Here is a 114,911-nt window from a genome sequence, read left to right on the forward strand (position 1 = left end):
AAAGCCGCGATCAACCTCGCGCACGAAGGATCGAAATCCAACCTCGCGCAGATCATGCCCGTGCCACCGGTTGCCGCCGACGAAAATCGCAAGTTTTCCCGGGTGCGGCGCGGTTTTGGTGATCATCCAAGCCGCAACTCGTCCAACCTTCATGTTGTTCAGACCGAGGTAATTCTTACGGATACCTTGTGCGAAATCGTTCAGAACAGAAAAGACAGGCACGCCATCTGCCTTCAGATCACTTACAATTTGGTTCAGGCGCTTGTCATTCACCGCAGTGCAAGCTACCGCGTCACAGGTTTTCCCCAGATCGGTGAGCAGTTCGGCATATTCACCGGGCGATTGCGACGAGGAATACCGAATGTCAGCAAAGCCGCGAATGTCCGTTCTGTCGGCCACGGCTTTTTCAATCTCCCGGGTGAAGTTCTGGTAGAATTCCTGAGACTTTTTCGACAGCACGAAGCCAAGGCGCAATTCGGGCAGCGTGGCGTCAAGGCGGCTCTGGAAAAGGCCGTGACCGTGATATCCGATGCGGTGGGCCGCCTCGGCGATTTTGCGTACGGTTTCCTCGCGCACTTTGGAGCGCCCATTCAGCGCCCGGTCAACTGTTGTTACGCTTACGCCAGCGGCGCGGGCAACGTCCGAAATGGTTGGTCTGTTGGCCAAAGTCGCCTCCTTGACGGATTTCCGTCATTGTCTCATGAAAGCTTTGCCAACAGAAGCCCTTGAGCCATTCGAGACTTTGCGCCGTTTTTTTCAAGCAAGAGCCGTGCGCCCCAAAAGCTTGTGTGTGCCCAAGAAGATTTCTCTGGCTCTTGCGGTTTCTGATCCGCTCTCAGGCACTGCACTTGCGGGAATTTCCACGCCAATCCCTGTGTCGCGCGGCAGGCGCTCAAGAATATCGGTTAACCCGATCTGTCCATGTCCCGGGATCAGACGTGCCTCGCGGGCGGTGTGCAACAGTTCTTCCTCCGAGTAGGAGGGCTTTACCAAGGCGTCGCACAGATGGATGAAGGGCAGGCGGCTTGGATCCGCCCGCGAAATATCGCCAAGCTGGCTGCCGGACCTGTCAAAATGCAGGGTGTCCAGCAGAACGCCCGCCGAGGCCGTGCCTGTGTTGGTCACGATCTCCAGCGCCGCCTGCAAATCAGCCACATTGGTCCAGGGGAAGAACTCCAGAACCGGGGCAAGCCCGAACCCAGCCGCGCGGTCGGCGAAACGGGCCAGATTGTCGGACAGCCGCCCAAGGTCGGGATCATAGGGGGCTGTGACGATGTATTTCGCGCCCAATTCCGCCCCGACGGACAGGAACGCATCGAATTGGTCCGCTTGGAAATCAGGTGTAAAGCGCAGAAATTCGATATCATTGACGGTGACGCCTGTATCGCGCAGGGCAGCACGTGTTTCCCGCATCATCTTCGGATCATCCATCAGAGCATACCCCGGCGTCGTCGGGGTCACTGCGATCAGGCGCAAGCCAACGGCGGCAAACCCCGCCGCGGCCGCAACGCGCACCAAAGCCGGGGGCGGCAGATCCAGAAAGGTCAGATGTGCCAGCGATAGGGGTCGTGTCATGGTCTCTCCGCCGCGTGTTTGCCCGCGATAAATCCAAAGGTCATCGCCGGTCCCAGATTGATACCTCCGGCCGGGTAATGGCCGCCCATCACGCTGGCCATGTCCGTGCCTGCGGCGTAAAGCCCTTCGATCACTGAACCGTCTTTGCGCAGCACCTGGGCATTTCCATTCGTCTTAAGCCCCGCAAAGGTTCCAAAGCTTCCGGGGATCACCCGGACTGCGTAGAATGGCCCGGTCTCAATCGGAGCGAGGCAAGGGTTGGGCCTTTGCAACGCATCGCCCTGCAACCGGTTATAGGCGGTTTCGCCGCGACCAAAGGCCGGATCTTTGCCCTGACTTGCGTGGCTATTGTAGGCCTCCAGCGTCTGCTCCAAGCCATCCGGGTCAATGCCGCAAGCGCATGCCAGTTCCTCGACCGTTCGTCCGTACTTGATGTAGCCCGAGCGCAGATAGGGGCCGACCGGCAGCGGACTGGGACGGGAAATGCCCAGACCATACCGGCGCTGAAAGGCTTTTGTGCAGATCAACCAGGATTCCGGCGTGGCGCCCTCGGGCGTGGCGGCCAGCAAGGCGGTCACGTAGTCATGATAACCGTTGCCCTCGTTGCAGAACCGCTGACCATTTCGCAGCACACCGATTATTCCGGGTTTGCCGCGTTCGATGATATGCGGGAACAAGGCGGTTGTGCCGTCCGGCATTGGCACTTCCGACACCGGGCAATAGGCCGAAGCAGAGGCCAGCGACCGGTCAAATCCCGCGCCGAGCGCCTCGGCCAGTGCGGCGCCCTGGCCTGTGCTGAAGGGCGTGGCCAAGCTGCGCGGCGGCGTGTTGCGAAACGACAGGGGTGCCAGCCGCGCAACATCGTGCGGCACGCCTCCTGTGGCCAGAACGACGCCACATCGCGCCGGGATCCAAGTGGGTTCGCCCGCGGTCGCGACCCCCACACGGCAAACGCGCCCCGCATCGGCCTCCAATTTCGCGACAGTGACGGAGGTTCGGAGATCGACACCCAAATCAAGCGCGGATTTCATCAGGCGTGCGATCAGGGCGTTGCCATTGCGCAGTTGCATCCCGCGCCGATACCACGCCAGATCCGACAGGTGCCGCCCAAAGCGCCGTGTCACATGGACAAAGGCGGACAGCGAGCGGGTCATCGTCATGAACGCCTTCAGGTCTGCTCCGGCCTGAATGGTCATGCCCATAAAGGTCGTCTCGGCCAAGGGCTTGCGCAGGCGATCGATATCGCGGCCCAGACTGCGACCATCGAACGGAGCGGCAATGACAGATCGCCCGCCCTGTCCAGCCCCGGGCAGATCGCTGTAAGTGTCCGGAATATGCGTTCCGCTTTCGAATTGGAGCGCGGTTGCATCCTCGAAAAAGCTGACCATTTCCGGGGCAGCGCGCAGAAAGGCATCCACCTTGTCCGCGTCGAAATTATTGCCTAGCACATTGGCAAGATAGCGTCGCGGCGCATCGAAATCTTCGACAATGCCCGCCTGGATCGCCAGTGGATTGCGGGGCACCCACATCCAGCCTCCGGACCAGGCGGTCGTACCGCCCAGAACGGGGGCTTTCTCCAATACAATCACCTTCAAGCCCTTATGCGCCGCGGTGACCGCCGCCGACAGGCCCGCAGCGCCCGAGCCGATCACCACGAGATCGCATGTCTGAGACCCGGTCATTTCAGTTCCACGCCGTCGGTTCGTGATCAATGATGGCAGCGGTCAAGATCATGTCTACCACGCGCTGTTTCAGCACCGCCTGGTGTGCCTTCGAAAAGAGCTTCTTCCCGAACGAGGTCGAAAATGTGTGGCGGTTCGAGACGTTATAGAAACTGATCGAACTGATCAGCCAGTGCAGCTCCAGCGGATCGGTCCCTTTGCGGAACGTCCCCTCGGCCTTGCCGCGTGCGCAGACGTCCTCGAGCTTGTCGATGATGGATCGGTTCAGTTTCGGAACGATGTCGGATTTGCGCAGGTAGTCCGCGTTATGGATGTTTTCGATCATCACCAGCCGGATGAAATGCGGCGCGTTTACGTGGGCGTCAAAGGTCGCTTCGATCAGGCGCTGCAGTGCCGGCACCGGGTCGAGGTCCGCCACATCCAGCAAGTCTTCGCCATGGCGCAGCGAGGCATAGACCCTTTCCAGAACCGCGCAATACAGTCCCTCTTTGTCGCCAAAATAGTAGTAAATCATGCGCTTGGAGGTAGAGGTCTTGTTGGCGATTTCATTGATGTTGGCCCCGGCAAGGCCGTGTGCCGCAAACTCTTCGGTTGCGATCGCAAGGATGTTTTCCTTAACCGCTTCGGGGTCTTTTTTCCACGATGTCTTGCGCGGCTTTGCCGGACGTTCTGCGCTATCATCCATGTTGTACCCTCACGACACCATATGATTCCGACTATCGGATATCACATGAATTAACTTCAAGGTACATTTAAATTGACAAATTAACTTATAGGTACATAAAACGGAAATGCGACCGGCGATGCGAGGAGCGATTCGTCGGCCAGAAGAACACCAAGGGAGGACAGATATGTCTCGTAAATTGATTGGCGCACTGGTTGCGCTTGGACTGAGCGCCAGTGTTGCAACCGCGCAGGATTACCCGAGCAAGGAAATTCAGGGAATTATCCAGTGGGGGGCCGGCGGCTCCACCGATACCGTCATGCGCTCGGTCACGCCGCACGCCGAAGATGCTTTGGGTGGCACTGTTGTCATGCAGAACATGACGGGCGCTGTTGGTGCCATTGCGCTCAACTACGTTGCCGATGCGGATGCCGATGGCTACACGCTGTTGATGGGCGCGGAAAATCCGATGCTTTACAAGGTGATGGGCCTTGGCGACAAGGATTATACCGATTTCATCGCGATCAATATTCTGGCCCGCGGCACCCCGATGCTGGTTGCCAACAATGACGCGCCTTTCGATGATTACGCTGGCATGATGGACTACATCGCGAAGAACCCGGGCGAGCTGCGCTTTGGCGCAACCGGCCCCGGCGGCCTGCCTTCGGTCATCACCGCGATGATGAACACTGTCGAAGGCAATCTCGATGTGATCGCCGTTCCCTACGATGGTGATGGACCTGCTCTGACCGCCCTTCAGGGGGGCGCGGTCGACGTCATGCCCGCCGTTCTGGGGGCCGCTATCGAAGGCATTCGCGCCGGGTCGATGAAACCCATCGTCATCTTCGACGTCGAACAGAACGAAAAGCTGCCTGATGTGCCGCTGGTGACGGCGTACAACGAAGGTTACAAAACCTACCTGCCTTGGGGCCCATTCTTTGGCGTTTTCGTTCCCAATGGCACGCCGGATGATGTGGTCGCCAACCTGAGTGCCGCCTTCGCCGAGGGCGCAACGAACCCTGACTTCGTCAAGCTGATGGATGATCGCGGCTTTACCATGATGGGCATCAGCGGCGCTGAAGCGACTGACTTCCTGACCAAATGGCAGCAAGGCACCGCGTGGCTTCTGCAAGACGCCGGTCTGACCAAAGCTTCTCCGGAAGAATTCGGCATCGCGCGTCCGTAACGCGCAGACCCAGCAACTTGGTCGGATGGCGGGCCTTCGGGCCTGCCTACCATGGCGGCGCATTGCGTTCCGAGAGAGGAACTCGGAGTAACACATAGCGGAGGAGAGGGTCATGGATCCGGACTTCAGAGGCGACAGCGACCACCACGACGGCACATCCGACGCAACGCCCGGCGGATACGACCACCAAAGGCGTCCCGGCGAATTGGGCTTCGCGATCTTTTTGAGCATCGCAAGCTTGTTCTTGCTGTACAGCGCCTATGGGATTTCGGGATTTGAGGCCCTCTCGGCCCCGGGGGCGGTTCCAATGGCAACAACGCTGGTGATGGTGATCTCGGCTGTGGTCGTCGCTCTGCGCACCCGGCGTTTGGAAAAGGTGCCGTCCGAAACCATCGCCAAGGACATTCTGCCCGTCATGGTGATCGTCTTCATCGGGTTTCTGATCGCTTTCGGGCTGGCATTGAAACCGCTTGGGTTCCTCCCAACCGCCGCCGTGTTCCTGACCGTCGCCATCAAGGTTCTGGCGCGCAGAGGCTGGGGCTACACGCTGGTGGTCTCGCTTGGATCACTGCTGGTGATCTGGATCATCTTCCGGGTGGTGTTCACTGTGCTTTTGCCTGCCGGGATCGTCCCCGAGGCTGAATTTATCCAACTGTTCCGCAATCTGTTTTCCGGGGGGCCGTCGTGATGGACACCATACTCGCCATTCTCACGATTTTCACCCAACCCGAGCTTTTGCTTCTGGTCGGCGTGGGAACTTTCGCCGGGATCTATATCGGCGCGATCCCGGGGTTGTCCGTCACCATGGCGGTCTCGATCCTGATCTCGTTCACGTTTTCATGGGACGTCTATCCGGCGATCTCCCTGATGGTCGGCATCTACATGGGCGGAGTCTATGGCGGGTCACGCACAGCGATCCTGCTCAACATTCCCGGCGCGCCCTCGGCGATAGCCACGGCGATGGACGGCTATCCGATGGCGCAGCGCGGCGAGGCGGGGCAGGCCATCGGTGTCACGACGGTCATGTCCTTTTTCGGCGGGCTGATCGGCATTCTTGTGCTCGCAGTCGCCGCCCCTTTCGTGTCCGAATTCGCGCTGACATTCCAACCGCGTGATTACATGCTGCTGGCCGTACTTGGCATTCTTCTGGTCGGCTCGCTGTCCAGCGGCTCCTTGGTCAAAGGCATCTTTGCGGGGGCTTTGGGCATCGCCATCGGGGCGGTGGGCCGAGATCCGCTGACCTTTACCGAACGCTTCACCTTTGATCTGCGGATGATGGAGGGCGGTATTTCCTTTATTGCGGTCATGATCGGGATGTTCGGCGTCTCCGAAGCCCTGCTGCAATTGCAGAACGTCAATATGAAGACCATCCGTCAGAAGATCGACAAGATCGTGCCCTCGTTCGGAACGATCCGGAAATACCTTCCGCTGTCGCTGCAAACCTCAAGCATCGGCGTGATTATCGGCGCTCTGCCCGGCACTGGTGGGGACATCGCGGCGCTGATGGCCTATGACCACGCCAAGCGTGTGACCAAGACCCCCGAACGCCCCTTTGGACTGGGCGCGATGGAAGGGCTGGTTGCCCCCGAGACCGCCAATAATGCCGCCGTGGGCGGAGCCTTTATCCCCATGATGACCCTTGGCATCCCCGGTGATGCAGTAACGGCCATCATGATTGGCGCTTTGTTCATCCACGGGTTGAACCCCGGACCGATGCTGATGATCGATCAGCCGGACATGTTCTGGTTCATCGTCGGAGCGTTGATGACGGCCAATGTCTTCATGTTGATCTTCGGCCTGACGGGGATCAAGATCTTTACCAGGATCGTCGAGATGCCCCGTTCGATCATCATCCCGCTGATCCTGCTTCTGTCGATTGTCGGTGCCTATGCGGTGAACAACTCGATCACCGATGTCTATTGGATGCTTGGCTTCGGCGTGTTCGGATATTTCATGCGCCACTACGGCTACCCGCTTGGTCCGGTGATCTTGGGCGTGATCCTGTCGCGGCTTCTGGATGACAACTGGCGCCGGGCGATCATCTCGGAACGCGAAGATCTGGGCCGCTTTTTCGAAGGCATCTTCACCAGCCCGCTGTCACTTGTGCTGTTTACTGCCGTGATCCTGATCTTCTTCAGCCAAACCCCGCTTTGGACAGTTATGAAAACCCGCGTGTTCGGCAAGGCGACGTCATGACCGGCTGATCCCCAAGGACATGGGGCTGACCTTTGCCAAAGCCTTTGATCAGGTGCGGCAATCGGGGTTTCGGAGCATCAATGTCACATACCCCGAAAAGGAACTGGTGACCTCAAAGGTGATGGTGGCCGACCCGCTGATGCGCGCCATCGGAACCGTTAAAGCCGTGGTTTTTGAGGTTGATGGCCCAAAGGGTATTAACACCGGTTACAGCGGTTTCATGAACGCCTACCTGGCCGGACAAGGGACCGCCAATCCCGGCAAAGCCTGCCAGATGGGAACGGGCGGCGTCGGCAAGGCGACGCGTAGCGCGCCCCACCAATTCTGGCCAGTTTTTCAAGGACTGTAACCGACGTCTCTCACTGTGATTACGTCGGCGGTGAATTTGTAGCCAACGCCACGGATCGTCTTGATCAATCGCGGGGTGGCAGGGTCACGCTCGATCTTCTTGCGAAGGCGGGCGACCTGATTGTCGATGGTACGATCAAGCGGGCTCCAATCCGTGCCGCCGATCAGATCCATCAGCTGATTGCGGGACAAGGCATGTTTGGGCCGTTCAATAAAAGCGCTGAGCAGCCTGAATTCGCCGCTGGTCAGCCCGCAATCGAGACCATCGCGGTCCCGCAGCTCCATTCGGTCGAGATCGGCGGTCAATCCATCGAACACCAAGCGCCGTTTGACTTCTCTGGCGGGCGCGGCGGGCGGAGTTGCCGTTGGAGTTGAACGGCGCAACACGCTGCGGACGCGGGCGATCAACTCGCGGATGTGAAAGGGCTTTGTGATATAGTCATCGGCCCCAAGTTCCAGACCGACAACCCGGTCGATGACATCGTCCTGACCCGTAACCATGATCAGCGGCACTTGCGACGTGGCGCGGATTTCGCGTGCGATGGACAGGCCATTATCAGCCCCCAACCGAATATCCAGCATAACAAGCCCCGGCGCGCTACTGCGCAATTGGTGCATCGCTTCTGCAGCCGTCGTGGCTTCGAGAACGGAAAACCCTTCGGCTTCGAACACTTCGCTCAGAAGGGATCGAATTTTCGGATCGTCATCGACAATCAGAACGCGGGTTTTCGACATTTTCGGCTTTTTTCTTATCTGATTACGCAGTTACAAAATGATACAAATCTCCTTCTTGGAATACTACGCAGAATTACATCGCTCGCCCAAGTTGATCTTTGGAGTTGAGTGGAGATCTGCCAAATGTACGTCACGATTCCCTCTGCGCATGGCGCGCCCGTGCTGCGTATCAGCCAGCCAAAGCGACGATTCAGATCAGCCGAGGCGCGTTTCAAGGCGGGGGATTACCTCTACTTTGAAGGTGATCAGGTGCAGTATGTCTATGAGGTGAAAATCGGTGTTCTGCGTCTGACCCGGCTGCTGGAAGATGGCCGCAGGCAAGTGATTTCGTTTGGCTATCCCGGCGATATCGTTGGTTTTCCTTCGGGTGGGCTGCACCACACCGATTGCGATGTTTTGGTCGATACACGGGTTGTGCCCTACAGCCGTGCGGCGCTTGAGGATGGCACGCAAGACCCACAGTTGCATCACGATCTGCTTCAGGCCGCGCTGAGCGAGATTAGCGCGATGCAGGATCATTTCCTGATGCTGGGCCGCAAGTCCGCCGCCGAGCGGGTTGCCTCGTTCTTGTGCGCGTTGTCCGAACGTGTCGGGCAGCGGCTGGGGCAATATCGGCAGGTTGATCTGCCGATGAGCAGGGCGGATATCGCCGACTTTCTGGGGCTGACGACCGAAACGGTCAGCCGTAGTCTGACACAGCTGCGCAAGGCGAAGGTCATCGCCATCGACAATATTCATACGGTGGTCATCCTGCGCCCTCAGGCCCTTCTGGGGCTGTCGGTGGGGCACAAGGAAGGGTAACACCCCGGATCGTTCTGATCCGTCTGGCTAGCAAGTGTTTGATCTCAGTCTGATGGGGTTCCTCTGGGCAGGGAAGGCAGTAGTGCCCGCGTGATTGCGCCAACCCCGACAAGCACCAGCGTATAGTTCACCACCCAGCCGAAGAAGGGGATGAAGTTCAGCACGGCAATCAACGTGAGGGCAGCGGCAAAGATCAGCAATCGCGTAACATTTCCGGGCTGCGCGTCACCACCAAAGCCCGTCCAGATGCGCATGGCAACGGCATAGGCCCCCAGCGCATAGCCCAGTATCCACGCCACCACGATGGCCAGAAGCGCGATGGGAACCAAGGGCAGCCCGATGATGGTCAACCCGGCGATCGGCACCATGCCGAACAACACCGAAAGCCCGATCCCCCCCAGCAGCAGGCTCTTGCCCGGCGCCCGTGCCGCGTTGGCGCGCAGCTGCTCGAGCCGCTTGGGCATGAACCCCAGCGCCAGCATCGCAAGGGCGACAAAGAACAGCAAAGACACCACAAAGCCGAACAGGACCGAGCCAAAACCGGGCATGGCTGGCATATGGTCCATGTCGCGCATGTCGGCCATGTTTTCCCAGAACTCGTGCGGCTGTAGCCTTTCAAAGATCACGCGGTCGGCAGGGGCGACCGTGCCCGGCACGGTCACCGGATCTTCGGTGCCATAGGTCAACTGTCCCATGACCTTGGCCTGCGGACCAAAGCTGAGTGATTGGGCATAGATCCGGGCATCGCCCGAAACCACCGCGTTCAGCAGCACGTTTTGCCCGGTCGCCATCAGCGCGCCTGATATCGGTCCTTCGATGGTGACGGTTCGACCCAGCAAACGGGCATTGCCGCCGACCTCGGCCATGGGATCGGTCCGCACTGTCATGCCGATGGCAGAAAGATCTTCCCCGACCGCGCCCAGAACCGTGACCACGGCGCCCATGGCGTACAGGTCTTGCCCGGTGGCAGTGCTGATTAACAGATCCATCCCGGCGACATGCAGATCGCCTTTGGTCGTGCCGCGTGCCACGGCGGTCTGCCCGGCCAGAAACACATCGCCGGGCGCATCCAAGGTTTCGAGCAGGGTGTCACCGCCGATGAACAGATCAGTGCCAGACTGCGTACTGGTCATGTCCGCCATCGCGGGCAGACCCGGCAAAAGCGCCGTGATCAGGCAGAGTGCGTAACGTGAAAGGGACATTCTACGCTCCTGTGGTCCGGGGTTGGTAATGACGGGATTCTAGCTCTGGTCGCGGCGGCGGGATTGATCGTTATCAATCGGGTTCGGCGGCAGAGAGCTATTCTGGCAATATCCGATGGCCGATTGGGCCAACATCGCCATTCAGGGGCTCTTGCCCAAAGAGGGATCGGAGGGACGGATGACGCTCAAGACCATTCTGGTCTGTCTGACCACCGTGGAACATGCCGCAACGCTGTTGAAACTGGCTGTTCCATTGGCGCGCAGGCACAACGCCCATCTGCTGGGGCTACACACGCTCGAAGCGCTTCTGGTCTATCCGTCGATAGCCATGCACATTCCGGAACCGGCCTTCATCGAATTCACGACCAGCCAGCGCGAAGAAGCCGCGCAGATCGAAGCGATCTTTTCCAAGCACACAAAGAACGAGGATTTCCCCAGCGAATGGCGGCTTCTCAAAGCTGAATCTGCCACCGCCTCGGATCGGATGGTGGACTGCGCGCGGGCCTGCGATCTGGTGATCATGGGGCAGGAGGACCGCGACGCTGACCGCTATGACCAGCGCCGTGCGCAATCTTTGGTGATCCGCGACAGCGGTCGGCCGGTGATCGTGGTGCCAACAGGGTATGACGGCCCGCCGGTGGGCGACAATATCCTGCTGGGTTGGAGCAACACGCGCGAGGCGGCGCGCGCCGCGCATGATCTGACGCTGGTCGCGGGGCAGGGGGCCAAGGTTACGGTTCTACGTGTCATTGACCGGATCATGGACGAACTCTCCGACGCCGAGGCGATAGATCTCGCCGCCATGTACGACCGCCACGGCCTGAAGGTCGAGTTGCAGCACCGCGAGAACGGCGGAGACGGCATTGCCGCGTTGCTTGGGCGCTATGCCTTTGAAAAGGGCTCCGATCTGATCGTGACCGGGGCCTTTGGTCATTCGCGTGCCTATGACTTTGTACTGGGGGCCACCAGTCACGCCTTGCTGCGCGATGCCCGTTTGCCAGTGATGTTCAGCAAATGATCTGCCTGTGATTGCATTGATGCGGATCAAGAGCAGGCGCGCACTTGACCGTTAGACTAGGCCAATCAGATCAGGGAGAGTGCCATGCCGGACTATGTGATCAATCTGCGGGATGTCGTCCGCAGCGACGTGCCTTTGGTGGGGGGCAAGAACGCCTCGCTTGGGGAAATGATCGCGACTTTGGGGCAAAAGGGCATTGCCGTGCCGCCGGGGTTTGCCACCACGGCAGAGGCCTATCGGGCCTATCTGGCGCAGAACGATCTGACCGACCGGATCGCGGTGGCCATGGCCCGGCTTGAAGATGGCAAGGCGACCCTGGCGCAGACCGGCAAGGCAATCCGCGCGATGATCCTTGAGGGTGATTGGCCTGCCTCGGTGGCCCCGCTGATCAAGTCGTTTTACGCCGAGCTGAGCCAGTTGGCCGGGGTGGACAATCTGCCGGTTGCCGTGCGCTCCAGCGCCACCGCCGAAGACTTGCCGGAAGCCAGTTTCGCAGGCCAGCAAGAGACCTTTCTGAACGTGCGCGGAGAAGCGGCTTTGCTGGACGCCTGTCGGCGCTGTTATGCCTCGCTGTTCACCGACCGGGCAATTTCCTATCGCCAGACCATGGGCTTTGCGCATGAACAAGTGGCGCTGTCGATTGGCGTGCAGCAGATGGTCCGCTCGGACACGGGCGGGTCGGGGGTGATGTTTTCCATCGACACTGAAACCGGCTGTCCCGATGTGGTGTTGATCAACGCCGCATGGGGGCTGGGCGAAAACGTGGTGCAGGGCGCGGTCAGCCCGGACGAATATCAGGTTTACAAGCCGTTTCTGGACAATCGGGCGTTGACCCCGATCATCGAAAACCGGCTGGGCGAAAAGAAGATCAAGATGGTCTATGGCAGCGGCGGCACCACCCGCAACGTGCCGACTTCCAAGGCCGAGCGCGCGGCGCATGTGCTGAGCGATCCCGAGATCCTTGAACTGGCGCGGATGGCCAAGGTGATCGAAGACCACTACGGCCAACCGATGGATATGGAATGGGCGCGCGATGGCGAAACCGCCAAGCTGTATATCGTGCAAGCCCGTCCAGAAACGGTGCAATCGCGCAAGACCGGCGGCGCGCTGCGCAGCTATACCGTCAAGAACCCGGGACGTGAGATTCTGCGCGGGCTGAGCGTCGGGGCCGCTGCGGTGGCGGGTCGGACCTGTTTCATCGAAAGCGCCGCGGATATCGACCAGTTCATCGACGGCTCAATCCTTGTGACGCCGACGACTGACCCCGATTGGGTCCCGATCATGAAGCGCGCCGCCGCCATCGTGACGGATCACGGCGGGCGCACCTCGCACGCGGCGATTGTCAGCCGCGAACTGGGCATGCCCGCGATTGTCGGCACCGGAAATGCCACCCATGTGCTGCACGATCAGCAGGATATTACCGTGTCCTGCGCCGAAGGCTCGGACGGGGTGATTTACGAAGGTCTGGCCGAGATCGAGACCACCGAGCAAAGCATGGACGACTTGCCCGAAACCCGGACTCAGGTGATGCTGAACCTCGCCAATCCGTCGGCTGCGATGCGCTGGTGGCGCTTGCCAGCCAAGGGGGTGGGCCTTGCCCGGATGGAATTTGTGGTCAATGCAGCGGTCAAGGTGCACCCAATGGCGCTGGCGTGCTTTGATCAGGTGACGGACAAGGACGCGCGCGCCGAGATCGAGACTCTGACAAAGGGCTATGACGATAAGCGCCAATATTTCATCGACCATCTGGCGCTGGGACTGTCGCGGATCGCCGCTGTCATGCATCCAAGACCAGTGATCGTGCGGATGAGCGATTTCAAGACCAACGAATACGCCGACCTGTTGGGCGGGCGCGATTTCGAGCCGCACGAGGAAAACCCGATGATCGGCTTCCGCGGGGCCTCACGTTATTATTCGGACAGTTACCGAGAAGGGTTTGCGATGGAATGCCGCGCGATTGCCAAGCTGCGCGGGCAGATGGGTTTTGACAATGTGATCGTGATGATCCCCTTCTGCCGGACCCCGGAAGAGGCCGACAAGGTGCTGGCTGTCATGGCCGAAAACGGTTTGGCGCGCGGCGAAAACGGCCTTGAGGTCTATGTCATGTGCGAAATCCCCTCGAACGTGATCCGCGCGGCGGAATTTGCCCAACGGTTCGACGGGTTCTCGATCGGGTCCAACGATCTGACGCAGCTGACACTGGGCATCGACCGCGATTCCGAGGCTTTGGCGGGCATTTTCAGCGAAAGCGACCCGGCGGTTCTGTGGATGATCGAACATGTGATCGCCGAAGCGCACAAAGCCGGGGTCAAGATCGGCTTTTGTGGTCAAGCGCCCAGCAACAACCCCGATTATGCGCGCACATTGGTGGGGTTCGGGATCGATTCGATCTCGGTCACGCCGGACAGTTTCCTCAAGGTGCTGCACAACGTGGCCGCAGCCGAGGGTTAGGGCGCGCTCTGGTTGCGCTCCATCATGGCCAGCCGCATCACAGCGGCCAAAATAGCCTGCGCCAGAGCCGGAGAACGGCCCGCACCTATCATGCTGTCTTCGTCGAAGGCATCGGTTTCGCGCAGGCTACAGCGCCAGTGACCATCACGGTCGTTGGCGCGGCCGTGCAGGCTGATCACCCAGTTCGGATAGGCCTCGTCGGCGATGTGGATCGCCTCTTGGGTATTGCCAAGGTTTTCCGGCGTGCCGCGTCTTTTGTCAAATCGGTCTTTCAGAAGAAAGGCCAGCGCGTGGCCGACACCGTCAAGCTCGGCCACGCTAAGGTCTGTGCGGGTTTCAAGCAGGTTGAGCAGCAGGTCAAGTTCTTGGTCGTTCAGTGTCATGGCGTCACCTCAAGGTTGGGTCGCCCCAATCTTGCCCCGGATGCCGCTTCGCGCTTTGACAAATGTCATTCGTGGCGCAGGGCGTCTATCGGGTTCAGCCGCGCGGCGCGGCGCGCCGGGAAATAGCCAAAGATCACGCCAATGGCGGCGGAAAAGGCAAAGGCCAGCAGGATGATCTGCGGATCGGGGCGAAACGGCACAGACAGCAAATTGGCCCCCAACAGGCCAAAGCCAAGCCCGACGCAGATGCCAATCAGCCCGCCGAACAGCGATAGAATGATTGCCTCGACCAAAAATTGCAGCAGCACCTGACGGGCCTGTGCGCCGATGGCCAGCCGAATGCCGATCTCGCGCGTACGCTCGGTTACGGACACCAGCATGATATTCATGATCCCGATGCCACCAACCAGCAGGCTGACGGCAGCGACGGCGGACAAAAGCCCGGTCAGGATATCCGTGATCCCGGTCAGCATGGTGGCGATCTGCTTCATGTCCATGACGGTAAAATCGTCTTCTTCACCCGGGCCGATGCGGCGGATATCGCGCATGGCGGCCTCGATCTCGAGCTTGGCGCGATCAGTGTCGACACCTTCACGCACCGCCATGATCATCAGGCCAACGTCCGTGTTGCCAGCGATGCGGCTTTGAAAACTGCGCAGCGGCATGATGACAAAATCATCCTGATCGCTGCCAAAGGTCGAGGCGCCTTTGGATTTGGTCAGGCCGATGATTTCGCAGGACAGGGTTTTGATGCGGATCTCCTCGCCCAGCGGGTTCGAGGTGCCGAACAGCTGCTTGCGCACGGATTCACCAATCACGCAGACGGGTTTGCCGGATTTCAGCTCGGTCACGTCGAAGAAACGGCCAAGGGCCACCTCCCATTGCGCGGCGGTGAAATAGCGGTTGTCGGTGCCGATCACATCGGTGCGCCGGTTTTCATTGCCAAAGATGACACGCGCACGGGTCGTGCTTGTCGGGGCAGAAACCTCGACGATGGCCAGTTGTTCTTCGAGAATGTCGTTCATGCGCTGGGTAAAGCTTGAGGCCGAGATGCCCGTTGGCCCGCCCCCCATGGCATCCTGCCCGGGGATCACCATCAGCATGCGGCTGCCCAGCTTTTCGACGTCTGCTGTCACCTGTTCGGTTGAGCCCTGTCCGATGGTGACCATGGCGATCACCGCGCCGACGCCGATCACAATGCCAAGCACCGTCAGGAGCGAACGCAGCCCGTTGCGCAGAATCGCCTGCACCGCCAGCCTAATGGTTTCCAACAGCATGTCAGGCCGCCTTTTCTGTTGGGCTGTCGCTTTCAATCTGGCCATCTACCATCCAGATCAGGCGACGGGCATAAGCGGCCATATCCGACTCGTGCGTGACCATGACGATGGTCAGTCCGTCGTCCTGATTGAGCTTTTGCAGCAGGTCCATGATCTCGGCGGACAGCTTTGTATCAAGGTTGCCGGTGGGTTCATCGGCAAGGATCACCTTCGGGTTGCCTGCCAGCGCCCGGGCGATGGCGACGCGCTGTTGCTGACCGCCCGACAATTCCGGAGGGCCATGATCCGCGCGATGTTCCAGCCCGACTTTCGCCAGCGCCTCAATCGCCATGGCGTGACGCCGGGCGCGGGGCAGGCCCTTGTAGATCAGCGGCAGTTCGACATTGTGCAGCGCCGAGGTGCGTGGCAGCAGGTTATACCCCTGAAAGATGAACCCCAGATAGTGACGGCGCAAAAGGGCACGCTGATCACGGCTGAGCCCCGCCACCTCGACCCCGGAAAAGTGGTAAGTTCCCGAGGTTGGCGCATCGAGACAGCCAATCACATTCATCGCCGTCGATTTGCCCGATCCGCTGGGCCCCATGATGGCAACGAATTCGCCCGCGTCGATATCGAGGTCGATGTCCTTGAGCGCATGAACGGCAATCTCGCCGCTGCCGTAGGTGCGGGTGATGCCGCGCAGGCGGATCAGGGGCATATCATCGGGGGCGGGTTCAGCCATCGCTTTGGTCCGTGATCACCAGATCACCCGCTTTCAGATCACCCTCAAGAATTTCGGTCAGGCGGCCATCACTTTGCCCGGCGCGAATGGCGATTTCCTGCGGGCTGCCATCGCGCAACACCCACAGGGTCTTGGCGTCGCCCACTGCATTGCCGGCGTTATGGTCGGGGATCAGCATCCCCAAAAGGCCGCTGCGCTCTTGGTCTTCGACCGGCGCGGCGGGGGGCGCATAGCGCAAGGCGGCATTTGGCACCGTCAGCGCCTGCGCAATCTGCGCCACGGTGACATCGGCGGTGGCGGTCATTCCGGGGCGCAGCGACATGTCCGAGTTATCAATGGCCAGAATCGCCTTGTAGCTGACCACCCCGTCGATGGTTTCGGGGGCAAAGCGGATTTCCGTGATCTTTGCGGGAAAGATGCGATCGTCATAGGCGTCAACGGTGAATTCAGCGGTATTGCCCACCTTTGTGCGGCCAATGTCGGCCTCATCGATATAGACCTGAAGCTCCATCTTGGTCAGGTCTTCGGCGATGGTGAACAGCACCGGCGCTGACAGTGAGGCAGCAACAATCTGCCCGGCATCGACGGACCGGCTGAGCACGACACCGTCGATCGGCGAACAGATACAACCCTTTTCCAGCTCGGCCTGATGCAGGTCCAGATCGGCTTCGGCCAATGATCTGTCAGCGATGGCAGATTGCAGCTCGGCCTGAGCACGGATGAAGGCGGTCTTTTGCGTCACAAGGGTTTGGTGCGCGGACACGCCGCGTTCCTCAAGGCTCTGGGCCGTCTGATATTTCTCGCGCGCCTCGTCGAGCGTGGCGGTGGCCATGGCAACGCGGGCAATGGCGCTGTCCAGCCCCGCCTTGGCCACGGCCAATTGCGCCTCGAGCTTGGTCGTGTCGAGTTCAGCCAGAATGGTGCCTTTGGACACGGTGTCGTTAAAGTCGACGTTGACCCGGCTTAGCGTGCCCGACAACTCGGATGAGATTTCCACCAGATTGGTCGGCTCGACCGTGCCGGTGGCGGTGACGGTGACACGCAGATCGGCGGTGGCGGCCTGAGTGGTGGTATAGCTCACGCCTTTGTCCGCGGTGGCCGAGGTCCACCACCAAAGCCCCGACGCAACAAGGCCTGCGACCACGATCAGGCTGATCGCCCAGCCGGGCAAGCGCGCCCTGCTTTTGGTCAAGCCAAGGGTCTCAGCGACGTCTTGAGGGGTGTCGGGCATGGGTTTGTTTACCAGCATTCACGAAAGGTTCGCTGCACCGTAGCGAAAAACGCCGCGCCGCAAACTGATCAATATCAAATGCGTCGCTGAGGCTTGGTGGCATGATTGCTCACGAGGCCGGGAGGGGGAACAAGATGGATCAGCAGATCATTCGCAAGACAGCCGAGACGGCCAGGCGGGCCAATATGCCGGACTATGACGCGTCGCGCGCAAGCTTTAGTTGGGAGGAAGCACGTGCCCTGCTGGATGGACTTGGCGGCGGGTTGAACATCGCACACGAGGCGATCGACCGGCATGTGGCCGCGGACCGCGGCGATCAGGTCGCGCTGCGGTGGTTGGGTAAATCCGGTGAGCGTGTCGATTTCACCTATGCCCAGCTTCAGGCGCGCGCCAACCGCTTTGCCAATGTGTTGCGCACGCAGGGGATCGGGCGCGGCGACCGGGTCTATTCTTTGCTGGGCCGGGTGCCGGAATTGTATATCGCCGTGCTGGGAACGCTGAAGGCAGGGGCGGTGTTCTGCCCCTTGTTTTCCGCCTTTGGCCCCGAACCGATCCAGTCACGGCTCGAGATCGGCGGCGGCAATGTCGTTGTCACCTCGGCCCGGTTGTACAAGCGCAAGCTTAAGGGTGTGCGCGACAGCCTGCCCGAATTGCGTAAAGTCTTCCTGATCGACGGCGCCGAAGAGGGCTGCGAAAATCTGGGCGCTTTGATGGAAGGTGCTTCGGACCAGTTCAAGACCGAAGTGATGGACCCCGAAGACCCGGCTTTGCTGCATTTCACCTCGGGCACCACGGGGAAACCGAAAGGCGTGCAGCACGTTCATATGGCGGTGGTTGCGCATCACACCACCGGGAGGATCGCCTTGGACCTGCGCCCCGGTGATACATATTGGTGCACCGCCGATCCCGGTTGGGTCACCGGCACCTCTTATGGGATCATCGCGCCGCTGACCAACCGCGTGACGATGATCGTCGACGAGGCCGAGTTCGACTTTGAACGCTGGTACGGCATCCTTGAAGCCGAAAAGGTCAACGTCTGGTACACCGCGCCCACCGCCATCCGCATGCTGATGAAGGCAGGCGCCGACCCGGTGCGCGCGCATGATTTCAGCGCCCTGCGCTTTATGGCCAGCGTCGGAGAACCGTTGAACCCCGAGGCGGTGATCTGGAGCAACGAGGTCTTTGGCATGCCCTTCCACGACAACTGGTGGCAGACCGAAACCGGCGGCATCATGATTGCCAACTACGCCTGTATGGATGTCAAACCGGGGTCGATGGGCAAACCTCTGCCGGGGATCGAGGCGGGAATTGTCAATACCTCGGGCGCGGTGCTGCGCGAAGTGACCGAGTCCGGCCAAATGGGCGAACTGGCCCTGCGCCCCGGCTGGCCCTCGATGATGCGGACCTATCTGCATGAACAGGCGCGCTATGACAAATGTTTCCGCGACGGTTGGTATCTGTCGGGCGATCTGGCGATGCGCGACGCGGATGGCTATTTCTGGTTTGTTGGGCGCGACAAGGACCTGATCAAAAGCAGTGGCCACCTGATCGGCCCGTTTGAGGTGGAAAGCGCCTTGATGGAGCACCCGGCGGTGGCCGAGGTCGGCGTGATCGGCGTGCCGGATGAAACTGCGGGCGAATTGGTCAAGGCCTATGTGGCGTTGAAACCGGGGTTCAAAGCCTCGGATGAGCTGCGTCTGGAGTTGATGGGCCATGCCCGGAAACGGCTGGGGCCTGCCGTGGCCCCCAAGGACATCGCCTTTCGCACCAACCTGCCCAAGACGCGCAGCGGCAAGATCATGCGCCGCCTCCTGAAAGCGCGCGAGTTGGGCCTGCCCGAGGGCGATATCTCGACCCTGGAAAGTGATGAGACATGACCAGCACCAAACCCCGTCTTGACCACGACCATATTCGCGCCCTGTTGCACGGCATGATCCGCATTCGCCGGTTCGAGGACAAATGCGCCGAGCTTTACACCCAGCAGAAAATTCGCGGCTTTTTGCACCTGTATGACGGAGAAGAAGCGATTGCAGCGGGGATCATCCCTGTTCTGCGCGGGCAGGATCGCGTCGTTGCGACCTACCGCGAACATGGCCATGCGCTGGCCCGCGGCGTGCCGATGAACAGCATTCTGGCCGAGATGTACGGCAAGGCCGAGGGCTGCGCCCTGGGGCGCGGCGGCTCGATGCACCTGTTCAGTGCAGAGCATAATTTCCATGGTGGCAATGCGATTGTCGGGGGCGGTTTGCCGATGGCCGTGGGGCTTGGCCTTGGCGACAAGATGGCGGGCAGCGACGCGGTAACCGCATGTTTCTTTGGCGAAGGCGCCGTGGCCGAGGGCGAATTCCACGAGGCACTGAACCTTGCCGCGCTCTGGGGTACGCCGGTTTTGTTTGTTTGCGAAAACAACGGCTATGCCATGGGCTCGGCGCTCGCGCTGACTGAATCCCAAACGCAAATCGCCACCAAGGCCGCAAGTTACGACATCGCGACGGAAACCGTTGATGGCATGGATGTTGTCGCCATCGAAGTGGCGGCGCGGCGGGCGCTGGCTGCAATTGCCGAGACGGGCAAACCCTATTTTCTTGAGTGCAAGACCTACCGATTTCGCCCGCATTCGATGTTCGATGCTCAACTGTACCGCACAAAAGAGGAAATCGCCGAGTGGCGTGCCAAAGGGCCGATCGTGCGCTTCCAGACTTGGGCTCAGGAAAACGGGCTGTTACATGCGGACGACATCGCCGGGATCGAAGCCGAGGTGGACCGCGAAATCGCCGAAGCGGTCAGATTTGCCGAGGCAGGCACAGATGAGCCGATCGCCGATCTGGGGCGTTTTGTCATGGCCCCGGAACGCCCCGCCGCGCCGCAGGTTGCGGCCGCAGGAAAGATGATCAAAACAACCTACCGAGAGGCGGTCAAGGCCGGGATCGTCGATGCCATGACGCGCGACGACCGCGTGTTCCTGATGGGCGAGGATGTTGGCCATTACGGCGGCTGCTACGCGGTCAGCAAGGGCTTGCTCGACCAGTTCGGTGCCGAGCGCATCCGCGACACACCCCTGTCAGAATCCGGATTTACCGGCGCGGGGATAGGCGCCTCGATGGCCGGGATGCGCTCGATTGTTGAATTGATGACGGTGAATTTCTCACTGCTGGCGCTGGACCAGATCCTGAACACCGCCGCATCGCTGCGCCACATGTCAGGCAACCAGTTTGGCGTGCCTGTGGTCATCCGTATGGCCACCGGCGCAGGCAAACAACTGGCCGCGCAACATTCGCATTCTCTGGAGGGATGGTACGCCCATATCCCCGGCCTGCGGGTTCTGGCCCCCGCGACGCTGGAGGACGCGCGCGGGATGCTGTGGACTGCGCTGCAAGACCCCGACCCGGTTTTGATCTTTGAAAACGTCATGCTGTACAACGTCGAAGGGGAACTGGCCGAAAATGCAGGCCCTGTTGATATAGACCGCGCCGTGGTGCGGCAGGCGGGCGATGATGTGACGCTGATCACCTATGGCGGATCGCTGGCCAAAACTCTCGCGGCGGCGCAGGAACTGGGGCAGGGCGGCGTGACTTGCGAGGTGATCGACCTGCGTTGCCTGAGACCTCTGGATATGGACACGATCCTTGCTTCGGTCGCCAAGACGCACCGCGCCCTGATTGTCGACGAGGGCTGGAAAAGTGGGTCGCTGGCGGCGGAAATCGGAATGCGACTGGCGGAAGAAGCGTTCTTTGACCTTGACGCACCCTTGGCCCGCGTCTGCAGCGAAGAGGTGCCCATTCCCTATGCCGCCCATCTGGAACAGGCTGCGATCCCGCAGGTCGGCAAGATCGTGGCGGCGGTCAAAGTCATGATGGAGGCAAAGCCATGAGCGCATTCTTGATGCCGTCTCTGGGGGCGGATATGGAGGCCGGAACGCTGGTCGAACAATTGATCGCAGCGGGCGATCCGGTGAAACGGGGCGACGTGATCGGCGCCGTCGAAACGCAGAAAGGCGTGATCGAGATCGAGGCCTTCGAGACCGGCGTGCTGACCGAATGGCTGGTCACTCTGGGCACCGAAGTCCCCGTCGGCACGCCTTTGGCCATGATCCGGACGGGCGCGCAGGATGAGCCCGAGCCGGACGAGCCACTTGAACCGGATGAGCCGGAAACCGAGCCGCCAGAATTGCCCGAGCCAGAAGAGCCGATACCCGATGAACCGATTCCCGAAGATCCGCCCTATGAGGATCCTGGCCCGAGTGAGCCGATCCCGGAAATGCCAACCTATGATCCGCAAATGCGGCTGCGCATCACCCCTGCCGCCCGCCGCTTGGCCGCGCAACGCGGCGTCGATCCCGCGACGCTGAGGCTGCCAGAGGGTCGGGCGATTACCCGGGCCGACATACTTGGAATGGCACCTACGACCAAACCGCCACCGCCATCGGACATGCGCGCGGCGATTGCCGCTGCCATGTCGCGATCAAAACGCGAAATCCCGCATTACTACCTGGCACATATGGTTGACCTGACCGTGGTGGATGGTTTTGTCACCGCGTTGAACAAGGATCGTCCGCCCGAAAACCGCATTCTTCTGGGTGCGGCAATGGCCAAAGCCGTGGCCCTTGCGCTGAAGAAATACCCTGAATTCAACGGCCACAACGAAGACGGGCTCTTTACCCCCAGCAAGCCCGTTCATCTTGGACTGGCCATCAATATCCGCGGCGGCGGGCTTGTTGCGCCAGCGCTGTTCGATGCGCAGAACAAAACGCTGGAGGCTCTGATGCAGGACATGAGCGATCTGGTCACCCGCGTGCGCGCCGGACGGTTCCGGGCGCGTGAATTGTCTGACGCCACGATCACCCTGACATCGCTTGGCGATCGCGGTGTGGATGAACTGTACGGCGTGATCTATCCGCCCCAAGTTGCCATTGTCGGGGTTGGCACACCGCGCCTTTACCCGATGATCGAGGCGGGGCAGGTGGCCCCAAGGCTCGCCGCCCGCATCACGCTTGCCGCCGATCACCGCGTCAGCGACGGCCATCGCGGCGCGCTGTTTCTCAAAGCCATCGACAAACATCTGCAAGAACCGGACACGCTATGACCCAGCCCGATATCACCGCCCTTCTGACCGAAGAATTGCACCGTATCGCCCCGGAGATTGATCTGGACGATATCGACCGCGCCGAGGACCTGCGCGAAGAACTCGACATCGACTCAATGGATTTTCTGACATTGGTGACGGCGTTGGGCAAACGTCTGGGGCTGGAGATGCCCGAAGCGGATTACGACCAGATGCGCAGCTTTGATGCCATGGTCCAATACCTGCGCGCCAAATCCGCCTGAAATCCCACCCGGAGGTACGCCACGGCAACCAATGCCCAGCCGTTGAATGTGGGCGGCGTGTTTCCAAGAGTTTTGCGCCAAAGCCTGAAGGCAGAACTGAGTACCGGGGCGGGTTCAAGTCTGATCCGGGCAATCGCGCCGGTCTTGACCCGGATCAAGACGCCTCAACGCGAATTGCGCCATTCTGGCGGAACACACCAATGAAAGCAGGCCCCATATGAAACGCCTTCTTCTGCTGTTCCCCATGCTGGCCATGGGCTGTTCCATCCAAGGCCCCGAAGCCGGGCGCGTGCTGTATCAGGAAAACTGCGCCACCTGTCATGGTGCCAAGGGGCGTGGTGACGGCCCCTCTGCTGCCAATCTCAGAACGCCGCCCGCTGACCTGACCAAGATCTCTGCGCGCCGGGCCGGTGTCTGGCCGATGCTCGAGGTCATGTCGATTGTCGATGGCTATTCGCGCCAGACCCTGCGGCGCGACGAGATGCCGATCTTCGGCGACTTTCTTGACGGCGATCTGGTGAAATTCGACACCGGGAATGGCGTGATGACACCCACCCCTGCCAAGCTGATTGCCATGGTCAACTATCTTGAAACGCTGCAAGACCCCGCGCCGACGGACTATGTACCCTAAATTTCTGCGCTGCGGTGCCCGATTGCAATTTTACGCTGTCTGCTGTCCTCGAAAGGCTGGCGTCGTCAGTCGACTCGTCGCGCCTGAGCCCGCAGATTGACGCGCAAGGGATCGGTCCCCATCATACGCGGCATTGTTTGCCGTTAGATCGGAGCCATTGGTCCATGCCCGAAACCGCCAGAGACCTTGGCTTTTTCCACACCCTGCTGGAGGCCTGCGTCGATGCGGTGATCGTTTCAGATGACACGGGTTCGATCCTGCGCACCAATCCCGCCGCCGCCGAACTTTTTGGGTATAGCGCAATTGAAATGCAGGGCCAAAAGGTCGATATGCTTATGCCGAAGGCCATGGCGCGGCATCACGCGGGTTTCATGCGGCATCATTTGGACACCGGTGAAACCCGGATCATCGGCACCGGACGCGACGTTGAAGGGATGCGTAAGGATGGCAGCCTGTTCCCCCTGCACCTCTCCGTAGGCCGCACGGATGTTGAAGGGCAGATCTATTTCGTCGCGATCCTGCACGATCTGACGCGGCAGAAAACGGCGCAGCGCGCGCTCGAACGCTCGCAGCGGCTGGACGCCATCGGCCAGATGACGGGCGGCATCGCGCATGATTTCAACAATCTTCTGACCGTGATCATCGGCAACCTCGAACTGCTCGAAATGCGCGGAGGAGGCGATGACAAACAACAGGCGCTGGTGCGCGACGCGCTGGCCTCGGCCGAGTTGGGGGCGGACCTGATCCGGCAACTGATGGTTTTTGCCCGACAAAGCCACCTGCGCCCGGTTGAGGCCGATCTGGGCGCGGTCTGCCGTGAAACGCTGGCCATCCTCAAAGGAACACTTGGCGAGGCCTATACCATCAAGACGCTGATCGCGCCAAATCTGCACCCGGTGCTGGTCGATACCGCGCAGCTTCAATCGGCATTGGTCAATCTGGCTCTCAACGCGCGCGACGCCATGCCAAACCGAGGCGAGCTGCTGATTTCCATCGAAAACGTGACCATTGACGACAGCTATATGGCACAGGAAACCCATGTGGCGATGGGCGATTACCTGCGTGTCAGCGTCAGCGACAACGGCATCGGCATGTGTGCCGAAACCCAACTGCGCGTGTTTGAGCCGTTTTTTACAACCAAAGCCTCCAGCGGCGGCACCGGTCTGGGGCTGGCAATGGTCTATGGCTTTGTGCGCCAGTCTGGCGGTCATATTGCGCTGTACAGCGAGCCCGGCCATGGCACGACCTTCAGCATGTATTTTCCTGTGCACCAAGGCTCTGAGACCGGTCAGCCGTTGGACAAGACCTTTGAGGTGGCAGAACTTCCTCATGGCAAGGGCGAGCATATTCTGGTGGTCGAGGATAATCCTCAGGTCCGCGGCTTTGCCGTCGCTCGGCTCAGAGAGCTTGGTTACCGCACGTCCGAAGCCGGGTCCGGCGACCAAGCCTATGAAATGCTGACATCGGGTTTGCAAGTGGACCTGCTGTTTTCTGACCTCGTGATGCCAGGCCTTCTGAACGGTTATGATCTCGCGCAGCGCGTGGCCCGGGAGTTGCCGCAAATCAAGGTGCTGCTAACCTCTGGCTATGCCAGCGATGTGGTCGCCGCAAAGAACCAGCTTTCCGGCAATACCGCTATCCTGCACAAGCCCTATCACCATGCCGAACTGGCCCGCCGTATTCGCGCGCTCTTGCATCACGATAACGATAACGACGTCGCCTGAATCGACTGAAACCCGGCTGCCGCCCCTTGACCTTCCAGCAACTGGAATCCCCATATCAACGGTCCAATTACTTTCCGAGTGAAAGGACAACCCATGGCTGAGGAACAACACAGCGCGACACAGTCGATCACCCGCGACCCGGTTTGCGGCATGACTGTCGATCCTGACGCGCGCAAACCGCAGGCGAAGCACAAAGGGCATACTTATCATTTCTGCTCGGACAGGTGCCGCGACAAGTTCAAGGCCGATCCTGAACGCTACTTGAGCGAAAGTGCAAAGCCCGAGCCCATGCCTGAAGGAACCAAATACACTTGCCCCATGCACCCCGAAATCGTGCGCGACCACCCCGGAGACTGTCCCAAATGCGGCATGGCGCTGGAGCCGATGACGCCATCTGCGGACAGCGGACCCAACCCCGAATACGCTGATTTCCAACACCGGCTGATGCTCACCGCACCCCTGGCGATGGCGGTCTTTGTGCTGGAAATGGGCAGCCACATCGGCATTCCGTTCGCCGAATGGATCGGCCACACCGCCTTTGGATGGTTGCAATTCGCGCTGGCGACGCCGGTCGTCTGGATCTGCCGTGTGTTCTTCAAACGTGGTTGGGCGTCTATCGTGAACCGATCACCGAACATGTGGACGTTGATCGCGCTCGGGACCGGGGCGGCCTATCTATTTTCGATCGTCTCTTTGCTGTCGCCCGATCTGCTGCCATCGCAGATGCGCGATGGCATGGGCATGACGCCGGTGTATTTCGAGGCGACGGCAGTGATCCTAGTGCTGGTTCTGATCGGTCAAGTCATGGAACTCGCGGCCCGGGAACGCACAGGCGACGCAATCCGCGCCTTGATGGACCTTGCGCCGAAAACCGCGCGCCGGGTCGATGGCGACAGCGAAGAGGACGTGCCGTTGGACGATCTGCGAGCGGGCGACATTCTGCGTGTGCGCCCCGGCGAAAGCGTACCGGTCGATGGTGTACTGTCCGAAGGGCGGTCCTCAGTTGATGAAAGCATGATCACCGGTGAACCGGTGCCAGTCGAAAAGACAGAAGGCGATCAGGTCACCGGCGGCACGCTGAACAAATCCGGCAGCTTCCTGATGAAGGCGCAGGACGTGGGCGAGAACACGACGCTGGCCCGCATTGTGAAAATGGTTGCCAAGGCGCAGCGGTCGCGCGCGCCGATTCAGGCTTTGGCGGACCGGGTGGCCGCCTATTTCGTGCCTGCTGTGGTTGCCTCGGCCCTGCTGGCATTTGTTGCGTGGTGGGTTTTCGGACCGACGCCTGCGTTGTCTTATGCCTTTGTTGCCGCGGTCTCGGTGCTGATCATCGCGTGCCCCTGCGCGCTGGGGCTGGCAACGCCGATGTCGATCATGGTGGCAACCGGACGCGGGGCAAATGCGGGCGTACTGATCCGCGATGCCGAGGCGTTGGAACGCTTTGCCAAGGTTGACGTGCTGATCATCGACAAGACAGGCACGCTGACCGAAGGCAAGCCTTCACTGACGGATGTCGAACCCGAGGGCATGGAGGCGACCGAGTTGCTTTCGCTGGTCGCGGCACTGGAGCGCGGCTCGGAACATCCGCTGGCCGAGGCGATTGTCGCCGGGGCAGACGACCGCAATGCCCCACGCCGCGACAGCCATGACTTCGAGGCCGTAACCGGCAAAGGCGTCACAGGCACAGTAGATGGCCGCAAGGTTGCACTGGGGAATGCGGCGTTGATGCAGGATCTGGCGATCGATCTGGGCGCCTTGTCCGGCCGTGCCAAAGACATGCAGGCCGAGGCCAAGACCGCGATGTTCGTCGCGGTGGATGGCACGGCGGCGGGGATCATAGCCGTGGCCGACCAGATCAAACAAACCACGCCCGACGCGATCCGCGCTCTGCACGATTTGGGCATGCGCATCGTCATGGCCACCGGCGACGCCAAGGCGACGGCAGATGCTGTTGCGAAGGAGCTGAACATTGACGAGGTGCATGCCGAGGTCAGCCCCGAAGACAAGGGCGCATTGGTTCGGCGTCTGAAGAATGAGGGTCTGTCGGTCGCGATGGCCGGGGATGGTGTGAACGATGCACCCGCGCTGGCCGAGGCGGATGTCGGGATCGCCATGGGGACCGGTGCCGATGTCGCGGTTGAAAGCGCCGGACTGACGCTGGTCAAAGGTGATCTGGGCGGCATCGTCCGCGCCCGCAGGCTGGCCGAGGCGACCATGCGCAACATCCGCCAGAACCTGTTCTTCGCCTTTGTCTACAATACGGCGGGTGTGCCGGTGGCGGCCGGAGTGCTCTATCCGTTCATCGGCGTACTTCTGTCGCCCATCGTCGCCGCGGCAGCCATGAGCCTGTCGTCCGTCTCGGTCATCGGCAACGCATTGCGTCTGCGCACGGTCAAACTGTAAGAAGTTCCCGGATCAAGATCAAATTCCCGGCGTCAAATCCCCGCCCAGTCAAGAATACGTCTCAACACGTATTCCGGGTCTTCTTCATGAGCGAGGTGGCCCAAGTCAGGCAGAGTGACGACTTCGGCATGTTTCATCCGGGTTGCCGCTTTAACGGAAACTTCGGGCGAAACGGCGCTATCTTTCTCTCCGGTGATAAACAGGCAGAGCGCCGAAATGTCGGCAAGCCGGTCAAGCAGCGGATCGACGCTCCATTGCGACATCATCTTCAGGGTGCCGTCGACATGGTCGCGGTCCGAGATGAGGCGGGCATAATATCCAAGGCCCTCCGCGTCAAGCTGTGATCCCGTGCCATTGATCAAGCGGCGGGCACGCGCCAAGGGATCGCTGCCAGAGCTGAAGGCGAGGGCCGTCAAGGGCGTCATCGCCAGAACTTTGGCCAACAGGGGAAAGAGCCATCCGGCGATACCGTCAAAGCGGCCAAGCGCTGCGTTGATTCCGACGACCTTCGGCGCTTCGGGCAGGATCAAGGACAAGTTCAGCGCAATGGCGGCCCCGGCGGAATGACCAATGATCAAGGCGGGCGACCAACCCTGATCGGCGCACAACATACGGATATCGGCGCTCATCTGCTCCAATCCGCAGCGGTTGCGCGCCCCAAGTCGGCTGAATCCCTGTCCTGGAAGATCAAGCGCAACCACGTGGAATTTTCTGGCCAGCCCGGGAAACAGATCGCGCCATGTATGGGTGGACGCGCCTGCGCCATGCAGAAGCAGCACAGTTGGGCCATCGCCGGTTTCCTGAACATGCCAATGATGGGGCCGACACATCACCCGACGAGACAGCGCAGCGTGCGGCCAAGAGGGAAGATCGCGGGCCCAGTCCATGATGCCCTAGCGTGTCAGAGCGGCGTCTGCGGCCGCGGAAATACGCTTTGCGTCTGCCCGAGGCAGGGGCAGATAATGACCGCCAAGACTTGACGCGAGCTCGGCGCTGTCCGCTCCGGGGCGGATGGAGGTATCAATCACGACGGTCGGCATGCCCAAGCCGCGCAGCAATCGCGCCATGGCCCGCGCGTCGCTTTTCGCCTGAACGCGGCCGGATGAGCCGTCGAAGGCGATATTGCCCCGGCCATCGGTCAGCACCGCAAGACTGGGGCTGAGGCCAGAGCGGCCGCTTGATACCGCGAGTTCAAAGGCGGTTCTCAGACCGGTGGCGAGCGGCGTTCCACCCCCGCCGGGCAGAGCCGAAAGCCGCCGTTTTGCCTGTACCAATGATCGTGTCGGCGGCAGCAGAATCTCGGCGCCGGTGCCGCGAAAAGCGACCAGCGCCACTTGATCGCGCTTGGCATAGGCCTGCCCCAGCAACAATTCAATCGCGCCCTTGGCTTCGGCCATGCGGGCCATCGCCGCCGAGCCTGACGCATCCACGGCGAAAATCACCAGACGGTCCGAATGATCTTCGAACCGGCGCAGACGAATATCCGATGGGTGGATGATCAGCTGCGGACCGTCAGGCCGGGATTTGCGACGCATCGGCTGCCACGGAGCAGCGGCGCGCAGTGTGGCAACCACATCAATCCGGGCGCGGCCATCCAGCCGACCGGGACGGGAGGGCAGCGGGCGACCTCGTCGGTTGCCCTTCTTTTTGGCGCCTGCGCCGCTGCCTTGCGCGCTTGTGCTGCGGATGCGACCGCTCTCGAGACGCTGCAAAAGGTCAGCAGGCAGGCAGGCCGCGACGGCCTGAACCAAAATCTCATCCGGGAGCTGGTCTTGTGCCGGGTCGGTTTCGGCGTTTGAGCCATCCTCAGGCTCGGGGTCCGGCGCATTGTCGGGCGGCGCATCGTCGGGTTCTGTCTCGGGCACTTGCGTCGCGCGCGAGGCAAAGACCAGCTCGGCTGCCTCGCGTAGATGCGCGTCGTTTGTATCAGTGATGCCGTCAAGCGCCGCAAGTGCGCGGGCGCAGCGCAGGGCAAAAAGCGGCGCGCGCTGGCTATCGATGCCGAAACGCGCGGCCAAAACCACCAGTTGGTCAAAGTGCTCGGAGGGGGTCTGAACCGAGGGCAAAAGCTGTCGCGCGGTGTCCAGATCGGCAGGCGCGGGCAGGCGCACCTTCGCTTCGGCGGCGCGGATCAGGGACAAGTCGGCGAAAAAGGCGAGGCGATCCGCCAGACCGGAAGGAGCGGCTTCGTCTGTATCGGCCCCTTCGTCCAGCAGGACAAGCGTATGCCCGGGACCCGTGTCCAGAAGTTGCGCGAGGCGCGCGGCAAGGCTCGGCGGGGTGCGCTCGGCCATGGGCAGCAGCAGCGCACAGGGCAACTCGGCCAATCCGGTGTCGCGGATCAGATGCCCGGCGGACAAAGACGCTGCGACGTTCAACCCACCGAATAGCTGTGTGTCGTCCACGCCGGGGTGAATGCGGTGTTGCGGCAGAGGCAATCGTTCAAGAGCGCTTTCAAAGCATTGAAGCACGGGACCGGGGCGGGCGCGCAGGACGATACCGCCGAGCCCGACCGGATCGACCATCAAAGCCGACAAGGCGCGCAGGGCGCGGGTCCAATCCGAAGCCGCCTCTTCGCTCATGGCAATGTGTCGGCGATCACGCGGGCGACCCTCGCAAAGGAGCCCGCTTCGTCCAGCGGATCACGACGCAGGCGATGGCTGAGCGCCAGCGGAGCCACGTCACGCAGATGATCGCGGGTGATCCGGTCGCTCCCCTGTTCCGCTGCGAGCGCACGGGCGGCACGCAGAAGGGTCAACTCGCCGCGCAAACCGTCAGCGCCAAGCGCCATGGAAAGCCGGGCACAATCGTGCAGGATCTCGTCCGGAGTGTCGATGTCATTCAGGGCCGCGCGGGCCGCAAGAATGGCGCTCTGCAGCTTTGCATCCTCGGCCTGCCATTTGGCCATGAAGGCCGCGGTATCGCGCTCATAGGCATCGCGGCGGCGGATCACCTCGACCCGGTCTTCGATGGTGTCAGGCGAGCGGACCTCGACCGAAAGGCCGAACCGGTCCAGAAGCTGCGGGCGCAGCTCGCCCTCCTCGGGGTTGCCTGATCCCACCAGAACAAAGCGCGCGGCGTGGCGGATCGACAGGCCCTCCCGCTCAACCGTATTGATCCCGGATTGGGCGACATCCAGCAAGAGGTCCACGATGTGATCCTCCAGCAGGTTCACCTCGTCGATATAGAGGTAGCCGCGATTGGCACGGGCCAGCAGGCCCGGTTCAAACGATTTTTCACCCCGCGTCAACGCGCGTTCGATGTCCAGCGCTCCGGTCACACGGTCTTCGGTCACGCCAAGGGGCAGGTCGATGACAGGCGTTGGCCGCTGGGTCAGGGATAGGTCGGTGACATTGGCCCAGTCCGGGCAGTCTGCGGGCAATGCCGAATTGACCGGACAGCCGGCAACAACGGTGATCGGCGGCAAGAGCGCGGCAAGTGCCCGCACGGCGGTGGATTTGCCGGTGCCCCGATCGCCGAAAACAAGAACACCGCCAAGCCCGGGATCGATAGCCGTCAGGACCATCGCGCGCTTCATTTGGTGCTGGCCGACAATGGCCGAGAAAGGGAACGGGCTGGTCATGTCTGTGTTCCTACGCGGCTGAGAGGGGTTTGGCCCTGCCATGTCCCGCTATCGCCAAGAATGCGGAACCGAGCATAGAGTTCTTCGCGAAACCAATGGCCTTCGCGCACTGCACGGATGGCACTGGCGTGGGGGCCATCTGCGCGTGCGAATTGCGCCATGGAGGTGGCATCCGGCCAAATGGAAAACGTGATCTGGTGCAGCAAGGGGACCTCGCCAATGCCGATTTTGAACAGCGTATTGGTGTCCTGACCGATCATGGCACTTATGTCCGGTACGCGCTTCCAGAATCGCAGGGCCCGCGCGGGGCGCAGCGTGGCGCGGGTGAGGGCAGCAATTGGGCCTGTCTGCGGTTCCGGATCGACGGAAAACGGGGTTTGACCGGCCCACTCGCCCCGCGCGGAGATGGGGCTGAGGAACAGCGTCCAGCTTTCCATAGCGCGGGCTTGGTAGCGGCAAAAGATTGGCGCGCTGGCGGTTTGGCGCTGTGCCGTGTCAAGATCGCTCCAGGTTGCGAGGATGGCGTAGACACCAGTGTTCGGGATCGGGGTAAAGCCTTCGCCAGTGCCTGACCCACAGAGTTTCCAAAACCCGATGCCGGGCACGCGCCGCAGGGCGGGCCGGGCCAGACCCATCATGGCAAATGCCCAAAGGCGGGCGGCACCGCGCGGGAATTGGTAAAAACTGAGACTGACAACTTGGATGGACTCTCTCCCTCTCGGCGCAATGCTGTCCACTCAGCCTGACATGTTCGTGCCGTTAGGAAAAGAGGAGAATGCGAGATTGTCAATTAAACCTTACATGTGTAAGCTTTCCAAATGTTGACAACTGTCGATCCCGATCAGAAGGCCCGCGCTTTTCAGAAGCCGCGACCGCATGCTGTGGTTATCGGTGCAGGGCTTGGCGGTTTGGCCTCGGCGATGCGACTCGGGGCCAAGGGCTATCGAGTGACGGTTCTGGACCGGCTGGACGGCCCCGGTGGCCGTGGCTCTGCCATTCACCAGGGCAATCACCGCTTTGACCTGGGTCCGACGATCGTCACCGTGCCGCAGGTTTTCCAAGACCTCTGGGCCGCATGCGGACGACGCTTTGAAGATGACGTCGACTTGCGGCCACTGGACCCATATTACGAAATTCGCTGGCCCGACGGCAGTCATTTCACAGTGCGGCAAGACGAAAAGGCGATGCGCGCCGAAGTCATGCGGCTCGCGCCGAACGATCTGGACGGCTACGAAAAATTCCTCAAGGACAGCGAAACGCGCTACACGGTCGGCTTTGAGGATCTCGGGCGGCGTCCGATGCATCGCTTGGTTGATCTGATAAAGGTACTCCCGACCTTCGCCCGGCTGAGGGCGGATCGCTCGATCCACACCCATGCGGCGAGATGCGTCAAGGACGAGCGTCTGCGCATGGCACTGTCGTTTCATCCGCTGTTCATCGGTGGTGACCCCTTCCACGTCACGTCGATTTACGCGCTGGTGAGCCATCTCGAAAAGGCCTTTGGCGTGCATTACGCCATGGGCGGCGTAGAGGCGATTGCAATGGCGATGGCGGGTGTGATCGCCGATCAAGGTGGTTTGATCCGGCAAAGGTCGCAGGTGGACGAGATTCGCATTCAGAATGGCCGCGCCAAGGGGGTGACCCTGACCAGCGGCGAGATGATCGAGGCGGATGTAACCGTGTCCAACGCCGATGCGGGCCACACCTATGACCATTTGCTGCGCAAGCACAAAAGACGTCGCTGGACCGCACCCAGGTTGAAACGCACGCGGTGGTCCATGGGGCTGTTCGTCTGGTACTTTGGCACCAAGGGAACCCGCGACATGTGGCCAGACGTCGGCCACCACACGATCCTGAACGGGCCGCGCTACAAAGGGCTGCTTGAAGACATCTTTCTGAACGGCAAGCTTTCAGACGACATGAGCCTCTATATCCATCGCCCTACGGTGACGGACCCAAGCGCGGCGTCCGATGGCGATGACACCTTTTACGCCCTCAGCCCGGTTCCCCATCTTGGCCATGATACCCCGGTGGACTGGACCGCGATGGCAGAGACGTATCGCCAGAAGGTTCAGGATGTCTTGGAGCGTGACGTGTTGCCTGGCCTGGGCGAGACGCTGACCGAGCAGCTTGTTTTCACCCCCGAGACCTTCCGCGACAGATACCTCAGCCCCCACGGCGCCGGGTTCTCTATCGAGCCGCGCATCCTGCAAAGCGCCTTCTTTCGTCCTCATAACGTCAGTGAAGAAGCCAAGGGGCTGTATCTTGTCGGGGCGGGCACCCATCCCGGTGCAGGGCTTCCGGGCGTGATCGGCAGCGCTGAAGTCTTGGACCAACTTATCCCCGATGCTGAAACGGTAGGGCAGGAATGATCGCGCCAAAGGATTTGGAACATTGCGTAGAGGCGATCCGGCATGGATCGCGCTCTTTTCACGCAGCCTCAAAACTGCTGCCCGCGCGGGTGCGCGATCCGGCCCTGGCGCTCTATGCCTTTTGCCGCCTTGCCGATGATGAGGTGGATTTGCAGGCGGCCAAAGCCGATGCGGTCTTGCGCTTGCATGATCGGCTGGACCGGGCCTATTCGGGGCGTCCCGCAGATGCGCCGGCGGATCGCGCCTTTGCGGCGATCATCGAAGATTTCGAGATGCCGCGCGCTTTGCCCGAAGCCTTGCTGGAAGGGCTGGCGTGGGATGCGATGGAGCGCCGTTACGACGATCTGTCGGGGCTACGCGCCTATAGCGCCCGGGTCGCTTCGGCGGTTGGGGCAATGATGTGCGTCTTGATGCGTGTGCGCGACAAGGATGCTTTGGCCCGGGCCTGCGATCTGGGCGTGGCCATGCAGCTAACGAATATCGCCCGCGACGTGGGCGAAGACGCCCGCGAGGGGCGGCTGTATCTGCCGCTCGATTGGCTGGGTGAGGTCGGCATCGACCCCGAGGGGTTTTTGCGCGCGCCGACCATGTCGCCAGATTTGCGGATCGTGGTGCGCCGTTTGCTGCGCGAGGCGCAGACGCTCTATAACCGCTCTGAGGCGGGGATAGCCGCGCTGCCGCTTGATGCACGCCCCGGCATTTTCGCAGCGCGGTTCATTTATGCCGGGATCGGGCGTGAAGTGGCGCGGACCGGATACAATTCCATCGACCAGCGTGCCCGAACCGGACAGGGGCAGAAACTGGCCTGGCTTGCCTTGTCGGTTGTTAGGGCCGGGGCCACGGCTTTGATGCCGAAGTCAGCGGTCATCCACGCGCGGCCGGTGCCGGAAACGGACTTTTTGATCGAGGCCACCGCCCGCCCGCAAAAGAGCCACGATTGGAGCGATGCGTTGCATGCGAGCCTGATCACCCTGAAGGCCCGCGAAGAAGAACGACGCGCAGCATTGATGTCGCCGATGCAGGGGCTTAGGTAAAGCCAATGTTCTGGTTTTTGTTCGCGATATTCTTGGCTGCCTGCTTTTCGGTCGGCGCAACGGGGGGATTGTTCCCGCCGGGGGCGTGGTATGATCGCCTGAACAAGCCTAGCTGGACGCCGCCGAACTGGTTGTTCCCCGTGGCTTGGACCACGCTTTACCTATGTATGGCCTTTGCTGGCGCGCGTGCGGCGCTGGCGCCGGACAATGCCTATGCCATGGCGCTCTGGGCGTTGCAGATCGCATTGAACGGGCTGTGGACCCCAGTGTTCTTTGGCTTGCGCAGGATCCGTCTGGGTCTGGTCGTGCTCAGCGCGCTTTGGTGTGCTGTCGCCGCCTGCTGTATCGCCTTGTGGCAGGTGGACTGGTTGGCGGGGCTGTTGTTTGTCCCTTACCTGACATGGGTGTCCGTGGCTTGGGCGCTGAATTTCTCCGTCATGCGCTTGAACCCCGAAATAGCACGCGGAGCGGAAGTCTGAGCTAGTCAAAGCTCCAATGCGCCCTGCGAGGCACGCGCACAGCCAGCATTGGCTTCAACAAAGGCGATCGAAATCGTCGCAGATCGAGCGCCTCGTGCACACCTGTGGTCGTCTCCCCATTCAGGCAGGTTTGAACGGCGCTCCGGCTATAGAACGGCGCGTCGAGCATGTTTTGAACTTGCCGGGGCGTATGGCCATAATCGGCGCGTGTCTCGCGCCGCACTTGCCACAGCGATCTCGGCAATGCCGCTTTGGGCGGGATCGCGATGCTTTGCGCGGTGCCATCGGTGTCAAAGCGCAGCGCCGCGCTCAGAGTAGAACCGTCCCGACGTTTGGCATCGTAAAAACAGGTGCCGCCCTGCTGGGTCGGAAAGCGGCCCCATGTCCAATAGTCAAAGTCCTGCTCCAACGCGCGTGTGCCAAAGTTGGCGTCGAAATAGCCGTGCCCTATCCAGCGCCAGCCTTTAGCATCCAGATCGACGTCGATGGTGCAGGTGGGCGCGAAGGGGCGCCAGATATGGCTGCCTTCTGGCGTCAGGGGCAGTTCGACCCCGGTCACCGCGGACGGCGTCAACGTCATGCGCCCGCGCACGCGCGAGACAAGCGGCGGGCTGCTGATTTCATCGATGTCTATGATCAACTGGCCGTTGCGCCAATGCAGCGCCGAAGGGCCAACGGTCAGGCTGTGTGGCGATTGTCTCAAGGCGCTGTCGCCGCGATCCGTCATGGTGAAACGGCCACCCGGCCCATAGGTGGCGACGTTGATACAGACGTGGTTTTCCGGGCGTTTGCGCCCGGACCAGGCGTACCAGGGCGAGAAGACGGATCCTATGAAGGCGATGACGCTGACGGCGCGTGTTCCGCAGGCGCTGAGCCCGTCGACGTACCACCAGGCGTAACCGTTGGGCGGGACGTGGAGGTTGAAGTTTGGTGCTTCAAGATCATCTCGACCGCGTGCCGTGCGGAGAGGATCGCCATCGGCACACCCGCGCCCGGATGCGCCCCGCCCCCCGCCAGATACAGCCCCTTTATCGCGGTCTGTGCCTTGGGGCGTTGAAAACCCGCCATAAGACCGTGCGGGCTCTGCCCGTAAAGGGATCCTTGCGACGCCGGAAACAGTGCTTCGAACCCGGTTGGCGTTGTCAGCGCCTTTGGTTCCGGGCTGGGAGAGAAGGTCAGGCCGAACCGCGCCAGCGTCTGGAAGGTACGTTCGTGACATTGCGAAAACTCCGGGTCATGGGCGGGCAACGGTGGGGCGTTGGCGATGATTTCAAAGCGCTCGACGCGCGGCGGCGGGGCCGGGCCACCGCGATCCATGGCGCAAATGTAAAGCGTGGGGTCGGGGGCCAATTTGCCTTGGGCCAAGGCGTCGAATTCAGGTTTGGGCGCGTTGCGAAAAAACACGTTGTGATGGGCCAGCTCAGGGCCCGAAGGCTGCGCGGCAAAGGACCAGACTTGCGCTGACAGGCTGCGCTGCCGGGTTTTGGTTTGAGGGGCCAACATATTGCATGCGTTGCCAAGCGCCCCCGTGGACAGCGCGCGCGGATCGCCGTTGAACACCACCACATCGGCGCGGAGGGTTGTTCCATCGGCCAAGGTCACTCCAGTCGCCCGCCCCAAAACGCTGTCGATCCGGGCAACGTGACTGTCGTACAGGATCTGCGCCCCGCGCGCCTTGGACAAGGCCTCAAGCACCAGGGCCAGTCGATACATGCCGCCCCGGATTTTCCAAACACCCGCCGCCTCTGCCTGCCATATCAGCGCCAGAAGGGCAGGCACCTGATAGGGTGAGCCGCCGACATAGGTCGCATAGCGGCCAAACAGTTGCGCAAGGCGCGGATCGTCAAAGCTGCGATCCAGCAGGTCGGCAAGCGATGCAAAAGGCGCCATCTGTTTCAGGATCTGCGGATTGCGCAGACACTGTATGGCGAGTTTCAAGCGCGATGGGGCAGCGGACTGCAACATCGGCGCATTGAAGGCTGCAAATAACGCCTTGGCGCGGTCCGAAAACACCCTGAATTGCTGTGCGGCCTTAGCGCCAGCGAAAGCCCGTATGGTATGCATATTGGCGGCGGGGCTGTCGTAAAGATCCAGCTTGCTGCCGTCTGGCCAGAAATGCCGCGCGATCATTGGCTGGCGCAGCAAGGTCAGGTGATCCTCCAGTCGTTCACCCAGTGCCGCAAACAGCGCTTCGATAACCGGGCGCAGGGTCAGCACCGTCGGACCCGCGTCCACAGGACCGGCAGAAGATGGAATGCTGCGCATTTTGCCGCCCGGCGTGCCATGCCGTTCCAGCAAGGTCACTGCGAATCCTGCATGCGCAAGTCTTGCGGCGGCGGCGAGCCCCCCAATCCCGGCGCCGATAACTACGGCGCTTTGCCCGGAGCCCGGGCCTTTGGGTGCGGTTGTCATGTCGCAATTATTGACTCGAGCGCTCAAAGTGTCCATTCTAATTTACACATTAGATGTAATTTCAAAATTACATCAAGCTGCGAGGGAGACCGCGATGCCATTGTCGCAACGGATCGAAACGGCCATGGCGCGTGCGCTTGACCTGACACAAGACGGCCAGGCGCCACAGCAATTGGGTGCGGCGTTGCATTACGCGACTTCGCCGGGGGGCGCACGAATCCGGCCAACGATCCTACTGTCTGTGGCCATGTCCTGCGGGGATGACCAGCCGAAATTGGCGAATGCAGCAGCCTCGGCGCTTGAGTTGATCCATTGCGCGAGCCTTGTGCATGACGATCTGCCCTGTTTCGACGACGCGGACATGCGCCGCGGCAAACCTTCGGTGCACCGCGCCTTTTCCGAGCCTTTGGCAGTCCTGACGGGTGACAGTCTCATCATTCTTGCCTTTGAAGTGCTGGCACGGGCGGTGCCTGACAATCCTGACCGCGCCGCGCAATTGCTGCTGTCTCTGGCCAAACGCACCGGTATGCCCGGCGGGATCTGCGCCGGGCAAGGCTGGGAGAGTGAGCCAAAGATTGATCTGGGCGCCTATCACCGTTCCAAGACCGCTGCGCTTTTCATTGCCGCGACCGAGATGGGCGCCATCTCGGCTGGTCATGCGCCGGAGGAATGGCATGATCTGGGTGCGCTGATCGGAGAAGCCTTTCAAGTCGCCGATGATCTGCGTGATGCGCTGCTGGATGAAAAGACACTCGGCAAGCCCGTTGGGCAGGACGACCTGCACGGGCGGCCTAACGCGGTGATCCAACTGGGCATCAAAGGCGCGCTGGACCGGTTGTCGCATATTCTGGCCGGGGCGATTGCCTCGATCCCTTCTTGCCCCGGAGAGGCCGCCTTGGCGCGAATGGTCAGCCATCAGGCCGAAAAGATCATGCCTGCCGTGCCTGCAAAGTACCGGGTCTAAGCCCGTGGCGGTGGCCAGCGATCCACTATTGCGGCGCAGCAAGGGCCCCTGGCTGCCGCGCCTGATTTCGCGGCCCGGCGTCCAGAAATGGGCGAGCCGCCTGCCTTTGGGACGTGGGATAGCGCGCCGCGACGGCGCAGCGATCTTTGACATCCTTCAGGGGTTTGTTGCAGCTCAGGTCTTGTCGGCTTTGATCGAGCTTGGTTTGCTGCGACGTTTGCTGGAAACACCCCTCACCGCCGAGGATCTGGCGCCGGAGCTTGGAATCGACGCGGTGCGGATGCAGGCGCTCTTGCAGGCCGGCGCCGCGTTGGATTTGCTGCGTCTGCGGCGCGACGGGCGGTTCGCCGTGGCGCGCAAAGGCGCCGCGATTTTGGGGGTGCCGGGGCTGGAGGATATGATCCGCCACAACCGTGCCTTTTATCAGGACATGGCCGACCCGATCACCCTTTTGCGCGGCACTGGAGAGACGAACGTTGCCCGATTTTGGCCCTATGTCTTTGGCCAGAGCGGCGAGATTCCTGACGAAGTGTCCGAGAGGTACTCGGATCTGATGGCGCGCTCCCAGATTCTTGTGGCCGAGGATACGCTGCGGGCCGTGACGTTTTCCGGCGTACGGCGCCTGATGGATGTGGGCGGCGGCTCCGGCGTGTTTCTCAGTGCAGCTTTGCGCAAGCATCGCAAGCTGGACGGAGTGGTTTTCGATCTGCCAGGTGTTCAGACGCTGGCCGAGGCGACATTTGTCAAAGCCGGGCTGGCGGATCGCGCCGCGTACGAGGCAGGAAGCTTTCGCGAAAGGGATTTGCCCGGCGGCGCTGATGCCATCGCCCTTGTGCGGGTGCTTTATGACCACGATGACGACACGGTGCGCGATCTTCTGCGCAAGGTCCACGCGGCTCTGCCACAGGGCGGGCGGCTGGTCATCTCTGAGCCGATGTCTGGCGGCGGGCGGCCTGATCGCACTACGGACGTCTATTTCGCCTTCTACACGATGGCTATGGGGACCGGGCGCGCACGCTCGGTCGAGCGAATCGTGGAGCTGTGCCGCGAGGCTGGCTTTACCGATCTGCACAGCCCCCGGGCCGCCCGGCCCTACATCACGCGCGTAATCACGGCCAAGCGGGCCTGACGCGGATTTCCAAGTGTAAACTTCTATTGACAGATATATATGTACGTGTAGGCTTACATTAACGTAGCGATAAGACTTGGCGATACCCGCCAGCCGACTCGCAAACTGGGAGGCGTTCATGAATACTCTCGCTGTCCTCCTGAATGGTCCTGAGGATCTTCATTTGGAAACCTTGCCGCTCAAATCGCCCGGCAAAGAAGACCTGATCGTCGAAATCTCTCATTCCGGAATTTCCACCGGCACCGAAAAGCTGTTCTGGTCCGGCGCAATGCCGCCGTTTCCGGGCATGGGCTATCCGCTGGTGCCAGGCTACGAATCCACAGGCGAAGTGGTCGAGGCCGCGCCGGGCACCGGGTTCCAGCCCGGCGATCGCGTTTTTGTTCCCGGGGCCGATTGCTTTGATGGGGCCTTTGGTCTGTTTGGTGGGGCAGCATCGCACCTTGTGACGGATGCCTCCCGCGTGACCAAGATTGACACGGGCCTCGGCGCCGAAGGCGCTTTGCTGGCCCTTGCCGCAACTGCCCGCCATGCAATGGCCGGACTGGACAAGCGCGTGCCCGATCTGATCGTCGGCCACGGAACTCTGGGTCGCTTGCTGGCGCGTCTTACGATTGCGGCGGGCGCTCCGGCCCCGACCGTCTGGGAAACGCAGGACAGCCGCCGCAGCGGCGCCATCGGCTATGATGTCATTGCTCCCGAGGATGACCCGCGCCGCGATTACCGCGCGATCTATGACGCTTCCGGAAACGCTTCGATCCTGAATGATCTGATCGGTCGGATCGCCAAGGGCGGCGAAGTGGTTCTGGCAGGATTTTACCCCGAAGGGCTCAGCTTTGCCTTTCCGCCCGCTTTCATGAAAGAGGCGCGGCTGCGTATTGCCGCCGAATGGGCCCGAGACGACCTGAGCGCCGTGCGAGCGCTGGTCGAAACCGGCGCGCTTTCCTTGAGCGGTCTCATCACCCACCAGGCCCCGGCGGGCCAAGCGCCTGCGGCTTACCGCACCGCCTTTGACGACGCCGATTGCCTGAAAATGATACTCAACTGGAAGGACGCAGCGTGAAGGACGACGTACCCAATCTGAAGGACTTCGACCAAAGGCTGCGTGACGAGGCGCACGAGGATTTGGCCGATCTGGTCACCGATGAGCCGAAGAGCAAGACGCAGATCATCGCGATCTACGGCAAAGGCGGCATCGGCAAATCCTTTACGCTGGCCAATCTCAGCCACATGATGGCCGAACAGGGCAAGCGTGTGCTGCTCATCGGATGCGATCCGAAATCGGACACCACAAGCCTGCTGTTTGGCGGCAAAGCCTGCCCGACGATCATCGAAACCTCGACCAAGAAAAACCTCGCCGGAGAGCAGGTCGCCATTGGCGATGTCTGTTTCAAGCGCGGCGGCGTCTTTGCGATGGAGCTTGGCGGGCCCGAGGTCGGTCGCGGCTGCGGCGGCCGGGGGATCATCCACGGCTTCGAGCTGCTGGAGAAACTCGGCTTTCACGATTGGGACTTCGACTATGTCCTGCTCGACTTTCTGGGCGACGTGGTCTGCGGTGGCTTTGGTCTGCCGATCGCCCGGGACATGGCGCAGAAGGTGATCCTTGTCGCCTCCAACGATCTGCAATCGCTGTATGTTGCCAACAACGTCTGTTCGGCGGTCGAATACTTCCGCAATCTGGGCGGCAATGTCGGGGTTGCGGGCCTTGTGATCAACAAGGACGATCATTCCGGCGAGGCGCAGGCCTTTGCCAAGTCCGTAGAGATCCCCGTGTTGGCCGCGATCCCGCAGGACGACGACCTGCGCAAGAAATCCGCGAACTATCAGATTGTGGGCACGGCCCAAAGCCAATGGGGTAGCCTTTTCGCCGAACTGGCCGAGGCGGTGTCTCTGGCGCCGCCCGTGCGGCCCTCGCCGTTGGATCAGGACGGTTTGCTGGCGCTATTCGACAGCAAGGACACCGGCGGCGACGTTGTGTTGGAACCTGCCACCGATGCGGACATGCGCGGTAAATACGCCAAGCCGCAGGAATCCCTGGAGGTGGTCTATGACGACGCCTGATTCCAAGGCCCAAGGGTCAAGCAAACGGACTTTGGTCGAGGTGCAGCACAGGCTGCGCCGTGCCCGCCGCGAACAGATTAACCGTCTTTTGTCGGACATTCAGCGCAACTTGCCCGAGCGGGAAAACCAGTCGGAGGCGAAATGACCGACGAAGTCACCTATGACAGGGCCGCCCAGGCCGATGTGACGCTTGGCCAATCCCGCGAGGCAAGCGCCGAAGTACCCGGAACTCCGGGGCTTGGTTGCCATTCCGGCAGTGAGTTGGAAAAGGCCGCCCGCGCCGCCGGATCAAGCGACATTCTTGACCAATATGCCCGCGACTACCCGACAGGGCCGCACGACAAACCGCAAAGCATGTGCCCCGCCTTTGGCAGTCTGCGCGTTGGCCTGCGGATGAAGCGCGTGGCCACGGTCCTGAGTGGGTCCGCCTGCTGTGTCTATGGTCTGACCTTTGTCAGCCATTTTTACGGGGCGCGGCGGTCCGTAGGCTATGTGCCGTTCAATTCGGAATCGCTGGTGACCGGCAAGCTGTTCGAAGACATTCGCGATGCGGTCCACGAACTGGCCGATCCTGATTTGTATGACGCAGTGGTGGTGACCAATCTTTGCGTGCCGACCGCCTCTGGCGTGCCGCTTCGGTTGCTACCTGATGAGATCAACGGCGTACGGATCGTTGGAATCGACGTGCCGGGATTTGGCATCCCCACCCATGCCGAGGCCAAGGACGTTCTTGCCGGGGCAATGCTCAACTATGCCCGCAAGGAGGTCAAGGCAGGCCCGGTTCCGGCGCCCGTTGGCGGGGTTTCCGACCTTCCCACAGTGACCTTGCTGGGCGAGATGTTCCCGGCGGATCCGGTGATGATCGGCGCGATGCTGGCCCCGATGGGGCTTGCCGCCGGGCCGGTGGTGCCATGCCGCGAATGGCGCGAACTTTACGCCGCGCTGGATTGCGGCGCGGTGGCAGCGATTCATCCGTTTTATACAGCCGCAGTGCGGGAATTTGAGGCCGCCGGGCGCAAGATCGTCGGCAGCGCGCCGGTTGGTCATGACGGCACAGCGGCTTGGCTTGCGGCGATTGGCGATGCCTTCGGGTTGTCCGCCGAGCGCGTCGCGGCCTCGCAAAACGCGTTCTTGCCCGCAATCAAGGGCGCGCTTGCGGCGGCGCCGGTCAAGGGGGTGATCACCCTGTCCGGCTATGAGGGCAGCGAATTGCTCGTCGCCCGGCTGCTGATCGAAAGCGGCGCGACGATCCCTTATGTCGGCACCGCCTGCGCCAAATCGCCATGGTCGGCGGAGGATGCTGAGTGGCTGAGGGCGCGCGGCGTCAAAGTGAAATTCCGTGCTTCGCTCGAAGATGATTGTGCCGCCATGGAAGGGGTCAAGCCTGACCTTGCCATTGGCACCACGCCGGTCGTGCAGAAGGCAAAGGCTCTGGGCATCCCGGCGCTGTACTTCACCAACCTGATTTCGGCGCGGCCCCTGATGGGTCCGGCGGGCGCGGGATCGCTGGCCGAGGTCGTGAATGCGGCAATGGCCAACAAAATCCGCATGGACAAGATGCGCGACTTCTTCGAGGGCGTCGGCGCGGGCGACACCGCCGGGATCTGGGAAGGGGCACCGAACCTGCGCCCTGACTTCCGGGCGATGAACCAAAAGAAGATCGAGAAAAAGGCGCGCGCCGCCAAGGCGGAGCAAATGATATGACTGCGCGTTTCTCTTGCCTGATGTGCCGTACAGCCAACCCCCCTTTGCGCGGGGGGCTTGCGTCATGCTGATCCAGGACCACGACCGCGCGGGCGGCTACTGGGGCGCCGTTTATGCGTTTTGTGCCGTAAAAGGCCTGCAAGTGGTGATCGACGGCCCGGTGGGTTGCGAGAACCTGCCGGTGACCTCGGTCCTGCATTACACCGATGCCCTGCCGCCGCATGAGTTGCCCATCGTGGTGACCGGCCTTGGCGAAGAGGAACTGGGCCGCGAAGGCACCGAGGGCGCGATGAAGCGCGCCTGGGGCACGCTGGACCCGGCGCTGCCTGCGGTCGTGGTGACCGGTTCGATCGCCGAGATGATCGGCGGCGGCGTCACGCCCATGGGCACGAACATTCAGCGCTTCCTACCGCGCACGATCGACGAAGACCAATGGGAAGCGGCCGACCGCGCCATGACCTGGCTCTTTACCGAGTTCGGCATGACCAAGGGCCGGATGCCAAAGGAAAAGGCCCGCGAAGAGGGCGCCAGGCCGCGCGTCAATATCCTTGGCCCGATGTATGGCACCTTCAACATGCCTTCCGATCTGGCCGAGATCCGGCGTCTGGTCGAAGGCATGGGCGCAGAGGTCAACATGGTGCTGCCTCTGGGCGCGCACCTGGCCGAAATGCGCGATCTGGTAAATGCAGATGTGAACATCGTGATGTACCGCGAATTTGGCCGGGGTCTGGCCGAGGTGCTTGGCAAGCCTTACTTGCAGGCGCCCATCGGGGTGGAAAGCACGACCTTGTTCCTGCGCAAGCTGGGCGAAATGCTGGATCTCGATCCCGAACCCTTCATCGCGCAGGAAAAGCATTCGACGATCAAACCGGTCTGGGATCTGTGGCGCTCGGTCACGCAGGATTTCTTTGCTACGGCCAGCTTTGCCATCGTCGCGAACGAGACCTACGCCCGCGGCATCCGCAATTACCTTGAGGGGGATTTGGGCCTGCCCTGCGCCTTTGCGGTTGCGCGCTGCGCCGGCAAAAAGACGAATAACGTCGAGGTGCGCACCCGGATTGCGCAGGACCGCCCGCTGGTGGTGCTCGGCTCGATCAATGAAAAGATGTACCTGGCGGAACTCAAGGGCGGGCATGGCCCCAGCCCGGCGTTCATCCCGGCCAGCTTTCCGGGCGCCGCTATCCGGCGCGCAACCGGAACGCCGATGATGGGGTACGCTGGGGCGACCTACCTGCTGCAAGAAGTGTGCAACGGCCTCTTCGATGCGCTGTTCCACATTCTGCCCTTGGCCAGCGACATGGACGCCGTTGATGCGACACCCACGCCCTTGCGCCGCAACGTGCCCTGGGATGCGGACGCGCAAGCTGCGCTCGACCGCTTGGTCGCCAGCCACCCGATCCTGACCCGCATTTCCGCCGCAAAATCCCTGCGTGACGCCGCCGAAGAGGCCGCCCTGCGCGCCGGAGCCGAGCGCGTCGTTCTGGAAACCGTTCAAGGGCTGTCGCCCAATACAAGCTTTTCTCGAGAGGAGGATTGATCATGACTGATGTCACATCCCACACGCCCAGCCGCCATGCCGCGCGGCGCAGCCGGGACACGGAATACACGGTCTACTTCATTTTCATTTTCCTGACCGCCTTGCCCTTCGCCTGCCTCAGCTGGCTGCGCGATGCGATCCTTGGCAGATCCGGACCGCTGCCCGGTCCCCTGACGCGGGCCCGCAAAGAGGCGGACCGGATCACCCCTTTGATATTCTCGGCCTGAACCCGCACGGCACAGGATCCGAGACACGAGCTGCCTGCCCAACGCTGGGCGGACAGAGACCTGAGGGACCGTGAAGGCCCCACAGGACCCGGCCGCGGGGTTCGCGGCGTCAGCGTAGCGTTCCGGAGGAAAGTTAATGGCTGATAATACCGACCTGTCCTTCACAGGTCTCACCGACGAGCAAGCCCAGGAACTGCATTCGGTCTACATGAGTGGTCTTTACCTCTTTGTGATCGTGGCAGTGGTCGCCCACTTGGCGACCTATATCTGGGCTCCTTGGTTTTAAGGAAGGAAAATGGACGTGTCTAAGTTTTACAAGATTTGGCTCATTTTCGATCCGCGCCGCGTGTTTGTCGCGCAAGGCGTTTTCCTGTTCCTGTTGGCCGTCATGATCCACCTGGTGGTTCTGTCGAATGGCGTCAACTGGTTCGAAAATGCCGCCGCGTCGCGCGCAGCGGCTTCTGAGTGACCAAGGGGGCGCAAGCCCGGTTAAACATCGCTGCGGGCAGGCAGGCCTGCCCGTGGCAAACCGTTTCACCAACCACGACGACGACGGCTTGAAGTCTGAACGGGACGAGCCGCCAAACGCGGAGAACAACGATGGCGTTGCTTAGCTTTGAAAGAAAGTATCGCGTCCGCGGAGGGACGCTGATCGGCGGCGAACTGTTCGATTTCTGGGTCGGCCCATTCTATGTGGGCTTTTTCGGGGTCACGACAGCCTTTTTCGCCTTGCTCGGAACCATTCTGATTTTTTGGGGGGCGGCCCATCAGGGCACCTTCAACCCATGGCTTATCAATATCGCCCCACCTGACCTGTCTTACGGTCTGGGGCCGGCCCCACTGATGGAAGGCGGCCTTTGGCAGATCATCACGATCTGCGCGATTGGCGCCTTTTGCAGCTGGGCGCTGAGAGAGGTCGAGATCTGCCGCAAGCTGGGGATGGGCTATCATGTGCCTTTCGCCTTCAGCTTCGCGATCCTGGCTTATGTCACACTGACGGTCTTCCGGCCGGTGCTGATGGGGGCCTGGGGACATGGTTTTCCCTACGGCATCTTCAGCCACCTCGATTGGGTAAGCAACACCGGCTACGCCTATCTGCATTTCCACTACAATCCAGCGCATATGCTGGCTGTGACGTTGTTCTTCACGACAACGCTGGCGTTGGCGCTGCACGGCGGTCTGATCCTCTCGGCGGCAAACCCCGAGAAGGGCGAAGAGATGAAGACGCCCGACCATGAAGACACCTTCTTTCGCGATTTCATCGGCTATTCCATCGGCACGCTGGGCATCCACCGTGTCGGGTTCCTGCTGGCGATCAACGCGGTTTTCTTTAGTGCTGTCTGCATCATCATCAGCGGCCCGGTCTGGACCAAGGGCTGGCCCGAGTGGTGGAACTGGTGGCTTGAATTGCCGATCTGGCCGTCTCAGGTGGGGATGTAACGATGATTGAATATCAGAATATTTTCACGCAAGTGCAGGTCGAAGGTCCAGCCGAATGGGGCATGGACAACGAAAACAACATGGCCGAAGAGCGGATGATCAAACCGTTCTTCAGCCGCCTGATGGGTCTGATCGGCAATGCGCAGATCGGCCCGGTGTTTCTGGGCTGGACCGGCATGGTCAGTCTGGCCACCGGCATCCTGTTTCTGAACATCGTCGGCCTGAATATGCTAGCCCAGGTCAATTACTCGATCCCCGAATTCCTGCGGCAGGGGTTCTGGCTGGCGCTTGAACCGCCCAGCCCCGGCTACGGATTGCAGATCCCGCCGCTGGACGACGGGGGTTGGTACATCATCGCCAGCTTCATGTTGCTGGTCAGTGTCTGCACATGGTGGCTGCGCAGCTATCTGCTGGCCGAGCAGCACAAGATGGGCAAACACGTGGCCTGGGCCTTTGCCAGTGCCATCTGGTTGTTCCTCGTGCTGGGTCTGTTCCGTCCGATCCTGATGGGATCATGGAGCGAGGCGGTGCCCTACGGGATCTTCCCGCACCTTGACTGGACCACCGCCTTTTCGATCCGCTACGGGAACCTCTACTACAACCCGTTCCACTGCCTCTCGATCGTCTTCCTCTATGGCTCGGTCCTGCTGTTTGCCATGCACGGCGCAACCATTCTGGCGGTCAGCCGCTTTGGTGGCGACCGCGAGCTGGAGCAAATCGTCGACCGGGGCACCGCCTCGGAACGGGCAGCGTTGTTCTGGCGCTGGACCATGGGCTTCAACGCCACGATGGAAGGCATTCACCGCTGGGCCTGGTGGTTCGCAGTGCTCTGCCCGATCACTGGCGGCATTGGCATCCTGCTGACCGGTACGGTCGTCGACAACTGGTTCATCTGGGCACAGGAGCACAACTTCGCGCCGATGTATGACGGCAGCTACGGCTATGAGGCCTTCGGGTCTTACGAAGCCTTCATCGGAAAGGAGTGAGACCCATGTTTCCCAAGTGGTTTGACAAATGGAATCGCGATAACCCGGTGAATGTCGAATTGCCCGCCATTGTGGTAGGGGTGGTTGGATCTGCGGTGATCGCGGTGGTGGCTCTGGTGGTCTTGGGTCAGCCCTTTGCCACGGACAGCCTGCAATCAGGACCGCGCGGCACCGGCATGTCGGTGCCCGAGTTCAAATCGGATCTGGCAACGCCCGATCCGACCATTGCCCTGATGATCGAGGACGGCCCCTATGTCCCCGAAGCGGGTGAAGAGCTTGCCAAGGATCTCTACCAGAATGTGCAAGTTCTGGGTGAACTGACCGATGCCAACTTCAACCGACTGATGGCGGCGATGACCCGGTGGGTCGCGCCCGAGGCCGGATGCGCCTATTGCCACGGTGACGGCGATCTTGAGACTTATGGCGAGGACACCCTTTATACCAAGGTCGTCGCCCGCCGGATGATCCAGATGACCCAGAACATCAACGCGAACTGGGATGGCCACGTCAACGCCAACAAGACGGTGGGCGTGACCTGCTTCACCTGTCACCGCGGTCAGAACGTGCCAAGCGACATCTGGTTCCAGATGGGCGAGGTCAACAAATCCGCCTCGGGCTGGGCGGCCCAGCAGAACCGGGTGACGCCGTTGACCCAATATACCTCGCTGCCGACAGATGCACTTGAAGCCTATCTTCTGAATGGCGAGATTATCGCGGTCCACGATCTTGAAAGCCGCGTTCCGGGCATTCCGGGCAAAGACGATTACCCCGGCATTCAAAACGCCGAGCGGACCTTTTCGCTGATGAACTACGTGGCCAATTCGCTGGGGGTGAACTGTACCTTCTGCCACAACACGCGCGCCTTCTATGACGGCAGCCAAGTCACCCCGCAGTGGGGCACCGAAGCCCTTGGCATCCAGATGGTGCTTGAGATGAACAACGACTATCTCGTTCCGCTCAAGGATACCTTTCCCGAAAACCGGCTTGGCCCGGTGATGGGCGATGCACCCAAAGCCGCCTGCAAGACATGCCACAAAGGGTATCAGCAGCCGCTGCAAGGCACCAACGTCATCAACGACTGGCCGGAACTGGCCACGACGTCAGGCGCGCCGGACTACGGTCAATAAGGCCTCTGCCGGCGGCGCACCGGATGCGCCGCCGGCACCAAATCGCGCCGTTCGCGCCCCGCTATGCGCGGGCGACGCCATATCCACCCCGCGGGAGGAGAGCGCGATGACACTGGATACCTCACAGACCCCGTTGCTTGACCGGATTGCAGGGCCATCGGACCTGCGCCAGATGCCGGACGAGAAACTTGCCAAGCTCGCCGACGAGGTCCGCGCCGAAGTGATCTCGGCGGTTTCAAAAACCGGCGGGCATCTGGGCTCTTCACTTGGCGTGGTCGAGCTGGCCGTGGCAATCCACGCGGTTTTCAATACTCCGATGGACAAACTCGTCTGGGACGTGGGCCATCAGTGCTATCCCCACAAGATCCTGACAGGGCGCCGCGACCGCATGCAAAGCCTGCGCCAGAAAGACGGGCTGTCAGGATTTACCAAACGCAGCGAAAGCGACCACGACCCTTTTGGTGCGGCGCACAGCTCGACCTCGATCAGCGCGGCGCTGGGGTTTTCGGTGGCGCGCGATATGGGGCGGCCCACGGGGGATGCCATCGCAGTTATCGGCGATGGGTCGATCAGCGCCGGCATGGCCTATGAAGCGCTGAATAACGCCGGGGCCGAGGGACGCCGACTGTTCGTGATCCTGAATGACAATGAGATGAGCATCGCCCCGCCGGTGGGGGCCATGTCATCGTACCTCAGCCGGATGTATACCGCCGAGCCGATGGCGCGGATGAAAGTGCTTGCCGAAGGGTTCGAGGCCGCGATGCCCGAACCCATGCGGCAAAGCGCCAAGCGCGCGCGGCAGTTGGTGACTGGTCTGACCGGTAGTGGCACGCTGTTCGAAGAGCTGGGCTTTGATTATATCGGGCCGATTGATGGCCACGATATGGATCAGTTGCTTCCGGTCCTTCGCGCCGCTCGGTCGCGTGCCACGGGGCCGGTACTGATCCATTGCTGCACCGTCAAAGGCAAAGGCTATGCACCTGCTGAGGCCAGCGCGGACCGCGGGCATGGCGTGTCGAAGTTCGACCCTGCCACCGGTGCACAGGCAAAATCCAGCCCTGGCGCGCCCAGCTATACCAGCGTTTTCGGCAAGGCTCTGTTGGCCGAGGCTGCCCGCGACGAACGCGTCGTGGCGGTGACGGCTGCAATGCCGTCCGGCACCGGGGTCAACCTGATGGCCGAGCGGTTTCCGGGACGCGTCTTTGATGTCGGGATTGCCGAACAACATGCGGTCACCTTTGCCGCCGGGATGGCAGCCAGCGGGCTGCGGCCGTTCTGCGCGATATACTCGACCTTCCTGCAAAGGGGTTACGATCAGGTGGTACATGACGTTGCGCTGCAACGCCTGCCTGTGCGCTTTGCCATCGATCGTGCAGGGCTGGTCGGCGCCGATGGCCCGACCCATGCCGGCGCCTATGACATTGCCTATCTGAGCAATCTGCCTGGGTTTACGGTCATGGCCGCATCGGACGAGGCCGAGCTGACTCACATGGTTGCAACGGCCGCCGCCCATGACGACGGGCCGATCGCCTTTCGCTATCCACGCGGCGCAGGCACCGGGGCGCAATTGCCCGAACGCGGACGTCTGCTGGAGATCGGCAAAGGCCGGATACTGGACGAGGGGGAGGATGTGGCAATTCTGTCTTACGGCGCGCACCTTCAGGAATGCCGCGCGGCGGCTGAGATGCTGCGCGAGGCGGGACTCTCTGTCACACTGGCAGATGCACGCTTTGCCAAGCCGCTGGACAGTGATCTGGTCTTGCAACTGGCCAAAGGGCATCGCGTTCTGCTGACCGTCGAGCAAGGGGTCGAGGGCGGCTTTGGCTCGATTGTCATGCATTCTCTGGCGCGGATGGGGGCCTTCGACAGGGGGCTGGCAATCCGCAATGTCTGCCTGCCTGACCGCTTCATTAACCACGGCACCCCGTCCGAGATGTATCAGGATGCGGCCATGACCGCCTTGGACATCGCTCAAACCGCCCAAACGGCAATGGGCGCCAGCGGCAAAGTCGTGTCTCTGAGCGTGGCACGCTGAAGCCCTTCAGGGCATTGGTTCAAGTGGACCCAAACAGAAAAAGGCCCGCGTCCGGCACTTTGGACGCGGGCCTTTTTGCTTAAGAAGTAATGTTCTCTTATTGCTCGCCGACTGATACCAGATAGGCCCAGACGTTGATCGCGTCGTCTTCCTTGCGCACGCGATAGGTCATCTTTCCGCGAGCTGATTTGTCGTCCAGATAGTCGCGCAGGAACCCGGTTGCGTCCTGCACATAGGGCACGAAATGTTCTTCGTCCCAAGTCAGCCCTGCCTCACCGGCAGCGACCATGAACTTGGAATACCCAAAGCCATCGACGCTGCCGGCTGTGCGACCGGCAACGCCATAAAGGTTCGGGCCAACCTTGCCGCCTTTTTGGATGTCATTGCCGTCAGCGTCCTGAATCGAGTGGCAGGACTTGCACTGGCGAAACACCTTTTCGCCCTCGGCGGGATCTCCGCTTGCATGGCTTTCCGCGAAAGCCGTAGTACTGGCGCTGAACAAAGCGATCATCGCAATTACATTTGTCTTCATGAGACTTCTCCCTGTTTCATGGATCATGACAACTCCGCTCCTCGACGTGTTGCAAGAAATGGCCAAGTCAACCTGAGGCAGAACAATTCAAGTCACCCCGTCAGGCAACCGCATGGGCGAGGGCGCATTGCCGCCAAAGAACCGTCAAGGCTTCGATCAAGCGGTTGATATCCGCGTCGGTGTGCAAGGGCGAAGGAGTAAAGCGTAGGCGCTCGGTGCCCTTGGGAACGGTCGGATAGTTGATCGGCTGAACGTAGATGCCATAGTCGTTCATCAGGATATCCGCCAACATCCGGCATTTCACCGGATCCTTGATCATCACCGGGATGATGTGGCTGGGGTTGTCCAGGTGCGGGATGCCGCGCTTGTCGAGCAGTTCACGCAGTCGGGCAACCTGGCGGCGCTGCATCTCGCGTTCGGTTTGTGAGGTCTTGAGATGCGCGATCGAAACCTGCGCCGCCGCCGCGACGGCGGGGGGCAGAGCGGTGGTGAAGATAAAGCCGCTGGCAAAGGAGCGGATGAAGTCACACAGCGCCCTGGACCCCGAGATATAGCCACCCATGCAGCCATAGGCCTTGCCAAGAGTGCCTTCGATCAGAGTGATGCGGTCGGCCAGCCCTTCGCGTTCGCTGATGCCACCGCCGCGCGGACCGTAAAGGCCAACGGCATGAACTTCGTCCAGATAGGTCATCGCGCCGTGCTTTTCGGCAACTTCAACGATCTCGGCCATGGGGCTGATGTCGCCGTCCATGGAATAGACCGATTCAAAGGCGACGATCTTGGGCGCATTGGCCGGCAGGGCGGCAAGTTTGCGATCCAGATCTTCGGGATCGTTGTGTTTCCAGATCACCTTCTTGGCACGGGAATGGCGGATGCCTTCGATCATCGAGGCATGGTTCAGCGCATCGGAGAGGATCACGGCATCGGGCAACCGGCTGCCCAGCGTTGAAAGCGCCGCCCAGTTCGACACATAACCAGAGGTGAACAGCAGCGCGGCTTCCTTGCCATGCAGATCGGCCAGTTCGGCCTCAAGCTTGACGTGATGGTGGTTCGTCCCGGAGATGTTCCGCGTTCCGCCCGCCCCGGCGCCACATTGGTCAACCGTGTCCTTCATGGCCTGGCGCACCGCTTCGTGCTGGCCCATGCCAAGGTAGTCGTTCGAACACCAGACAGTAACCTCGTCGGGGGCGTCGTCATCATAGCTTTTGGCGGTGGGAAAATCCCCGCAGCGGCGTTCAAGTTCGGCGAAGATCCGATAGTTGCCTTCGTCCTTGAGCGCATTGAGCTGCGCATTGAACATGGTATCAAATTCCATGATTTTCCTCCGGGTGTCGTGTCTTGGTCGTTTCTTTGGGCGCGGGCAACATCCAGCGCCAGAGCTTTGCGTCGGGCAGGGGAAGCACCATCAACCAGTGTTCCAGAAGCGCCAGCGCGGTGATTGCGGTCAGTAGGGCAAAGCCCGTCGTGTCTTGCAGGGTTTCGGCGGAGTAGAGGCGTTCCAGCCAACAGGCCGTGGCAAAGGTCAGCGCCGTGATCGAGATCGGAAAAACCCAGTTGAGGCGTTGAATGCGAAAGTGGCTTGCCAGATGCGCCAACGCCTTGGGGATGAATTCGGTATTGATGCGCGGCACCCCGAAATAGAGGTTCAGTTTGGCCGAGATGCGCGCGAAATAGAGGATCGTATAAGTCCAGAGCCCAAAGGTGTTTTCCGAACCCTCGCCGAACATCCAGAGCACGATGAGAAAGCCGGTCAGAACCATTTCGTGATAGGCAACGGTGCCCCAAGCCCGAATGAAACGTTCCCACTCGGGCAGCTTATCAGGGCAGGGGTAGAGATTGGGGCCGGTGATGGTTCCGGTCAGGAAAGACAGCTCGATCCAACCCCAGATCGCAAGCGCCGCCAGAAAGGCGTAATAGGCGCTGGCAGCGGAGGTGGCAGTCAGCGAGTTGTCATAGGCCCAAATGCCAAGCACCAGAACGGGCAGGGCGGCCAGAGTGGCGCCCAGACGGGCGCGGGCTCCTGCGCGTTCGGCATATCGCACAACGATCAGGATCGCCCCAGTGGAAAACCACCAGAGAAACAGCGCTGCAAGCGCGGCGATCCAAGGGCTGCTCATCGCTGGCCCCCTTGCACCCTGCGATATGCCGAAAACTGGCCCATCAGTAAGCAGGCTCAAGCCGGGTGCTGGCAGGCACGCGATGCTTTTTCGCCGGGATCGTATAGAGCGAGACAAAGGCCATCCCCGCCCGCGCCTGCGCCGACAGCCGCTTGGCCAAAGCGCCAAGTCCCTTGGCATGCCGCGCTTGATCGAGATCGGCATTGGCCTTTTGCAGGCGTTTGAGCCCGGCCGCCCAACGCGGGTGGTCGATGTCCAGCGTGATCGGGAATATCTGCTTGCTCAGCTCGCTTGTCTTGACGAAGACTTCGTGCCCGTACCAATCCGGATCGACGCCAAGCGCCTTGTGGAACACCGGGCGCTGATGATCGCGTACATGCATGGTGGCATAGACCGCCGTGAGAAAGAACTTGATCCACAGCACGTTTTTGCCAGAGGTCAGCTTGGGGTCCGTCTTCATCAGCAGAGCGAAGGCCTCGCCGTGGCTGAACTCATCGTTGCACCATTCCTCGAACCACTTGAAGATCGGGTGGAAGCGATGTTCGGGGTGCGCCTGAAGGTGGCGGAAGATCGTGATATAGCGCGCATAGCCGATCTTTTCGGACAGGTAGGTGGCGTAATAGATGAACTTGGGCCGGAAATAGGTGTACTTCTTGGCCTGCGTCAGAAACCCGAGGTTCACCGCAACGCCGGCCTCGCGCAGGGCATCGTTGATGAAACCGGCATGGCGGGCCTCGTCGCGCGCCATGAGTTGGAACAGCTGGGTGATGTCCTTGTTCGCGCCGCGGCGTTTCATTTCCTTGTACAGCACGCAGCCGGAAAACTCCGCCGTGCAGGAGGAGATCAGAAAGTCGATGAATTCCTTGCGCAGGGCCGGGTCCATCCCTTCCCAATCAACGTGATCCCAATCCTCGTTCTTCTTGAAATGGCCTTTGTTCGGGTCTGAAACCATCTGGTCGATCAACTTGTCCCAGTCCTCGCGGACCGATGACACGTCAAGCGCGTCCAGTTCGTCAAAATCCGTGGTATAAAAGCGCGGAGTCAGCAGCGTGTTCTGCATCGCCACATCGGTGGCGGATTTGCTGTCAAACTTGGCCTGCTCTTCTTGAATGGCAAGGCCTTCTTCCACGGTTGTGGCGTCGGCGGTGTGCTTTGCGGTCTGCATGTTCATAGCGTCACCTCTTCAGAGAAAGAAAATTCGCAAAGTTCCATGACTTCGAAGTCCCCGGTCATCCGGGTCCAGAGCCGTTCGAGAGAAGACGCACGCAGGATCGTCGCCTCGCGGTCTTCGCGGACTACTTCGCCGTAAGCGGCCATAATCTCGGGTCCGTGGACCTTGACCTCGTCGCCCGGATAGACCGTGGCGCCGTTGTTGAACCGCACATGCGCGTGCAGGCTCTCGAAGCAGTGTGACACTTCGACGGTGCAAGGGGCGCGTTCGATTTCTTTGGTAAGCCATCCCATTTATTGGCCTCCTCTCTATTGTGCCAAAAGCCGCGCGAAGGCCTTGGCGTTATCCGCACCGAATCCCATTAAATCGGCGCGCCAGCCTGTGCTGGGGTCGTGAATTTCCATGCGTCCTGTATCCTTCTGCAAAAGCACGACCGGGGCGTCAGGCGCGACGCCGGTCTTCTTCCTCTCATGCAGCAGGACCCGGTAGACACCGGAGATAAAACCGCCCTGTTCGGGCGTGAGGTCTGCGATCAGGGTGCCGTCAGGCGCATGCACCTGCGCGGCGCCGGACATGTCGCCCGACAGAACCAACTCGCGTTTCATGACCACCGCGCCCTCGGGCAGGGTGGCGACAAGCGGTTGCCCTGTCAGCCGTGCGACAGTGACCACCACAAGTACAGTCAAGACCAGAGCCAACATGGCGCGCACCATGCGCCGCGGGACAAGATCCCGGTCATAGGGCTGGGCGTGGGTGTCGATCTGGGTCATGGCTCGGGCTTTCCTTTATTCCGCCGCAACGGCGGCTGTAGCGGGCAGGGTCTGCCGCGCGACCTTCGGGGTGCTGATTTGCGCCTCGGCGGCTTCGGACAGCAGATGCGCGATCTCTTCGGCGTTGGGTATGCAGCGCAGGGCAGGCTGCGTGCGCTGGATCTTCCACGGGCGCACATGCGGCCAGCAGACCAGATAAGACAGGCGCGTGTCGCCCAGCAGGTCCAGCGCGATCGTCCCGGTGCCATTGCGGCGCAGCGCCAGATCGGCGCGGGAAATCTGCGAGAATGGCAGGTTCAAAGTCACCGTCAGGGCCGCGCCTATGCGCATGGCCACGCGGCGATTGGTGATCGTGTAGACCGTCGCCCGCGCCTGAATGAAACCGACCAGCATCAGAAGCGCCGCGGCAATCGCGCCGAGCACGACAAACGGAAAGGACGCCGCAAAGGCCGAGGCAAGACTGACCTGATCGATGAGCGTTCCAAACCGCCAAAGTGCGAGGCCAAGGAAATAGAGCGCCACCCACTTGAGGTTCAGCGAGTCCATCGTCAGCGCCCACCAGTTCGGGCGGCCCTGCCAAAGGATGTGCTCACCCTCTGGAGGGCGCTCGGGCAGGCCTTGGACAGGTTCAAAGGCGAAATCATCGTGGCTCATTGTGGCGCTCCTTGGCTGGGTAAAATCGGGATCAGCCCAGAACCGGCGCTTGCCGCGCCGCGCTGGCATAGAGCGTACCGCCCCCGTAATATCCCATGATCTTGTCTTCTTCGAGCAGGGTAACCTGACGCGGCGAGGCATGTTTCGGCACGCCGGGGAAATGCTTGCCAAAGATCAGGCGAACCTTGACGTGGCTTTTCCAGATCCGCGCGACGGTCATCGGGATCAGACGTTTGCCGCCGCCGTCTTTCAGAGTAACCTCAAGATAACGCACCAGTTGCTCTGGCTCGTCGATCCACATGTCGCTGATCGTGCCGACGATCTCGCCATCGCCTGCCTTGACCGGCAATCCGCGCGGATCACGGCCCGAGGCGACGTGGAAGCTTTCGTTGGCGCTCATCGGGACAATCTTGGGATGTCCGTGGCCATCAAGCTCTGGCACATCGCGGCGCGGCGCCCAAGAGGCAGGGCCGACACCATCCGCCATGGGATCGCCCGTCGGCTCGAATGGAAAGCCATTGCCGGCAGCCGTCTTTTCCAGCGGCAGATTAGGTCGCTCGGCGTTCTGACCGGACGGCACGGTGACCTCGCCGCGGCCATGCGGCAACTTGAAGGTCTTGTCCGAGGGGACGGGGAACATGCCCTGATTGGCAGATGGCTTCCCATCGTCATCCTCAAGCGGATAGCCCTCGCGCATGTTTTCGCGCTGAATGTAGAAAATCAGCAGCGCAAAGAAGATCCAGAACAGCCAAAGGCTCAGGCTGGCCAGATCGAAATTTCCGAAAAACGGTTCAGTCATGTCACTTTCCTTTCAAAAAGCGCGGCAAAATCATGTCGGGAAGTCGGCCAGGCCGATACGGGCCGCCTCTCGTTGGTTGTTGGCGGGGCGAATGAAACGCACCAGCGGGCCAAGCGCCGCGAGGGTGAGAAACAGCAGCCCGATCTCGATGTGATAGACAAAGGAATAGCCGGTCGCAGGGGTGTTCAGCGCCTCGCCCAAGCGCCCAGAGGTCGCCATCGCGCCAATCCAGTCGCGCAGACCGCCGCCGAGAGCGATGGCCAGGCCCGCGCCGGTCGCCTGCGCTGCGCCCCATGCGCCAAGCGCAAGGCCGTGACCTGCCAACCCCTTGACCGGCATGGTCATCGCCGCCGTCAACGTCGACACCGCGAACAGCCCGCCGCCAAACCCGATCAGGGTAGCACCGGCAAAGAACATCAGCGGCGACCCCATGGGCGCGGAAAAGACCACGACGGAAAAGGCCAGAATGCCGGACAGCAGCCCCATGGCTGCCAGCCGCATCGCATTGCTGCCCTTGGCCAGCATCCGCCCGGCCAGAGCAAAACCCGCCAGCGCGCCGACCGCCCAAACCGCCGTCAGAAGCGTGGTCGCAGAAACCGACAGCCCAAGGATTTCGCCGCCGTAGGGCTCCAGAAGCACGTCCTGCATGTTGAAACCGACGGTGCCGATAAAAACCACCGCCAGAAGCCGCCCGGCCTGACCGCCCGCGATCAGATCGTTCCACGCGTCGCGGAACCGGGGCCGAGGCGCGGCGCGTTCCTCGGCGCTCATCGGGCGAACTTTTTCCTGCTTCCACAGGGCGATCATGTTCAGCACAATGCCGACGACAGCGGCCCCCTGCACCACGCGCACCAGTCGCAGCGGCGTGAAGTCACGCAACAGCCAGCCGATCACGATCGAGGACAGCCCCATGCCCACCAGAAACATCACGTAAAGCAGCGCCACGACGCGCGGCCGCGTTTCATCGTTTGCGCGATCAGTCGCCAAAGCGAGACCGGCGGTCTGTGTCATATGCAGCCCGAGTCCCGTCATCAAGAAGGCCAGCGCGGCCAGCACCTCTCCGGCAAACGGGACATGGTGGACAGTATCGCCCGACAGCACCAAAAGCGCGAAGGGCATGACCGCGAGCCCGCCCATCTGCCAAAGCGACCCAAACCACAGATAAGGAATGCGCTTCCAGCCAATGGCGCTGCGGTGCGTGTCCGAGCGGAAGCCGAGCAAGGTGCGGAACGGCGCGATCAGAACCGGTAGCGCGATCATCACCGCGACGATGGTCGCGGCGACAGACAGTTCGACGATCATCACGCGGTTCAGCGTACCTAGCAGCATGACAGAGGCCATGCCCACCGAAACCTGAAACAACGACAGCCGCAAAAGCTGGCCCATGGGCAAGCCTTCGCTGGCCGCATCGGCAAAGGGCAAAAGCCGCGTTGTCAAAAGCTTGAGGTGGGCGGGGCGCAGGATCATGCGGCAAGCTCCATCGCCTGAGAAATGTAAAACCCGACGCTGACCCGGTTCAGCGGGGCCAGTTGGCCTGGGGCATCGGCCTTCAGGTGAGCCTGGCCAAGCGCGTCCGGGGCATGGGGAACCATGGTCGGGGAACGGTCTGAACGGGGGAACAACTGTCCCATGCGCCACATCGCCATCAAAAGCGGCGTGCGCGGCGCAACAGTAAAGACCACCTTGCCAGAGGTACGGCGTCCAAGACCGTCAAGCGCCCGGATCAGATCATTTTGCGCATAGTAGATCAGGCTGTCCATCGCGACGACATGATCGAACTGGCCCAGATCATCAGACAGCATATCGGCGGACAGAAACCGGACGCGCCCGTGCAAATCCAGCGGCAACCGATTTTGCGCGATTTCGATCAGGGACGGAGAGATATCCACCGCCAAAACCTGCGCTCCGCGCGCGGCCAACGCCTCGGTCATCTGACCCGCGCCGCAACCGGCATCCAGCACTCGCGCGCCACTCAGATCCTTGGGCAGACGGGACAACATATGTGCGCGCATCTCGTCACGCCCACGCCGCACGGTTTCGCGAATCCGGCTGACCGGAGCGTCGCTGGTCAGGCGCTCCCAAGTGCGGGTCGCGGTCTTGTCGAAATAGGTTTCGACCCGGCTTCGTGTTTGTTCATAGCTCATCAATCGAACCCCAAAAGCTCAAAGATGTCGCGATCTTCCATCGGCGCGGGCGCCAGCGGATCGGTTCCCCGCCACAGCGTTTCGGCCAGCCGGATGTATTCGGCACGGCAGGCGACGATGTCTTCATCGTCGTCCATTTCGAACAACGTCTTTTTCTTCAGGCGCGAGCGGCGGATCGCATCGACGTCGGGCATATGGGCGATGCGGTTGAAGCCGACCTTTTCGCAATAGCGGTCAACCTCGTTCGTCTCGCGTGAACGGTTGGCGATACAGCCAGCCAAACGCACCTTGTAATTGGCGGATTTGGCCTGAACGGCGGCGATGATACGGTTCATCGCATAAATGCTGTCGAAATCATTGGCGGTGACGATCACCGCGCGGTCGGCATGCTGCAAGGGCGCGGCAAACCCGCCGCAGACCACATCGCCAAGCACGTCGAAGATCACCACGTCGGTGTCTTCCAACATGTGGTGCTGCTTGAGCAGTTTGACGGTCTGCCCAACGACATAACCGCCGCAACCAGTGCCGGCGGGCGGACCACCAGCCTCGACGCATTTCACACCGCCCCAGCCCGTGGTCACAAAGTCTTCGGGGCGCAGCTCTTCGGGGTGGAAGTCCACCTCCTTGAGGATGTCGATCACCGTCGGTTGCAGGCGGCCGGTCAGGGTAAAGGTGCTGTCATGCTTGGGATCGCAGCCAATCTGCAAAACCCGTTTGCCCATCTTGGCAAAGGCTGCGGAGAGGTTGGAACTGGTGGTGGATTTCCCGATCCCGCCCTTGCCGTATACGGAAAAGACCTTGGCCCCTTCGATCTTGGCGGTGGGGTCCTGATGGACCTGCACCGATCCTTCGCCGTCCTGCCCCCGAAGCTGGGGGATGTCGTCGCGCGGGCTCATTTGGTCCTCCAATCGGCTTTCGCCGGAACTCTTGGTGTCGTTGGGTTGAAAATATTCCGAACCTCGGCGCAAGGCCCCGGTCCGAAGAGGTCATATGCACAGCGTCCCATCATTCCGCTGCCACCCCTTCAAGTCTGTCTTCCAAGGCATCCGCCGCATCGCGCAACGCCGCCAGTGTTTCTTCGTTTGTCTGCCAATAGGCGCGGTCATGCGCTTCAAGCAGCCGGTTCGCCATCCGCGAAGAGGCCGCCGGGTTCAGCTCTGCGATCCGCTGGCGCATGGCCTCGTCCAGCACAAAGGTCTCGGACATGCGCTGATAGACCCAAGGCTCGACCTGCCCGGTGGTGGCGGACCACCCCATGGTGTTGGTCAGCGCGCTTTCGATCTGGCGCACGCCCTCGGCACCATGCTTGAGCAGCGCTTCGTGGAATTTCGGGTTCAGCGTGCGCGACCGGGTTTCCAGCGCAACCTGATCGGACAGAGTACGCACCTTACCGGTGCCGCGCGTGGTGTCCGAGATATAGACTGCCGCATCCTCGCCACCGCGGGCGCGTTTGACGGCGCGGGATATCCCGCCAAGCGTGTCGAAATAGTGATCCACCGTGGTCACGCCCAACTCGACCGATTCAAGGTTCTGATAGGCCAGATCGACGGTCTTGAGCGCGCGTTGCAGCAAGGCCGGGGTTTTCTGCGCCTTGCCATCGGTGCCATAGCCAAAGCTTTTGCGCGCCTCATAGGCATCGGCGAGCTCGTCTTCTTCACCAAATGCCGAGCTATCCACCAGGTGGTTGACGTTCGAGCCATAGGCACCTTCGGCGTTGGAAAAGACCCTTAGCGCGGCCTCGGCCATGGTGCAGCCGGTGTCCTGAATGCAGGCAAGCGCGTGGGCGCGGATGAAGTTCTGCTCAAGCGGTTCGTCCGCCTCGGCAGCCTTGAGTGCCGCTGCGGCCAGCAGCCGGGTTTGCAGCGGCAGCAAATCGCGGAAAATGCCCGAGAGCGTCATGATCACATCGATGCGCGGGCGGCCAAGCGCGGCTAGCGGGATCAGATCCGCACCGCAGAGCCTGCCAAAGCTGTCAAAGCGGGGTTTGGCCCCCATCAGCGCCAATGCTTGCGCAAGCGGCTCGCCATCCGATTTGATGTTGTCCGATCCCCAGAGAACGACGGCCACAGAGCGCGGGATGCTCTGATGCGTGTCCAGCAAGAGCTGCGCCTGTTTCGCGCCTTCGCGGCAGGCAAATTCGCTGGGCATCGCAAAGGGATCAAAGGCGTGGATATTGCGCCCCGTCGGTAGCACACTGGGCGATCGGATCAGATCGCCGCCGGCCACCGGCGGGGTAAACCGCCCGTCAAGTGCATTCAAAAGCGCGGGCAATTCACTCTCGCGTTGCAGCAGCGCGTCGATCCGGGCCCGATCCGTGCCCTCAGGCAGCAGCGACAGATAGGCCTGCCGGGCATCTTCGGACAGGGGGCGCCCAACCACATGCAGGCCTTCGGGGATCAGCGCATGTTCGGTTTCCAGAAGCCGCAGCCACAGCGCTTCGGGGACTGCCCCGTTCATGTCCACCGCGTCAGCCTGTTCGGCGATCAAAAGCGCCAGATCCGCACGCTCGGTGGCATCCGGGGCGCTCTTGCGCCAGCGTCCAAGGCTGTCCTTCAGCTCGGCCAAACCCTTGTAAAGCCCGGCCGAGGCCAAGGGCGGCGTCAGATGGGTGATGGTCACGGCACCGGAGCGGCGCTTGGCCAGGGTCGCTTCGGAGGGATTGTTCGAGGCGTAGAGATAGACATTCGGCATGTCGCCGATCAGCCGGTCCGGCCAGCAATCCGACCCCGGCCCGGCCTGTTTGCCGGGCATGAACTCCAGCGCGCCATGCATGCCGAAATGCAGCAGAACATCGGCTTGAAAGCTGTTCTTGAGCCAGAGGTAGAATTGCGTGAACGCATGGGTCGGGGCAAAGCCGCCCTCGAACAGCAGGCGCATCGGATCGCCCTCATAGCCGAACGTGGGCTGCAGCCCGACAAACACCTTGCCGAATTGCGCGCCAAGGATGAACACGCCACGCCCGTCGCTCTGGATCTTGCCCGGGGCCGCGCCCCATTGTGCTTCGATCTCACTCAGCCACGGGGTTCCGGTGACAATCTGATCGGCGCTGACGTGGGCGGCGACATTTGCCTCCTGGCCATACTGCCGGGCGCTGCCTTCCAGAACGGTGGCGCGCAGGGCCTCGACACTGGTGGGCGGGGTCAGGTCATAACCGCGCGCGGCCAGCGCGTGCAGCGTGTTGAACAGCGATTGAAAGACGTCGAGATAGGCCGCCGTGCCCGCCGCGCCCGCGTTGGGCGGGAAGCCGAACAGCACGATGCCCAGCTTGCGGTCATGGACCTGCGAGCGGCGCAGCGCTGCAAGGCGCTCCAACCGGAACGCCAGCTTCTCGATGCGTTCGGGGCAGGGGGCCATGGCCTTGACGGTGGAGACAGCAGCACAGCCATGCGCACAGCCGTGGCAGCCGTCTTCGCCGTGGCGTCCCGCAAAGACCGTCGGGTTGGTCGCACCGTCCAGTTCCGGCAGCGCGATCAACATGGTTGTCTCGATCGGACCAAGGCCCTGCGCCGAGGCCGCCCATTGGCCGAGCGTCTGAAACTCCAGCGGATGCGCCGCAACATAGGGTACGTCGAGGGCCTGTAGCCATTCGATGGCAGACGCGTTGTCATTGTAGGCGGGGCCGCCCACCAGCGAAAACCCGGTGAGAGAGAGCAGCGCGTCGATCTTCGCGCCCTCGGGGCCGTGGAAAAATCCGTTGATTGCGGGGCGCGCATCGAGACCACCGGCAAAGGCGGGCAACACATGCAGCCCGCGCGCCTCAAGCGCCCGGATCACCGCGTCGTAATGCGCCGTATCGCCCGACAGTACATAGCTTCGCATCATCAGGAGACCAACGGTGGCCTTGGCCCCAACGGGCTTGGGCAGATCAGCGACGTTGGTGGTGATGCGGGACGGCAAGTCTGGGTGATACAGCCCGGTATCCGGGTATTCCAAAGGCGCGGGGGCCGTGGCGCCGCGCCATGCTTCATGGCGGCAATAGCGCGAGATTAAGAAACGAACCAAAGCCTCGATATTATCGTCCGAAGCGCCGAGCCAGTATTGCATCGTCAGGAACCACGCACGCAGGTCCTGCGCCTTGCCGGGGATCAGCCGAAGGATGCGGGGCAGACGCCGCAGCATCCGCATTTTCTTGGCGCCGTCCTGTGCGCCGGTCTTGCCGGTTCCGCCACCGCCGCGCAGTTTCTTCATCAGCTTTGACAGACGGGAGTCGGGCGCGAGCATGTCCAGCGTACCCATGCGCGTCAGCTTGACGATCTGCGTATCGGCAATGATCCCGGCCATGGCATCACAGCTTTCGCGGCGGGCTTTTAGATCGGGAAGGATGGCGTTGATATGCTCTTCGAGAAACAGGAGCGTCGTTAGAATGATGTCGCCAGTTGCGATATCCGCCTTGGCCCGGGCCAACGCCTCAGGGCTCTCGCCCCATTCGGCGGCGGCGTGGACGCGGATGCTCAGGCCGGGAAAGTCGGGCAAAAGACGCTCGGCGGCGCGCATGCAGGGGCCAGCGGCGTGGGAATCCAGCGTCAGGATCACCACGCGATAGCTTGGGCTTGCAGCCGCTATGAAAGCGTCATCGCGCATAATGGGCCTTTGCCTCGTAGAGGGTTTCGATCCCGATCTGGTTCAGCCCCTTCTGGGCCGCGAAGGTTTCGGTGTTGCGCCGCGCCTTGCCGCGCACGAAGAAGGGGACTTTCTTCAATTCGCGCTCGGCATCGTCGAGCCAGATGATCTCGGCGCTTTGCGGCTGGGCCGGCGCCGGGGCTTCGGTCGGGGCAGGGGCGGCCTTGCCGCCGTGATGGCTTGCCCCGGCGGCATCGTGAAACTCGAAATCGTCGCGGAACATGGTCAGAAGATGCTCTTCGAGACCCATGACCAGCGGATGCACCCAGGCGTCGAAGATCACGTTCGCGCCTTCGATGCCCATCTGCGGGGAATAGCGCGCCGGGAAGTCCTGAACATGCACCGGAGCGGAGATCACCGCGCAGGGAATGCCAAGACGTTTGCCGATATGGCGCTCCATCTGAGTGCCGAGGATCATCTCGGGAGCCAGCTCTTCGATGCGGGCCTCGACATCGAGATAATCGTCGGAGATCAGCGCCTCGACGCCGTATTCCTTGGCAAGGGTGCGGATCATGCGGGCCTGTTCGCGGTTGTAACAGCCAAGGCCGGCAACCTCGAAACCCATCTCATCGCGGGCAATGCGGGCGGCTGTTGCCACATGCGTGCCATCGCCAAAGATAAAGACGCGCTTTCCGGTCAGATAGGTGCTGTCGACGCTGGCCGAATACCACGGCAGGCGCAGGCGGTCGGTGTCCAGATGCGGCGCGCAGCCGGTCAACGCGGCGACTTCGGCGATGAAGTCGCGGGTTGCGCCGACGCCGATGGGCACGACCTTGGTGTAGGGCAGGTTCAGTTCCCGCTCCATCCAGCGGCAGGCAGCCTCTCCGGTTTCGGGGTACATCAGAACGTTGAAATGCGCAGCGCCCAGCCGGGTGATATCTTCGGGCGTGGCCCCAAAGGGGGCGCAGACGTTCACGCTGATCCCCATATCGCCGAGCAACGCCGTCAGTTCAGTGATATCGTCGCGATGCCGGAATCCCAGCGCGGTTGCCCCGATCAGATTGCAGGTGATCTGCGCGGTGCGGTCCATCGGCTTGGCCAGGGTGCGTACAATCTGAAACAGAGTCTCATCCGCGCCGAAGTTTTCCTTGCGCTGATAGCTGGGCAGGTCCAGCGCTATGACGGGGCAGGGCAGGCCCATGGTTTCGGCCATGCCGCCGGGATCGTCCTGAATCAACTCGGCGGTGCAAGAGGCGCCGACGATCATCGCTTGCGGCTGAAACCGGTCATAGGCGGCCTGGCAGGCGGTCTTGAACAGCATGGCGGTGTCAGAGCCAAGATCGCGCGCCTGAAAGGTTGTGTAAGTGACGGGCGGGCGATGATTGCGCCGCTCGATCATTGTGAACAGCAGGTCGGCATAGGTGTCGCCCTGCGGCGCGTGCAAGACATAGTGCAGCCCCTTCATCGCGGTGGCGACGCGCAGGGCACCGACATGCGGCGGGCCTTCGTATGTCCAGACCGACAGCTTCATTCCGCAGCCTCCACCCGAAGCGCCGCGCGGCGGTGCAGCGGGCGCGAGAACAGCCCGGCCAGATCGCCCGCCTGTTCGTAGAAATGCACCGGGGTAAAGACCAGCTCAATGGCCCACTTGGTGGTCAGGCCCTCGGCTTCGAGAGGATTGGCAAGGCCAAGCCCGCAAACCGTCAGATCGGGCCGGGCGGCGCGGCAACGATCCAGTTGCAGTTCAACGTCCTGCCCTTCGGCAATGGTCGGGCCTTGGCCCAGCAGGTCCATATCAGGACCGACAAGGGCCTTGTGAATGTAGGGCGCGCCAACCTCGATGGCCTGCATCCCGCATTCCCGGGTCAGAAACCGCGCCAACGGAATCTCAAGCTGGCTGTCGGGGAAGAAGAAGATCGACTTGCCCGACAGCCTTTCGGCCGCCTGTGCCACGGCCTTTTTGGCGCGGGCGCGGGGCGCGGTGGTCACGGCGTCGAAACGCGCCTGATCAACGCCGAACTCCCGCGCCACAGCTAAAAGCCACGCGGTGGTGCCCTCTTCGCCAAACGGGAATGGCGCGGGAATGTGCCGCGCCCCGCGCCGTTCTAGGGCGGCATGGGTGCCCCCCAGGAACGGCTGTGTGAGGGCAAAGACCGTGTTCGGCCCGATGCCAAGGCCGCTGTCGGCATGGCGGGCGGGCAAAACGGCGATGTCTTCGATCCCCAGCTTCTCAAGAAGGTCCAGCGCCTGGTCCTCGACCACGTCGGGCAGAGCGCCAACCAGGACGAGCTGCCGCTTGTCGGTTTCCGGCAGGGCCGGGACCATGGCGGCAAGGCAGGCGTCTTCGCCTTCGGTAAATGTGGTTTCGATCCCCGAGCCGGAATAGTTCAACACCCGAACCTTGGGCGCGTGTTTGGCCGAGAGACGCTCGGCTGCGCGAGCCAGATCCAGCTTGATCACTTCGGACGGGCAGCTGCCCACTAGGAACAACTGGCGGATGTCACTGCGGCGCGACAGCAGGCGGTCAACCTCGCGCTCCAGCTCGGCCTGAGCGTCGGCGAGGCCCGCCAGATCGGTTTCTTCGAGAATTGCCGTGCCGAATCGCGGTTCGGCGAAAATCATGACACCCGCGGCGCTTTGGAGGAGATGCGCACAGGTCCGGCTGCCCACAACCAGAAAAAAAGCATCCTGAATTTTTCTGTGCAGCCAAATGATTCCTGTCAGCCCGCAAAAAACTTCGTGTTGGCCGCGCTGTTTGAGCACGGGAACATCCCGACATCCTGCAGTTTGCGGCGGGCGATCAAGGTGCGTCATGCGAGACCTCCCGCCTGCAACCGCGCGGCGCGCAGCTTCAGCAGAAATTGGCCTGCGTTGATGACATAAGCAGCATAAGCGGCCAGCGCCAAAACCATCAATGCATCGGGCGGCAGGCTATTGGTAACCAGCGCCCAGACATATGCCGTGTGCAAGGCGATCACGACAAAACTAAAGACGTCTTCCCAAAAGAACGCGGCGGCGAAAAGGTATTGGCCGAAAACAACTTTCTCCCAGATCGCACCGGTGATCATGATAAGGTAGAGACACCCTGTCTTGACCAGAATAGAGAGGGTCGCTGCTTCGTATCCGAGTCCGGTCAGCAAGAAGCGCAATACCAGCGCCAGCGAGACCAGAAAGACAAGGAATTGCAGCGGGGCAAGAAGGCCCTGCACCAGCGTCCAGATGCTGGCATCCCGGCGGGCGCGTTGCTCCTTGGTGTAGAGTAAAGTCGGGCCGGATTTTTGGTGTGTCTGTGACAGCATCGTCCCCTACCTTCAGGGTAATTACACCACCGATGCTACGTGGCGACTCGGCAAAGTGTCAATTAAAACTTACACCCTTACCGCCGTCGACATGTAATCCGTTATTAACACCCCGGGACAACTGCCCTGACCCAAGGGCCACAATTTTCCAATAATTTAATTGAACGTTTCCATCAGGATGCGCGCGTCTTTGTGTGGATGTCCCGTGCAAAATGTCAATAAAAGTTGACAGATTATCGCCACACGCGCAGATTGAAAGAATAAAAAATGTCGCGAGACTCACTTGAAACGCGTATCTTTATCACCAGCGTCGGGAGGAGACGTAAATGAATTGCGTTTCAGGGAGGCTCGAACTGCAAGACAAGCGTGACACGGCTATTCGGTTTCTAGTGGAGGCGGCATTGCAATCCGTCGCCACGACCAAGCAATCATCTGCTCCTCGCTCCCGCGAAGAATGGGTGCAGCGCCTTTGCGCCGAGATCATGTCGGACTCAGAGACCAGCCACCGAAATGTCATATCCGCCTTACTCGCCACTGGCGTGTCTACTGAGGATGTTTTGCAGACCTATGTGCCCGCTGTTGCGCGGCGTCTTGGTGAGCTCTGGATCCAGGACAAGGCGACATTCGTTCAGGTCACTGTCGGCGCCAGCCGTCTTCAGGCGCTCTTTCAGAATGAGAAAAGACCATCCCTCGGGAAATGGCTGGATCGGACCGTTCCGCTTGGTCAGTCGATGCTAATGATCCTGCCCGAAACCGAAGATCATACGCTTGGCGCTTTTGTTGCCGCCGATCAATTCCGGCGTCACGGGATCTGGGTGCGCATGTCTATTCGCCTCAAACCACATGAACTTGTTCGTGTTGTTGAGGAAGGCTGCTTCTCTATGCTGGGCATGTCGCTTGCCAGCCATAAATCTGTCGCAGGCGTTGAGGAGTTGATAAAATTCTTGCGCTCAGCTATGGACCATTGCCCACCAATCGTTATTGGTGGACGCTATATTTTGGATGAAGACGACGTCGAAGAACGTACCGGTGCGGACTTTGCAGTTCGGTCAGTGCGTGAAGCCATAGAGCGATGTGGGCTGGCAAGCGTCAGCGAGCCGCTCTCAATTGACTCAATGGCCTGACAGGAGCTTTGAAACCGCCCGAGGTGGAAGTGTGACGAAACAAGATCCGTCTCTTGAATTCAGCTATGCTGGAATGTTGCCTGAGAGCGCAGAGATAGATCTTTTGATCCAATCCGCTTCGGATATCGCTGTTTACATCGATCAGGCCGGAATCGTTTCGGGGATATTCGTAAGCCCGGAATGTCCTTCGCTTGGGTGCCTCGATCACTGGGTCGGACGGCCCTTCAGCAGTTTCCTCAATACGGAAAGCAAGAAAAAGTTCGCTGACCGCGTTACGGAAATCAATGGCGGGTTGACCGAAACGCCCGGTACCATCGAACTGAACCACTGCGACAATGCGGCTTGGGAATTTCCCATTCGATACTCGCCTTTGCGCATCAAGGACAGCAACTCCATCCTGATGCTGGGGCGCGACTTGCAGCCCATCGCCGAAGTTCAGCAACGGTTGGTCAATGAACAATTGGCCCATGAACGGGACCTGCAAAAAATTCGCGGCGCCGAGACGTTTTACCGAGTGGTGCTGGAGGCCTCTGCAACTCCATTGGTCGTGGTCGAGCCCGAAACTGGTCGGATCCGTGACATCAACAGCGCCGCCGCCACGCTTTTGGGCGCCAAGCCTGACACATTGCCTGGCAATACGTTCAACCAGGCGTTTCAGGGTTTGCGCCGAGGCGAGTTGATGGAGACGCTGCAAAATGTCGGCTCTTCTGAGGAAAGCCGGAGCATAAAGGCTGTTGCACGCCGCAGCGGCCTTCAGGTTGAGATCTTCCCTGAGTATTTCCGCGCAGCTGGCGAATTGTGCATGTTGTGCCATCTCGCACAGGTTGGTCAGGATGACACCGGCGGTACAGAGATCGCCCGGTTCCTGACGGCGCTGTTCACGTCGTCGCCCGACGCAATCGTGATTGTCGATACCAAGGGCATTATCCGCGAGGCCAACGAATCCTTTCTAGTGCTCGCCGATGCAGCCCAACTGCGGGATGTGAAGGGCAAGCACTTTGCCAAGTTCTTGGTGCGCGGCGAAGTTGACGCGCAACTTTTGCTTGAAGGTGCCCTGCGTGAGGGGCGAATTCGCAACTATTCGACACAGTTCAAAAGTTCTGTGGGAACGCGCGCCTCGGTCGAATTGTCGATGACCTTGCTTGGGTCGGGCAGCGACGCTGGCTTTGGCATGATCATTCGCGATGTTGGTCAGAATGCCCGCCCCGTCGATGAACTTCCGCAGGCGATGGTCAGCGAATACGCGCTGCAAAACGTCATGGATCTGGTTGGCACCGCCTCATTGAAAGAGCTGGTTACTGCAACCTCGGATGTCATCGAACGGATTTGCATTTCCACCGCTTTGCAAATGACCAAGAACAACCGCGTCGCCGCAGCCGAAATGCTGGGCCTGTCGCGGCAGAGTCTGTACGTGAAGCTGCGGAAATACGACATGCTCAACAGCGAGGCGCAGGAGTAACCTGACAGGCTTTTTTCGCCAAACGTCAGAAAACCCTTTCCTCGACTCTCTTTGTATAGTTTAGTTTACACTATGAGTGTAATCTATGATTTACACGCGGTGCGACGCGCCCCAAGTCCCCGCGCCGTTCTGACGCTGATCAAACCCATAACGTGGTTCCCGCCAATTTGGGCATATCTCTGCGGCGCAGTCTCGTCTGGGGTGGCTTTTTCATCTGCGCCGTTTCAGGTCGTGCTTGGCATGTTGCTCGCCGGTCCCGTCGTCTGCGGGATGAGCCAAGCGGCGAACGACTGGTGTGACAGGCACGTGGACGCCATCAACGAACCCGATCGCCCGATCCCCTCAGGCCGCATTCCGGGCCGTTGGGGGTTGTGGATCGCCCTGATGATGACGGCGCTTTCGCTTTGGATCGGATCGTACCTTGGCGTTTGGGGCTTTGGCGCGACCGTCTTTGGCGTGCTGGCCGCATGGGCCTATTCTGCGGAACCGATCCGGCTGAAGCGGTCCGGCGTCTGGGGCCCCGGACTGGTTGGCCTGTGTTACGAAGGGCTGCCGTGGTTCACGGGGGCGGCGGTTCTGTCCGCCGGGGCGCCTTCGCTCCAGATCGTCATCCTCGCCGGGCTCTATGCCCTTGGTGCGCATGGCATCATGACATTGAATGATTTCAAGGCATTGGAAGGGGATCGCCAAATGGGCGTGAACTCCCTGCCAGTGACGCTCGGCCCCGAGCGCGCAGCCAAGGTTGCCTGTTGGGTAATGGCGCTGCCGCAGGTGGTGGTGATTGCTCTTCTCATCTACTGGGGCGCGCCGCTGTTTGCGCTGGCCATCACGGCTCTGTTGCTGGGGCAGATCTGGGCCATGCGCGTTTTGCTGTCAGATCCCAAGGCGCGCGCGCCTTGGTACAACGGCACGGGCGTTCTGATGTACGTCAGCGGGATGATGACCGCCGCCTTTGCCCTGCGCATGATAGGAGATGTCCTATGACACTGGGTTGGTTTTCGATCATCCGGCTGGGCTTGGTGCAAATGGCGCTTGGTGCCATCGTTGTTCTGACCACCTCGACCCTTAACCGTTTGATGGTGGTCGAAATGGCGTTGCCCGCAGTGTTGCCCGGACTGCTTGTTGCCCTGCATTACGGCATTCAAATCACCCGCCCCAACTGGGGGTTCCTGTCCGACACTGGTGGCCACCGGACACGCTGGATCATTGGCGGCATGGCTTGTCTTGGGCTGGGCGCCTTTGGCGCTGCCGTCGGCGTTGTGCTTTTCGCCACCAGCTTTGCCACGGGCCTTGCCCTGTCGATCCTGAGTTATGCGCTTATCGGGCTGGGCGTCGGGGCCTCTGGCACATCGCTTCTGGCCTTGCTTGCCACGGCGACGGAGCCCCGCCGCCGCGCCGCTGCCGCCACCATCACCTGGCTGATGATGATCTTTGGCATTGCCGTAACCGCTGGCACCGTCGGGGCCTTCCTCGATCCGTACTCGCCCGCACTTTTGCTGCGTATCGTTGCCATTGTCACAGTGGGTGCCCTTGGCCTGACCGTACTTTCGGTCTGGGGCATTGAGCGGCGCGTCAAACCCAGCGCCCCGGCGTCGGAGGCCCCGCGCTTCATCGATGGTTTGCGCGAAGTCTGGGCCGAGCCTGCCGCCCGAAATTTCACGGTCTTCGTCTTCCTCTCGATGACCGCATACTTCATGCAAGAGCTGATCCTCGAACCCTACGCCGGGTTGATCTTTGGCTTCACCCCCGGACAATCGACGCAGTTGAGCGGCGCGCAGAATGGCGGCGTCTTCCTTGGCATGCTGACGGTCGGCGTTGCCGCCACGGGCCTGCGGATCGGCAGCCTGCGGGCGTGGGTTGTGGCCGGGTGTCTCGGCTCGGCGGCCAGTCTGGTGGCCATCTCGCTGGCAGGGGCTTTTGCCCTGGCACCAGCCTTGCTGCCAGCAGTGGTCGCGCTTGGAGTGTTCAACGGGATGTTCGCAGTTGCGGCGATCGGATCGATGATGGCCTTGGCCAGCGAAGGCCGCGAGGCGCGCGAGGGGACCCGCATGGGCCTTTGGGGCGCGGCGCAGGCCATCGCGGCAGGCTTTGGTGGCCTGATCGGCGCTGCCGCCGTAGATGTGATGCGCATCGCCCTGACGGACGATTCCATCGCCTTTGGCTCGGTCTTTCTGTTTGAGGCCGGCCTGTTTCTTGCCGCTGCGCTGCTGGCCCAGAAAGTCATCGCTGACCGCCGCACCCCCGCAGGCGCTCCCATGGTACCCGGAGAATGAACATGTATGATGTCATCGTCGTGGGCGGAGGCCCGGCCGGCGCCACTGCCGCTGAAGATCTTGCCCGTTCGGGTCACACCGTTGCGCTTTTGGATCGTGCCGGGCGCATCAAACCCTGCGGCGGCGCTATCCCGCCGCGCTTGATCACGGACTTCAACATCCCCGAGTCTCAGCTTGTCGCCAAAGTGACCACGGCGCGCATGATATCACCCACTGGACGCAAGGTAGATATCCCGATCGAGGACGGCTTTGTCGGCATGGTAGATCGCGCCTTTTTCGACGAATTCCTGCGCGCGCGCGCGGCCTCGGCTGGGGCAAGGCGCCTCACAGGCACCTATCGCCGCATAGAACGCGATGAAAATGGCCCCCGGGTGATTTATCGCGACAAGGCAGACGGGACCGAAAAAAGTGTGAGCGCCAAGCTGATCATTGGCGCCGACGGCGCGCGTTCAAACGTGGCCCGCGACGAGGTTCCGGGCGGCGCTGAAATCCCCTATGTCATCGCATACCATGAAATAATCGAAGCGCCGACAGGGCAGGGCGATTACGATCCCTTGCGCTGTGACGTGATCTACGACGGGCGCATTTCACCGGATTTTTATGGCTGGATATTCCCGCACGGAAATTCCGCCAGCGTCGGGATGGGTTCCATGGTGCGAGAGGTTGATGTCAAACAAGCGACCGCCGACTTGCGCGCCGCTTCCGGTCTGACGGATTGTGAAACCCTGCGCCGCGAGGGCGCGCCGATCCCGCTAAAGCCCCTGGATCGCTGGGACAATGGTCGTGACGTGGTATTGGCTGGCGATTCCGCAGGCGTGGTCGCGCCAAGTTCGGGCGAGGGCATTTACTACGCCATGGTCGGTGGCCGCGTCGCCGCCACTGCCGCGGCGGCCTGCCTTGCTTCGGGCCGGGTACGCGATTTGCGGCTGGCGCGGCAGCTTTTCATGCGTGAGCACAAAACCGTCTTTCGGGTGCTCGCTTCCATGCAAAAGGCCTATTACCGCTCGGATGAGCGGCGCGAGAGGTTCGTCTCGTTGTGTCATGACGTGGATGTTCAGCGTCTAACATTCGAAGCCTATATGAACAAAAAGCTAGTGCATGCCCGTCCGATGGCCCACCTGAAGATCGGTCTCAAGAACCTGGCCCATCTGACCGGTCTCGTGCCTGCGGCGCGAACATGAATGCGATGATCCCCGCTTGGGTCGATGGAGACCTTGTCGCCGTCGAAAAGCTAGAGGTACACAGGCGCGGGCTGTTGCACAAAGCGGTCTCCGTCTTTGTGCTGTGCGGCAATGACGTGCTTATCCAGCGGCGTGCCATGGGAAAATACCACACGCCCGGACTTTGGGCGAACACCTGTTGCACACACCCCGAATGGGACGAGGATCCCAAGGACTGCGCCAACCGGCGGTTGCGTGAGGAACTGGGGATCACAGGCCTGAGCCTTGAGCACAAGGACCGCCTGACCTATCGCGCACCGGTCGGCAATGGCTTGGTCGAACATGAGCGCGTGGATGTGTTTCTGTCGCGTGGAACCCGCCGCATCGCAACCGAGCCGGATCCCGCTGAAGTCATGCAAACGGATTGGGTAGACATGGCCGAGCTTTTCGACCGGGTGCAGCGAACCCCAAGCCGATATACCCCTTGGCTGGCTATTTATCTTTCCGAATACGCGGACAGCATTTTTGCCTGACGCGACCTCGGCATCAGCAAAAACACCGTCCTGGCGATTGCCAAGCGTGAAGACATCACCCCGAAACAGACCCAGAACCCTAGTCAAACTGGCCAGATAAGCTCCAAAGAACCTTCGGCCTAAAGACATGCCTCCATGGGCTATTTGAGCTACCCCCCAAAATTCGGACAGTGACGGAAGCTACGATCTGAGGTCTGCTGATCCCCAAAACGAGGAGATCAGAACATGTCGAAACGCAGGAACCATGACGCGGCGTTCAAGGCGCGGGTGCCGTTGGAGGCGCTGAAGGGCGAGCGCACGGTGTCGGAACTGGCGACCGCTTACGAGGTCCATCCGACGATGATACATCAGTGGAAAAAGGCGCTGCTGGAAGGTGCCGCAGGCATTTTCGAGCGCGGCGGCAAGGCTGCGGTGGCGGCCGAGGTTGCCGAAGAAACGATCCGTGACCTGCACGTCAAGATCGGAGAGCTGGCTGTGGCCAACGATTTTTTGTCACGAAAGCTCAAGACCTGGATCGGGAAGTGAGGCGGGGCATGATCGAACGAACCCATCCCAAGCTGTCGGTCGGGGCACAGTGCCAGTTGCTGTCGATCTCGCGGTCGCCGTTTTACTACGCGCCGCAGGGCGAGACGGCGCTGAACCTTGACCTCATGTTGCTGGTCGACAAGCAGTTCCTGGACACGCCGTTTTACGGCGTCCGGCAGATGACGTGGCACCTGCAGAACGAGGGGCATGCCGTGAACGAAAAGCGCATCAGGCGGCTGATGCGCCTCATGCGATTGATGCCAATCTACCAGAAACCCAAGACCAGCAAGCCTGCGAAGGGGCACAAGACCTACCCCTATCTGCTCGGAGGAATGCGGATCGACAGACCAAATCAGATCTGGTGCGCCGACATCACCTATTTGCCCATGCGCAAAGGCTTTCTCTATCTGGTCGCCATCATGGACTGGTTCACCCGCAAGGTACTGGCCTGGCGCATCTCCAACACGCTGGAGGCCGAGTTCTGCCTCGAGGCGCTGAACGAGGCCATCCACAAGTTCGGCCCGCCCGAAATCATGAACACCGACCAGGGGTCGCAGTTCACATCCTTCGACTGGACCGACCGGCTGAAGCGGGCAAAGACCAAGATATCGATGGATGGCAAAGCCCGATACCTCGACAACATCTTCATCGAACGTCTCTGGCGGTCTCTGAAATATGAATGCGTCTACCTGCACGCCTGGGAAACCGGGTCCCAAGCCAAGGCAGGCGTCGGCCGCTGGATCACCTTTTACAACCACCAGCGGCCCCATGCCGCCCATGGCGGTCAACCGCCCGCCGTGGTCTACTTCAACAGCATTGAAACCGGTCAGCAGGAGCGGACAGTAGCTTAAATCATCCCGGAAACTGTCCAAGGATCGGGGAGTAGCTCAATTCTACGAGTTTGAATTTGCCCTGCGCTTTGAACTCGGTGGGGAGCAATTCGGAATGAACCAACCAATAAGACGCTTCCTGCAAGCGCATCAGCGAGCGATCTCCATCGCCGATGCTGTGTTCGGCAATGTTACAAACGTACAAGCCTTCATAAATTGTTGGGGAAATAGCAAAGGGCCTGCACCTGATTGCAGCCGTCTAAACTAGGTACTGCCAAAGGTAGGACGCGGTGATTTCAAAGAGTTCAAGCGGAGGGGTGTCGATGAAGTTGAGCGTGAGTTCTGGCACGTGGCCCCGATAACTGACGGCCTGCAGAAAACTGAATTACTCTGGTTAGATATCGCAAACGAAATGCCCGTCGAACCTGCCTCGCATGGCTACAGCATATGGTTGGTTGATTTCGAGCGTGAAGTCATCCTTCACGCATATGATGACCGGGGCCTGGATGTCATCAGCACGAAGAAAGCTGCTTTGCTGCCGCTGTACGAAGAATTCGCTGATTGGTTGCTCGACTATGATCGCGAAAAAATGGACGCATCTTCAAAACCTCTTGGCGCAGGATTCCGCCCCTATCCGCAACTGACCCCATATGGGACAGTTTAACTTTGCGCGTACATTCGATAGTCTCATAATATGCATTATGTTAATTATTGACTGATAACACATTGTCTTATCAATCAGGCCAGCCAGCAGCGCGGTCCATGACCTGACTGGCATCCGGAGCTTCTCCGGCCCAAGCGACAAAATGATCAGGCCGAACCAGAACAAGTGGTGCGTCCCATGCTTTCTGGGCTGCATCGCTCATTTTCAGCACCTGAAGCGGAATCTCGCGGGCCTGCGCAGCTGCCACGAACCCTGAGTCGGTGCCATCGGCGGATAGCAAGGTAAACCCCGGTCCCAGTGCTTCGAACACGCCGTGCCCGTCAGCAAGGGTTTGCGGTGCCAGATGGTGGCCGGCCCGTGCCTTCATCTGGTGTTCACCACGCGCCGAGGGTGCGCCCGGTCCGCCAATGACCGGCGAGCCTTCGTAATTCGGCTCAAAGGCATCCACTTCTGCGTTGTTCAAGTTGCGTCCGTACCAATGGTCTGGAAAATCCGGGTCGGCGGGCTTGTGACGCCGCAGAAAGGCGCGGTCATCGGTGATATAGCGTTCGATGAAATCCCGCCCGGTAGAGGCGAAAACAGGCTGGCGTTCGGCGCTATAGCTGTCCAGCAGGTCCGGCCCGCCCCAGCCCTGAATCGTGGCAGCCAGTTTCCAACCAAGGTTGCGCGCGTCTTCAAAGCCGGTGTTGATTCCATAACCGCCGTATGGCGGATGCGAATGCGCCGCGTCCCCGGCAACTAAGGCGCGCCCGGCTTTGTAATTGCGCGCCACGGCCACCCGGAGATCCCAAAACCCTACATAGTCGAGATCAAAGTCAAAGGCCTGCCCAACCGCACGTTCCAACATCGCCCCGAAATCAAAGCTGTCACGGTCAATGTCGCGTGGCACGGGCGCATGAAAAAACCAGCTGGTGCCGTGATCGACCCGCCCGAAAAACTGCCAGTAGCCGTCGAAATCAGGGTGGAGAACGCAATAGAATGCCTTGCCGGGATAGCGCTTTAGCAGTTCGTGCAACTGGGTCGAGCGAAAGACCAGCAGCGCCATCAACCGGCCGTGATCGTTCTGTTCTTCGTCGATACCCGCCGCACTGCGCAGGAACGACCGGCTACCATCGCAACCCACAACATAAGCGCCGCGCAAGACCCGCAGTCCCGGCCCCTCGGTTTCCGCGATGGTCAGCATCGCCCCCTTCGGCCCTTGATCCAGCGCAGTGCCCTGCCACCCATAAAACACCGTGACGGCTTCGAGTTCGGCCAGCCTGTCGCGCAGCACTTCTTCGGTCACGTATTGTGGCAGACGGGCGTTGGGGGCAGCGTAGAAATCTCGAACATGGGCGCGGTTCAGCCAGTCATAATGATAGTCGGTCAGCAAAGTGCCATAACAGGTCATCCCGCCGATGCCGCTGCCTTCGGGGATCGGAAAAGCCGCCCTCATCTGCTCTGCACAATGCCAGGCCGCAAAATGTTCGCCGGTGCGCTGGGTCAGGTTCTGACCCTTGGGGATGCGCGGGATATCGCGGTTGCGTTCGACCAAAGCGACCCGAAGGCCCCGTTGCCCCAACTCGATCGCCAGCCCGGTTCCGACAGGACCACCGCCGTTGATCACCACATCATAATCAGCCATGTCCAACTTCCTCCAATTCCGCCAGCCGTGCCGAGACGTCCTGAGCCTGCGCCCGAACAGTTGCACGCAAATGCGCCAACTGGCTGGCGTTCAACCCCGCCTCATCGACGGTGAAACACAGCGCCGCCACGGGCGTGCCGCCGGGTTCCAGCAATGGAGCGGCGATGCCAACCACGCCCGGCGTCACCTCGCCATGCGCCACAGCAACGCCTTCGCGCCGGACCCGGCGCAGCGTTGCACGGATTTCCTGCACCGTCTCGCCCGTACCTGTGCGCGCGAATTCGCCCAGGTTCTCGCCACCGATGGCCTCTTGTTCGCGTTTCGGCAGATGCGCCAGAATGACTCGCGAAATGGCCCCCCGCGCCAATGGCATCGGCCGACCCCGCGGATAGCTGGAACGCAGCCCCGGCGCTGAGCTTTCCGAGGCAACGCACAGGATGCGCCGGCCGTACCAGCGCGCCAGAAAGGCCGACCCGGGATGGGTCTGAGCCAACAGTCTCAAAGCGCCCTGCCCTGCCGCGATCACCGGATCGGCGCGCTGCATGAGGTAATCCATCTCGGTCACCTTCGGCCCTAGCATGAAGCTGGCCCCCGAAGACATCAGCAGTCCAGCGTCGCGCAGGTTCTTGAGATAGCGATACAGCGTAGGGCGCGTGAACCCGGTGGCGGCCATCATGTCCTCGGCGGACCAGCGTGGACGGTCCTCGGAGAACAGACCCAGAATGGTCAACAATCGGTCCGCAGCGTTCATGTCTGCGCCCCCGGATCAGGGACGCGCAGAGTTTCGCGTAGCATGAGGCCAGCGCCAAGAGCGGTTCCCACCAGATCGGACCAGATACCGCCCGCAAAGGCCTCTGCCGGAACCAGCGCCAACAGCCCTGCAAGTGCAAAGCCAGCCCGCAACCCTGGGCTAAGCGGTCCGCGAAAGAACCCCGCCAGCGCCGCAGAGACCAGCCAGACGCCCATGGTCGCCGTGACCAGCGCCAAGGCGATGTCGAAAGGCGCGCCTTTCAGGATCAGCGTCGGCGAAAAGACAAACAGCACCGGGATCACATAGGCCGCCCAGCCAAAACGCATCGCCGCAAGTCCGGTTGCCATGGCGGGCGCGCGGGCAATCGTGGCCGCCGCAAAGGCCGCCAGCGCAATGGGCGGCGTAATCATCGACATCATGCCAAAATACAGTACGTACAGATGTGCGGCGATCGGCTCGACCCCCAGTTGGATCAGCGCCGGGGCGACAAGCGCCGCCAGCAGTACGTAGACTCCCAAAGTTGGCAGACCCATGCCCAGCACGATGCAGACCAAAGCCGACAGGAGCAGAAGCCCGATCAGCGATCCGCCGCCCACCTGAACCAACAGGTAGGTCAGGTTGAAACTGAGGCCGGTGATGTTCAGCACCCCAATGACAAAACCGCTGGCCGCCGAGATCAGCAGGATATCCACCACCGCGCGCCCGGTGCGGGAAAATGCACCAAACAGGGCGCGCAGCCCCGGCCTGGTGCCGCCATAGCCCAGCACCAGCGATGTGCCCGCCAAAACCAGCGCCGCCCAAAGCGCCGCGCGCTCGGGTTGGTACCGTTGCCAGAACAGGAGGTAGATCAGCACGCCAAAGGCCAAAGCGAAATGCGCGCCCCGGGCGACCTGCCGGGCTTTGGGCATGTCTTCGGCCGGGATGGCGCGGATGCCCAGTCGGGCGGCCTCAAGATCAGCCTGAATGAAGAGCGCGACGTAATACAGCACCGCAGGCACCAGCGCGGCAAGCACCACCTGCGAATACGGCAAGGCCAGAAACTCGGCCATCAAGAATGCCGAGGCCCCCATCACCGGCGGCATCAATTGCCCGCCTGTGCTGGCCACTGCCTCGATCGCCGCCGCCTTGTGCGCGGGATAGCCGTCTTTCTTGATCATCGGGATGGTGACCACCCCGGTGCCCACGACATTCGCCACGGCGGACCCCGAGATTGACCCGAACAGCCCCGACGCCAGCACCGCGATCTTCATCGAGCCGCCGCGGAACCGCCCCATGCCCAGCATCGCCGCATCGGTAAAGAACAAGGTGCCCCCGGTAATTTCCAGCAGCACGCCAAACAGGATAAAGGCCACCACCACTGTTGCCGCCACCGACATGGGCAGTCCCAGAATGCCGTTTGAATCCACTGCCATGTAGCCCGACAGCATCTGCCAGTTCTGCGCACGCCCCTGAAGCCGCCCCGGAAAGACGTCACCGAAAAGGGCGTAAAGTAGAAACGCCAGAATGATCACTACCAAAGCCCAGCCGGTCGCCCGCCGCAAGGCCTCTAGCACCAGCACGATGGTGATCGCGCCCGGCAGCCACAATTCGGGCGGGCGGGCAAAGATCATCAACACCAGATCGGGATAACGGACCGCCAGATAACCTAGCGTCACCAGCCCCAACACGGCCAGCGCCACATCATACCAAGGCACACAGCGCCGCACCGCCAATCGCCGCCCCGGAAGCGTCAGAAAGGCCAGTGCCACGGTCAGAGCGAGCATCGCGGCAAACAATTGTTGCGGATAAAGCGACAGCCCCAACGTGCGCTGGAAGGACAGCGCCCAACCCATGGCCAACAGCACGATCAGCGCCGCCAACACATCCGAAAGCACGCGCGCTGCGCCCTCGGGAAGGCCACTGGCCTTCCCGTTATCCATGGCACCCCGCATCAGAGCCTCAGTTCAGACCGACTTCTTCAAAGAACTTAAGCGCACCGGGATGAAACTCTGCAATGCCCGGATCACCCTTCATGTTCTCGGGCTTGAAGGCCCGCATCGGTGGAAAGGTTTCGCCCATGACCGCTGCGTGTTCGTACATCGCTTTGGCCATCTGGTATACCGCCTCGTCGGACGCGTCTGCATGGGTAAAGACCACCTGCGGGAAAGCGATATAGGTCGTATCCTCTAACACGCCGGGCATCGCGCCGGCTTTCAGCTCCATGAAAAAAGCCGTGGGCCAGTGTTCGCGCGCCGCGGCAAGCGCGGCATCGCTGGCATCGCCAACGCCAAGCGCGCGCAGGCCCCCGACCGCGGCATCTGCTTCACGGACCTTGCCAGCGCCATGGGCAAAGATGAAGCCCACGGTATCGCCCGCCATAAAGGCATTGGCCCCCGCCACAACCGAGGCGACCGAGACCTGCTGAACGTCATCGCGCGTCAGCCCCGCCGTGGAATAGAACGCCGACAGCTGCGGCAGGATGGTGTTCTGCGCGGTATAGCCATCGGTCATTGGCTGGCCCTTGAGGTCCGCGACGCTCATGATGTCGCTGTCCTTGCGCACAAAGATCGCCTCGACCAATGGCTGAAGATGAGCCACCACCCGCAGGTTTTCGTTCTTCATGCCGTTCCACCACGCCTCGCCGGTAATGGCGTAGTTGACCTCTTGCAGGTTGGCGACGCCGAACTCGATTCCGCCGGAGTTGACGAAGGGAATGAACTGGTTTGGGCTGGTCGCAGGCTGGATCGTGGTGTTCAGCCCGCCCGCATTCGCGGCGTTGGCCACGGCTGTGCCGATGTTGTGGAACAGTGAGCCGGGGTTCGACGTTGCGATGCCGACGTTTTGCGCCGCCCCAGCCCCCGCGATCACACTTGCCAGCCCCAGCGCCGCGCCAAAGATCATGTGTTTCATGTTTTACTTCCTCCCGTTGGCCTTCGGTTCAGTTCCGTTTTTGGCCATGATTCTTATTATATGAGAATTGAGCACATATTTGTTGCAAAATCTTCATGATTTTTGGCACTCTTACGTGGCGGCCGGACCGCACGAGGGGGAGCCACCATGTCTGAAGATCATCGTCAAACCGGCGCCGAGGCGCTTTTGACCGGGCTTAAACGCGCTGGAGTTGAATGGCTGTTTGCCAATGCAGGCACCGATTTTCCCCCGGTGATCGAGGCGCTGGCGGGCGGCGATCCTGCGTCGATGCCGATCCCCGTGACCATTCCGCATGAAAGCGCGGCGGTGGCCATGGCACATGGTGTCTACCTTGTGACCGGACGACCTCAGGCAGTGATGGTGCATGTGAACGTCGGTCTGGCGAACGCGGTCATGGGGGTGATCAACGCAGCCTCGGACAATGTGCCGATGCTGGTGATGTCGGGGCGCACGCCGCTGACCGAACGCGCCCGCGCCGGATGCCGCATGTCTCCGATCCAATACGGGCAAGAGATGTTCGACCAAACCTCACTGGTGCGCGACATGGTGAAATACAACTATGAATTGCGCTATCCGGAACAGGGCGGAATGCTGGTCGATCGGGCGCTGTCGCTGGCCCGATCCGAGCCTTGCGGCCCGGTTTACCTGTCGCTGCCAAAGGAACCCCTCTCTGATGTTCTGCCGCATGGCAGCGATCCCGGATATCCCCCCACCCCGCCGACAACACCGGCTATGCCCGACCCCGGGGCGGTTGTGCAGGCCGCCGAGTGGCTGGGCGCCGCGCAGCGCCCGGTTTTACTGTGTCAACGCGGTGATGTGGCGGGGCATCTTTCGGGCGTCGTATCCGAACTTGCGCAGAAACACGGCATCGCCGTCCACGAACCCTTTACCATCCGCAATCTTCTGCCCGCCTCGGTCCCCTGCCTTCAGGGCTATGGTCCCGGCGGCACCAAGGACGCCGATCTGGTGATTGTGCTGGACAGCGGCGTGCCCTGGATCGAAGCGCTCGAGACCCCTGCCCCCGATGCCCGTGTCATCCACATCGGCCCGGATCCCCACTTTAACCGGATGCCGGTCCGCAGTTATCGCAGCGATCTGGCCATCGCCGGGGATCCCGTGGCAACGATACAGGCTCTGATCGGCGCATCAAAGGCGAACTCCGGTGCGCCCGATCGGCTGAACCGCCTGCGCACGGCCCATGCCAAGGCGCAGGCCACCCGGCAAGAGAAGGCAACCCAAGGCGCGACCAGCCCGATGTCCGCTGAATGGATCAGCCACTGTGTTGGCCAGATCATGGACCCCGACGCAGTGGCCTTTTCCGAACTGGGCCTTTTGCCCGGCTTTTTGAACCTGCAAGGGCCAAACCGCCACTTCAACAATGTCCACGCCGGTGGGCTGGGCTGGGCACTGCCTGCGGCGCTTGGCGCCCAACTTGCGCGGCCCGGCAAACTGACCATCGCTTGCATGGGGGATGGCTCTTACATGTTCTCTAACCCTGTCGCCTGCCACCAGATCGCCGAGGCGGTTGGCCTGCCAGTGCTGACCATCGTCAAGAACAACGGGCTTTGGAACGCCGTGCGCCGCTCGGTTATTGACGGTTATCCGGGGGGCGCGGCCGCCCGCGCCAATGCCGTGCCGCTGACCGGGTTGACCCCCCTGCCCGACTTTACCGCCGTCGCGCGCGCCTCGCGCGGTTATGCCGAGCGGATCCAGGACGGGGCCGACTTGCCACAGGCCTTGAACCGCGCCCTGGCGATGATCGCCGAAGGCCGCCCGGCGTTGCTTGAACTTGTGACGGAAGTGTCGGACACACACTGATGCAAATGCCCGATCTTCAGACCATCGCGATCTCGTTCTCCGCGGTCCTTCTTGGTGGCGTGCTCAAGGGCGCGACCGGGGCCGGGGCGCCGGTTGTTGGCGTGCCGATCCTTTCGCTGTTCTTTGGCGTGCCATTTGCCGTGTCCGTTTTTGTGGTTTCCAATCTCGTATCGAACATCTGGCAAGGCTGGCAGTTCCGCGCCCATCTGGCCAGCCCGCGTTTTACTCTGATCTTTGCCGGCGCCGGTGCGGTGGGGGCCGGGGTTGGCTCGCTCATGCTGGCGTTCTTGCCAGCAGAAATGCTGATGCTGATGGTAGCTGTGATCGTGCTGGCCTATATCGGATTTCGCATTGTGCGACCGGGCTGGCAGCTGGCGCAGAACGCCGCCAACAGGTTGGTGGGGCCTGTGGGGTTTCTGGGTGGCATCCTTCAGGGCGCGGGGGGAGTGTCTGCCCCTGTCTCGGTCACTTTTCTGAACGCCATGCGCCTGCCGCGCCCGCAATTCATCGTCACCATTTCCCTGTTTTTCTTCATGATGTCTGTTGTGCAGATCCCGGCGCTATGGTCGCTGGGCGTGCTGACCGGCGAACGCACGTTGATCGGGTTTCTGACGCTGGTTCCGATCTTTGGTGGCATCGCGATTGGCCAATGGCTCGCCGCACGGCTGCCTGCGCAAGCTTTTGACCGGGTGACGCTATTGCTGCTGTTCGCCATCTCGCTGAAACTGATCTGGGGCGCTGTCGTCTGAAGTACCAACAAAGGCTGAACTCCAAGAGTCAGCCCACCGCAGAGACCGAATAACTTGGCGACCCCTCCCACACCAAATCCCACGACGCGCCGGGGCGCACATTCTGGATTGAACGCGGCTCAAAGCACACTAGACAATTGCTGCCCGGCACTGGCGCCCGGACAGATGGGTAAATCAGCCCGCGCGAACCTTCGCGCCGGAGGCTTTGCGCCAGACTTTGCCCTTCAGGATAGCCAACCTCCGGATCGGGGTTGAGAGCGGGATGATCCGGCTCATCCGTGATGTCATCAAAAAGGCCAATGAAATCCGCAAGCAGTTCGACATAACGCGCATTGTCCTCGAAGAAGTCGGTGTAGCCCAGCTCTCGCGTCCGGTGCCACGCAACCTCAGAGATCGAGACCATCGTGTCCCAAGCACAATACCAAGCCCCCCGCTCATCCGAATTGAAGCGGTTTCCACCAGCGCGGGTATAGGAAAAGGCCGCGTTGACGTGGGTATCGCCGTATATGCGCAAATCCCGGCTCCGCCGCCGCCAGGCCAATTCGCGCGGGTCGAGATGCGGGTTTCGGCCCCGCTCGGCAAGCAGCCGCGCGCTTGTCAGGCCTTCGATCTCGGCGAGAATTTCGAGTTCGTCGTCTGAGTCAACGAGACCGCGCAAAGAGGGCGGTTTGTGGTAGGTGGCTGGCAGAAGCCGGACAAGACCGCGATCCGAAATCTCGGTACGTTTCATCCGCCCCCCCGCAGGGCATCCAGATACGTACGGACCGCAAGGATCTGGGGCAAACCACCTTCGATGGCGGTGTCGATTGGCCGGGCGCCGCCGAACAAAGGCCCTGTGTTCGGCCGAGTAAACCAGGTTCGCGCGAGCGGTTGCGAAAAATACAGCTCCAGCGATTTGTAGATGCCGACGATGGCACTCAGCCGCAGCAACTGGTCTTTCGTCAGTTCGCCCGAGAACCCGGGTTTCTTTGCGCGTTTCCAAGTGCTTTCGGACATGTCCGCAAGGGCAGCGGCGTCCTTGACGCTGAGCGACCAGGCGTCGGCGACGCGCGCATAGGCCTTCAGCGCAACAGCGTTGAGTTCGGCCGGTTCGCGGGATTTTACTGAAACGTGCATTTTTGGCTCCTGACCTACAGATATAGGATCATATGAGCCGATAGTAAAGATCAAATGAACCCAAGCGACCTGCATCGGCGCAAACGGGTTGGAACAACGCCGCCGGAAATCGTGTTCCACCGGCGGCGTTGATATTCAAACTCTTGTCACACCACGGACATCGCGCACGGCGCCTTTGGCGGCGCTGGTGGTCAACGCGGCATAGGCTTTCAATGCCGTAGAGACTTTGCGCTTGCGTTGCTCGGCAGGCTGCCAGCCAGCGGCCTCCTGTGCCTTGCGACGCTCGGCCAATTCTGCATCGTCAACGGCCAGGTGAATGCTGCGGTTGGGAATGTCGATCTCGATCACATCGCCATTTTTCACCAAGCCGATCGTGCCACCCTCTGCCGCTTCGGGCGAGACGTGACCGATCGAAAGCCCCGAAGTGCCACCCGAGAAACGGCCATCGGTCAGCAGCGCACAGTCTTTGCCCAGACCTTTGGATTTCAGGTAGGAGGTTGGATAGAGCATCTCCTGCATACCGGGGCCGCCGCGCGGGCCTTCGTATCTGATCACCACCACATCGCCAGCCTGCACCTTGCCGGTCAGGATGTCGTTCACGGCGGCGTCCTGACTTTCGCAGACATGGGCTTTGCCGGTGAACTTCAGGATCGAGGCATCCACACCGGCGGTTTTGACGATACAACCTTCCTCGGCGATGTTACCGAACAGAACAGCCAGCCCGCCATCTTGGCTGAAGGCGTGTTCCTTCGAGCGGATCACACCATTTTCACGGTCAGTGTCCAGTTCCTTATAGCGGTTTTCGGTGCTGAAGGCCTGCGTTGTGCGCACTCCGCCGGGGGCCGCTTTGAACAAAGCCTCAGCCTCGGGGTTGTTGGCCACCTTGATGTCCCAATGGGCAATCGCTTCGCCGATGCTGCTGGAATGCACTGTGGCGCAATCGTTGTTGAGCAGACCGGCGCGCGACAACTCACCAAGGATTGAGAAAATTCCGCCCGCGCGGTGCACGTCTTCCATGTGAACGTTGACGATGTTCGGCGCGACCTTGCAGAGACAGGGCACCTTGCGCGACAGGCGGTCGATGTCGTCCATGGTAAAGTCGACCTCACCCTCGCTGGCGATGGCCAAAAGGTGCAGAACCGTGTTGGTGGACCCGCCCATAGCGATGTCGAGGCTCATGGCGTTCTCGAAGGCTTCGAATGTCGCGATCTCGCGCGGCAGAAGGCCCTTTTCTTCGTTCTCATAATGGCGCTTGGTGATCTCGACGATACGGCGCCCGGCCTCAAGGAACAGGGTCTTGCGGTCGGCGTGGGTGGCCAGGGTCGAGCCGTTGCCCGGCAGCGCCAGACCCAATGCTTCGGCCAGACAGTTCATCGAGTTCGCAGTGAACATCCCCGAGCAGGACCCGCAGGTCGGGCAAGCGTTCTCTTCGATGTGCTGGACCTGCGCGTCGGTGTATGTCTCGCTCGCGGCGGCCACCATGGCGTCGACAAGGTCGATCTTCTTCACGTCAAGATCCTTGATGTCGATCTTGCCCGCTTCCATCGGTCCGCCAGACACGAAGATCACCGGAATGTTCAGGCGCATCGCCGCCATCAGCATCCCCGGAGTGATCTTATCGCAGTTCGAGATGCAGACCATCGCATCGGCGCAATGGGCGTTGACCATGTATTCCACGCTGTCGGCGATGATCTCGCGCGAGGGCAGCGAATACAGCATGCCGTCGTGGCCCATCGCGATCCCGTCATCCACGGCGATGGTGTTGAATTCCTTGGCAACACCGCCCGCCTTTTCGACTTCGGCGGCGACCAGCTGACCCAGATCCTTCAGGTGCACGTGGCCGGGCACGAATTGGGTAAAGCTGTTGACGATGGCAATGATCGGCTTGCCGAAATCGCCATCTTTCATGCCGGTGGCGCGCCAAAGGCCACGGGCGCCGGCCATGTTGCGGCCATGAGTGCTGGTTCTGGAACGGTAATAAGGCATTTGCTTTCCCGGATATCTGGATCGAGCGGACCTTATCCCAACAGTCAGTGCGAGTTAAACCGACAATTTACACCTCGAAGAGTCTTTCCAGGCAGATTTTCCGGCGTCAGAATTTTCGCCGGTCGGGGCGTCTCGGGACGCCCTTCAACAATGCATATCCATCTGGCACGCCGCGTCTTCGCCAGCCCGAATCCAAAGGCAATCTTCGAAATGATTTGATCGCGACCAACGCGCACGCCAAACCGGACCTGCTCAGACTCGCACCGTCGCGCGGGCGAGTCCCTCAGTCACCGCCGTAAAAACTTCGGAATAGCTGTGGCGCGCATTTGGCAAACAGTCCCGAACCGTTTCAGACACCACAGACATCAGGCTGGAACCACCGACATAGATCACCCGGTCGATCTGTGTTGCCTCCAACCCCGCCAGTTGCAAGGTATCATCCAAGCTCTGACGCAAAGCTTCAGAATGCGGCGCCAAGGTGCTGGACAGCACATCCTTGGGCAGTGGCGCGCGCAACCCACGCTCGATTTCGTCAAGAATGATAGCGGCGTCGATGTCGCCCTTGTTCGCGCTGATCTTGCCGCGCTCGACGCCAAAGGCAATCTCGTGTCCCAATTCATCCTGAAGCACGCTGGACAAGCGGGCGAGCTTTTCCGGCTCTTCGGCGACGCGGGCCATGTCGGCCACCATGCGCCGGTTCTGCGCCGTATATAGAAACGGGATCTTTTCCCAGGTCGCCAGGTCGTTGAAAATCGCATTGGGCGCGGGCAATGACCCCGGGCCCATCGCGTTGCGCAATTGGGAGCCCTTGCCCAGCAGCGGCATCACCTGATGGAAACTGATCGCCTTGTCGAAATCGGTGCCGCCGATGCGAATGCCGTGGCTGGCGAGGATTTCGACACCGTCGCACCGCGACCGAAAGGCCGAGAAATCCGAGGTCCCGCCGCCAATGTCGACAATCATGCCTGTCTCGCCCGTCTGCTCGAGCGCGCCGCTGGCGATGGCCGCCGCCTCGGGTTCCAGCATGAAAGCGACTTCCTGAAACCCCGCTGCAAGGTAACAGGCACGCAGGTCCGCCTCGGCTGCTGCTTCGCGCGGATCATTCGTGCCGTGAAACACCACAGGGCGACCGGACAGGGCGCGCTCGAATGTCAGGCCGGTGTCAGCCTCGGCCCGGGCCTTCACCTCGCGCAGAAAGCGCGCGATGATCTCGACGAATGTCACCCTCTCGTTCAGGATCTGGTGCTTTTCATGCATCAAGCCGGTGCCAAGCACCCGTTTGAGCGCGCGCATGAACCGCCCTTCGACCCCCTCCAGAAGCGCTTGATTGGCAGGCTCTCCGATCAGGGTCTGGCGCGAATGATAGTCGAAAAAGAAAGTGGTCGGCAGCGTTGTCTGACCTGGCGCCATCTTTATCAGCCGCGGGGCACCGTCCTGCATGAACCCGGCGGCCGAATTGGAGGTGCCAAAATCTATGCCCAATGTCTGGCTGTTCTGCACCATACCGGAATACCCCTGTTCGACCGGAAAGGCGCGGCTTTAGGCACAGTCCGAGACTGTGTCAAGCGACGTCAGTCGCGGATGATGCACAAGAGGCAGTAGGAACGGTTAGAACCTCTATTCAAGGACAATATGCGGAACACCATCATGCGTCCGGACGCGCAGCAAGGTCGGACACCTGCCCCCGGTGGCGGCGATTTCCGGACAACAGGGACCACTCGCTCCGACACAGACGGGTATGATCTTCCCGGTCAATTGCTGTAAGCGAAAGCTCAATGCCAAGTTGTTCTGAACAAAGGCCGACCGGGCACTTGGCAGATCGAGGATGTCATCGGCAATTGCCATGGGCGCTTCGGTGGCTTGCACCGTCTCGGCAAGTGCGCGGGTCTCCGACTGCCAATCGCGATAGGTCGTGTACTGCATAAATGTCTGCAGCAAGTAGCTCCCGGCGATCAACAACACAGCGTTACGCACAAAACGTCCGGCCAATCCACCTTTGTCGGTCAGAAGTTGTGCCGCGCGGACAACAAGTAGAGCATAGAACACCCAAGCAAAAATGAACGCGCGCGGCGGGGCTATGACGCCGACCTTGAGCACCTGCACAACGATCAGAGCAAGCCCCATAGCCAACCCGGCATGCAGATAGAGCGCCTCCATCGGAACACGGCGCAACAATACGCCCGTGGCAAGGGTCAGCAACGTCAGGTGGAACCAGATCATCGGAGAAAAATCAAAGCTGGATCGGCTGAGAAAATCGCGCAGGGATTCGGACAGCAGAGGCAAATTGCCCAAAAGGCTCGTCCAGTCCGTCCCGGGTGTGGCGTTGCGCCAGTCGGCCACTTGCACGCCAAAGACGCCGTGGATCGACAAGTTCAGACTGTAGACACAGAGAACCGCCAGCACGAAACTAAAGCAAAAGACCGAAAGAAGCGTGATCAGGTCGCGCAGGCTGCGCTCTTTGCTGCAAGTAATTGCCGTCGCAAGAAGCAGCAATGGATAGGTCGTGTAGGCCATAAAGGTCAGCACGGTCATCGGCACCATCAGGGCCAGATGGGTGCGGCGCGAAACGACAAGGCCCAATCCGGCATATAAAGCGATCAGTGCCAGCCCGGGCAGAAGCGTGTTGAACCACAGCGAAATCATGGTTGCCGAGGGCGCCACAAGAACAAGCAGCGCCAAAACCGTGGCGAACCAAGCCCGATTAGCGACATCGCGCAACGCAGCAATGGCCAGAAAGGCGGCAAAAAGCGACCAGAGAAGCTGATACAGCAAAAAGTTCAGCCAAGCTGGCGTGGTGATCCCGCGCAGATGCCACAGGTAATTCAGCCAGCGGCCTTCGTCCTTGGTCTTGTGCCAATAGGCGCCGGCATCGGCGAAAAGCGCCGGATAATCGTCGAACCGGATCATTGGGTCGAGCAGATTAGGCGCAGAAATGGCCAAAATTGCCAGCATGCTCAGCAGGACCGGCGCCATCATCGGATGGCGCAAGATCCCCTGCGCAATGCTTGGGCGCAACACGGCCCCATCAGCCAGATGGGTCATCCGGCGAGGCTCTGAGCGCGGGCGGCTTTTGCGGAAAGACGGCTGGCCCGCAATTGCGCGATTTGTGTCACCCGATGCTGCGGCAACCGCGCGACAACTGCCTTGCGCAAGGCCCATGTCAGACTGCCCATGTCCCTGACCGTTTCACCCGGGGCAAGCGCATGTTCAGTGATCTCGGAAGGCAGGTCTTTGGCACCGGCTTCGTTCGCATAGAACACCGCGTTATAGCGATACCAAGGCTCCACATTCGTGTTGGCCTTCAGATGCGGGCGCAAGCAGTCGTAGGCGCGATACCCGCGCGCGGCGAATTTTTCCTGCCAGAAGGCCAGCGGCTGTTCATTGACGTGAAATTCGCCCCCCTGCCCTACCACCGCTGCGGAAAACAACACCCGATCCGCCCCGGCGCAGAGACTGTCCACCAGCGTATCCGAAGCGGATGTCGGCAGATGTTCTCCGACCTCGAGACTTTGTGCCAGATCGAACCGCTGGCCAAGAGCAAGCGGTTGCGTCAAGTCGGCAGCGTGAAAGCTCTCCCTGCCGATCGCCAAGGCATCACGATTGACATAATCTCCATCGACACCCAGTACCCTTATCGCGCCCGCCGCGTTCCATTCATCAAGCCAGACACCCCGGCCACAGCCCAGATCCAGGACCGACTGCGGCGCGATCCACTGGTTCAGCAGGCCAATCAGGGCTTGGGCGGATGATCGTGCACCCTGATCGATATAGTTGAAAAACGTGTCGCTGTAGACATGGGTCATCGGACGGTCTCCATCTGGTCGCGGCGGCGGGAAAAAACCCAGCGCGACATGATTACAAAGTTCTGTATGGGCAGTACGAGGGTAACGACTGCGGCTGAAACCAGCGCATGCCAGCCAAAGGCGGGGCCAAGCGCGCCAGTGATCAAGGCCGACGTCAAAAGCCCCAGACCGATCATGGCGGCAAAACGCAGGGCTTGGGTACGGTCGCGCCATGGCGCGTCAAAGGTAAGCCCCGCCTGCCCAAGATACTGCACCGCGACGGCCATCAGAAATGCCAGCGCATTGGCGATCGCCTGCGGCATTCCAAGCGCCATAAACCCTGCATAAAGCAGGATATAAAGCACCGCGACCGCAGTCCCGACCAGTGCAAAGCGAAAGAGTCTGTGCCCCGACGTCATGACTTAGGCCCTGGTTTTCAGGGCGACAGGATCGGCCACAACGGTGTCTTCCGAGATAAAATAGAGCGGGCGGTTCTTTGCCTCGACATAGAGCCGTCCGACATACTCTCCCAAGATTCCAAGCGTCAGAAGCTGCACACCGGAAAACGCGCTGATTGCAACCACGACCGAGGCCCATCCCGGCGCGGTCTGGTACAGGACCAACGAATAGAGCACGTAGATCATCATCAAGCCGGCCACGCCGAGGCTGACAAAGGACAGCCGGGTCGCCAGCCGAAGCGGTTTCGTGGAAAACGCGGTCATGGCGTCCATCGCCAGCCGAAGCATCTTGCGCAGCGGGTACTTGGTCTCGCCGGTGAGGCGGGGTGCGCGGCTGTATTCAATGCCGAACTGTTCATAACCGACCCAGGCGAACATACCGCGGATAAACCGGGCCTTTTCAGGCATTGCCAACACCGCATCCAGCGCGCGGCGGCTTACCAGACGGAAATCGCCGGTGTCCTTCGGGATCGCCACATCCGACATCACGTTCAATAGTCTATAGAACAGATGCGCCGAGGCGCGTTTGAACAAGGTCTCGCCCTGCCGCTCTGCGCGGCGGCCATAAACGACGTCATAGCCGCGATCCATCATTGCCATCATATCTGCCAGCAGTTCCGGCGGGTCTTGCAAATCAGCATCCAGCATGAAGATGCGACTGCCTTTTGCCGCTTGCAGTCCCGCAGTCAGCGCGATCTGGTGCCCTCTGTTTGACGACATGCGCAGACCGCGAAGCTGGGGTGTGATGGCCCGCATCCGTTCAATCTCGGCCCAAGTGCCATCTGTCGAGCCGTCATCCACCAAGATAATCTCGGCACGTTCACTGTAAGGCGAAATTACCGTCATCAACCGGACCACCAACTCTTCTATGGCAGCCTCTTCGTTCATGCAGGGGACCACAACGGACAGGTACATATGGGAACTCCAATGCTCTTTGTCGCAGCAATAAAATCCATTTGTGTTCTCAATCGGGCCGATTTCTGGGTATTTTTGCGCAAATCGAGACAACCTTTGGCCAAAATTCGCGTCTCGGTCTTTGAGACCGGGCTGCTTGGCACCGGCTTTGGTCAGCGATGAGCCAGTTGCCCACGGAAATCCGACGCCTACACGTCTCGCAGAGATTCGAATTTTGGGTGAAAAAGGTTTCCCAACCCCTTGTCTTACAGGTGACATTGTCGGTTGAGACAATCTACGATCGCTGACTTTGACCGAGTTATCCATGAGTTATCAACAAGTTATTCACATCACCGGCAGGCGCATATATCAAATTTGCGACCCATGTCAGGATTGACTGGAAATCCCCATCAAATCTGATATGAGATAAGATAATAAAAAAATATACGAGGGCGGGCACGATGGCGGATCTTCTAGCCTCCGAGCAGCTGATGAATTTCAGCGAAATCATCGACAACGCGCTGACGCAACAGCGCGAGCTTCTTCATGCACCGGACACCCGCAAGTCGGACAAGCCGCTGCGCGCCTTTTCCGTGCGTGAAGTTTCCCACGCTTTGCGGGTCAAATACAATAGTCTGCGGCAATACCTGAATTCCTTGCCCGGCATGCCAGAAGGCACGCTTGAAGCTGGGAACCGGAAATATTTCTCGGCCGAAGAGATCAATCAGATACTCGAGGTGTTGCGCCGTGAAGGCAAGATCGGCGATGACCGTTATCCCCGCCGTTTGCCGGGCGATCACCAGTCCCGTTTGGTGGTCTATAACCTCAAGGGCGGGGTGTCCAAGACGTCGCTCTCGGTCAACCTCGCACAGTTTCTGGCATTACGCGGCTATCGGATTCTCTGCATCGACCTCGACCCGCAGGCCAGTTTCTCGGATATGTTCGACATACAGGCGGACCTCGACGATTTGCCTTCGGTCTATGACGTGCTGCGCTATGCCGACCCCGAGACAGGCGAAGGCCCCATCCCGATCACCGAGGCGATTCAGGCCACCTATGTTCCCAACATCGACATCGTCCCCGGATCGATGTCGATGACGGAATTCGAGTATGAAACCTCTGCCTCATTCCGGGCCTCTGATGGCACCCCGTTCCACCGCCGCATCTCGGATGCGCTTGAAGTTGTGGACGACGCTTACGATCTCGTTCTCTTCGATACACCTCCGCACATGTCCTTTGCGGTGATCTCGGCGGTCTTTGCTGCAACCGGGATGTTGATCCCTCTGTCCGCTGGCATGCTGGACGTCGTGTCATTGGCAAAGTTCCTCGAACTCGCCTCCGGCACGATGCAGGTCGTCGAGCAACATCAGGTAAAGCGCTATGATTTCATACGCTTCGTCCTGACGCGATATTCGGCTTCGGATCCGGCACAGTTGCAACTCTCGTCTTTCCTACGCTCTCATTTGCGCGGTGCGATGCTTCAGCATGACATGGTCAGCTCCACCGCCATCGCGGATGCGGGCAACACCATGAACCCCCTGCTGGAGCTTGAGCCCAGCAGCTTCAATCGCAAGACTTACGATCGCATTTTCGAATCCCTCAGTGGGATTGCCGACGAGGTCGACGCCGAAATCATCAAGGCCTGGGGTCGGACGCCCTTCGAAAGGGAGGATAGCTAATGGCACGTAAGAGCCGTCCCGTTTTCCCCGTCCCTGTTGCGGGCGGCGATGCTCCCATCACGTCGAAATCACCCCGACGCGCACCAATGTTCGCCAAGGGCGCCGCAAGCCTCGAGAACGCGGCAAAATCCGCCGCCGCCGAGGAGCGCATGTTTCGTCACCTCGCGCTAGAGTTGATTGACCCGTCCCCTATCGCGGACAGGATAGACTTGACCGAAGGCCTCGACAGCCTGAAGCGAAGCCTTGCGGACGAAGGCCAGCAGATCCCTATTCTTGTCCGCCCAAAACCGGGCACGGATCGCTTTGAGATCGTCACCGGGCGCCGCCGTCTGCGGGCCATGACAGAGCTTGGCCACGAGACCATTCAGGCCTTTGTCCGCAAACTGACCGACGAAGAGGCCTTTATCGCCCAAGGCGTCGAGAACAACGAACGCCTTGAGACGTCGTTCATCGAGCGCGCACGCACGATCTTGTCTGCCTTGGAAGCCGGTTTCACCCAGCAACAGGTCGAGAAATTCGTTGGTGTCGATCAGTCGATGATCAGCCGAATGAAGTCGGTGTTCACGACCGTTGGCGAGGACATCGTGCAACAGATAGGACCGGCGCGCGGCGTCGGTCGACGCAAGTGGGAACGGTTGGCCAAACTGATCAAGGCAGGCCCCCTGCCCTGCCCGGTGCCTAATGATATCCCTGACAGCGCAGAACGCTTTGACGCTTTTCTCGCGTCTCTCGAAGCGGCGGCGGGCAAACCAGCCAAGCCCCCTGCCCCGGCCAGAGATAATACCACGCAGGTCGCTCCGGTATTGGCAACGCGGCGCGGCCGGCAACTGACCGTCAAAGTCACACAAGACGCACCTGAGGGCTTCCTCGACCATCTGCTGGAACAAATCCCGCAGTTATTGGACGCCTATCGCAAGCAATCCTGAACCGGGACAACCCGGTCGGACACTAGAGCAGAAACCAAAAAAGAGAGGAGCAGACGAAGGCAAAAGAAAACCCTCCCAAGCCGGAGCCAAGAAGGGTTCTCAAGTTCTGTAGCAATTACTTGATACCCCGCACACGATTCGCTTTCAACACCGATCTTCGGTGATTGGGTATTTTTTGCCGTCTGAAATGCTATGAACCAGTTGCAACCCGAGGCTCACGCCTGCGGGACGGGTATTTCTACGCCGTCCACACCCCGAATTCCGTTTATTCACGACCGCTGGCAGGTCTTGTCCACGGTCAAAGCCGTCGCCCGCGCGCTTGACCTTGGCGAACGAGAAATCACCGTACTGTCGGCTCACCTGTCTGTCCTTGCGAAAGGTCCCGTACGGTCCGACCAGGTTCTGGTTTCCTATGCTGGCCTGCCTACCCTGCTGGAACGCGCGAACTGCATGGACGAGCGCCGCTTCCGTCGAGGCGAAAAGCGGCTGGAAGATGCGGGATTGATCCGCCGAAAGTTCTCGGCCAACAGTCGCCGCTTTCCGGTACGAAATGGCGAGGGAAAGGTTGTCGACGCCTATGGAATCGACCTTCGCCCGCTTTTTGAAAAGCTGCCGGAACTGGCGAAACTGCAATCTCATCTGGAAGCTGAAGCCGCTTTTCTGAATGCTATGCGCAGCCGCATCAGCGCGCGCCTTTCCGAGGCACGGCGCACCATCGGTGCGTGCTGCGGTAACATTCCAGATTGGCTTGAAGACCTCACCGCAAGCGCGCGCAACATCCTGCGGCGCGCCACGCTGACGCAAACCGAAGCCACGGCCTTGGAGCGACAGATCAACGAAGCCTTGGATTCACAGATTTCGACCCAGCAAAACGAAATTGCGGACGAGACCGTCGCGGACAATCTTGCCGCCGATCCCGGACAAATTGTCCGGCACTCAGAGTCCCAAAGAAAAGAATATAAAAAGAAAGAGACCCTGAACATTCTAGACGCCTGGGAGAAATGCCACCACCTAGCGAGCTTCCATGAAGATGTTCCAAAGTCAGAGAAGGATCTTTGGGATCGGCTGTACCGTTTTGCCGGATACCTCGGGTTGTCGCACTCAACCCGAGTGAACATGGTCTCGGCTCTGGGCTCAATGAGAGCCATGAAAGTGCTGAACTACTTGGCCGAACGCATTCTAGATATCAAACACCCAGAGCGCTACGTACAGGCTCTGCTTCAAGAGGCCTCCATGGAAAGACAGTCGCAGACAGCTTGATAAAAGCATCTTTATGACCGCGGTCATATTTTGCATTCGAGCGCTTTATGACCGCGGTCATAACACAGGCAAGTCGAAACAAGAGATACTAGGACCCAGAACGTTGGGTATGCTCACAACTCATCTTTCGTCAGTAGCAGGCAATTTAGCCACGTCGATGAATGTCTCCTAAATGAATCAGCTTGCTATACGTCGACGATCTAGCAATGACTAATGGGGCAGGGGCCGTTCCTAGAAGAGTTTCCAATTGTGCGAATTACAGGCGAATTTCGGCGTGCAAGGCCACATATCGAATGACCACGGACACCTTTCAACCGGCCTTTCGGGGAGCACGAGGCTCCATTCAAGTAGCCTTTACCGATTTAGAAGCTCTGTGAGAGTGGCCCCAGAAACTGGACAGTCGGCTAGGGTGTATCCCAGACCTTTGAATGGATACGAGAATGGCGAAGCCCCGGAACTTTACAGATCAGTTTGAGACCAAGGTTTCGTTGGAAGTGCTGCGTGGCGACATCACCTTCGTGCCAGTGCGGAACGGGTTCATTTACCTGGTCGCCATCATGGAATGGGCCACACGCAAGGTGCTGAGCTGGCGGCTCAGCACCACCATGCACGCGGACTTCTGCATGGACGCCCTGAACAAGGCCATCGCCAAACACGGCCCGCCTGGGATCATGAATGCGGATCAGGGCAAGCCAGTTCACGGGATCGGCGAGGATCACGACATTGACCGAAGCGGGTTTGCAAATCTCGATGGACGACGCATATTGGACTGCCTTGGCAGAGCAAAAGGCAGCATGAGACCTAAACAAGATACACCTTAGCGAAGCTGCAAATCTGTCCGAAAAGGTGGGACCAGTTCACTGACTACCGGAAAATTCGCAGGTTATTTTGTTGTTTGTGGTCCGGGAGAGAGCACACTAAATTCAAGGGCACCGTTCATTATCGGACATTAGATCCCATTCAGGGATTGAGCTGTCGTCGATCTGCAATCATTAGCTGCACGGACCACGCGCCATGGGAATATGCCGGGCCATTTCAGGATGACAATCTCAATTTGACGGTCATCAAGGGGCAACGACCCATGGTTGTTGCAACTGCAGATAAAACGCGAGCGGCCAAACAAAGTGCGGAACCATATGAAATCTAGGATGCGTTCACATTCGAATATGGAGCAATGTTTATGAGTGGGGCAGGGGGCGCTTCTCGATCCGAACCGTTGATTGTTCCCAGCCAGGCCAAAGTTTTATCAGGTCACCGGCACTAATCGCCGCCTGGTTGTGGTTGCGCGGGCGCCGTCCAAGCCAATCAAGCGGAATCTTTGCCGCGAACAAACAACAGCGTTGGCGCGCAAGCATTGGTCGACGGCAAAGACGTTTGTCACTCCCTATTGTGCACGGTTGGGGCAGAAACGATCACTCTCGATGAGGTGAATATACCTTCCCGCAGCGGATATTTCTCAACGCCATACGGCTTCTGGCCAAAGATCTGAGGATTCATCCGGAATGCGCAGGAACGGACCTCACTCTCCAAGCACTGCTAACGGATGGCCGCTTGGGAATGTGGTTCGGGGCGTTACCTCTTGCCTCGGAAGTCAGATGTGATCTTTGCCGAGCTACAGAAAAGCCTCCGGCGTATTATGCCGCCTTCCGCGGCCTCCGATCCGAAGAGTGCAGCGAAGAGGGACCGCGCTCATACGCGGAGCTTAGGGGGGACGCGTCGCGCATATTTTCCTTCTTTGAGAGAGTTCGGCAAAGGAGGCCGTTCGTTCCGGCCGGAGAAAGGCTAGATGCTGAGATTTTCGGGTCCGATCTGATCCTTCCGATAGTGTCGATGAATACGGATCGCGCCCGCCCGGAAGTAAGTTTCCAGCCTCGAGTGTCCGCGTCACGGGCGAGTTTCGGCGTCCGGAGGTCGCTCGTCCATTCAGTGACGAATTACTCTCCTCTTGGATGGGACGGGCTGCAACGCGCTTTGGTTTGGAGGTGTCAAGCTCGTTTCATATCTCGTAGAGCAGGGGAGGGGAGGGCGCGCGAGTGAACCGAGCGGACACGAAATTTACAAAGAGCACGCAGATGCTTCAGCGTTGGGTCGAGCGCATCGTCTATGATGACGAGGGGCACGTGACTCTCGTGGAATGGGCAATACAAACGCTAAGGGCCCCGCTCCAAGACTTTTCGTACGATGGTGTGACTTGATTCTGGTTATCCTGAGCGATCCCTTTGGCGCAGCCCAGGTTCCAGTAGGGATAATGCCTGAGGCGGCCGCTCGGATGTTCAAGCGTTCAGCGCTGATCCCCTTGGGATCCATCAGGCGTGCGCAGTTGGTCAGTAAGGAAAAGATCCCAATCAATTCTGTAACAGGATGAAGCCAAAGATTGATCAAGAGACCAGACCAACGATGGACTGGGCGTTTCGGGGGCAACGGGACGGATATTGGGCGAATTCGACCATGAAACTAATACGATATGAACATGTGGCCGAGCATATCTTTATGTGTCCGATAAGGCAAACTTATTGGACATTGTGAAATCGCGCAAGTAACGGCGGTTTAGGGTAAAATTTGGGGATCAAAGCGCCGCAATGGAATGTGCTGCATTCCAGGGGTGTTGTCACATTAACTCGCCCAGTCTGCAGGTTAGGATACTGATGGGGCATCAAGCGACGTTTGCCGCGGTTTCCCACGCCTCGAAAGCTTCGAGCCGATGGTAGCGTATGGTAAAAGCGGAACGACGGCGGGCTGGGGCGGAGAAGGTATTTCGGGTTGCGGACTGCATGGAGACGAAGCGTTGCAATCCACCAGGCGATCGGAAGCCTTGCATTACTCGCTCTCGTTTCCTGAAGGGCAGGTGGCTGTTCTCCGCTCGGTTGTTGAGCCCCTTGTGTGACCAATGATCAAGACCAGGCGCGACCTCGCGCTTGGCGGCGCCGTAGGATCGCAGTTTGTCCGTAATTATCCTTTTGGGAACGACGCCCCAGCGTTTCATCAGCTTGACCAAAAGCCGCTTCGCCGCGCGCTTGTCTCGTCTCGATTGCAGGATTTCCTCAAGAACAACGCCGTGTTGGTCGACGGCACGCCACAGCCAGTAAGATCGCGGGCCGAACTTGCCGGTCCAGCGCCGGATCGTCTCGTACGAAACGTCCACGCCACGTGCCAGCATCATCTCCTCGACCTCGCGCAGGCTCAAGTTGAACCGGACGTAGAGCCAGACAACATGAGCAATGATCTGGGGCGGAAACCGATGGCGTTTGTAGCTGATTATCTCTGTCTGCGTCGGCATCGCCTAAGACGAGATCAATGAATCAGCAACCTCAGGCCCGTTAATGTGACAACACCATTTGAAGTCTTCGCGCTATTGCGGGCTGTTCTTGCGTTGTTCATAGGCGTCAATCATTCGGATGAACCATGGGATGTTTGGCATGAAAATAAAGATACGGGTGAGTTGAAAAGCCGTGACAAGGGCGAGGTCGATGCCAAGGTATTTGGCGGTCAGCGCCATTTCCGTGACGCCGCCAGGGGCCGCGCCCAGAACCAGCACCTCCCAGGGCTGGCCTGCCAGTGCTGCAATGGCCACCGCGATACCAGAGATGAGGCCCAGCAACATCAGCGTGCTGGTCATGATCGCGATCAACTGGCGTTTTTGATTGGCAAAGAGGTCGTGCCGGAAAGTGCTGCCCAGCCATGTGCCCAGTACGATCTGGGCCAGCGACAGGATTTCGACCGGGAAGGCCGTCAGGTGAAGGCCAATGGCGCTGGCGGCTGCGGAAAAGGTCAGCGGCCCCAGGAAATACGGGTTGGACAGGCGCAGGCGTTTGAACAGCAGCGCGCCGGTAATGGCCAGCAGCGCGAGGAAGCCGTTGCCGATGGGATCGAACCCGCCGCCGCGTATCATGCCCGAGCGGTCGGGCCAGCCGTCCAGTGCGAAAACCGCAATCGGCACAAGGATCACCACCGCCGCGATGCGGGTTGTCTGTGCCAGGATGATCGGCGCCGGGTCGCAGCCGTGCCGTTCCGCCATGATGGCCGCTTCGACGGGGCTTGTCGGGAAAGTCGACAGGAAGGCCTGCGACAGGCGGATCCCTGTGGTGCGTGCAACGATTATGGCGATCATCCCGGCGCAGGCCGCCGAGGCGAGCGCGGTTCCGATCATCACCGGGGCGAGGCTTAGCAGTGCTGCCAATGCGGCGGGTGTGAAGGCAAGTCCGACCTGTGCGGCGATGGTCATCTGGCCAAAGGGGCGCGTCTTGACCGGCACCGTGACCTTGAGCACCCCCGAGATCGAAAGCGCCGCCGACAAGACCAATGGTCCGATCATCCATGGCAGCGGAATGCCTATGCGGGCGAAAACCCAACCAGCGCAGGTCGCCGCAAGGTAAAGAATAGACAGGGAAAGCAAAGTCTTGATGCGCAAGGGCACGGGCATGTCCTGATGTTTCGCTGGATGGGTGTTCGGCAGTGCAGAGACGTCCGGCCCATGTCCATGTCGGTGGGCCGACGGGCAGTGCGCTATTCTTTGGGGCGCAGGTTTTGCACGGGAATGGGTTTGCCGTCCGGGTCGAGGGCGACAAAGACGAAATTCGCCTCGGTCACTTTTTCGCTGAAGCGCGCCTCGCGCGGGCGGCGCCATGCATCGACGTGAATTGTCATCGAGGTCTTGCCGACCTTGGTCAGCGCTGCATACAGCGACACCTCGTCGCCAACCTTGACTGGGCGGTGAAAGATCATGCCGTCCACTGCGATCGTGGCGCTACGCGCGCCGGATGTATAGGTCGCGACCGTTCCGGCGGCGAGGTCCATCTGACTCATCAGCCAACCGCCAAAGATGTCGCCTGCGGGGTTCGTATCGGCGGGCATGGCAATGGTGCGAATGGTTGGGTTGCCGCTCGGCGGTTGGTCTGTGCCAGCCATGGTGCATTGTCCTTGTTCGGGGTCTGGACCCGCCGGGAGGACGCTCCTGACGGGACTGCATGCAGACATCATACTTGATCCTCGGCTGGTCTGAACCCAACCAATGGTTTGGTCACGGCATACCCGCTGCTCAGTATACACACGCAAACGCCAAGTTTCTGGCAATTGCGACGGAAGGGACACGCATGGCTGATGTAATTGTCGAGATTAGGGATGGGCTTGGCTGGGTCACCATCGAAAACCCGCCAGTGAACGCCATCGGGCGCGCTGTGCGGCAGGGGCTTCTGGACGCGGTGGCCAGGCTGCGCGACGCGGATGTGCATGCGGTGGTGCTGACCGGGGCCGGTCGTGCCTTTGTCGCCGGGGCAGATATTCGCGAACTGGGGCAGACCCCTGTCGCGCCCTATCTGCCTGACGTTCTGGCCGCGATTGCAGAGGCACCGGTGCCGTGGATCGCGGCGATCAATGGGCTGGCGCTTGGCGGTGGGCTTGAAGTGGCTATGGCCTGTCATGCCAGAATCGCTGCGGCTTCGGGCAAGCTGGGCCTGCCAGAGGTCAATATCGGGATCATTCCCGGTTCTGGCGGCACGGTTCGCCTGCCACGTCTGGTGCCCATGGCCACAGCGATCAAGCTGGTGACCGGCGGCAAGCCCATCGGCGCGCGAGAGGCGCTGGAGGCGGGGTTGGTTGATCGTCTGGCACAGGGTGACTTGCAGGCCGAGGCAGCTGCAATGGCGCAGGATTTGGCGGCGGCGGGTCGTCCCAAGCCTGCGTTGGACCGTGACTTGGTTGCGGGCGATGCCATCGACTGGGATGCACAAGAGGTGCTGCTGCGCAAACGCAGCCGGGGCGCCGCGGCGCCGCTCGAGGCGCTGGCGTCGCTGAAATGCGCGGCAAACGAGCCTGTCGAAGTGGCGCTGACGGGTGAACGGGAGCGGTTCCTGCGGCTCGCGGCCTCGGACGAGGCGGCGGCGCTGCGGCATGTGTTCTTTGCGGAACGCAGCGCGGGTCAGGCTCTGAATCAGGCAGATGCAGACCCGGCCGACCTGTCGCGCGTGGGCGTGATCGGCGGCGGCACGATGGGGGCGGGGATCGCCACGGCCTTGCTGCTTGCTGGCTCAAAGGTGTGTCTGATCGAACGCGATGATACGGCGGCTGAGACCGCCAGGACCCGCGTGGCCGACACCATCGCCGCCAGCGTCAAACGTGGTGCTGTCTCTGCCAGCAAGGGCGAGGCCGCGCTGGCCCGCCTGAGCACTGATACTGATTATGCGGCATTGCGAGACTGCCCGCTGGTGATCGAGGCCGTCTTCGAGGACATGGGCGTCAAACGCGAGGTCTTTGACATGCTGGACGCGGTGATGCCCGCGGAGGCGATCCTGGCCACCAACACCTCTTACCTCGACGTGAACGTGCTGGCGGCGGCGACGAACGACCCCGCGCGCATTCTGGGCCTGCATTTCTTTTCACCTGCTCATGTGATGAAGTTGCTTGAGGTGGTTCGGGGCGAGGCTACCGGCGCGCGGGCGCTTGCGACGGGCGGGGCACTGTCCAAGCTCTTGCGCAAAATTCCGGTCGTGGCCGGGGTCTGCGACGGCTTTATCGGCAACCGAATCATGGCCGCCTACCGGCTCGATTGCGAATTCATGCTCGAAGAGGGCGCTCTGCCGCATCAGATCGACGCGGCGATGCAGGCCTTTGGCTTTGCCATGGGGATCTATGCCGTTCAGGACATGAGCGGCCTCGATATCGCATGGGCGCAGCGCAAAGCGCGGGCGTCGCATCGCGATCCGTCCAAACGCTATGCCCACATCGCGGACCGTCTGTGCGAGGCCGGGCGGTTGGGGCGCAAGACTGGCAAAGGCTGGTACGACTATGCGTCAGGCAAGGCCGAGACCGACCCGGAGGTCACACGGATCATCGAAGAGGAATGCGCAAGAGCGGGCCGTACCCGCAAGGCGTTCACCGAGGCGGAGATCATCACGCGCATCCTGACCACCATGCAGCGTGAAGGGCAAGCCGTGCTTGATGAAGGGATCGCCGAGGGGCCGGATGACATCGATGTCGTGATGATCACGGGCTACGGGTTCCCGCGCCACAAGGGTGGTCCGATGTACATGGCGCGGACCGCCGACTGACCCTTGCCGCTCCCGGATTTCGGACGCTTCCGGTGCGCGTTGCTCGTCCGTGACCAATCCCAAGTGCCGACAAGGCAAACAAATACTCAGTTCACGGGACGGCCCCAGATTTGGGACACTGACACTCAGGAGATGTGCCAATGCTCGAAGCGGGCGTCGGCGAGGGAGGCAAACATGGAAGACTACAAGAAAGCACTTGGCTGGCGATTGCGCTGGTACGTCGTGCGAGGATCGCTGCCGGTGCTGGATCTCGTGGGTTGTGCGGCGCTGCTGGCCGTGTTTTGGCAATATTACACGCAGGCATCCGCCCTGCCGCCGCCGTTCAACAAAGTCGATATCGGCGCGGGCGGCTTTCCTACCCTGCTGGCTATGGCAACGCTGATCGGCATTGGTGCCGTGGCCGCTGCTGCCGTCATACGCCTTCTCGATCCGGTGCCGGTGGCCTGGGTTTCGATCCGGCGGCCGCTGTTCGTGTTGGCGACGATTGGGCTGCTGATCCTCCAGTCGATCTATTTCGAGACTCTGGGCACCCTACCGAGCGTGTTGATCTTTTCCATCCTGACGATGCTGGCCTGCGGTGAACGCCGCCCGCTGCACCTGATCGGTGTGCCGCTCGCCCTTGGAGCGTTCATCTTCGTCGTTTTCAACCTGGCGCTCGACGTCAACCTGCCGTGAGGAACAAACATGCTTGAGAGCTTAGCAATCGGTTTTTCCGCGTTCGGCGACCCCATGGTCTGGTTCGCCCTCGTGTTCGGCGCGTTGGCTGGCTACCTGATCGGGGCCATTCCAGGCCTTGGCCCCAGCCTCGGCGTCGCGCTGCTGATCCCCTTCACCTATGGCGTGGACCCGGTGGTTTCCATCGTGGGTCTGGTCGCGCTCTATGCGGCGGCGGAATATGGCGGCGCGATCACCGCGATCCTGATCAACTCGCCCGGCACGGCGGCAGCGGTGGCCACCTCCTGGGACGGCTACCCGCTGACCCAACAGGGCCGCACCGGCGAGGCGCTGACCGTCTCGATCCTGTCGTCGGGTGCGGGCATCTTCATAGCGACGCTTTTGCTGATCATCACAGCAGTTCCGCTGTCAGAATTCGCGCTGCGCTTTGGACCCGGTGAATATTTCGCCTTGGCGCTTGTCGGGCTGAGCCTTGTGGCGGGTTTGTCGGAAGGATCCCCGCTGAAAGGCACTGTGGCCATGGGGATCGGCCTTGCGCTGGCCACCATCGGGCTGGACGTGCAGACCGGTACGCCGCGCTTTACCATGGGCAACCCCGAGTTCTTCGAAGGTCTGCCGTTGGTGCCCGTTCTGCTGGGCCTTTACGCCCTGTCCGAAGTTCTTTTCATGATCGAGGACGGCCCGTCGGAAAAGCTGAAAAGCACGCCCATCGGTGGCCTTCTGGCGCTGCCGGTCAAGTCCATCCTCGGGTTGAAAACCGCAATCCTGCGCAGTTCGGTTCTGGGCTATGCCATCGGCGTGATCCCCGGCGCGGGGGCCTCCATTGCGTCCTTTGTGTCTTATGCCGTGTCCAAGCGCATGTCGAAGACGCCCGAGAAATTCGGCAAAGGGGCGTTGGAAGGGGTGGCCTCGTCCGAGGCAGCCAACAACTCGGCCGTGGCCGGCGCTCTGGCCCCGCTGCTGGCGCTTGGCATTCCCGGTTCGCCAACCACGGCGATCATGATCGGGGCGCTGATGGTGCAGGGCATCCAGCCGGGACCGCTTCTTTTCACCAAATCGCCCGAGATTCCCTACACCGTTTTTGCCTCGCTTTGGGTCGGTGTGCCGGTGATGGTGCTGATCGGCCTGGCCGGGGCACGGATCTGGGCCAAGGTCGCGAATATCCCGCGCCCGGCGATTGCCGCGATTGTTGCCGGCATCTGTTATGTCGGTGCCTATGCGTCGCACACCACGATGTTCCCGGTGCATGTGATGACGGTCTTCGGCGTGCTGGGCTACATCCTGCGCAAGCTGGAAATCCCGCTGGCTCCGATCATCCTCGCGCTGGTGCTGGGCGAGATGATGGAAACCAACTTCCGCCGCGCACTGATCTCGAACAAGGGCGAATGGGACATTTTCTACACCTCGCCGATGACCATGATCCTGATCACGATCGCCGTTCTCGCCTTTGTCCTGTCCGGCGTGTCGCAACTCCGCGCCCGTCGCGCCAAAGCGCAGGCGCTTTGACCAAGATTTCAGTCCCCGTTGCCTGACAAACGCTCAGTTCACGCGAGGGGCGGGAAGATCGAAACTGTCAAAAGGCGGCAACGCCAAAAGGTACACGACTGCTATGGGAGGAAAACGAATGGCAATCACTCATCTCAAGAAACTGGCGCTGGGTGTCGCGGGCGCGGCGGCTCTGACACTGGGTATCGCACAGGGTGCTATGGCTGACGGCTGGGCCCCTGAGGGACCGGTGAACATGATCCTGCACACCAAGCCCGGCGGCGGCGTGGATGTCTACAGCCGCACGCTGGTCAAGGAACTTGAGCCGATCATCGGCCAGACCATCGTGGTCGTGAACGCGCCGGGTGGTGGCGGGGCGACCCAGATGGCAAAGATCCGCGCGGCCAAGCCCGACGGGCTGACCCTGGGCGTCAATACCGTAACCCACCTGACCGGTATGCAGACCAATCTGCGTGGCACCTTTTCTCCGGATGATTTCGAGTGGGTGGCCCTGTCGCAGATCGACCCGATCCTGTTCTTCGTATCCAAGGACTCCGAGCTGAATTCGATCACCGATATGGTCGAACTGGCAAAATCCAATGGTGGTGAAGTCAATATTGCCGGGTTCGGCCCCGTCGGCTCGATGCAGAATATCGGCATGTCGATGCTGGAAAAAGCGGCCGGTGTGAAATTCAACTGGGTCGCGCATCGGTCGACCCCCGATATCATCGCCGCTGTGCTGGGTGGGCATATGGACGTGGGTGTCGCCAACCTCGGCCCGGCGCTTGAGTTCTTCGAAGCGGGCCGTCTGAAGGGGCTTGGTGTTCTGGGTGACAACCGCCTGTCGACGCTGCCAGACATGCAGACATTTGGCGAGCAGGGGTATGACGTCGACACAAGTTGGCTGCAAATCCGCGGTGTCTTTGGTCCCAAGGGCATGCCGATGGAGCTGCAACAGCAGATCGCCGACGCCATCCACAAGGCCATGGCAAGCGACAGCTACCAGACCTACGCCCGCGCCGCTGGCGTTCAGGACAGCGACTACGGTCCCAAGGAATATTCGGCCTTCATCAAGCAAATGAGCACCGTTGCCGAAGAACAGCTCAAGGCCGCCGGTATCATCAATTGATGCCGCTCCTCCGGTCTCTCCGCCCTGCGGTGGAGGGATCATCCCAATCCTGTTTCCCGCTTCCAAAAAGGTGTCCATCATGACCGGCGCATTCAGCGGCCTTCGGGTCATCGACACGACCCATGTTCTGGCCGGGCCTTATGCAAGCTACCAATTGGCGTTGCTTGGCGCTGAGGTGATCAAGCTTGAGGCCCCAAATGATCCCGATCAGGCGCGGTTCAACGGCACCGACCGTGATCTGGTCCGCGCCGCCATGGGGACGGCTTTCCTTGCCCAAGGCGCGGGCAAGAAAACGCTCGCGCTGGACCTGAAATCCGAGGCGGGGCGCGACGCCCTTCTCAAGCTGGCAGAAACGGCGGATGTCTTTGTCGAAAACTACCGCCCGGGTGCATTCACGGATCTGGGCCTGAGCTATGAAGACCTTGCCGCCGTGAATCCGCGCCTGATCTATTGTTCGGTCTCGGCCTTTGGTGCCACCGGGCCGCGCCAGCACCAGACCGGCTATGACAATATCATTCAGGCGTTTTCCGGCATCATGGACATGACCGGCCATGGCGATGACCGCCCGCTGAAATGCGGCGCGCCGGTTGTCGACTATGCCACTGGGCTGACCGCCGCCTTTGCGATTTCCGCCGCGCTGTTCCAGCGTGAACGTACCGGCAAGGGGCAGAACATCGAGGTGTCGATGCTGGATGTTGCGATGACGCTGATGACCACGCCTGCGACGGACTTTCTCTGGACTGGTAAACACCCCAAGGCAAAGGGCAATTCTTATGCCTTCGCTACGTTGGGGATGTATCAGGCCGCCGACGAGCCATTGATGATCGCCGCGTCGAACCTGCGGCAACAACGGCGGCTCTGGGTTGGGCTCGGCCGCGAGGATCTGGTCAAGACCGACAACCTCGCCCGGATCGACGATTACAAGACCGAACATGCAGTGCTGGCCTCGATTATCGAAACCATGCCCGCCGCCTATTGGGAAGAGTTCTTCAACGAGCGGCGCGTGCCCGCCTCGCGCATCCGCCGTCTCGAGGAGGCGCTGCAGGATCCGCAGGCCGAGGCCCGCGCCCAGTTCCTGAAGCTGGCCGACCCGAGCGGCCGGCTCGAGGGGCTGCGGGTGCCGTCGGTGGCGTTCCGCATGTCAGCCTCCGACACGGGCGTCAACCTGCCGCCGCAAGAAGTGGGCGCGCATACCGCCGACATCCTGCGGTCGATCGGGTTGGGAAATGACGAGATCGAGGCGCTGTGCCTCGCCGGTCTGGCGCTTCAGGCGGCACAGCCGACATGCAGGGAAACGGCAGCGCAATGACAACGGCGATTGAAAACTTGGCAGATTTGGCCGCCGGTTGGCTGGATGCGCCCCTTAGTGACACGCTGCGCGATGCGGTGCATTGCGCGACGCTGGACTGGTTTGCCACGACACTACCGGGCACCTTGCAGACCCCGGCCACTTTGCTCGCGGCAGGCGGGCTTGCGCGGGGCGGCAAGGCATGGTGTTACACCAGCGAGCGGTGGGTCGACCCACGTAGCGCCGCCTTCATCAACGCTGCGGCCAGCCATACAGTCGAATTCGACGACATCTTCCGCGACGGCGGATATCATCCCGGATCGCCCACTTTTGCTGCCGCGCTTGCCGTGGCGCAGGATATCGGCGCGTCACGCGAGGCTTTCGACCGCGCGGTGATCGGTGGATATGAAGTCGGCTGCCGCATCGCCATGGCGCTGCAACCGAGCCACTACGAATTCTGGCATATCACCGGAACGGTTGGCACTTTTGGCGCAGCGGCGGCGGTCGCGATGTTGCTCGGCTGCGACCGGAACGGGATCGCCAATGCAATCGCCATCGCGGCCAGTTTTGCCGGCGGCGTGCAGCAGAACCTGCAAGGCGAAAGCATGGTCAAGGCAATGCATCCCGGCCATGCCGCCGATGCGGGCGTCCTTGCCGCATATGCCGCTGCCTCTGGCGCAACGGGGGCGTGGGACAGCCTTGATGGTCCCAAGGGCTATGCCGCCGCCACCAGCGCGGGCACCGGCAACTGGGACGCGGCGTTCGACGGGGCAGGGGAGTGGACTCCAATCACCCGAATGACGGTGAAGATCCACGGCTGTTGCGGCCATATCTTCCCGGCGCTCGATGCGCTGGAGGCTCTGCGCAGCCAGCACGGCTTTGGACCCGATGATATCGAAGCGATCCGCATCGAAGGTTACGGGCCGACCAAGGACATCTGCGACCGGCCCGACCCCAAGGTTGCGCAGGAGGCCCGGTTCAGTGCGCAATATTGCCTCTCGGCCCTGATGGTTCTGGGCGGCGTGCGGCTGGCGGCCTTTGCGCCCGAGGCGCTGAGCAACCCGGACATCCGCACCCTGATGCCCCGCATCACCGTCGAACGGGCCGAAGATCTGGCCGCCGAATACCCACGTAAACGCATGGCGCGCCTGCATCTGACGTTGAAGGACGGGCGGTCATGGATGCATTTCCAACCCTCGCGCCGGGGCGATCCGGACAACCCAATCTCGCGCACGGATTTGCAGGCCAAATACGAAGAATTGGTCGGCCCGGTTCTGCCGCAGGCAGAGCTGGAACGACTGCGCAAAACCATCTTTGACGGCTCGGACCTGCCCGATGCCGTGACCAAGAAACCCAACAAATAACACGCGAAACGGCAGCCTCGGCTGCGCAGAGACGAGAAGGAATACCCATGGACACCGCAGTGCCCCTGCCCGAGTTCATCACCGTTTCCCACAATGACGGGATCGCGACAATCACGCTGAACCGCCCCGAAAAACGCAACGCGATCAACGACCAGATGCGCGCCGAACTGATCGCCGCCTTCGCCGAGGCGGATGCCGACAAGAGCGTCCGCGCCATCATCCTGACCGGAGCGGGCAAAGGGTTCTGCTCAGGCGGCGATATTGCGGGCATGCGGGCGCGGCTTGATGCGCCGACCGGCGAAGTGGCCTTCAATGGCTGGAAGCGGCAGAAGAACACCCATCGCGGCGTGGCCGCCATTCATGGCGTGACCAAGCCGGTCATCGCGGCGGTGAATGGCGGGGCCTACGGGCTTGGCCTTGATATGGCGCTGGCCTGCGATTTCATCATCGCGGCGGATGGCGCAAAGATGTCGATGAGCTTTATCAAGCGCGGCCTGGTCTCGGACGGGGGCGGCATGTATTTCCTGCCGCGCCGTGTGGGTCTTTCCAAAGCCAAAGAGCTGATCTTTTCCGCCAGGGTCGTCGAAACCGATGAGGCGCTGATCATCGGCATGATCGACCGCGTCGCAACGCCCGAAGCCCTGCTGACTGAGGCGCAGGCATGGGCCAAGGAACTGACCATCGGCGCGCCTACCGCCATCGCGCTGACCAAGGAAATCATGGATAAGACGTTTGAAAGCTCGGACGACGAGATCTTTGCGCTGGGTCGGGAAGCGCAGGCCATGTGTTACACCACTGCCGAACACCGCCAGTCGGTCGAAGATTTCCTCAACAAGCTGTCGAAGTGAGGGCCGCCGAAATGTCCAACATGAAAGCCATCCTGAACCCGACCAGCGTTGCCGTTGTCGGGGCCTCCAACGATCCGGCCAAACTGACCGGGCGTCCCATCGCTTTTCTGCAAAAGCAGGGGTTCACCGGGGCGATCTATCCCATCAATCCGCGCTATGACGAGATTGCCGGGCTTAAAAGCTATGCCAATATCGCCGACCTTCCCGAAGCGCCCGATCTGGGCCTCGTGCTGGTCGGTGCGCACCGGGTGATCGACGCGGTGCGCGATCTGGCCGCGCGCGGCACCAAGGCTGCGGTTGTGCTGGCCTCGGGATTTGGCGAGGCGGGTGAAGAAGGCCGCAAGCGGCAGGAACAGCTGCGCGAGGCGGCGGGCGACATGCGAATCCTTGGGCCGAACACCATCGGCCTTGTGAACCTGAGCGACTGCATCCCGCTGACAGCGTCGGGCGCGATGGAGGTTGATGACTTCCCGGAGGGCCGGATTGCCCTGCTGTCGCAATCGGGCGGCATTCTCGGTTCGCTGTTGTCGCGCGCCGTGGCGCGGGGCATTGGTTTCTCCAAGCTGGTTGCCACCGGCAACGAGGCCGATCTGGAAGTCTCGGATTTCCTTGAAGCGCTGGCCGATGACGATGCGACGCAGGTCGTGGCGCTATATCTCGAAACCATCCGCAACGTGGCCCGCTTCCGCGCGGCGGCGGCCAAGGTGATTGCCGCAGGCAAATCTATTGTCGCCTACAAGGTAGGCCGTTCTGAATCCGGCGCGCGCTCTGCCGTGTCGCACACCGGGGCGCTGGCCGGTGCGGATGAGGTCTATGACGCGCTGTTCAAACAGCTTGGCATCATCCGCGCCCAGACCTTTGCCGACCTGCTGGACATCCCGGCAGCGCTGGCGCAAGGCCGCTTGATGAAGGGCAATCGGGTGGCCATCGTCACCTCGACCGGCGGGGCTGCCACCGTGGTGGCGGACAACGTGGGACTGTCCGGGCTGGACATGCCTGCGCCCGAAAAAGAGACCGGCGAGAAGCTGCAGGCGCTGGACCTCAAAGAGGCCGAGCTTGATCGCAACCCAATCGACGTGACGCTGGCCGGGCTGCGCCCGGACCTGTTTCGCTCGATCCTCAAGATCCTCGTGGAAAGCCCCAGCTTCGACGCGATTGTCGTGGTGGTTGGCTCGTCCTCGATTGCCCAGCCTGATCTGGTGGCGCAGCCGGTGCTTGACTCGCTGGCCCTGACCGAAAAGCCGATCCTGGCCTATTTCAGCCCGGATGCGCCGAACATCGTTCGCACACTGAACGGTCGCGGCATCCCGGCCTTTGCCGCCCCTGAAAGCTGCGCCTCGGCGCTGCAATCGCTGGCCGCAAGAACCGGTGCATCGCAGGACGGCGCGTCGAACGCGCAGGACGTCGATTGCAGCGATATCGCGCCCGGTTCGCTGAACGAGGCTGAGGCCAAGAAGCTCTTTGCCCGCTTTGGCGTGTCCGTCACCCGCGAAGTCACGGCCGAGACCCCTGAAGAGGCGGCGCAGAAGGCAAAGGACTTTGACGGCCCTGTGGTCATCAAGATCCTGTCGAACGAGATCCTGCACAAGTCCGAGATGGGCGGCGTTGCGCTGAACATCGACCCTGCAAACGTCGGTGCTGAATGCGAGGCGATGCTGGCCCGCGTGCGCGCCGCGACCTCGGCCAAGATCGACGGCTTCCTTGTTCAGGAAATGGTCAAGGGCGGGGTTGAGATGATTCTCGGCTTCAACCGCGATCCGCAACTCGGGGCCTATGCGCTGCTTGGTGCGGGCGGCGTGACGACGGAACTCTACAAGGACGCCGCAATCCGGCTCTTGCCGCTGGATCGGACAAGCGCGCGCGACATGATCGACGAGATCAAGGCAGGGGCATTGCTGAAGGGTTTCCGAGGCAGCCCCAAGGCCGACATCGAAGCGTTGGTGGACACCATGATCGCCTTCTCGTCCATGGCCGAAACCCTTGATGGACGACTGAGCGAAGCCGAGATCAACCCGGTCTTCGTCTTGCCTGAGGGGCAGGGTACACGGGCGGGCGACAGCCTGATCGTCCTCGACTGATCCAGGATACGCATGGCACCCGGCGGCATTTTTACCGCCGCCGGGGCAATTCTTATGCAGGGACATATCTCATGACCGACGTTTACATTTGCGACTACATCCGCACCCCTATCGGTCGCTATGGCGGTGCCTTGTCCTCGGTCCGTGCCGACGATCTGGGCGCGATCCCGCTGCGCGCGTTGGCGGAACGCAATCCGGGGCTCGATCTGGCGTCGGTGGACGAGGTCATCTTTGGCTGCGCCAACCAAGCCGGGGAAGACAACCGCAACGTTGCGCGGATGTCACTGCTGCTGGCGGGCTTTCCCGAAAGCGTGCCGGGCACGACGATGAACCGGCTCTGCGGGTCGGGCATGGATGCGGTCATTACCGCCGCACGGGCGATCAAGGCAGGCGAGGCCGATCTGGTGATTGCGGGCGGGGTTGAATCCATGTCCCGCGCGCCGTTTGTCATGCCCAAGGCAACCGCTGCGTTCAGCCGTGCGAACGAGATTCACGACACGACGATCGGCTGGCGCTTTGTGAACAGATTGATGAAGGCGCAATACGGCGTCGATAGCATGCCCGAGACGGCAGAAAACGTCGCCGAAGATTTCAACATCAGTCGTGCCGATCAAGATGCCTTTGCGCTGCGGTCCCAGAACAAGGCGGGTGCGGCCATGGAAAGCGGACGTTTGGCGCAGGAGATCACCCCGGTCAGCATTCCGCAGCGCAAGGGCGACCCGATCGTGGTGGAGCGGGACGAACACCCGAGGCCCGCAACCACGCTGGCGGACCTTGAGCGGCTCAAGACCTTTGTCAAAGCCGACGGCAGCGTCACGGCGGGCAATGCCTCGGGTGTCAATGACGGTGCGGCGGCGCTGATCCTTGCCACGAAAGAGGCTGCAAAGCGCCAAGGCCTGACACCGATTGCCCGCGTTCTGGGCGGTGCCACCGCTGGGGTTGCGCCGCGTATCATGGGGTTCGGGCCCGCGCCCGCGTCAAAGAAACTGATGGCGCGCCTTGGTCTTCGGCAAGAAGACTTTGCCGTGATCGAACTGAACGAGGCCTTTGCCGCGCAGGGGCTGGCGACTTTGCGCGACCTTGGCATCGATGACGATGACCCGCGTGTTAACCGCAATGGCGGGGCGATTGCGCTGGGGCACCCGCTGGGCATGTCCGGCGCACGGATCACCGGGACTGCGATGCTGGACCTGCAACCGGGCGAACGGTCTCTGTCGACCATGTGCATCGGGGTCGGCCAAGGGATCGCCATCGCGCTGGAACGCCTATAGCTTTTTGGCCCCGGCACGGTGTAGACATTTGATCAGGCGACCAGGTGTTGAAACACTGTATCAGGCCGCTCCCTTGCATCCGGTCAGACCGCTGCGCGAGGCCCCAGTATCGGCGAAACGAACCATGACGAGCCCTATTCCCCCTCTCAATCCCTTGCGAACATTCGAGGTCGCGGCGCGGCTTTGCAGTCTTACTCTGGCTGCGGAGGAATTGAATGTCAGCCAAGTAGCCGTTAGCCGGCAGGTCAAGACGCTGGAAGATTATCTTGGCGTGACCCTGTTCCGGCGTCTCCACCGGGGCGTGGAACTGACCGACGAGGGGCGCCAACTTTACGAAGGTATTGCGCATGCCTTTCAGGATATCGCCACAGCCTCGCGGCGGGTTTCGCGGCGCGGGCGGCGCGACATTCTGGCCATTCAATCCTACACGACCTTTTCGCAGCGCTGGTTGATCCCCCGTTTGACGGATTTCCACGACAAGCACCCCCGGATCGAGGTGCGTCTCAGCTCCTCGACCGCGCCGGTTGACTTCGAAAGCCAAAACCTCGACGCGGCAATCCGGGCCGGAAAAGGCGATTGGCCAGACCTGCATTGCGAGAAGTTGGTGGATATCGAACTGATCCCGATCTGTACCCCGGACTATCAGGAACAGCACGGCTTGTTCGACCCGAATGATCTGTCCCGGGTCCGTCTGCTGCATTCCATGGCCCGGCCAACAGATTGGGCGGCCTGGATCAAGCGGGTTGGTGCCGATGTCGATCCTGAGCCCGGAATTCGGTTCGAAAGCTCGGCCCTCGCCTATGAGGCGGCGGCGATGGAAGGTGGGGTCGCCGTGGCCGTCAAGATCTTCGTCAAGCGCCAGTTGCAGAACGGTAATCTGGTCGCGCCGTTCGGTGATCTGACTTGCTACAGTGGCGAAGGGTATTTCCTGACCTGGCCAAAAAACACCGCCCCATCACGGACGCTTATCAAATTCCTCGACTGGATGCGGGACCGCATTCAGGTGGACAATCCCGAACGCGATTCAGACGGGACGGTTTCAAGCGACTGATCCGGGTCCTCGGTGTCGTCCGGGGCAAAATGTATGCGAATCCAGTCCAGAAATTTCAGCAGCGGCGAGGATGGCGCTTCGTCGTTCGGCCAGGTCAGGTAGTAACTTTCGCCTGTCCGGCACCCGTGTTCGAATGGCGCCACCAGTGTTCCTGCACGCAGCTGCGTCTGAACGAAATGACGGTTGGCAATCGCGACACCCAGATCCATCAACGCCCCTTCGTAGGCGAGCGCGCTGTTCTCGAACAACAGGCGATTTTTCGGGGCAAATTTTGCGTCGACCGACTCCAGCCAGGACGACCAGTCCTTGGGTCGCGCCATCGAATGCAGCAGCTTGACCTTGGCTAGATCCTCGATCCTGTCCAGAGGGTTCTCGGCTAGAAAGCCGGGCGAACAGACCGGGATCAGCTCCATATCCGCAAGTTTCTCGGCGTGTAGGCCCGGCCAGTTGCCATCACCGCCGCGGATCGCGGCATCGAGGTTGTCCGTGTCGAAGTCTGCGGCTTCGGGCGATGACGACAGGCGCACCTCAATGCGGGGATGCGCCTTGTGGAAATCACCCAGCCTTGTCATCAGCCAGCCGCGCGAAAAGGTGACATAGGATTGGATGGCCAGAATATTACGCTGGCCCCGGCGCGAAACGGTTTTTGTCGCATCCTCGATGTCCTGAAACGCCTGTCCGACGCCCTTGAACAACAAGATGCCCTCACGGGTGAGTTCTATCCCGCGATTGAGGCGGCGGAACAGCGTCACGCCCATGTAATCCTCAAGCACGCGCACTTGTCGGCTGACGGCGACTTGGCTGACGTTGAGTTCTTCCGCGGCAAGGGTGAGGCTGTTGTGCCGCGCTGCCGCTTCGAACGCCTTGAGTGGGTTGAGCGGAGGCAGAGTGCGGTTGGGAATTGAGGACATTTCAGAATCCCGTGCATTGCGCGGCGATCTGGACATCAATTGTTTGAATCAATAGGCATCCAATCAGCATACGAAATCAACGCGCTTGTTCGTGGTGTCAGTATGTCGGGGAATGCCACATTGGTCAATGATGCTTGAGGTATTCGACGCCCTGATATGTGGCAAAACTGGAGGCGAGCCGTTGCCACGAGCTTGGCCGGCCTAGAGGCGAAATGACACATATTACTTGCAATTTATAGATTGTATGCATTTTGGTGCAAACAATATCCAACATATGGCGCGCCCTCGCGTCCAGAAGAAGGAAACATCGTGATGTCCAACGTTGAAGCCGAGAGTGAAGCGCCCCATGATGTCCGGGCTGCTTTGAAGCGTGGCTTGCGCTGTAAATGTCCGAACTGCGGCGAGGGCGCCGTGTTCGATGGCTATTTGAAGGTTCGGTCGGAGTGCGCGGTCTGCGGGCTCGATTTCACGCCACAGCGCGCCGACGATGGCCCCGCCTATGTCGTCATCCTCGTGGTGGGGCATCTTTGCGGGTTCACGTTGCCGGTTGTCTTCGAGCAGA

General features: G+C 60.9%; 101 protein-coding genes and 2 pseudogenes (2 of these 103 running past the window's edge). 56 read left to right on the forward strand and 47 right to left on the reverse strand.

Annotated features, from left to right (window positions below; genetic code table 11):
- The 4 genes from ACOYQJ_RS09865 to ACOYQJ_RS09880 form a co-directional block, all read right to left on the reverse strand.
- Positions 1-666, reverse strand: the 5' portion of a protein-coding gene (locus ACOYQJ_RS09865) for a LacI family DNA-binding transcriptional regulator (RefSeq protein ID WP_422905857.1). Its footprint begins 366 nt before the window's first position; 666 of the gene's 1,032 nt are visible here — the first part of the coding sequence; it begins with the start codon at positions 664-666; the stop codon falls past the left edge of the window.
- A gap of 90 nt (positions 667-756) precedes the next feature.
- A complete protein-coding gene (locus ACOYQJ_RS09870) occupies positions 757-1,575 on the reverse strand; it encodes a sugar phosphate isomerase/epimerase family protein (RefSeq protein ID WP_422905858.1) in 819 nt (272 codons plus the stop codon).
- Positions 1,572-3,257 carry an FAD-dependent oxidoreductase gene (locus tag ACOYQJ_RS09875; RefSeq protein WP_422905859.1) on the reverse strand — a complete coding sequence of 562 codons (1,686 nt, stop codon included), beginning with the start codon at positions 3,255-3,257 and terminating at the stop codon, positions 1,572-1,574. Before ACOYQJ_RS09875 ends, ACOYQJ_RS09870 begins: the two co-directional genes overlap by 4 nt.
- A gap of 1 nt (position 3,258) precedes the next feature.
- Positions 3,259-3,942, reverse strand: a complete 684-nt coding sequence (locus tag ACOYQJ_RS09880; RefSeq protein WP_422905860.1) for a TetR/AcrR family transcriptional regulator — start codon at positions 3,940-3,942, stop codon at positions 3,259-3,261.
- A 166-nt stretch (positions 3,943-4,108) separates the two neighbouring features.
- Between ACOYQJ_RS09880 and ACOYQJ_RS09885 the strand changes: the two genes are divergently transcribed.
- From ACOYQJ_RS09885 to ACOYQJ_RS09900, 4 genes are all read left to right on the forward strand, one after another.
- Complete coding sequence (locus ACOYQJ_RS09885) at positions 4,109-5,107, forward strand: Bug family tripartite tricarboxylate transporter substrate binding protein (RefSeq protein ID WP_422905861.1); 999 nt, start codon at positions 4,109-4,111, stop codon at positions 5,105-5,107.
- 112 nt (positions 5,108-5,219) lie between these two features.
- On the forward strand, positions 5,220-5,795 hold the full coding sequence (locus ACOYQJ_RS09890) for a tripartite tricarboxylate transporter TctB family protein (protein WP_422905862.1): 576 nt from the start codon (positions 5,220-5,222) through the stop codon (positions 5,793-5,795).
- Positions 5,795-7,303: a tripartite tricarboxylate transporter permease gene (locus ACOYQJ_RS09895; protein ID WP_422905863.1), complete on the forward strand. Its 1,509-nt coding sequence runs from the start codon at positions 5,795-5,797 to the stop codon at positions 7,301-7,303. The genes ACOYQJ_RS09890 and ACOYQJ_RS09895 overlap by 1 nt, the downstream gene beginning before the upstream one ends.
- A gap of 19 nt (positions 7,304-7,322) precedes the next feature.
- Positions 7,323-7,652, forward strand: coding sequence for a hypothetical protein (locus ACOYQJ_RS09900; protein ID WP_422905864.1), 330 nt, complete (start codon positions 7,323-7,325; stop codon positions 7,650-7,652).
- Here the strand turns inward: ACOYQJ_RS09900 and ACOYQJ_RS09905 are convergent.
- On the reverse strand, positions 7,640-8,386 hold the full coding sequence (locus ACOYQJ_RS09905; protein WP_422905865.1) for a response regulator: 747 nt from the start codon (positions 8,384-8,386) through the stop codon (positions 7,640-7,642). The two genes, ACOYQJ_RS09900 and ACOYQJ_RS09905, sit on opposite strands and share 13 nt — an antisense overlap.
- 123 nt (positions 8,387-8,509) lie before the next feature.
- On the opposite strand from ACOYQJ_RS09905, the gene ACOYQJ_RS09910 reads away from it, so the two are divergent.
- Complete coding sequence (locus ACOYQJ_RS09910) at positions 8,510-9,187, forward strand: helix-turn-helix domain-containing protein (protein WP_422905866.1); 678 nt, start codon at positions 8,510-8,512, stop codon at positions 9,185-9,187.
- A gap of 44 nt (positions 9,188-9,231) precedes the next feature.
- On the opposite strand, the gene ACOYQJ_RS09915 is transcribed toward ACOYQJ_RS09910, so the two are convergent.
- Complete coding sequence (locus ACOYQJ_RS09915; RefSeq protein ID WP_422905867.1) at positions 9,232-10,389, reverse strand: DUF8173 domain-containing protein; 1,158 nt, start codon at positions 10,387-10,389, stop codon at positions 9,232-9,234.
- A 115-nt stretch (positions 10,390-10,504) separates the two neighbouring features.
- On the opposite strand from ACOYQJ_RS09915, the gene ACOYQJ_RS09920 reads away from it, so the two are divergent.
- Positions 10,505-11,407 (forward strand): universal stress protein, encoded by a 903-nt coding sequence (locus ACOYQJ_RS09920; protein ID WP_422905868.1) that lies wholly within the window; start codon positions 10,505-10,507, stop codon positions 11,405-11,407.
- 84 nt (positions 11,408-11,491) lie between these two features.
- Positions 11,492-13,858: a phosphoenolpyruvate synthase gene (ppsA, locus tag ACOYQJ_RS09925; protein ID WP_422905869.1), complete on the forward strand. Its 2,367-nt coding sequence runs from the start codon at positions 11,492-11,494 to the stop codon at positions 13,856-13,858.
- Here ppsA and ACOYQJ_RS09930 read toward each other — a convergent pair.
- From ACOYQJ_RS09930 to ACOYQJ_RS09945, 4 genes are all read right to left on the reverse strand, one after another.
- Positions 13,855-14,241, reverse strand: coding sequence for a hypothetical protein (locus ACOYQJ_RS09930; protein ID WP_422905870.1), 387 nt, complete (start codon positions 14,239-14,241; stop codon positions 13,855-13,857). The two genes, ppsA and ACOYQJ_RS09930, sit on opposite strands and share 4 nt — an antisense overlap.
- Positions 14,242-14,306: 65 nt before the next feature.
- Positions 14,307-15,518, reverse strand: a complete 1,212-nt coding sequence (locus ACOYQJ_RS09935; RefSeq protein ID WP_422905871.1) for an ABC transporter permease — start codon at positions 15,516-15,518, stop codon at positions 14,307-14,309.
- 1 nt (position 15,519) lies between these two features.
- Positions 15,520-16,239 carry an ABC transporter ATP-binding protein gene (locus ACOYQJ_RS09940; protein ID WP_422905872.1) on the reverse strand — a complete coding sequence of 240 codons (720 nt, stop codon included), beginning with the start codon at positions 16,237-16,239 and terminating at the stop codon, positions 15,520-15,522.
- A complete protein-coding gene (locus ACOYQJ_RS09945) occupies positions 16,232-17,470 on the reverse strand; it encodes an efflux RND transporter periplasmic adaptor subunit (protein ID WP_422905873.1) in 1,239 nt (412 codons plus the stop codon). The genes ACOYQJ_RS09940 and ACOYQJ_RS09945 overlap by 8 nt, the downstream gene beginning before the upstream one ends.
- 134 nt (positions 17,471-17,604) lie before the next feature.
- Here ACOYQJ_RS09945 and acsA point away from each other — a divergent pair, with 134 nt between their 5' ends.
- The 7 genes from acsA (at position 17,605) to ACOYQJ_RS09980 (ending at position 27,552) form a co-directional block, all read left to right on the forward strand.
- Positions 17,605-19,347: an acetate--CoA ligase gene (acsA, locus tag ACOYQJ_RS09950; RefSeq protein WP_422905874.1), complete on the forward strand. Its 1,743-nt coding sequence runs from the start codon at positions 17,605-17,607 to the stop codon at positions 19,345-19,347.
- Positions 19,344-21,341, forward strand: a complete 1,998-nt coding sequence (gene pdhA, locus ACOYQJ_RS09955) for a pyruvate dehydrogenase (acetyl-transferring) E1 component subunit alpha (RefSeq protein WP_422905875.1) — start codon at positions 19,344-19,346, stop codon at positions 21,339-21,341. The genes acsA and pdhA overlap by 4 nt, the downstream gene beginning before the upstream one ends.
- Positions 21,338-22,552 (forward strand): dihydrolipoamide acetyltransferase family protein, encoded by a 1,215-nt coding sequence (locus ACOYQJ_RS09960; RefSeq protein WP_422905876.1) that lies wholly within the window; start codon positions 21,338-21,340, stop codon positions 22,550-22,552. The genes pdhA and ACOYQJ_RS09960 overlap by 4 nt, the downstream gene beginning before the upstream one ends.
- Positions 22,549-22,794 (forward strand): acyl carrier protein, encoded by a 246-nt coding sequence (locus tag ACOYQJ_RS09965; protein ID WP_422905877.1) that lies wholly within the window; start codon positions 22,549-22,551, stop codon positions 22,792-22,794. The genes ACOYQJ_RS09960 and ACOYQJ_RS09965 overlap by 4 nt, the downstream gene beginning before the upstream one ends.
- Positions 22,795-23,011: 217 nt before the next feature.
- Positions 23,012-23,425: a c-type cytochrome gene (locus tag ACOYQJ_RS09970; RefSeq protein ID WP_422905878.1), complete on the forward strand. Its 414-nt coding sequence runs from the start codon at positions 23,012-23,014 to the stop codon at positions 23,423-23,425.
- Positions 23,426-23,589: 164 nt separating this feature from the next.
- The gene (locus tag ACOYQJ_RS09975) at positions 23,590-25,149 is read left to right on the forward strand and encodes a PAS domain S-box protein (protein WP_422905879.1); all 1,560 of its coding nucleotides are present in this window, start codon (positions 23,590-23,592) and stop codon (positions 25,147-25,149) included.
- A gap of 93 nt (positions 25,150-25,242) precedes the next feature.
- Positions 25,243-27,552 carry a heavy metal translocating P-type ATPase gene (locus ACOYQJ_RS09980; protein ID WP_422905880.1) on the forward strand — a complete coding sequence of 770 codons (2,310 nt, stop codon included), beginning with the start codon at positions 25,243-25,245 and terminating at the stop codon, positions 27,550-27,552.
- A 32-nt stretch (positions 27,553-27,584) separates the two neighbouring features.
- Here the strand turns inward: ACOYQJ_RS09980 and bchO are convergent, their stop codons facing one another.
- Genes bchO through crtA form a run of 4 tightly spaced genes read right to left on the reverse strand, consistent with a single transcriptional unit; the run spans position 27,585 to position 31,839 of the window.
- The gene (gene bchO / locus ACOYQJ_RS09985; protein WP_422905881.1) at positions 27,585-28,439 is read right to left on the reverse strand and encodes an alpha/beta fold hydrolase BchO; all 855 of its coding nucleotides are present in this window, start codon (positions 28,437-28,439) and stop codon (positions 27,585-27,587) included.
- Positions 28,440-28,445: 6 nt separating this feature from the next.
- Positions 28,446-30,134, reverse strand: coding sequence for a magnesium chelatase subunit D (locus ACOYQJ_RS09990; protein ID WP_422905882.1), 1,689 nt, complete (start codon positions 30,132-30,134; stop codon positions 28,446-28,448).
- Entirely contained in the window at positions 30,131-31,135 is a 1,005-nt protein-coding gene (bchI, locus tag ACOYQJ_RS09995; RefSeq protein WP_422905883.1) for a magnesium chelatase ATPase subunit I, read from the reverse strand. Before bchI ends, ACOYQJ_RS09990 begins: the two co-directional genes overlap by 4 nt.
- Complete coding sequence (gene crtA, locus ACOYQJ_RS10000; RefSeq protein WP_422905983.1) at positions 31,132-31,839, reverse strand: spheroidene monooxygenase; 708 nt, start codon at positions 31,837-31,839, stop codon at positions 31,132-31,134. Before crtA ends, bchI begins: the two co-directional genes overlap by 4 nt.
- A 114-nt stretch (positions 31,840-31,953) precedes the next feature.
- Between crtA and ACOYQJ_RS10005 the strand changes: the two genes are divergently transcribed.
- Genes ACOYQJ_RS10005 through tspO form a run of 3 tightly spaced genes read left to right on the forward strand, consistent with a single transcriptional unit; the run spans position 31,954 to position 35,020 of the window.
- Positions 31,954-33,507: a phytoene desaturase gene (locus ACOYQJ_RS10005; protein WP_422905884.1), complete on the forward strand. Its 1,554-nt coding sequence runs from the start codon at positions 31,954-31,956 to the stop codon at positions 33,505-33,507.
- Positions 33,504-34,541: a 15-cis-phytoene synthase gene (gene crtB / locus ACOYQJ_RS10010; RefSeq protein ID WP_422905885.1), complete on the forward strand. Its 1,038-nt coding sequence runs from the start codon at positions 33,504-33,506 to the stop codon at positions 34,539-34,541. Before ACOYQJ_RS10005 ends, crtB begins: the two co-directional genes overlap by 4 nt.
- 5 nt (positions 34,542-34,546) lie before the next feature.
- The gene (tspO, locus tag ACOYQJ_RS10015; RefSeq protein WP_422905886.1) at positions 34,547-35,020 is read left to right on the forward strand and encodes a tryptophan-rich sensory protein TspO; all 474 of its coding nucleotides are present in this window, start codon (positions 34,547-34,549) and stop codon (positions 35,018-35,020) included.
- 1 nt (position 35,021) lies between these two features.
- On the opposite strand, the gene crtC is transcribed toward tspO, so the two are convergent.
- Together crtC and crtD are read right to left on the reverse strand one after the other, a co-directional pair.
- The gene (crtC, locus tag ACOYQJ_RS10020) at positions 35,022-35,861 is read right to left on the reverse strand and encodes a carotenoid 1,2-hydratase (RefSeq protein WP_422905984.1); all 840 of its coding nucleotides are present in this window, start codon (positions 35,859-35,861) and stop codon (positions 35,022-35,024) included.
- A complete protein-coding gene (gene crtD / locus ACOYQJ_RS10025) occupies positions 35,849-37,432 on the reverse strand; it encodes a 1-hydroxycarotenoid 3,4-desaturase CrtD (RefSeq protein ID WP_422905887.1) in 1,584 nt (527 codons plus the stop codon). The genes crtC and crtD overlap by 13 nt, the downstream gene beginning before the upstream one ends.
- Before the next feature lie 94 nt (positions 37,433-37,526).
- Here crtD and ACOYQJ_RS10030 point away from each other — a divergent pair, with 94 nt between their 5' ends.
- The 14 genes from ACOYQJ_RS10030 (at position 37,527) to dxs (ending at position 50,639) form a co-directional block, all read left to right on the forward strand.
- Positions 37,527-38,396, forward strand: a complete 870-nt coding sequence (locus ACOYQJ_RS10030) for a polyprenyl synthetase family protein (RefSeq protein ID WP_422905888.1) — start codon at positions 37,527-37,529, stop codon at positions 38,394-38,396.
- Positions 38,397-38,400: 4 nt separating this feature from the next.
- Positions 38,401-39,525 carry a methyltransferase gene (locus ACOYQJ_RS10035; RefSeq protein WP_422905889.1) on the forward strand — a complete coding sequence of 375 codons (1,125 nt, stop codon included), beginning with the start codon at positions 38,401-38,403 and terminating at the stop codon, positions 39,523-39,525.
- Positions 39,526-39,643: 118 nt separating this feature from the next.
- The gene (bchC, locus tag ACOYQJ_RS10040) at positions 39,644-40,585 is read left to right on the forward strand and encodes a chlorophyll synthesis pathway protein BchC (protein ID WP_422905890.1); all 942 of its coding nucleotides are present in this window, start codon (positions 39,644-39,646) and stop codon (positions 40,583-40,585) included.
- Positions 40,582-41,583: a chlorophyllide a reductase iron protein subunit X gene (locus ACOYQJ_RS10045; protein ID WP_422905891.1), complete on the forward strand. Its 1,002-nt coding sequence runs from the start codon at positions 40,582-40,584 to the stop codon at positions 41,581-41,583. Before bchC ends, ACOYQJ_RS10045 begins: the two co-directional genes overlap by 4 nt.
- Entirely contained in the window at positions 41,570-41,728 is a 159-nt protein-coding gene (locus tag ACOYQJ_RS10050; RefSeq protein ID WP_422905892.1) for a hypothetical protein, read from the forward strand. Before ACOYQJ_RS10045 ends, ACOYQJ_RS10050 begins: the two co-directional genes overlap by 14 nt.
- Complete coding sequence (bchY, locus tag ACOYQJ_RS10055) at positions 41,725-43,287, forward strand: chlorophyllide a reductase subunit Y (RefSeq protein ID WP_422905893.1); 1,563 nt, start codon at positions 41,725-41,727, stop codon at positions 43,285-43,287. The genes ACOYQJ_RS10050 and bchY overlap by 4 nt, the downstream gene beginning before the upstream one ends.
- Before the next feature lie 64 nt (positions 43,288-43,351).
- Positions 43,352-44,824, forward strand: coding sequence for a chlorophyllide a reductase subunit Z (gene bchZ, locus ACOYQJ_RS10060; RefSeq protein ID WP_422905894.1), 1,473 nt, complete (start codon positions 43,352-43,354; stop codon positions 44,822-44,824).
- Positions 44,825-44,826: 2 nt separating this feature from the next.
- Positions 44,827-45,051, forward strand: a complete 225-nt coding sequence (gene pufQ, locus ACOYQJ_RS10065) for a cytochrome PufQ (protein ID WP_419410232.1) — start codon at positions 44,827-44,829, stop codon at positions 45,049-45,051.
- 136 nt (positions 45,052-45,187) lie between these two features.
- On the forward strand, positions 45,188-45,337 hold the full coding sequence (pufB, locus tag ACOYQJ_RS10070) for a light-harvesting antenna LH1, beta subunit (RefSeq protein ID WP_386735426.1): 150 nt from the start codon (positions 45,188-45,190) through the stop codon (positions 45,335-45,337).
- A 15-nt stretch (positions 45,338-45,352) separates the two neighbouring features.
- Positions 45,353-45,520, forward strand: a complete 168-nt coding sequence (gene pufA / locus ACOYQJ_RS10075) for a light-harvesting antenna LH1, alpha subunit (protein ID WP_152493186.1) — start codon at positions 45,353-45,355, stop codon at positions 45,518-45,520.
- A gap of 131 nt (positions 45,521-45,651) precedes the next feature.
- A complete protein-coding gene (gene pufL, locus ACOYQJ_RS10080; protein ID WP_422905895.1) occupies positions 45,652-46,491 on the forward strand; it encodes a photosynthetic reaction center subunit L in 840 nt (279 codons plus the stop codon).
- 2 nt (positions 46,492-46,493) lie between these two features.
- Positions 46,494-47,477 carry a photosynthetic reaction center subunit M gene (pufM, locus tag ACOYQJ_RS10085; protein ID WP_422905896.1) on the forward strand — a complete coding sequence of 328 codons (984 nt, stop codon included), beginning with the start codon at positions 46,494-46,496 and terminating at the stop codon, positions 47,475-47,477.
- Between the two features lie 5 nt (positions 47,478-47,482).
- Positions 47,483-48,604, forward strand: coding sequence for a photosynthetic reaction center cytochrome PufC (gene pufC, locus ACOYQJ_RS10090; RefSeq protein ID WP_422905897.1), 1,122 nt, complete (start codon positions 47,483-47,485; stop codon positions 48,602-48,604).
- Positions 48,605-48,710: 106 nt separating this feature from the next.
- Positions 48,711-50,639 (forward strand): 1-deoxy-D-xylulose-5-phosphate synthase, encoded by a 1,929-nt coding sequence (dxs, locus tag ACOYQJ_RS10095; RefSeq protein WP_422905898.1) that lies wholly within the window; start codon positions 48,711-48,713, stop codon positions 50,637-50,639.
- A 97-nt stretch (positions 50,640-50,736) separates the two neighbouring features.
- Here the strand turns inward: dxs and ACOYQJ_RS10100 are convergent, their stop codons facing one another.
- From ACOYQJ_RS10100 to bchF, 15 genes are all read right to left on the reverse strand, one after another.
- A complete protein-coding gene (locus tag ACOYQJ_RS10100) occupies positions 50,737-51,171 on the reverse strand; it encodes a c-type cytochrome (RefSeq protein ID WP_422905899.1) in 435 nt (144 codons plus the stop codon).
- 100 nt (positions 51,172-51,271) lie between these two features.
- A complete protein-coding gene (gene hemA / locus ACOYQJ_RS10105) occupies positions 51,272-52,486 on the reverse strand; it encodes a 5-aminolevulinate synthase (protein WP_422905900.1) in 1,215 nt (404 codons plus the stop codon).
- Entirely contained in the window at positions 52,476-53,288 is an 813-nt protein-coding gene (puhE, locus tag ACOYQJ_RS10110; protein WP_422905901.1) for a putative photosynthetic complex assembly protein PuhE, read from the reverse strand. Before puhE ends, hemA begins: the two co-directional genes overlap by 11 nt.
- Positions 53,289-53,331: 43 nt before the next feature.
- A complete protein-coding gene (gene acsF, locus ACOYQJ_RS10115; RefSeq protein WP_422905902.1) occupies positions 53,332-54,459 on the reverse strand; it encodes a magnesium-protoporphyrin IX monomethyl ester (oxidative) cyclase in 1,128 nt (375 codons plus the stop codon).
- On the reverse strand, positions 54,456-54,752 hold the full coding sequence (locus tag ACOYQJ_RS10120; protein ID WP_422905903.1) for an O2-dependent cyclase accessory protein: 297 nt from the start codon (positions 54,750-54,752) through the stop codon (positions 54,456-54,458). Before ACOYQJ_RS10120 ends, acsF begins: the two co-directional genes overlap by 4 nt.
- A 15-nt stretch (positions 54,753-54,767) precedes the next feature.
- Positions 54,768-55,229 carry a photosynthetic complex assembly protein PuhC gene (gene puhC / locus ACOYQJ_RS10125; RefSeq protein ID WP_422905904.1) on the reverse strand — a complete coding sequence of 154 codons (462 nt, stop codon included), beginning with the start codon at positions 55,227-55,229 and terminating at the stop codon, positions 54,768-54,770.
- A 15-nt stretch (positions 55,230-55,244) separates the two neighbouring features.
- The gene (puhB, locus tag ACOYQJ_RS10130) at positions 55,245-55,883 is read right to left on the reverse strand and encodes a photosynthetic complex putative assembly protein PuhB (protein WP_422905905.1); all 639 of its coding nucleotides are present in this window, start codon (positions 55,881-55,883) and stop codon (positions 55,245-55,247) included.
- Positions 55,884-55,914: 31 nt separating this feature from the next.
- Positions 55,915-56,682 carry a photosynthetic reaction center subunit H gene (gene puhA / locus ACOYQJ_RS10135; RefSeq protein ID WP_422905906.1) on the reverse strand — a complete coding sequence of 256 codons (768 nt, stop codon included), beginning with the start codon at positions 56,680-56,682 and terminating at the stop codon, positions 55,915-55,917.
- 30 nt (positions 56,683-56,712) lie between these two features.
- The gene (locus ACOYQJ_RS10140; RefSeq protein ID WP_422905907.1) at positions 56,713-58,149 is read right to left on the reverse strand and encodes a PucC family protein; all 1,437 of its coding nucleotides are present in this window, start codon (positions 58,147-58,149) and stop codon (positions 56,713-56,715) included.
- Entirely contained in the window at positions 58,146-58,826 is a 681-nt protein-coding gene (gene bchM, locus ACOYQJ_RS10145) for a magnesium protoporphyrin IX methyltransferase (RefSeq protein ID WP_422905908.1), read from the reverse strand. Before bchM ends, ACOYQJ_RS10140 begins: the two co-directional genes overlap by 4 nt.
- On the reverse strand, positions 58,826-59,722 hold the full coding sequence (gene bchL, locus ACOYQJ_RS10150) for a ferredoxin:protochlorophyllide reductase (ATP-dependent) iron-sulfur ATP-binding protein (protein WP_422905909.1): 897 nt from the start codon (positions 59,720-59,722) through the stop codon (positions 58,826-58,828). Before bchL ends, bchM begins: the two co-directional genes overlap by 1 nt.
- Before the next feature lie 109 nt (positions 59,723-59,831).
- Complete coding sequence (locus ACOYQJ_RS10155) at positions 59,832-63,407, reverse strand: magnesium chelatase subunit H (RefSeq protein WP_422905910.1); 3,576 nt, start codon at positions 63,405-63,407, stop codon at positions 59,832-59,834.
- Entirely contained in the window at positions 63,397-64,917 is a 1,521-nt protein-coding gene (bchB, locus tag ACOYQJ_RS10160; protein ID WP_422905911.1) for a ferredoxin:protochlorophyllide reductase (ATP-dependent) subunit B, read from the reverse strand. The genes ACOYQJ_RS10155 and bchB overlap by 11 nt, the downstream gene beginning before the upstream one ends.
- Entirely contained in the window at positions 64,914-66,200 is a 1,287-nt protein-coding gene (locus ACOYQJ_RS10165) for a ferredoxin:protochlorophyllide reductase (ATP-dependent) subunit N (RefSeq protein ID WP_422905912.1), read from the reverse strand. Before ACOYQJ_RS10165 ends, bchB begins: the two co-directional genes overlap by 4 nt.
- Positions 66,197-66,685, reverse strand: coding sequence for a 2-vinyl bacteriochlorophyllide hydratase (gene bchF / locus ACOYQJ_RS10170; protein ID WP_422905913.1), 489 nt, complete (start codon positions 66,683-66,685; stop codon positions 66,197-66,199). Before bchF ends, ACOYQJ_RS10165 begins: the two co-directional genes overlap by 4 nt.
- A gap of 326 nt (positions 66,686-67,011) precedes the next feature.
- On the opposite strand from bchF, the gene ACOYQJ_RS10175 reads away from it, so the two are divergent.
- From ACOYQJ_RS10175 to ACOYQJ_RS10210, 8 genes and pseudogenes are all read left to right on the forward strand, one after another.
- Complete coding sequence (locus ACOYQJ_RS10175) at positions 67,012-67,809, forward strand: cobalamin B12-binding domain-containing protein (protein WP_422905914.1); 798 nt, start codon at positions 67,012-67,014, stop codon at positions 67,807-67,809.
- A 31-nt stretch (positions 67,810-67,840) separates the two neighbouring features.
- Positions 67,841-69,268 (forward strand): transcriptional regulator PpsR, encoded by a 1,428-nt coding sequence (gene ppsR / locus ACOYQJ_RS10180; protein WP_422905915.1) that lies wholly within the window; start codon positions 67,841-67,843, stop codon positions 69,266-69,268.
- Positions 69,269-69,340: 72 nt separating this feature from the next.
- On the forward strand, positions 69,341-70,252 hold the full coding sequence (gene chlG, locus ACOYQJ_RS10185; protein WP_422905916.1) for a chlorophyll synthase ChlG: 912 nt from the start codon (positions 69,341-69,343) through the stop codon (positions 70,250-70,252).
- Positions 70,249-71,541 (forward strand): BCD family MFS transporter, encoded by a 1,293-nt coding sequence (locus tag ACOYQJ_RS10190; protein ID WP_422905917.1) that lies wholly within the window; start codon positions 70,249-70,251, stop codon positions 71,539-71,541. The genes chlG and ACOYQJ_RS10190 overlap by 4 nt, the downstream gene beginning before the upstream one ends.
- 2 nt (positions 71,542-71,543) lie before the next feature.
- Complete coding sequence (locus ACOYQJ_RS10195; protein WP_422905918.1) at positions 71,544-72,722, forward strand: geranylgeranyl diphosphate reductase; 1,179 nt, start codon at positions 71,544-71,546, stop codon at positions 72,720-72,722.
- A complete protein-coding gene (gene idi / locus ACOYQJ_RS10200) occupies positions 72,719-73,234 on the forward strand; it encodes an isopentenyl-diphosphate Delta-isomerase (RefSeq protein WP_422905919.1) in 516 nt (171 codons plus the stop codon). Before ACOYQJ_RS10195 ends, idi begins: the two co-directional genes overlap by 4 nt.
- A 225-nt stretch (positions 73,235-73,459) precedes the next feature.
- Positions 73,460-74,610 (forward strand): annotated as a pseudogene (locus ACOYQJ_RS10205) (IS3 family transposase).
- Between the two features lie 13 nt (positions 74,611-74,623).
- A pseudogene (locus ACOYQJ_RS10210) lies at positions 74,624-75,253 on the forward strand (DUF3885 domain-containing protein).
- A gap of 70 nt (positions 75,254-75,323) precedes the next feature.
- Here ACOYQJ_RS10210 and ACOYQJ_RS10215 read toward each other — a convergent pair.
- The 4 genes from ACOYQJ_RS10215 to ACOYQJ_RS10230 are packed head-to-tail and all read right to left on the reverse strand — an operon-like array spanning position 75,324 to position 80,517.
- Complete coding sequence (locus ACOYQJ_RS10215) at positions 75,324-76,877, reverse strand: FAD-dependent monooxygenase (RefSeq protein WP_422905920.1); 1,554 nt, start codon at positions 76,875-76,877, stop codon at positions 75,324-75,326.
- Positions 76,870-77,628: an IclR family transcriptional regulator gene (locus tag ACOYQJ_RS10220; protein WP_422905921.1), complete on the reverse strand. Its 759-nt coding sequence runs from the start codon at positions 77,626-77,628 to the stop codon at positions 76,870-76,872. The genes ACOYQJ_RS10215 and ACOYQJ_RS10220 overlap by 8 nt, the downstream gene beginning before the upstream one ends.
- Positions 77,625-79,547 carry a TRAP transporter permease gene (locus tag ACOYQJ_RS10225; protein ID WP_422905922.1) on the reverse strand — a complete coding sequence of 641 codons (1,923 nt, stop codon included), beginning with the start codon at positions 79,545-79,547 and terminating at the stop codon, positions 77,625-77,627. Before ACOYQJ_RS10225 ends, ACOYQJ_RS10220 begins: the two co-directional genes overlap by 4 nt.
- Positions 79,548-79,566: 19 nt before the next feature.
- The gene (locus ACOYQJ_RS10230) at positions 79,567-80,517 is read right to left on the reverse strand and encodes a TAXI family TRAP transporter solute-binding subunit (RefSeq protein WP_422905923.1); all 951 of its coding nucleotides are present in this window, start codon (positions 80,515-80,517) and stop codon (positions 79,567-79,569) included.
- 147 nt (positions 80,518-80,664) lie between these two features.
- Between ACOYQJ_RS10230 and ACOYQJ_RS10235 the strand changes: the two genes are divergently transcribed.
- Both ACOYQJ_RS10235 and ACOYQJ_RS10240 read left to right on the forward strand, forming a co-directional pair.
- Positions 80,665-82,356 carry a thiamine pyrophosphate-requiring protein gene (locus tag ACOYQJ_RS10235; protein ID WP_422905924.1) on the forward strand — a complete coding sequence of 564 codons (1,692 nt, stop codon included), beginning with the start codon at positions 80,665-80,667 and terminating at the stop codon, positions 82,354-82,356.
- On the forward strand, positions 82,356-83,105 hold the full coding sequence (locus ACOYQJ_RS10240) for a sulfite exporter TauE/SafE family protein (RefSeq protein WP_422905925.1): 750 nt from the start codon (positions 82,356-82,358) through the stop codon (positions 83,103-83,105). The genes ACOYQJ_RS10235 and ACOYQJ_RS10240 overlap by 1 nt, the downstream gene beginning before the upstream one ends.
- 28 nt (positions 83,106-83,133) lie before the next feature.
- Here ACOYQJ_RS10240 and ACOYQJ_RS10245 read toward each other — a convergent pair whose 3' ends face one another.
- The 8 genes from ACOYQJ_RS10245 to ACOYQJ_RS10280 form a co-directional block, all read right to left on the reverse strand.
- Positions 83,134-83,835, reverse strand: a complete 702-nt coding sequence (locus ACOYQJ_RS10245) for an RES family NAD+ phosphorylase (RefSeq protein ID WP_422905926.1) — start codon at positions 83,833-83,835, stop codon at positions 83,134-83,136.
- On the reverse strand, positions 83,832-84,221 hold the full coding sequence (locus tag ACOYQJ_RS10250; protein ID WP_422905927.1) for an MbcA/ParS/Xre antitoxin family protein: 390 nt from the start codon (positions 84,219-84,221) through the stop codon (positions 83,832-83,834). The genes ACOYQJ_RS10245 and ACOYQJ_RS10250 overlap by 4 nt, the downstream gene beginning before the upstream one ends.
- A 135-nt stretch (positions 84,222-84,356) precedes the next feature.
- Positions 84,357-86,207: a dihydroxy-acid dehydratase gene (ilvD, locus tag ACOYQJ_RS10255; protein ID WP_422905928.1), complete on the reverse strand. Its 1,851-nt coding sequence runs from the start codon at positions 86,205-86,207 to the stop codon at positions 84,357-84,359.
- A gap of 252 nt (positions 86,208-86,459) precedes the next feature.
- Positions 86,460-87,710: an Hsp70 family protein gene (locus ACOYQJ_RS10260; protein WP_422905929.1), complete on the reverse strand. Its 1,251-nt coding sequence runs from the start codon at positions 87,708-87,710 to the stop codon at positions 86,460-86,462.
- A 114-nt stretch (positions 87,711-87,824) separates the two neighbouring features.
- The gene (locus tag ACOYQJ_RS10265; protein WP_422905930.1) at positions 87,825-89,249 is read right to left on the reverse strand and encodes a hypothetical protein; all 1,425 of its coding nucleotides are present in this window, start codon (positions 89,247-89,249) and stop codon (positions 87,825-87,827) included.
- The gene (locus tag ACOYQJ_RS10270; protein ID WP_422905931.1) at positions 89,246-90,010 is read right to left on the reverse strand and encodes a methyltransferase domain-containing protein; all 765 of its coding nucleotides are present in this window, start codon (positions 90,008-90,010) and stop codon (positions 89,246-89,248) included. The genes ACOYQJ_RS10265 and ACOYQJ_RS10270 overlap by 4 nt, the downstream gene beginning before the upstream one ends.
- Positions 90,007-90,408 carry a GtrA family protein gene (locus ACOYQJ_RS10275; protein ID WP_422905932.1) on the reverse strand — a complete coding sequence of 134 codons (402 nt, stop codon included), beginning with the start codon at positions 90,406-90,408 and terminating at the stop codon, positions 90,007-90,009. Before ACOYQJ_RS10275 ends, ACOYQJ_RS10270 begins: the two co-directional genes overlap by 4 nt.
- A 3-nt stretch (positions 90,409-90,411) precedes the next feature.
- Positions 90,412-91,362, reverse strand: a complete 951-nt coding sequence (locus tag ACOYQJ_RS10280) for a glycosyltransferase family 2 protein (RefSeq protein WP_422905933.1) — start codon at positions 91,360-91,362, stop codon at positions 90,412-90,414.
- Positions 91,363-91,802: 440 nt separating this feature from the next.
- On the opposite strand from ACOYQJ_RS10280, the gene repA reads away from it, so the two are divergent.
- From repA to ACOYQJ_RS10300, 4 genes are all read left to right on the forward strand, one after another.
- On the forward strand, positions 91,803-93,020 hold the full coding sequence (repA, locus tag ACOYQJ_RS10285; protein ID WP_422905934.1) for a plasmid partitioning protein RepA: 1,218 nt from the start codon (positions 91,803-91,805) through the stop codon (positions 93,018-93,020).
- On the forward strand, positions 93,020-93,946 hold the full coding sequence (locus ACOYQJ_RS10290) for a ParB/RepB/Spo0J family partition protein (protein ID WP_422905935.1): 927 nt from the start codon (positions 93,020-93,022) through the stop codon (positions 93,944-93,946). Before repA ends, ACOYQJ_RS10290 begins: the two co-directional genes overlap by 1 nt.
- Positions 93,947-94,138: 192 nt before the next feature.
- Entirely contained in the window at positions 94,139-95,206 is a 1,068-nt protein-coding gene (locus ACOYQJ_RS10295) for a helix-turn-helix domain-containing protein (RefSeq protein ID WP_422905936.1), read from the forward strand.
- A gap of 440 nt (positions 95,207-95,646) precedes the next feature.
- Entirely contained in the window at positions 95,647-96,027 is a 381-nt protein-coding gene (locus ACOYQJ_RS10300) for a DDE-type integrase/transposase/recombinase (RefSeq protein WP_422905937.1), read from the forward strand.
- Between the two features lie 1,832 nt (positions 96,028-97,859).
- Here ACOYQJ_RS10300 and ACOYQJ_RS10305 read toward each other — a convergent pair.
- The 3 genes from ACOYQJ_RS10305 to ACOYQJ_RS10315 form a co-directional block, all read right to left on the reverse strand.
- Positions 97,860-98,483 (reverse strand): DDE-type integrase/transposase/recombinase, encoded by a 624-nt coding sequence (locus ACOYQJ_RS10305; RefSeq protein ID WP_422905938.1) that lies wholly within the window; start codon positions 98,481-98,483, stop codon positions 97,860-97,862.
- A 72-nt stretch (positions 98,484-98,555) separates the two neighbouring features.
- On the reverse strand, positions 98,556-99,626 hold the full coding sequence (locus ACOYQJ_RS10310; RefSeq protein WP_422905939.1) for an AbrB family transcriptional regulator: 1,071 nt from the start codon (positions 99,624-99,626) through the stop codon (positions 98,556-98,558).
- 83 nt (positions 99,627-99,709) lie between these two features.
- On the reverse strand, positions 99,710-100,111 hold the full coding sequence (locus ACOYQJ_RS10315) for an acyl-CoA thioesterase (protein WP_422905940.1): 402 nt from the start codon (positions 100,109-100,111) through the stop codon (positions 99,710-99,712).
- A gap of 185 nt (positions 100,112-100,296) precedes the next feature.
- Between ACOYQJ_RS10315 and ACOYQJ_RS10320 the strand changes: the two genes are divergently transcribed.
- The 10 genes from ACOYQJ_RS10320 to ACOYQJ_RS10365 all read left to right on the forward strand — a co-directional run bounded on the left by ACOYQJ_RS10320 (position 100,297) and on the right by ACOYQJ_RS10365 (position 113,438).
- On the forward strand, positions 100,297-102,249 hold the full coding sequence (locus ACOYQJ_RS10320; RefSeq protein WP_422905941.1) for a 3-hydroxyacyl-CoA dehydrogenase NAD-binding domain-containing protein: 1,953 nt from the start codon (positions 100,297-100,299) through the stop codon (positions 102,247-102,249).
- Between the two features lie 174 nt (positions 102,250-102,423).
- Complete coding sequence (locus ACOYQJ_RS10325; protein ID WP_422905942.1) at positions 102,424-102,924, forward strand: tripartite tricarboxylate transporter TctB family protein; 501 nt, start codon at positions 102,424-102,426, stop codon at positions 102,922-102,924.
- A gap of 9 nt (positions 102,925-102,933) precedes the next feature.
- On the forward strand, positions 102,934-104,430 hold the full coding sequence (locus ACOYQJ_RS10330) for a tripartite tricarboxylate transporter permease (protein WP_422905943.1): 1,497 nt from the start codon (positions 102,934-102,936) through the stop codon (positions 104,428-104,430).
- Positions 104,431-104,548: 118 nt separating this feature from the next.
- On the forward strand, positions 104,549-105,538 hold the full coding sequence (locus tag ACOYQJ_RS10335) for a Bug family tripartite tricarboxylate transporter substrate binding protein (protein ID WP_422905944.1): 990 nt from the start codon (positions 104,549-104,551) through the stop codon (positions 105,536-105,538).
- Between the two features lie 79 nt (positions 105,539-105,617).
- The gene (locus tag ACOYQJ_RS10340; RefSeq protein WP_422905945.1) at positions 105,618-106,847 is read left to right on the forward strand and encodes a CaiB/BaiF CoA transferase family protein; all 1,230 of its coding nucleotides are present in this window, start codon (positions 105,618-105,620) and stop codon (positions 106,845-106,847) included.
- Positions 106,844-108,190, forward strand: a complete 1,347-nt coding sequence (locus ACOYQJ_RS10345; RefSeq protein ID WP_422905946.1) for an MmgE/PrpD family protein — start codon at positions 106,844-106,846, stop codon at positions 108,188-108,190. Before ACOYQJ_RS10340 ends, ACOYQJ_RS10345 begins: the two co-directional genes overlap by 4 nt.
- A 47-nt stretch (positions 108,191-108,237) precedes the next feature.
- Positions 108,238-109,038, forward strand: a complete 801-nt coding sequence (locus ACOYQJ_RS10350; RefSeq protein WP_422905947.1) for an enoyl-CoA hydratase/isomerase family protein — start codon at positions 108,238-108,240, stop codon at positions 109,036-109,038.
- 11 nt (positions 109,039-109,049) lie between these two features.
- Positions 109,050-111,116 (forward strand): acetate--CoA ligase family protein, encoded by a 2,067-nt coding sequence (locus tag ACOYQJ_RS10355; RefSeq protein WP_422905948.1) that lies wholly within the window; start codon positions 109,050-109,052, stop codon positions 111,114-111,116.
- Positions 111,117-111,187: 71 nt separating this feature from the next.
- The gene (pcaF, locus tag ACOYQJ_RS10360; RefSeq protein ID WP_422905949.1) at positions 111,188-112,387 is read left to right on the forward strand and encodes a 3-oxoadipyl-CoA thiolase; all 1,200 of its coding nucleotides are present in this window, start codon (positions 111,188-111,190) and stop codon (positions 112,385-112,387) included.
- Between the two features lie 124 nt (positions 112,388-112,511).
- A complete protein-coding gene (locus ACOYQJ_RS10365) occupies positions 112,512-113,438 on the forward strand; it encodes a LysR substrate-binding domain-containing protein (protein WP_422905950.1) in 927 nt (308 codons plus the stop codon).
- Here the strand turns inward: ACOYQJ_RS10365 and gcvA are convergent.
- A complete protein-coding gene (gene gcvA / locus ACOYQJ_RS10370; RefSeq protein ID WP_422905951.1) occupies positions 113,387-114,349 on the reverse strand; it encodes a transcriptional regulator GcvA in 963 nt (320 codons plus the stop codon). The genes ACOYQJ_RS10365 and gcvA overlap by 52 nt on opposite strands.
- Positions 114,350-114,661: 312 nt before the next feature.
- Between gcvA and ACOYQJ_RS10375 the strand changes: the two genes are divergently transcribed.
- Positions 114,662-114,911: the 5' portion of a DUF983 domain-containing protein gene (locus tag ACOYQJ_RS10375; RefSeq protein WP_422905952.1), read on the forward strand. 185 nt of this gene lie beyond the right edge of the window; 250 of the gene's 435 nt are visible here — the first part of the coding sequence; it begins with the start codon at positions 114,662-114,664; its stop codon lies off the right edge, out of view.

This window comes from Pacificoceanicola algae (assembly GCF_049341065.1).
In the GTDB taxonomy this organism is placed as follows: Bacteria; Pseudomonadota; Alphaproteobacteria; order Rhodobacterales; family Rhodobacteraceae; genus Pacificoceanicola.

Bases quoted from the DNA above. Each gene is read 5' to 3' on its own strand.
- ACOYQJ_RS09870 (WP_422905858.1), bottom strand. From the start codon at position 1,575: ATGACACGACCCCTATCGCTGGCACATCTGACCTTTCTGGATCTGCCG.
- ACOYQJ_RS09875 (WP_422905859.1), bottom strand. From the start codon at position 3,257: ATGACCGGGTCTCAGACATGCGATCTCGTGGTGATCGGCTCGGGCGCT.
- ACOYQJ_RS09880 (WP_422905860.1), bottom strand. From the start codon at position 3,942: ATGGATGATAGCGCAGAACGTCCGGCAAAGCCGCGCAAGACATCGTGG.
- ACOYQJ_RS09885 (WP_422905861.1), top strand. From the start codon at position 4,109: ATGTCTCGTAAATTGATTGGCGCACTGGTTGCGCTTGGACTGAGCGCC.
- ACOYQJ_RS09890 (WP_422905862.1), top strand. From the start codon at position 5,220: ATGGATCCGGACTTCAGAGGCGACAGCGACCACCACGACGGCACATCC.
- ACOYQJ_RS09895 (WP_422905863.1), top strand. From the start codon at position 5,795: ATGGACACCATACTCGCCATTCTCACGATTTTCACCCAACCCGAGCTT.
- ACOYQJ_RS09900 (WP_422905864.1), top strand. From the start codon at position 7,323: ATGGGGCTGACCTTTGCCAAAGCCTTTGATCAGGTGCGGCAATCGGGG.
- ACOYQJ_RS09905 (WP_422905865.1), bottom strand. From the start codon at position 8,386: ATGTCGAAAACCCGCGTTCTGATTGTCGATGACGATCCGAAAATTCGA.
- ACOYQJ_RS09910 (WP_422905866.1), top strand. From the start codon at position 8,510: ATGTACGTCACGATTCCCTCTGCGCATGGCGCGCCCGTGCTGCGTATC.
- ACOYQJ_RS09915 (WP_422905867.1), bottom strand. From the start codon at position 10,389: ATGTCCCTTTCACGTTACGCACTCTGCCTGATCACGGCGCTTTTGCCG.
- ACOYQJ_RS09920 (WP_422905868.1), top strand. From the start codon at position 10,505: ATGGCCGATTGGGCCAACATCGCCATTCAGGGGCTCTTGCCCAAAGAG.
- ppsA (WP_422905869.1), top strand. From the start codon at position 11,492: ATGCCGGACTATGTGATCAATCTGCGGGATGTCGTCCGCAGCGACGTG.
- ACOYQJ_RS09930 (WP_422905870.1), bottom strand. From the start codon at position 14,241: ATGACACTGAACGACCAAGAACTTGACCTGCTGCTCAACCTGCTTGAA.
- ACOYQJ_RS09935 (WP_422905871.1), bottom strand. From the start codon at position 15,518: ATGCTGTTGGAAACCATTAGGCTGGCGGTGCAGGCGATTCTGCGCAAC.
- ACOYQJ_RS09940 (WP_422905872.1), bottom strand. From the start codon at position 16,239: ATGGCTGAACCCGCCCCCGATGATATGCCCCTGATCCGCCTGCGCGGC.
- ACOYQJ_RS09945 (WP_422905873.1), bottom strand. From the start codon at position 17,470: ATGCCCGACACCCCTCAAGACGTCGCTGAGACCCTTGGCTTGACCAAA.
- acsA (WP_422905874.1), top strand. From the start codon at position 17,605: ATGGATCAGCAGATCATTCGCAAGACAGCCGAGACGGCCAGGCGGGCC.
- pdhA (WP_422905875.1), top strand. From the start codon at position 19,344: ATGACCAGCACCAAACCCCGTCTTGACCACGACCATATTCGCGCCCTG.
- ACOYQJ_RS09960 (WP_422905876.1), top strand. From the start codon at position 21,338: ATGAGCGCATTCTTGATGCCGTCTCTGGGGGCGGATATGGAGGCCGGA.
- ACOYQJ_RS09965 (WP_422905877.1), top strand. From the start codon at position 22,549: ATGACCCAGCCCGATATCACCGCCCTTCTGACCGAAGAATTGCACCGT.
- ACOYQJ_RS09970 (WP_422905878.1), top strand. From the start codon at position 23,012: ATGAAACGCCTTCTTCTGCTGTTCCCCATGCTGGCCATGGGCTGTTCC.
- ACOYQJ_RS09975 (WP_422905879.1), top strand. From the start codon at position 23,590: ATGCCCGAAACCGCCAGAGACCTTGGCTTTTTCCACACCCTGCTGGAG.
- ACOYQJ_RS09980 (WP_422905880.1), top strand. From the start codon at position 25,243: ATGGCTGAGGAACAACACAGCGCGACACAGTCGATCACCCGCGACCCG.
- bchO (WP_422905881.1), bottom strand. From the start codon at position 28,439: ATGGACTGGGCCCGCGATCTTCCCTCTTGGCCGCACGCTGCGCTGTCT.
- ACOYQJ_RS09990 (WP_422905882.1), bottom strand. From the start codon at position 30,134: ATGAGCGAAGAGGCGGCTTCGGATTGGACCCGCGCCCTGCGCGCCTTG.
- bchI (WP_422905883.1), bottom strand. From the start codon at position 31,135: ATGACCAGCCCGTTCCCTTTCTCGGCCATTGTCGGCCAGCACCAAATG.
- ACOYQJ_RS10005 (WP_422905884.1), top strand. From the start codon at position 31,954: ATGTTGACAACTGTCGATCCCGATCAGAAGGCCCGCGCTTTTCAGAAG.
- crtB (WP_422905885.1), top strand. From the start codon at position 33,504: ATGATCGCGCCAAAGGATTTGGAACATTGCGTAGAGGCGATCCGGCAT.
- tspO (WP_422905886.1), top strand. From the start codon at position 34,547: ATGTTCTGGTTTTTGTTCGCGATATTCTTGGCTGCCTGCTTTTCGGTC.
- crtD (WP_422905887.1), bottom strand. From the start codon at position 37,432: ATGACAACCGCACCCAAAGGCCCGGGCTCCGGGCAAAGCGCCGTAGTT.
- ACOYQJ_RS10030 (WP_422905888.1), top strand. From the start codon at position 37,527: ATGCCATTGTCGCAACGGATCGAAACGGCCATGGCGCGTGCGCTTGAC.
- bchC (WP_422905890.1), top strand. From the start codon at position 39,644: ATGAATACTCTCGCTGTCCTCCTGAATGGTCCTGAGGATCTTCATTTG.
- ACOYQJ_RS10050 (WP_422905892.1), top strand. From the start codon at position 41,570: ATGACGACGCCTGATTCCAAGGCCCAAGGGTCAAGCAAACGGACTTTG.
- bchY (WP_422905893.1), top strand. From the start codon at position 41,725: ATGACCGACGAAGTCACCTATGACAGGGCCGCCCAGGCCGATGTGACG.
- bchZ (WP_422905894.1), top strand. From the start codon at position 43,352: ATGCTGATCCAGGACCACGACCGCGCGGGCGGCTACTGGGGCGCCGTT.
- pufQ (WP_419410232.1), top strand. From the start codon at position 44,827: ATGACTGATGTCACATCCCACACGCCCAGCCGCCATGCCGCGCGGCGC.
- pufB (WP_386735426.1), top strand. From the start codon at position 45,188: ATGGCTGATAATACCGACCTGTCCTTCACAGGTCTCACCGACGAGCAA.
- pufL (WP_422905895.1), top strand. From the start codon at position 45,652: ATGGCGTTGCTTAGCTTTGAAAGAAAGTATCGCGTCCGCGGAGGGACG.
- pufM (WP_422905896.1), top strand. From the start codon at position 46,494: ATGATTGAATATCAGAATATTTTCACGCAAGTGCAGGTCGAAGGTCCA.
- pufC (WP_422905897.1), top strand. From the start codon at position 47,483: ATGTTTCCCAAGTGGTTTGACAAATGGAATCGCGATAACCCGGTGAAT.
- dxs (WP_422905898.1), top strand. From the start codon at position 48,711: ATGACACTGGATACCTCACAGACCCCGTTGCTTGACCGGATTGCAGGG.
- ACOYQJ_RS10100 (WP_422905899.1), bottom strand. From the start codon at position 51,171: ATGAAGACAAATGTAATTGCGATGATCGCTTTGTTCAGCGCCAGTACT.
- hemA (WP_422905900.1), bottom strand. From the start codon at position 52,486: ATGGAATTTGATACCATGTTCAATGCGCAGCTCAATGCGCTCAAGGAC.
- puhE (WP_422905901.1), bottom strand. From the start codon at position 53,288: ATGAGCAGCCCTTGGATCGCCGCGCTTGCAGCGCTGTTTCTCTGGTGG.
- acsF (WP_422905902.1), bottom strand. From the start codon at position 54,459: ATGAACATGCAGACCGCAAAGCACACCGCCGACGCCACAACCGTGGAA.
- ACOYQJ_RS10120 (WP_422905903.1), bottom strand. From the start codon at position 54,752: ATGGGATGGCTTACCAAAGAAATCGAACGCGCCCCTTGCACCGTCGAA.
- puhC (WP_422905904.1), bottom strand. From the start codon at position 55,229: ATGACCCAGATCGACACCCACGCCCAGCCCTATGACCGGGATCTTGTC.
- puhB (WP_422905905.1), bottom strand. From the start codon at position 55,883: ATGAGCCACGATGATTTCGCCTTTGAACCTGTCCAAGGCCTGCCCGAG.
- puhA (WP_422905906.1), bottom strand. From the start codon at position 56,682: ATGACTGAACCGTTTTTCGGAAATTTCGATCTGGCCAGCCTGAGCCTT.
- ACOYQJ_RS10140 (WP_422905907.1), bottom strand. From the start codon at position 58,149: ATGATCCTGCGCCCCGCCCACCTCAAGCTTTTGACAACGCGGCTTTTG.
- bchM (WP_422905908.1), bottom strand. From the start codon at position 58,826: ATGAGCTATGAACAAACACGAAGCCGGGTCGAAACCTATTTCGACAAG.
- bchL (WP_422905909.1), bottom strand. From the start codon at position 59,722: ATGAGCCCGCGCGACGACATCCCCCAGCTTCGGGGGCAGGACGGCGAA.
- ACOYQJ_RS10155 (WP_422905910.1), bottom strand. From the start codon at position 63,407: ATGCGCGATGACGCTTTCATAGCGGCTGCAAGCCCAAGCTATCGCGTG.
- bchB (WP_422905911.1), bottom strand. From the start codon at position 64,917: ATGAAGCTGTCGGTCTGGACATACGAAGGCCCGCCGCATGTCGGTGCC.
- ACOYQJ_RS10165 (WP_422905912.1), bottom strand. From the start codon at position 66,200: ATGACGCACCTTGATCGCCCGCCGCAAACTGCAGGATGTCGGGATGTT.
- bchF (WP_422905913.1), bottom strand. From the start codon at position 66,685: ATGCTGTCACAGACACACCAAAAATCCGGCCCGACTTTACTCTACACC.
- ACOYQJ_RS10175 (WP_422905914.1), top strand. From the start codon at position 67,012: ATGAATTGCGTTTCAGGGAGGCTCGAACTGCAAGACAAGCGTGACACG.
- chlG (WP_422905916.1), top strand. From the start codon at position 69,341: ATGAGTGTAATCTATGATTTACACGCGGTGCGACGCGCCCCAAGTCCC.
- ACOYQJ_RS10190 (WP_422905917.1), top strand. From the start codon at position 70,249: ATGACACTGGGTTGGTTTTCGATCATCCGGCTGGGCTTGGTGCAAATG.
- ACOYQJ_RS10195 (WP_422905918.1), top strand. From the start codon at position 71,544: ATGTATGATGTCATCGTCGTGGGCGGAGGCCCGGCCGGCGCCACTGCC.
- idi (WP_422905919.1), top strand. From the start codon at position 72,719: ATGAATGCGATGATCCCCGCTTGGGTCGATGGAGACCTTGTCGCCGTC.
- ACOYQJ_RS10215 (WP_422905920.1), bottom strand. From the start codon at position 76,877: ATGGCTGATTATGATGTGGTGATCAACGGCGGTGGTCCTGTCGGAACC.
- ACOYQJ_RS10220 (WP_422905921.1), bottom strand. From the start codon at position 77,628: ATGAACGCTGCGGACCGATTGTTGACCATTCTGGGTCTGTTCTCCGAG.
- ACOYQJ_RS10225 (WP_422905922.1), bottom strand. From the start codon at position 79,547: ATGGATAACGGGAAGGCCAGTGGCCTTCCCGAGGGCGCAGCGCGCGTG.
- ACOYQJ_RS10230 (WP_422905923.1), bottom strand. From the start codon at position 80,517: ATGAAACACATGATCTTTGGCGCGGCGCTGGGGCTGGCAAGTGTGATC.
- ACOYQJ_RS10235 (WP_422905924.1), top strand. From the start codon at position 80,665: ATGTCTGAAGATCATCGTCAAACCGGCGCCGAGGCGCTTTTGACCGGG.
- ACOYQJ_RS10240 (WP_422905925.1), top strand. From the start codon at position 82,356: ATGCAAATGCCCGATCTTCAGACCATCGCGATCTCGTTCTCCGCGGTC.
- ACOYQJ_RS10245 (WP_422905926.1), bottom strand. From the start codon at position 83,835: ATGAAACGTACCGAGATTTCGGATCGCGGTCTTGTCCGGCTTCTGCCA.
- ACOYQJ_RS10250 (WP_422905927.1), bottom strand. From the start codon at position 84,221: ATGCACGTTTCAGTAAAATCCCGCGAACCGGCCGAACTCAACGCTGTT.
- ilvD (WP_422905928.1), bottom strand. From the start codon at position 86,207: ATGCCTTATTACCGTTCCAGAACCAGCACTCATGGCCGCAACATGGCC.
- ACOYQJ_RS10260 (WP_422905929.1), bottom strand. From the start codon at position 87,710: ATGGTGCAGAACAGCCAGACATTGGGCATAGATTTTGGCACCTCCAAT.
- ACOYQJ_RS10265 (WP_422905930.1), bottom strand. From the start codon at position 89,249: ATGACCCATCTGGCTGATGGGGCCGTGTTGCGCCCAAGCATTGCGCAG.
- ACOYQJ_RS10270 (WP_422905931.1), bottom strand. From the start codon at position 90,010: ATGACCCATGTCTACAGCGACACGTTTTTCAACTATATCGATCAGGGT.
- ACOYQJ_RS10275 (WP_422905932.1), bottom strand. From the start codon at position 90,408: ATGACGTCGGGGCACAGACTCTTTCGCTTTGCACTGGTCGGGACTGCG.
- ACOYQJ_RS10280 (WP_422905933.1), bottom strand. From the start codon at position 91,362: ATGTACCTGTCCGTTGTGGTCCCCTGCATGAACGAAGAGGCTGCCATA.
- repA (WP_422905934.1), top strand. From the start codon at position 91,803: ATGGCGGATCTTCTAGCCTCCGAGCAGCTGATGAATTTCAGCGAAATC.
- ACOYQJ_RS10290 (WP_422905935.1), top strand. From the start codon at position 93,020: ATGGCACGTAAGAGCCGTCCCGTTTTCCCCGTCCCTGTTGCGGGCGGC.
- ACOYQJ_RS10295 (WP_422905936.1), top strand. From the start codon at position 94,139: ATGAACCAGTTGCAACCCGAGGCTCACGCCTGCGGGACGGGTATTTCT.
- ACOYQJ_RS10300 (WP_422905937.1), top strand. From the start codon at position 95,647: ATGGCGAAGCCCCGGAACTTTACAGATCAGTTTGAGACCAAGGTTTCG.
- ACOYQJ_RS10305 (WP_422905938.1), bottom strand. From the start codon at position 98,483: ATGCCGACGCAGACAGAGATAATCAGCTACAAACGCCATCGGTTTCCG.
- ACOYQJ_RS10310 (WP_422905939.1), bottom strand. From the start codon at position 99,626: ATGCCCGTGCCCTTGCGCATCAAGACTTTGCTTTCCCTGTCTATTCTT.
- ACOYQJ_RS10315 (WP_422905940.1), bottom strand. From the start codon at position 100,111: ATGGCTGGCACAGACCAACCGCCGAGCGGCAACCCAACCATTCGCACC.
- ACOYQJ_RS10320 (WP_422905941.1), top strand. From the start codon at position 100,297: ATGGCTGATGTAATTGTCGAGATTAGGGATGGGCTTGGCTGGGTCACC.
- ACOYQJ_RS10325 (WP_422905942.1), top strand. From the start codon at position 102,424: ATGGAAGACTACAAGAAAGCACTTGGCTGGCGATTGCGCTGGTACGTC.
- ACOYQJ_RS10330 (WP_422905943.1), top strand. From the start codon at position 102,934: ATGCTTGAGAGCTTAGCAATCGGTTTTTCCGCGTTCGGCGACCCCATG.
- ACOYQJ_RS10335 (WP_422905944.1), top strand. From the start codon at position 104,549: ATGGCAATCACTCATCTCAAGAAACTGGCGCTGGGTGTCGCGGGCGCG.
- ACOYQJ_RS10340 (WP_422905945.1), top strand. From the start codon at position 105,618: ATGACCGGCGCATTCAGCGGCCTTCGGGTCATCGACACGACCCATGTT.
- ACOYQJ_RS10345 (WP_422905946.1), top strand. From the start codon at position 106,844: ATGACAACGGCGATTGAAAACTTGGCAGATTTGGCCGCCGGTTGGCTG.
- ACOYQJ_RS10350 (WP_422905947.1), top strand. From the start codon at position 108,238: ATGGACACCGCAGTGCCCCTGCCCGAGTTCATCACCGTTTCCCACAAT.
- ACOYQJ_RS10355 (WP_422905948.1), top strand. From the start codon at position 109,050: ATGTCCAACATGAAAGCCATCCTGAACCCGACCAGCGTTGCCGTTGTC.
- pcaF (WP_422905949.1), top strand. From the start codon at position 111,188: ATGACCGACGTTTACATTTGCGACTACATCCGCACCCCTATCGGTCGC.
- ACOYQJ_RS10365 (WP_422905950.1), top strand. From the start codon at position 112,512: ATGACGAGCCCTATTCCCCCTCTCAATCCCTTGCGAACATTCGAGGTC.
- gcvA (WP_422905951.1), bottom strand. From the start codon at position 114,349: ATGTCCTCAATTCCCAACCGCACTCTGCCTCCGCTCAACCCACTCAAG.